We start from the raw sequence: 115,343 nt of genomic DNA, 5'->3' as shown, positions 1-115,343 counted from the left end.
ATATTGGCCAATTCTATAAAAATGGGCTCGGGATCTGATGCACGGAGTACATAAAGTGGACGTGTGGATACAGATCCATTGTAATCACGTTCCTGATATTTCTTGTATTTATCAGCAAAGGTGCCCTGCATTCTCTTTGCTTGTTTTTGACTTACCTTACTATTGTTCTGGTAGTAGAAAAAAACATCTTGTCTGTCATCTTCCGGGCGAGAATCAATATGTATAGAGATCATCCACTGTTTCTCGAAACCCTTCTTTTTATATTTACGGTACATCGAATTGACTTCTGACATGCCCTGTCTCAGCCTTTTCTTTTGACTTATCGGGATTTGACATCCTGTGGCACAAATTTCATCTTCGTCACAATCCAGGTATTTTTCATCACGGATTCCATCATTTTTATCTTGCACTATGATATGCACGGTTGCACCTTCTTCCATTAATTTTTTTGCCAGTCGGAGACTGACATCATACGCATATTCATCCTCACATAAAGTGTACTTGCCGAGGTAGTTTTTCACGATGGCGCCGGGATCAGGGCCTCCATGGCCCGGAACAATATAGAATATCTGGTCTTTCAATGCTTCTGATTTAACTTCAAAGTTGGAGTATCTTGAACCAAATAGAGAAACATTCATCACCGTATTACTTACCTTCGTTGCCTTGGCTTCTGGATCATTAGAATCCAATTTTTTATCTGCTATGGAAGTTTTTGTGATGGAAGTAATCGCCGTGTTTTCAGGTGCGAGTTTCTCATCTGCGACCAACTGTGTACTGTCGGGCTCCTTTGATGCCGGCATTGATTTAGGATTACTTGTATTCTTGGTCAGTGCGACTGACGCCTTACAATGAAAGATCGGAATTGGAACCCATAATTCTTTATCTTTCTGATACATCGCTTTCTTAAGACTTTGATCCACAAGATTTTGATTGAATATATCAATTTCCTTCGCCAATTGATAGTCCTTGATATCCAAGCTTGTCCGAATCGAGTTTCCATCAAATTTCTTGATTTCAATAGGTAGATTGTATTTCTTTCCCAGACTTAGATGGTCTCCTGATTTTAACTTGTTGATCTTGTGGAACTGCTCCAACGAACAAGACCAATCCAAAAGCTTATACCTTCTCAATAAAGTATAAGTGCCTTCGCCTTTTTGGATTTCTGTGGTGAGGTACCTGATTTGAGGAGGCGGAGTATTCTTTGCAAATGCAAAAACACCCCACAATATCAAACAAAAGGTAACCCAAAACTTCATTTACGATAATTTTACGGCAAATATATAAAATAATCGTAACTTATAAATAATTTTAAATCAAATAATTACAAATATTATATTTTCATAATATAATGATAAATTCATTGTAAATACCTAATATATAAATAATCTTTATGTATATGTATCATAAATACAGTATATTATAACTCAGTTATTTATCCTAGACCTAATTTTCTCATTAAGTCAAGTAGTTTCCAACGAATGAGATGAAACTTATGGTAACATGCGTTTGTTTTTGGGTAAGACGTAGTTCGACAATTCTTTGATTATAAAAATATGGCAAGTACAGGCATTTTCAAATGGTTAAAATGGATTCTGGTGTTGGTAGGATTTCTGCTGCTGGCTGCAGTTCTTTTACCAATATTGTTCAAAAAACAGGTTGTAGCAAAAATTGCTGAAACAGCCAGTAAACAAATAAACGGGAAATTGGAATTTGGAGATGTTGATCTGACTTTATTCAAACATTTTCCGAGTTTCACTGCAGCGATTATTACGCCTAAAGTCACCAGCTATGTTGCTCCTGATAGTAGTGTTTTATTTTCTGCAAAATCTTTGGACATCACCATTAGTTTCTGGCAGTTGTTCAAACTGAAATCAGGTTTTCAGATCAATGGTTTACACCTTTATGATGGCTTTATTAACATCCAACAATATGCAGATAGCACCGCAAATTATCAGATCTATGCAGCTAGTCCTGACACAGGTACAGTGGCTTCAGAACCTCTGATGCTCAAGTTAGAGAATTACGAATTGGTGAATTGCACAATACTCTACAATGATCACTCTGTAGGTGGAATGAATATATCCATCAAAGGCTTAACTCATGCCGGCAACGGAGATTTCGGTAATAATCTGGTCCATTTAAATACAACAACAACTATAGATAGTATCTCAGCAAGCACAGGTCTGATGACTTATTTGACACAAGCTCAGCTGAATCTGAAGTTGGATTTGGACATTGATCAGCAGCAAAACTTATTCACTATAAGAAATCATGCTCTAAAGTTAAATGAGTTTAACCTTGATGCTACTGGTAAGCTAAAGTTGATGGAAGATGATGGCATAGATATGGATTTAAAGTTTAGCAGTCCTCAAAATCAATTCAAGAATCTCTTCTCATTGATTCCACATGCATATACAAAGGATTATGCTTCTGTAAAAGCAGACGGCAGTTACCTGTTTGAAGGTTCTGTGAAGGGTTTATATCATTCACTAAAGGAGATATACCCATCATGGAATATTTTGCTTGACGTGAAAGATGGTTTTGTACAGTATCCGGGAATGCCGGCAAATTTGCAAAAGATACAATTCCATTTACTGAGTTCAAATACCGGACCTGTCTTGGATCAAATGAACCTTCAAATCGACCCTCTTCAACTTTTACTCAATCAGAAACCTATCAGGGCAGCTTTTCATCTGGACAGGTTGACCAAAGATCCACACGTTGTGGGATTCGTCAGTGGAGCCATTGATTTCGAGGATTTTAAATCAGTGATGCCGCTCGATCCTCAGGTGCAGCTCAAAGGTCAAATCAATGCAGATATTAAGTTTGATGCTACTCAAGCGCAAGTGGAAGCGGAAGATTATGAAAACATCAAGATGGAAGGAGCATGCCTTTTGCGTGATGTTTATTACTCTTCTCCCGGAACACCGGCCATTTCCATCACTAACATGAGCACGCAATTCTCTCCACAGAAAGCCGTAATCAGCGATAGTAAAATGCAGCTGGGGAATTCGGATCTGGCCCTGTCCGGACAAATCAACAATCCCTTGAAGATCATCGTGGGAAAGGGTAAAACTTCTGTAAATCTCCAAATGCAATCCTCCTTTTTTGATGCGAATGAGTGGATGTCCGACGAAGCATCGAGTTCCGGTTCAGCTACCACTGCCAATGGAGGCTCAAGTGATGATCTTGGTATTTTTGATCAACTGGATCTAACTGCTAAAGCGGATGTTGGAAAATTGGCTTATGACAATTATACCATATCCCAAATGAGTTCAAACGTCAAATACAATGATGACAAACTGGATATTGAGCAATTGAAAATGGTAGTAAATGAAAACAGTGTCAATGTAAAAGGCCAGTTGACCAACCTGATGGGCTATGCTCTCATCAACCGAAAACTCAATGGAAATATGACAATCAATGGAAATTCGTTCAACCTTGACAAGTTGATGGCAGAAGAAAGCAGCACGCAATCTGCAGCAACTCCTACGGAGGAAACAGCTTTTGTTTTGCCCGGAAATATGGATATGAATTTTCTATTTAGTTTTAGTGATTTTAAATATGACAAACTCAATTTGAAGAATTTCAGCGGATCAGCCAGATTGGTTGATCAGCAATTGGAAATGCATGATTTGAAGAGTTCGGCTATGGGAGGCACAATGAATTTAAATGGAGTATATAACACCCAGAATCCGGATAAACCAACTTTTGATCTAAAATACGACCTGAGTAAAATTCAGTTTTCGCAGATGTACAAATCCATCATTTCTTTCCAACTTCTTGCCCCTATCGCGCAGTATATTGAAGGAATTTTCAATACCAGCTTTGTTGCCTCAGGATCTCTGAAAAAAGATATGATGCCTGATTTTTCTACCATCAATGTCAATGGTCTGATAGAAACAATAAATGGGATAGTGCGAGGGTTTAAGCCGGTAGAGAGTATTGCGGATAAGCTAAATTTGAAAGAATTTAAATCAATTTCTCTGGAGAATACCAAAAACTGGTTTCAGGTAGAAAATGGAGCTGTTTCCGTGAAAGAATTCCAAAAGAAAATTGCTGACGTTGATATGAAGGTATCAGGGACACACCAAATTTCAGGGCCGATGGATTATAAATTTGTATTTAAAATACCACGTGAGAAATTGAATAAAATTCCGGATGGTGGCGTTGTGGACAAAGGCATTGGTTTTTTAAACACTCTTTCAACGCAAACAGGAATTCCGATTTCAGTTGGTGAGTATATTAACATTGCAGTTGGATTAAAAGGCAGTATTGCTAATCCGGATATCAAATTTAATTTATTGGGTTCTGATGGAAATTCAGCTCAGAATGTGGTGCAACAGACTTTGGACGATGTCAAGAAAAAAGCAGAAGATTCGCTGAGAACTTTAGCGGAACAAGAGTTGAGGAAAGCAAAGGATAAAGCGATGGTAGAAGCAAAACGTGTCGAAGATAGCCTTCGTCGAGTTGCTAATGAAAAAATAAAAGAAGCAGAGCAAAAAGCTGTAGACCAGGTAAAAAAAGAAGCAGGAAAATATGTAGATACTACCTTAATAAATAAAGGAAAAGATGTATTGAATGACAAAGCCGGAAAAGTGCTCAATGAATCCACCAAAGAAGAAATTGAGAAAGCAAAGGAAAAGCTCAAAAATTGGGATCCATTTAAGAAGAAAAAGTAGAATTGTCCGCAGTTTCCTGGTTATGAATCATCCATTCATAGATGATGTCATTTTCGTCCAATTGATTTTGGATTTTTGTGGTGCCTTGTATAAAACAATCAAAGGACTTGTTTGGAACCAACCTCTCTTCATCTAATGACCATTCAATCAGGACTTCATCGATGAGGAATAGAAAATTGATAAAAAGATCGGTGTCATGTTCTTCACACTCCATAATTTGATCCGGATTGCAAATAAGCAGTTCAATATGCTTTTGTTCTATCCAAGAAAGGTCTGTCATGCAGTCAAATAGCCCATCTAAGTTTTTTCCAAAATAATCCGGAAAATGAAATAACTTTTGGATGACAGAATAAAACGAGTTTGCATCAGGGCATTCCTTTCCATCTAAAGTAATATTCAAGACATGATCAGATGATTGAAATTTCTGATCCGGTTTTTCAATAAAAAGTTTTATCGGATGCATTATTTGAGTTTTAAAAAAGTAGAGTAATGGTCCTTTGTATAATAGGCTGACTTATCGTCCCCGGTAATGAGCCTTTCTGCCCCTCGGTTTTTGATTGGATCTTTCGGATGAACATCCCATTCGCGATAAATGATCTTTTTCTGGCCTTCCATTTTTTGAGGCAACCTTTTTTCTCTATTTTGAAATATTCTTCCTCCTACAAAATTCTCAGGAGCAACTCCATTTTCTTCCACAAATTCCAACATATCATAAACATAGGCTGGAACAGAAACCAAACGATCTTTGAGTAAAACTTTTGTAGGTGCCGGTTTAGAGCTCTGTGGTAAATGGATCTCAGGATAAGACTTGGTCTGTAGCTCTTTGACATCCTGAGAAGATTCGGATTGATTGTAAAATAATACACCTGCCAGCAAGATGATGCCGGTCATGATGAGGACAATGTACTTGAGCTTCACGAATTATGTAAGATAAGGATAGTCGCTTTCTACATAGTTGTCTTCATATAGACCTTCAGCTGTTGGAAATGGAGAATCCTCAGCAAATTGAACAGCATCATCCACTTCTGCTTTGATTTTGTTTTGAATGATTTCCATCTCTTCACTTGTCGCAATTTTATTGCTTTCAATGAACTGTTCAGTAAAAAGTAGGGGATCGAGCATTTTGTAATGCTCGAGCTCTTCTTTTGTTCTGTAATTGCCAGGGTCAGATACACTATGACCTCTGTATCTGTATGTTTTTATTTCTAGAAAATAGGGTCCCTTTCCACTTCTGACATATTTTGCAGCTTTCTCCAAAGCTTCATGTACAAGATCCGGTCTCATGCCGTCGACTTGCCCGGATTCCATTTCAAACGCTTGGCCTATTTTATACAGATCAACAACATTACTAGTGCGTTGAATAGAAGTGCCCATAGCATATCCATTGTTTTCAACGATATAAAGTACTGGAAGCTTCCAGGTCATTGCCATGTTGAAGGATTCGTACAATGCACCTTGCCTTGCGGCACCATCTCCAAACATTGTCACACAAATATTTTCTGTTCCTTTATATTTTTCTGCAAAAGCAATTCCAGTCCCGATGGGGATCTGTGCACCTACGATGCCATTTCCTCCAAAGTATCTATGTTCTCTACTGAAAAAATGCATAGAGCCACCTTTCCCTTTGACACAGCCGGTAGCTTTGCCATAGAGCTCTGCCATACATGATCTTGCACTCAAGCCCCGTGATAGCGCAGTACCGTGTTGTCGGTAAGCGGTCACTACTGCATCTTCTGGTCTTATGGCAGTAGTCATAGCAGCGGCAATGGCTTCTTGTCCTATATAAACATGACAAAATCCTCTGATTTTTTGCTGAGAGTACATCATAAGGGTCCTTTCTTCAAATCTCCTGACTCTCAAAATAGTCTCGTACCACTGCATCCAGGTAGATTTAGGATAGTTTAGCCCTTTATTTTGGGGTTTTACAGTACTTTTCTTTTTACTTATGACTTCAGCCATGATTAGCTCGCTTTATTGTAAGACGCAAATTTACAATTCCCCAGTATCTTATTGCAACATTTCAAGTTTAGGGCACTAGAACATTTAAGCCATAACAGCCTGAAAATAATGTTTTAACTTTGGCTTTTTGTGTCCATGCAGTCATAGCAGAGCTTTAGAATGCGCCACAAGATGTCATACCGGAATTCATGTATTTTACAGATATTACTTTTGTCAACTTCAAAAACCTGCAAATTGAAAATTTTTCAGTTGGTCGGGGAATGTACTTTATAGTTGGCGAAAACGGGGCAGGTAAAACCAATTTTTTGGATGCAGTGTATTATTGTGGTATGACCAAAAGCTGGTTTCACCACACAGACAAAGAAATATTTAATTACGCCCAATCTTATTTTCGATTGAAAGCTGTGATCCAGTCTGATCAATCGCATGAACTTAAAGTTAAAGTTCTTTCAGGTCTTCAAAAAGAAATTTCATTTGATGATAAAGTTTATCAGAAAAACGCTGACCATATAGGTAGAATTCCAGTGATCATGATTGCTCCTGATGATATTTTTGCATTCAGCCAGGACAGTGAGAATCGCCGTCGTTTTCTAAATCATTCTTTAGTTCAGTTTGACCACCGGTATTTGTTTCATTTATTGGAGTACAACAAGTATTTAAAACAGAGAAATGCTTCATTGCGAGCTCAGAAAAGAATCAGAAAATAGATCATGCACTTTTGGATATTTATGATGAGAAGTTGATTTTTCATGGGGTCCCTATTTATGAGCAGAGAAAGGAATTAGTAAAGAGCATTCTGCCTCTTTACATCGAATTTTCAAGGAAAATTAGTGACGGAAAGCAAGACTCATTGTTGGAATATGTGTCTGATTTGGACAGAGATTTTCCACAGCAATTGAGTCAATCCAGGGAGAAAGATTATTTTTCATTGAGGACAAATGTAGGCGTTCACAAAGATCAGTTTGAGCCGGTTTTTCAGAACTATAAACTTAGGGTGCAGGGATCCCAGGGCCAGATGAAGACAGCACTATTGGCTCTGAAATTGGCTCAATACCGATTACTGGCCACTCGACTACACACTACACCGGTTTTTTTATTGGATGATATCTTTTCGAAATTAGATAGGAACCGTGTGATGCAATTGGTGCAGTTGATCGCAGACGAAAAAATAGATCAGTGTTTTATTACGGATACAGATATTGAGAGGAGTAGGGAAGTGTCACAATCTCTTTCCGGGAAAGTGTTTTATACTCAAATGGTTGATGGAAAGCTCAATTCGCTATAAAAGATGAAAAAAAATAACGAGCAAAAACTGAATGAAATACTTGCGGAATTTAAAAACCAAAAGCAACTGAAATCAAATCTTATCAAGAAGGATATCATGCAAGCCTGGGAGAATATATTTGGCGATTTTATCAAATCATACACACTGGAGCTAAGATATATTGATAATACTGTGATCGTAAAATTGAACTCCTCTTCATTGAAAAAAGAATTGATGATGAATCGTCAAAAAATTCTTGATCAATTACGACAAAGACTCCCTGAACTTAAAATCCTTGATATTGAAATCCGTTGACATAAATAATCGATCATGAAGCAGGGAGTTGGAATCGATGTCACTAATATTGCAAAATCTAAAGCTCCTCCATCCTACAGAATTAAAGCTTCTGAAGTTAGTAGATTGAAAATCAATTTCTCTAATACTTTTTTTTATATAGCTATTATATATTTCAATTTCAACAACTGAAATCGGGCTTTTCAGAATGATTGAATTATTCTTTCTGAAAATTTTTAATAGAATAATGTTCTTTACTTTTTGCATTGAAGAAAGCAAAATACGTTATTTCACTCAGCAATTTTCCGCATATTCAAAACGAATAAATTCAATAAGATCTAATGAAAATCAAACCGGATCAGACCCGTTTTACAACCAGTGCTGAAGCTCCACCTCCACCATTGCATATAGCTGCAAGACCGATTTGAGCTGAATTTTGTTGAAGCACATGGATAAGACTTACGACGATTCTGGAACCTGAACTTCCCAAGGGATGTCCAAGGGAAACGGCGCCACCGTTGATATTGATTTTTTCTAAAGGCACAGCCAATACTTGAGCAAATGCGAGTGGCACAACAGCAAAAGCTTCCTTTACCTCAAAAAAATCTACCTGCTCGAGACTCAATCCAGCTCTTTTTGCAGCGAGAGGGGCTGCTATAGTTGGAGCTGTTGTAAACCATTCAGGTTCTTGTTCTGCGTCTGCATAAGATACAATCTGGGCTATAGCCTGAAGTCCAAGTTCTTTCAGCTTTTTTGCCGACATCAAAACCAGAGCAGAGGCTCCGTCATTTATGGTAGAAGCATTTGCTGCAGTCACAGTACCATCCGAGCTAAAAGCAGGTCTGAGTCCTGCAATTTTTGAAAAATCAACTTTCCTGAATTCCTCATCTTCTGAAATCAAGACAGGATCTCCCTTTTTCTGTGGTATGCTTACCGGAGCGATTTCTGCTACAAATCTACCACCAGCTGTTGCTTCGGCTGATTTCTTATATGAATCTATGGCAAACTGATCTTGTGCTTCTCTGGTAATTTGAAATTTTGTCGCCGTGGCATCAGCACAAACACCCATTGCCATTTTGCCATAAGCATCGACTAATCCATCTTTTGCTAGCCCATCCACAATCTCCGAATTGCCATACTTTGTGCCCCACCGCATACCTGGGAGATAATGTGGTACATTACTCATGCTTTCCATTCCACCACACACCACTACCTCTGCTAAGCCTAATTGTATAGATTGTGCAGCTAACATTATTGATTTCATGCCAGAAGCGCATACTTTGTTCACTGTGGTGCATCGTGTCGAAGGATTTAACCCTGCGCCTAAAGCAGCTTGTCGAGCCGGTGCTTGGCCTAAATTGGCGGCAATCACATTTCCAAAATAAACTTCTTCCACCAGATTTGGGTCAATTTTTGCAGCTTCAACGGCAGACTTTATGGCGATTGATCCGAGTTGGGGAGCTGTCAATTGACTTAAACTTCCACCAAAACTACCCATTGGTGTTCGCTTTGCGGAAACTATATAGACTTCTTGCATTGGATTTTTTTTAAATTGTTTTTCCTCATCGAAAACCTTAATTCTGGATTTTAAAAAACAAAATCAAATAATGATTGAAACCATCGAATTGTTTTGTGAAATAAGCTTTTTATTGGTGCATTTCAGAGTTGCCACTTTGCAAATAAACTCAAGCAAATTAATTTAAAAGGTATTATCAGATCAGTAGTGTACACTATACCTTTTTTTTCGAATACATTGGGATTTTGGAAGAAATACGATAAGGCAAAATTTACTGCTAAGCAAAAGTACAAACCTTTAATGGTGATATTGCCATATTGGTAAATTGCCAATTCAACGACTGCAATGAAAAAGTAAATTCCAAAACTGATAAATCTCAGTTGATGATTTGTGGCTCGTTGAGCCAATGTAGAATGATCTGTTGATAAGTCGATATGCCGATCTTTAATATCAAAAAATATGGAGTGGCACACAGTATGCAAAAATATCCACACCATCCACACCCATAGATTCGAATTAAGGTTTGATTGAATTCCTGTAATCGTCACGGCTACCCAGGCAAGCCCAATGATAACGTTTTTAACCAATGGTACTTTCCGCAAAGCGGGTTTGTGCCATGGATTTTCATATGAGAGCATGATTAAGAACAAACTGATCGAAATAATAAGCTGAGTATTAATTTTCAATGGATAAAGTAAAAACATGATGAAGCTTAAACCGGCACAGCTTGCAAAAATGATCAGTTTCTTAAGGGGAATCCGTTTTTTTTCACTGCATAAATCCCTGAAATAATAATACATGCTTACGGTTGCCATACCATGTGCAAGGCCATCAATTGTAAGTCTACGACCGGAATTTGATATCAAATAATTAATGCAAGTGATGATGCATACTATTATCAAGCCGTAAAATACGGGAATAACAATTGAACCGTAACTTATTGATTTTCTTATGATATTAAAAATAACGCAAACTTTCCTTAGGGTCGATCGCTCGCATCAACTCATAAAGTAATTGTATAATATTCTCTACGTCATCTTTGTGAGCTGACTCCACTGTTGTGTGCATATATCTCAAAGGCAAAGATATTAATGCAGAGGGTACTCCTCCATTTGAATATGCAAAAGCATCAGTATCTGTACCTGTTGTGCGAGAAGCTGCAGTCCTTTGTATGGGGATTTTATTTTTTTCAGCAGTTTGTATAATTAAAGTCTGTAATTTATTATGCACTGAGGGTGCATAACATATCACCGGCCCATCACCACACTTGATACTTCCTTGTTCTTTTGTCTTGATCATTGGCGTATGAGTGTCGTGCGTGACATCAGTCACTATGGCGATATTCGGTTGAATCGTGCGGGCAATCATTTCAGCACCACGTAATCCGACCTCTTCCTGAACAGAATTGACAATATAAAGTGAAAATGGAAGTTTGATTTTGTTCTTGTGTAAAAGTCTTGCAACTTCAGCGATGCAAAAACCACCTATCCTATTGTCCAATGCTCGGCCAACGTAATATCTATCGTTTAATGTAAATAAACTATCCTCGTACATGACGATACATCCAACATGGATACCCATCTTGAGGACTTCATCTTTATCTTTTGCGCCTACATCAATAAAAATGTTCTCCAGGGTGGCAGTCAGATTTGTATCATTCCCTTTTCTGGTATGAATTGCAGGCCAACCAAATATACCGGGAATCTTACCTTTCGGTGTCAAAATTTGCACTCGCTTGGATGGAGCAATGGATTGGTCTGCACCACCGTTGCGGATGACATAGATAAATCCATCATCAGAAATGTAGTTTACCATCCACGATATTTCATCTGCATGACCCTCTAAAACGACCCGAAATTTCTGGTTAGGATTGATTATGCTGAATAGCGTACCATAGGCATCCAGCTTCCAATCATCTATGTATGGTTTGATATAGTCCAACCAAAGTTTCTGTCCTTCGGATTCGTGTCCTGTAGGAGAGGCTTGGTTGAGATATTTGTGTAAGAATTCTTCGGACTTCTTTGTAATGAGTGACATAAGGTATGGTAACGATTAAAGAGATGACTGAAATTGATCAGACCATGCCTTGGGATTAAGATTCCAGGATTTGAGTTTTGTGAAGTCATCTCCTGATATGTACTGCGAATGCAAAGATCGTTCCAAAAGAATTGAAAAATTAGTCAACGACTTGCATTCCACCTTATTTTCTGCGAATTTTTGCAATGTTTGGGCAAAACCATAGTGAAAGATACAGACCACCCCTGCTATCGTCATTCCTTCTGCTTTTAATGCCTCAATGGCTTCAAAAGAGCTACCTCCGGTCGATACCAAATCTTCTACTACCACAACATTGCTACCGGTGGGTATCTTGCCTTCTATAAGATTCTTGAGTCCATGATCCTTTGGTTTAGATCTGACATAACAATAAGGGAGGTCGAGCCGATCAGCCACATAAGCACCCCAGGGAATCCCCGCAGTAGCCACACCAGCTATGGCATCTACATCAGCAAACTCCGAACTTACCCTGGCCAAAGCAAATATAACATGCTTCCTTGCTTCAGGAAAACTGAGAATCTGCCTATTGTCACAATAGATTGGACTGCGTAGGCCTGAAGCCCAAGTATATGGATTTTGAGGGTTGAGTTGAATTGCTTTAATTTGCAGCAATTGATCGGCAATATTTTGGGAAAGTAGAGTCACAAACAAATGAAAATTAGTAAGCAAAGTTATAAAATATACATTAATGACAAGGTATTACATCTTGTGGATAAGGAGCATTTTGCAAATTTACAACTGTCAGCAAAGTGCCTGAAAGTGCCATATTCAGGTTCGAAGAAATCACTTTTCCAATATCTGGACACCTTAGAAAAGTCATCCCGTTTCGATGAGATTGCCTTACAAACGGACGATTTGGATACCCTTTACAAGGATTTTAAGAGTTTGTTTAAGTGGGTTCCAGCCGCCGGAGGAATCATCCGCAGGGAGGATGGCAGGATCCTTATGATTTTCAGACGCAATGTCTGGGATTTGCCTAAAGGAAAGTTGGACGACAATGAAAAACCAAGAGCAGCGGCTGTCCGGGAATGTGAAGAGGAGACAGGGCTACAAAATCTAGATTTGATCAGCAAATTAAAGAACACATTTCATATTTACCGAGACAACGAAAACAAACGGGTGTTAAAAAAAACTTCCTGGTACATCCTGAATGCGCCTATGCCAGATCAGATCAAAGTTCAAATTGAAGAGCAAATCGAACGGGCGGATTGGATGAACAAAAATGAATCTTTAGACGCTGTGCCGGTCTTGCTTTCTATTCATGAATTAGTTGGATACTATTGGGCTTTGCCGGAATTGGCATAGTTGATCAAACAATATATTTTTTTTGGCTTTACCTTTGTTTAGCCAAATCGAATTTTGTATCTTGCAAGGTCAAAAAACCAAAGATATGTCAACGGCAACTTGCCTCAAAGGAACTTTGGATAAGTATGTTCCTAATCCCGAAATGCCTTGGAATGAAAGAAGGGTGAGACACCTTTTAAATAAATTAAAAGGAGGTGCAACTCTTGCCGAAATCCAAAATGCTCTGAAAGAATCTGATCCAGAGGCTTACATTAAAAAACTATTTGCCTCAGCGGTTTCGCATCCTTTGCCAGGAGAAAAGAATGCACTCGCAGATTATTCTTATATCTGGAAAGATTTCAAATCTGTGAACGTTCATACCCAGCCACCACCTAATCAACCTCCATTGGAGGCAAACAGAGATTACAGAGGTCAATATACTGTAATTAACCAATCGCGGTATAATCATCTGGTCAATCTTTGGATTCACGGTATGGTGAAGGAAGGATTGCGACATAAGTTAGCTTTGTTTTGGGCAAATCATTTTGTTTCGACTCCTGATGGGCAATGGTTGTCATTTAACTATCAGTATTACTACATGAACCATTATTTTGCACTGGGAAATTTTAAGGATTTTGTATATCATATCGGTAGAACTCCACTGATGTTGATTTACCTGAGTGGATACGTAAGTGGTCCTGTGCCGAATAATAATTATGCCAGAGAACTGTTAGAACTTTTTACGATGGGTCCGGGCAATTATACTGAAAAAGATATAGTTGAAATTGCTCGAGCTTTGACCGGTTGGGGTATCAAAACAGCTTATTATAATAACGGAGTAGTTGGAGAGTATTTTCCTGTAGCTGTTGCCGACTTTACGAATCCAGACAAATTGGATAATTATTATTTCAGGGGAAAAAACTATCACGATTTTGGTCGCAAAACATTTTTGGGTGGTACAATAGCAGGAAGAAATCCATCTACTGAAACTGCAGCTAAAATTGCTGCAAATTCGGACTATAGAGATGTAATCGATATCATTTTCAGGCAACGTACAAGTGAGATTGCTCATTTTATCTGCACGAAATTGTATAAATTTTATTTGTATGATGATCCTCCGGCAGATATCGTAAATGCTATGGCTGATGAGTTTAAAAAGGCATGGAGCATTCAAGATGTATTGATAAAATTATTTTCTAGCGATCATTTTTTTCAAGAAGAATCCATGGGCTTAAACATCAAAAGCCCATTTGATATGATGATACAGTTCTACCGTGCAATGGGACTTGAACTAGACGAAGATTATTTTATTCCGAAGTACAATAGCAGCAAACAAATCTTTGAAAATACAGCCGAAAGTGGAGGTATTAAAACTTTGGAATCCATGTATTATCAAAATAGCAATTTGGGGCAGCAATTGTTTTTTCCTCCTAACGTTGCAGGTTGGAAAGGTTACAGATCTTGGTTAAATGAACATACCCTGGTGACAAGATGGCGATATATGTCAGAGCAATTCGATTATTATCTCAACAAAACCTCTACCAGAGAAAAGTACCGTCAGTTATTGAAAGACCTAACCAACAATAGTAAAGATCCGGACTTTATTGTACAGAAGTTTGCTGAGCATCTTTTTGCAATTCCATTGGATGAGGAATACATCAAGCAAGCCATTGGCGTTTTTAAAGCACCCGTACCATCAAACTATTTTATCAATGGTACTTGGTCGTTGGATTATTCAGCAGTGCCAACACAGATACTCAATACATTGAAATATTTTGTAACTATTCCTGAGTTTCAACTCATTTAAGATTTGTCAACATTAGTCCTATGAAATCAAAAGAAATCAAAAATAATCCTCGGTTTGATCAAGGTCTGGGAGATCTGCACAATCAGGAACATATTCACTGGAATAGAAGACAATTCCTTGGAGCAGGAGGAATGTTGAGTTTGGGATCGGTAATGCTGGGAGGCCTTCCCGCCAGCCCACTATTGAGTCCTGAATTGCTGGCTAGTTTTGCTGGTTCCAATCAAAATAGAATCCTTGTTTTGATAAAAATGTTTGGTGGAAATGATGGCCTGAATATGGTGATCCCTCACAGCGAAGCCGTCGGAAATGAATTTTATAGAAATACTCTCAGACCTAATATTTCATTAAAACATGGTACCCATTATGATGATTCTATGTTGCTCAGCGGATATGGTACTCCTGACTGGGCACTACCTTCACAACTTTCAGGCTTCATGCCTTTATGGAAGGAAGGAAAAATGAACATCATCCAGAATGTGGGATATCCCAATCAGGATTATTCTCATTTTACATCGGACAGGTATTGGTCAACAGCTAGTGACTCGATAGATGATAAAACAAATAACAGCGGATGGATGGGTAGATTTTTAGAGCAAGATTACCCTGCTATGGAAGATACGCCAACTGCAGTTCCTCCGGCGATGAGAATCGGTTATTATAATGATTATTTATTTTTATCACCACAGGCAAGGCAGACAGAGCTTGTTTTTTATGATGCAAACCAATTCTATCAGTTTGCGCAAAGAGGGGCTCTGCATAGTACTGATGGCTTAGGGAATTGTGAGATTGGTGATGAAAAAAATTTTCTTCGCCAATTGACAAATAATTCATTGCGATACTCTGAAAAAATTTATCAAGCTTATAATAAATCAAAACAATATAGTACTCCTCCAGCCAATCAAGGTTATAATAATATTGCCAACGATCTGGGAATAGTGTCCAGATTAATTCGGGGTGGTCTTGGTACTCGTGTGTATTTAGTCGCAATGGGTGGCTTTGATACTCACGAAAGTCAAATGAATATTCATCCAAGGTTGATGTTGGAGCTGAATAATGCTGTCACTTGGTTTTTAGATGATCTCAAAAAAGACAATGCTCAAACTGATGTAGCGGTGATGACTTATTCAGAGTTTGGTCGTACTATTCGAGAGAATGGATCACAAGGTACCGACCATGGTAATTTATCTACAATGTTCATGTTTGGAGAAAAACTTAGTGGAGGCTTTCACGGAAATCCAATGGTATTGGACGATGCTGGATTGAGTACAGGTGGTACCTTATTGTTTTTTGAAGATGCCAAACAAAAAGCAACAGATTTCCGATCTGTCTTTGGATCTACATTGCAACAATGGATGTGTGTCGATGATGAATTGGTTGATTTTTCAATGGGTTCAAATTATAAGAGATTGGCTCTGTTTGATGTTGAAGCCTGCTCAGGCATTGAAAATAAAGGCTCGAACAACAATGCAGTATTATTGGGCCACAACCCTGATCTATACAATCCATCTCAAATTGTAATCAAATTTTCGCAGTTGGTAGGTTCTGAAACTGCGCTTTACATAAAATCAATAAATGGAAAGACAATTGCTAAATTGCATGACAAATACACACCTGCAGGATCGTACAATTTAATTTTTGATCCGTTACAATGGAAAGTGCCGAGAGGAGAATATATTTATCAACTGAACAGTGGAGGTAAAATTTACGCTCGCAAATTCAATATTTTCTAAGCCCTCAAAAATCTGAATCAATGAAAAAATTCATTATAATTATTGCATGGGCAACAATCTGTATAGTTAGTTCTGCAGGTCAGTCCGTACTAGAGAATTTCAATACTTGTGCAATTCCATCCAGTTGGGAAAGTAAAAAACTAATTGGAAATTATCAGTTTAAAATAAGTCAACATGACGAAGCAATTATTCAGAAGGGGAAAGATTGTGGTATAAACTACATTCAAGAGGATCGTGATGATAATTCCAGAAGAAAATTTGCAATCTACACTTCAGATTATATTTTTGCCAAGGGTATGGGATTGAGTATGTTGATGAAATTCAAAAAAGCAACTAGCTCAGTATTTACGATCAATATGGTGTCCGCACAAGGTAATGTGTTATTAAAAGTATTTACAACTGATGTGAAGGAGATGAGCGTGTTCTCTATTACATTGCCTATACTGCGTGATGGTACACCTTTCAAAATAGTTTTTGATTATGAAAGCACATCGAATGATTATGGTGCTATTTTAATTATGGATGATATTATGATCGAGAGAACAAATCTCAGTTGTGATAATGCGATAGAATTAAAAGTAGATCAACCATGTCAATTGGGATCTGATTATTTCTCCTCATCTACTGCCTTAAATAGTACTTGTGGTCTTTCAGTCAATAGGCCAGTTTATTATAAGTTTACTCCTGATTTTACAGGAACGGTGCACGTGATTGATAACGCCAGTTACAATAGCACTATTGAAATATGGGAAGGCAGCTCTTGCCAGAACCTGCAGAAAAAAAATTGTCAAAATCTTGATGAGTTTGGATTTACAGGTGAAAAATTAGAAATTGAAGTTGAGGCTGGAAAAACGTATTTTATAGTACTCAGTGTAGCATTAAACACATTTGGTTTTGCATCAGGAACTCATTGTCTGAAAATAAGCAAAGGTGCGTTACCACAGAGCAAACCGGCAAACGATAAATGTGAATCACGGATTTGGATTGATATTAATGATCCCTGCAGTAAAACAAATAATGTGAATGCTGACTGGAATGGGCCGGCTCCGTCATACAATTTGAGGTCAAGGTCTGACGTGTGGTTTAGTATTAAACCCTCTTCTACAAAACCTTTACAGATTACTTCGCGCTCTGACTATGCAGCTGTGATTAGTGTATTCACAGGAAACTGTAATACTATGACAGAAATTGGTGTAGAAGATTTAGAAGGGCAATATCTACTTAAAAACCCAAAATCGGGCAAGAATACATTATTCAGATTTCTGGTTACTTCTCAACTATAGAAGGTGCACAATGTGTGCAGGTCAATGAACTCGATCCTTCACAAACATCAAATGATGATTGTGTCAGTTCCTTGCCTTTATCTTTAAATGCTCCATGTGCAAGTTATACTTTGGTGAATGCTTCAAATTCGACAGTGAAATCTTCTTGTACTGTTTATCAAGGTCCTGATGTATGGTTTAAGTTTGTTGCTGGCAGTGATCGGGCGATTTTATTAGACCTTGAAGCAGATATCATGGTTCAATATGCAGTTTTCGGCGGAGCATGCAATGCTATGGTTGAACTACAATGTGGCTCAAATATCGATCCATGCGAGGACCAATATTAATCGACCAATTGACTTCTGGGCTGACTTATTTTTTACAAATCATGCCCGACAATTCCCTTGTAAAAAATAGTGGGGGAAATTTTTGTATCTCAATAAAAGAACCTTCTGCCACTACTCCATATTCAGCGCTAAGTTTAGAACTAATTCCTGATTGTATTTATGGTGTGTTGGCGAAAGTAAAGCATATTTCCAAGGGTGGATCTGGTATGCATCATTATTATGGACCTACTGAGGATGAAATCTTTTTTCCAGGACAAAAGATTGAAGCTTTTGTTGAAGATGCAAAGTCTTGTCGAGCTTTTTCGCAATTAACTGTAGATTGTGGGAGCTTATCTGCAAAATGCAAAAATTCAAATTTAGACATTCAACTCACCACAGAATGTATAAAAGATAGCATTGGAAGGCAAACAGGAAATGTGATCCTTCATATTTCGGGATTCGGAGGCTCCGGCGCTTATTACTTATATGGCACTCCAGATGGTACTCAACTTAAACATGGCGAGAATTATAAAATCATCATTATTGATAGTGACTCCTGCTATGTCGTAGAAGAAGGAAAAGTGAATTGTCCTCCTTTTGATTGTTCTCAATCAAACCTTAAAGTCGAGGTAAGCGTAGAATGTATCGACACATTGTTTCAAGCGCGTTTGACGCCTCAGGTGTCCGGAGATCTTGGAGGTTTTACAGTTCAACAAACACCGATGAATATATATCTTGATCAAGGAACAGCCTATGTAATTGATGTGAAAGATGCTGCAGGATGTGTCAGCCAAATCAAAGGCGTGATCGACTGTGATTTTGATTCTTGTGCCTATGCAAAACCGCAACTAATTGTGGATTATGATTGCTTGAAAGATCTGGCGGGCAATAATAGCGGATTGGCTCGATTAAACGTGCATGCAGAGTCAAAAGTTGGTGGCATTTATTACATTGGTAACCAACCTGGAGATACGTTGAAAAATCATGATCAATATTCAATACAGATGGTTGATTCCTTTGGCTGTGGTGAGTTGCGTTCAGGAACCATTCAATGCGATGTTCTTGCTGAGGAGGATCCATCAATTAAATCTAATCAATTTATCTGTAAACCTAATCCAGTTCATGCCACACTTGTCATTGAATGTTCAAATCCGGATTTTTCAAAAATTCAATTTAAAATGATCACTTCTGACGGTCGGAAATTTGAAGTAAATGCGAGACAGTTGAACAGCGATTTGTTTTGGATAGATGTTTCTCATTTGGTACCTGGTCTCTACTACCTTGAATGTAGTAACAAGGAATACATTGAATTTAAAGCCGTAATCAAAGAATAAAGAATAATTTGTTGAGCTTGTAAAATAAGTTCCAATATTCCATAGATATCCTTATTCCCAGAAGAAGTTGACTATTGTTTACCAGGAAGTTTTGACAATTCAACCAAGCTTCGAAAGTAAAAGATTTGGAATTTCTTAAATTGCAGCCTTAATAAAAGTAAAGCTTGAGGAGAATTTTTGCTTATGTGATTCTTGCAATATTACATTTCGGCTGCTTCAGGCCAGATGCAGACTCCGAAGAGGTTTTTCACTATAATCAACAAACACCTATAACATCATTGGATCCTGCATTTGCGAAGTCATTGAACCATATGTGGGCTATTGAGCATGTGTACAATCAATTATTGGATTTGGATGACTCAATGAAGCTTGTTCCGGAGATTGCAAGCTCTTGGGAGATATTAGATCAGGGTCTGACCTATCAGTTTCATTTGAGAAATGATATTTACTTTCAAGATGACACCATATTTAAGCCGCAATCTACTAGACTTTTGACTGCAAGAGATGTAAAGTATTCATTTTCTAGATTAATGGACAAAAATCTGGCAACCCCCGGAAGTTGGGTATTTGCTGGCAAGCTAAGAGACAGTATGCCATTTGAAGCAGCCTCAGATACTATTTTTATCCTTCATTTAAAGCAGCCTTTTTCTCCAATAATGCAGATGCTTACCATGCATTACTGTAGTATTGTACCGGAAGAATTTCAAAAATACACATCACGCTTTGTTTCGGAACATCCTGTAGGGACAGGACCATTCCAATTGCAAAAATGGTTGGGCAAGCAAGGAATGTTTTTTAAAAAAAATGAAAACTTTTACCTCAAAGGTCTTCCAAAGTTGAAGGGAATCAGAATCAGTTTTATTGAGGATAGGACCTCGGCGTACCTGGAATTTTCAAAGGGGAAAATAGATTTTTTTTCCGGAATCCATTCAGGGTTTGCAAGTGATATCCTTGATGAAAACGGAGATTTGAAAAGATCTAAACGGAGATCTATCTCCTTCTATAAAAATAATTTTCTGAATACAGAGTATATAGGAATCAACAGGACGGTACTCCCGCCGGACCATTGCCTTCAGAACAGGCTTGTACGACAAGCATTGAATTTTGCTATCGATCGAGCCCAACTCATAAAAGTATTAAGACATGGTATTGGTACTCCAGCCGTGCAAGGCTTTGTCCCTCAAGGTATGGCTTCTAATGACATGCATTTAATTTCAGGCTACGAATACAATCCGAAAAAGGCGAAGGCACTTTTGGATTCTGCTGGGTATTTTGGACTGCAGCATGGCGCGGAAATTAAAATTTATACCAATAAAGACTATCTGGATATCATTCAATTCGTTGCAGGAGAATGGCAAAAAATCGGAGTAAAGTGTGCTATTGAATTGATGGAGACATCAGCTCTCAGAGAACAAATGAGGGTAGGGGGAGTCCCTGTTTTCCGTGCTTCATGGGTTGCAGATTATCCGGATGAGGAAAATTTTTTCGCACCATTCTACAGTAAAAATCCAGCACCCCCAAACTATACGAGATTTTCTTCTATAAATTTCGATGCATTGTATGATAATGCGGTTACTGAAACAGATTATCAAAGAAGAATGGATATGTATAGAAAGATGGATAGTATTTTAATTAGTGAATCACCGGTAATTTTTCTTTTCTACGACCAAACCGCGTGGTTTGCTTCATCTACAATTCATGGATTGAAACCAAACAGCTTAAATATTTTAAAGCTGTGTGAAGTTTATCAAACTGTCCGACAACAATAATCGATATAAAAATCTTTACTCAATTTTCAAACCCTTGACTACTATTGCCAAATAACTTTCGGGTTCCATAGATTTGTTTTCTGCAATTTTTACTGCCACATTTGCATTCAAAGGACGCAGCCGTTTCATCTATTAGTGAAGCATAATCCAATGTTAGTTCTTCTCCTGATGCAATATTTCTAATCGCTATTACATTCAGACCGTTATAAGCAGTGTTTGGTTCGCAACTATGATTTTGTGGAGCCCAATCTGTTGGGTTTCTGTCCCAGACGATATACACGTCTTGGCTCACTGGATATGCATAATGTTTAAATGCAGTTTTCCTTTTTTCGTCCCAATGCTTCTCGACATAATTCTTGGATACCAATCTGTAACTGCGCTCCTCACCGGGAAAAACTATTGTATCTTTTTTGATATCATTCCTTGCAAAAATTCCATAACCCATGATTTGAATTGGTTTGATTTCATAGAGTTTAAATTTTCCTTTATGTCTGTAAATTCCTTCTGCAATGATTTGATTCAGAAATATTTGATGGCCATCAGGTGTATGCTTTAGGATATGGTCAGCTGACCCTTCCAGTCCAAGAGGATAGAAAACACTGCAAGTAAAATTGATTTCCAAAAAATAAATCCTGCCACTCTTGTTTATTCTGAAATCAAGTCGTGCATATCCATACCCTTCAAATCCGTCAAAAATATTGATAGCTGCATGTTTTATTTGAGAGCAGGCAGGCTCTTCTATGAAGGGTATATTCGCATCAGCATGAAGTTCATTTGTTTTCAGTGAGTATGTTTTGAAACGATGCTTTTTTGGAAATACATATTCTATTGGTTGAAAAGCAATACTCGCTTGGGACTCTCCAATTCCGGCTGCAACCAATACAGTTACTTCCCTGCCATCAATGTACTCTTCAACTAAAATTTCAGAAAACTCATCTAATAAACTGCAACATTTGGATTGCAATTCATTAATATTTGTACACAAAGATTTTTCATCAATTCCTAAGCTGTCTCCTGCTTTGGCAGGTTTTACAAAAAGTGGAAATTGAAGATGTGAAATATTATCTTCTAATTGATCAACATTTTTGATTAATGCATATTGTGGAGAAAGTACATTGTTACAATATGCGACGTACTTCATTAGCTGTTTTGGTGGGTCATATAGATCCACTGTGGGGCCTGTATATGGTAATTGGAGGAGTTCTAAAAAGTAAATTACATCCAAGGATGGAACTTCCCACTCTAGATACCCTTCGCACAGGTTGATGAAAATGTCAAACTCTTTTGACTTTAACTCTGCAAGTTGTTTGTATGTGGTAAGTTTATGTAGAAAGATATATTCTACCTGATGTCCGTCCAACCATTGATTTAAATCTCTAGGAGGGTCATAGTATTTATAATCATGATTACAACTGGAGTAATCGGCTTGTAAGACACAAATTTTCATTTTAGAATTACAAATGTCCTTTTATAGCGTCAAAGATGATCATTAAAATTAATTCAGCAAAAGTTTTTTTTGAGACCCTTAATATTGCTCCAATTGAAGTGTAGTTTTCATCTTCACTAAGACCACACTGAGCATTTGCTTCTAGTACGTAAAGCTGCTTGGTTTCCTGGTCTTGCCGAATATCAATTCTTGTGTAAGACTTGCCTTTCAAAGCTTTATAAGCTTTAATACTGATCTCTTTGAGTTGTTCGTTGAGCTCTGGATCTACGGGTTTGTACTCGAAAAAGAATTCTGAATTTGGCATTGAGGGTTCATTTTCATAAATTTCCCAAAGCCTATCAAAAGAGAGAAACTTTTGATCGTCTTTTAAAGATGAATGAAATTTTCTGTGTACGGCATCAAAGTAAACTATCTTCTCCGGATCATCCCATGAACCCACCAGCATAGTTGTATATTCCTCACCCTTCACATATTTTTCAACTATTGCGCCGTCTATATTCAAATCCCATCCTCTGTATCCGGATTCTATTTTATGGACAATGTTTGCATACTGATGAGTAGTGTAAACGACATTATCTATTCCGACTCCCATGCTGCCGCCTGAGACAGCAGGTTTAATAATCAATGGTGATCCCAAATTAATGAACTGAGAATTTGCTTTTTGAAGATCCGCTATTCCCCAAGCCGGCGTAGGAATATAGCAATTGTCAAATGTTAGTTTCATAGGAATCTTCGAAGTAGTAATCTCGTAAAAGGAACTATCAGCACCTGTATATACAACTCGTTTTTGTTCTAAATAATGGATTACAGACAAGCCCGGAGCTCCATTGATTTCATCACCATCACATAGGTTAAAGAATACTGGAGTTTTATTTAAACTATTAGCAATGTGCCTATCTATTGTCTCCGCGTAACTGCTCATGGTGACTTCTGACCATTCCCAGTCAATTCCTAAATCTGAAAATGCTTTGCTGTACTCTTCAAAACTTTGGCTAAAGTCATAATAGTACGCGATGTTTGGATCGTCTGATTGGATACCGGGGACAAGTACGAATACTTTATAGTCAGTAAGTAAATTCTGAGTCGGAATATCAAATACCTTCTGCAAGACAATTTTGGATGTAAGGACTTAAATTATATTGTTTTAGAATGGATAAGGGTAAATATTTTGCACCCATTATTGTCCCAATACAATTGTCTTCACCACAATGGCATTGAAATGACTGTTCCATGTCCCATTCAGTTGAAGGGTAAAAGAAAAATAATTCTGTACCCGGTTCAATATCTTCAACAGCTTCGAGAGTCATTGTTTCAATGTTAAAAAAGCAGTTGGGTTTACAGCTATGGTTTACACATTCTAACTTATTTGGATGGAGAATAATATGCTTTTGAGCAGATATCTGAACAGTGAGATAATTTGGCTTTGTCAATTCTTGCTGAGCAGAGAAGGCCGAAATCACCTCTCCCTTTCCAAATGATTGATGACAAATAAGCCCTCTAAATCCGTTTTCAGGATTATGATAGACCTCAAGATGTAAAGGTTCAACTTGATCATGAGCTATCCCAAGGGTAGAACTTTTCATTTTCATGGCGCTAATGTATATATATTTTTAAATAATACATGCTAATAATTATTGAAACACATTCTTGCTTTACTATCAAACTGGAAGCATGTTTTTTTTTACTTTTAGCGTCGATCAAATGCATTTCTCGCATGGCTTTTATAAGCTTGTCAAAGAAGCTATTGATAGCAATTGGACCAATTTTGATTTGAGATTCTTCGTGAAGGACGAATACTCAAGAATACCAGAGTGAATAGCAAAATAGACCTGTATGATGACGAAAATTTGGACAAAACTATCCAAATAGCATATGATTGGGTTCGTCGCATCATGGAGTTGAAAGAATTTAGTGCGGGATTATTGCATCAAATTTGATCTGGGTATATTTCACATTTGTAAAATGTTGAAGCTTTTAATTTGACTTAATGGGGGAACAGGCAATTGATCCAATGATTTTAGTCAAAATCGAAGGAACCAAGAACAGCTTTACTTGGCTTGTTTTGAAAAATCTCTTCTTGAGAAACAGATAAAATGGGCAGCTTTGATTTGGTGTATGATAATGCTTGAATTATTTGTTGGAAAATTTGGGTAAGTCAATTTTACTCAGCCTCATTTAGTCGTAGAAAAAAAAGAGAGGCAACTGATCTGTTGCCTCTCTTGATGAAATTGGTTTAACAAGGATATAACTTATCGCATAATGGATATCTTTTGCACAGTTCTGGTATTTCCGTTTTGCAATATAGCAAGATAGATACCAGATTCAAGTTTTGTAGTGGAAATGTCAGACCTTAACGCGTCAATTTTTTGTTGATGGATCACTTTACCTTTGAAATCAACTATACTAAGCTGAGCAATTTCATCAGGAAGTGATGGAACGATCAAAGTAAAATTGTCCCTTACTGGATTAGGATAAATTTCCATCTCCTGATAAGCTGCAAATAGTTCAGATGTGCCTTGTCCATTTTGGTCAATTTCAGTTCCGCCGTTAGGATCTTGTGGATCTCGCTTATACTTGCAATAAACGTCATCAATTATTCTGATATATTTCAATTTCGTATTACTGTTAGCACCATTATTATTCTTTACAGTGAGTTTTACCGTGAATGTGCCAAATTTATCAAACACAACTATTGGATTCTGCTCTGTTGATGTGGCAGGATTGCCATTCTCAAATTGCCAGTTCCATTCAATCACATCAGAGGAAGATTTATCAATAAAATGAATAGTAAGTGGTTTACATCCTGCTGTTGTGTCCGATGCAAAATTGACTTTTGGTACCAGATATACCGCAATGGTCTTTTCAATAGTCTTAGTTCCGCATTCATTTTCGACCGTCAGTATTACGCGAAACTCACCTTCAACTCCATAATCGTGGACAGGATCTTCTTCTGTGCTTGTTTTGCCATCTCCAAAATCCCAGTGATAGGTATTTCCAAATTTACTTGTATTGTCAAATGTAGCAGCAAAGCCTTTGACTGTAGATTTGAATACAGGAACGGGGTAATCTTTAACATCAATGTAGTCTTGTACAGTTAAGCTATCTCTGTAAGCTGCATTGTAAGCGAGTAAAGAAACAGAATACTTGCCTGAAACTGGGTAGACCACTTGTGGATTTCGCAATGTGCTTGTAGAAGGATTACCTCCAGGGAAAGTCCATTCAAAATTTGTTGCAGCTGATGAAGAGAGATTTTCAAAATCAACAGTATATGGTGCACAACCAAATTGATTTTGAACTTTGAAACCAGCGACGGGTCTATCTCCAATTACTATAGTTTGCTTACTTGTATGAGTTCCACAAAGATTATCAACTGTGTAGATTACTTCGTAAATACCGTTAGCAAATGAATGAGAAGGGTTTTCTTCATTGCTAGTATTGCCATCACCAAAATTCCAAAAATGGTTTTTTGGGTATGTAGCTTTACTGTTGAATTGAAGAGTGGCACCCATGACATCATAATCAAACTTGGAAACCGGAGCACTGTCTATTGTGATATAAAGTTTTTTCTCTGAAGAAGCAGTATATCTTTTTCCTGATGAAAATAGTTTCACATCATAAACGCCTTTGTTTTTATAAGTAATCACTGGATTTTTTAAGATTGAAAAATTAGGAGTTCCGCCAGGAAATCTCCAGTCCCATCTGATTACATTATCTGAAGACTGGTCAAAAAATTTGATTTGTTTTGGTGCACAACCCCAAATTGTATCGGCATCAAAATCTGAAGTAGGGAAGTAATACACTTCAATTATTTTAGTAAGCGTTCTTACTCCGCAATCGCCAGTTACACGTAACGTGACAGTATAATCTCCTTCAGCTTTATAATCGTGTACCGGTTCAAATTCTGTGCTGGATTGTCCGTCACCGAATGTCCAGAAAAAATCGAATCCGTATTGAGTGGTATTTCTGAAGCCAACGGATAGACTTTGGATGTCAGCTTCAAAATCAACAATAGGTGCAGGATCCATCTGAATATATTTAGCCTTTACTACTTTGGTCGAGCATCGTGGATTTTTAACTTCCAACTCCACATCATAAACTCCGGCATTTGGATATTGTACTAACGGATTAGGGCTGGTGGATGTAGCAGGAACACCTCCGGGGAATTTCCAATTCCAGGAAGTAGTATAAAGTGACATATCTGTAAACTGCACAGGTCCGGGTACACATGCTAGTGTCGGCACCGCATTGAATATCGGCACTGGAACAGGTTCTAAATGTCCACAAGGTGTGAGGCAAGTTGCTGTATTTACAAAGTCATAAACTTGAACTCTGGACATGACGGACCAGTTATTAGAACAATTTACTGTTGGGGCCATGATCGTACCACTTCCACCCGTACCGCCTCCACCATCATGAGTGCAACCAAAATTGTGTCCTAACTCATGAGATTGTAGTTGCCTCAAACAACCAAAATCCATGCTGTATTCACTGCATATGTTGTATTGTTCTGATGGCAAACACACTGTTCCAATTCCAGCCGCAAGTCCAACAATTCCTGAAGTGTAATCTGTGGTCCAGCCGGTTGCAACGTCGTGTGGAGGTAATATGCTTGAAGCATTCCCTATTAATAGATTTAAATGTTCCATAATTGACATTGCCCTGTCAAAGATATCTGATGCTTGATCTGCAGGAATATAGAAGCCTGAAATCGCAAATGAAATCTGAACTTGAAAATCATCATCCCAATTGGTCTGGCAGTAGTTCATGATGGCTGTCATGAAATTCTGAGCGCCACCCATTCCTCGGTGACGTTCTACATATCCCCAGTCACATGCCAATCCAATTTCCACATCAACGCACGGAATATTTCTTGCACGAATTGGGTTCTTTTCTAATTCTTCTTGTTGTTTTTTGAATTCATTTGATCCGCACACGACAGGATCACCGGATTGGATCACATCGCCACTTTTGTAAAGTATATATAAATCCTCTTGATTTGGGTTAACCTCGTTTGGAAGTGGTTCAAGAATGTAAAGATCATTTCCACGTTGCATTGTAACCATTAAGAAATTGTTTGCAACAGTTAAGCTAGCCATACCATTCAAGTCTTCTTTGACAGCACCCCTGAATGTTCTTAGACTCTTGTCTTTTGGGGATTTGATAACACCATTCTCAGAATGCCATGGCCCATCAAACTCTGGTGTAAACAAGTCATATTCGAATAAAGTAAGTCTCTGTCTTTCAGTCGGAGATTGCAATACTACATTGTAAATATTATCCGTTTTCTTAGATAGGTCTGTCTGGAACTGTTTAATATCAATTGTAAATATTTGATAATCAATGAAGTGTTTGTTTACTAAATCGTTTCTGGAAAAACTGTGAGGCTTAAGTTGAATAGTTTGACTATAAGCCCAAGTCGATAAAAATACAATAACAATGGTTAACCAATTTTTCATGTGGAATTGTTTGATATGTGAATTAAATTCAAAATTTATGCACAAGTTAGAATAAAAAATTCATTACAGAGTTAATAAAATCACACTTCATTTTATAAAAATTTGAGCCTTTTTGTATTTCACAAAAATTAAATGTGTAAGTTATTGTCGATCAATTTTATACATATGCTATAGAAGTGTCATTTAAAACAAAATATAAAAATTACTTTAGAGATGAATGACTTCTCCATATGCAGCAGCTGTTGCTTCCATGATGGCTTCTGACATGGTCGGATGTGGATGGACTGCCTTCAGTATTTCATGCCCTGTGGTCTCTAACTTCTTCGCAACAACCAATTCCGCAATCATCTCAGTGACGTGATCACCTATGAGATGTGCTCCTAGAAGTTCTCCATACTTTTTATCATACATGACCTTAACAAAGCCTTCCTTGTTCCCTGATGCACTGGCCTTGCCGCTGGCACTGAACGGAAATTTCCCGACCAGAATGTCAAAACCTTTCGCTTTCGCTTCTGCTTCAGTCAAGCCAACGCTGGCAATTTCTGGGGTGCAATATGTACACCCGGGTATGTTTCCATAATCCAAAGGCTGAGGATTGTGACCACAAATTTTTTCTACGCATATTATCCCTTCTGCACTAGCAACGTGTGCCAAAGCCGGACCCGGTACTATGTCTCCTATGGCATAAATCCCCGAGACATTTGTTCTGTAGAATTCGTCCACTAAAACGTATCCTTTATCCTGCTTAATGCCGAGCTTTTCCAAACCTAGATTTTCAGTATTCGGACTTACACCTGCAGCAGACAAGACTACATCACAGTTAATCTGGGATTCTTTGCCTTCTTTTCTATCTTTAGCATATACAACAAGCCCTTGCTTTGCTTTTTCAACTTTTTCGACAGAAGTATTGCCAAGTACCTGAATTCCTGCTTTCTTAAACGAACGGGTAAGTTCTTTCGAGATGTCAGCATCCTCGCGTGGTACTAAGCCTTGCTCCATAAACTCAATAATGGTAACTTTTGTACCTAAACTATTGTAAAAATGAGCGAACTCTACACCTATCGCACCAGCTCCGACCACAACCATTTCTTTTGGAGCTGAAGTCAAAGTCATCGCTTTTCTATAATCAATGATCTTTTCACCATCGATTTTGAGGTTTGGGAGTTCTTTGGCTCTGGCTCCAGTAGCCAAGATTATATGTTCGGCTTCAAGCTCATTGAGACCGCCATCAGAGTTTGTAACTTGAATTTTGCCACTTCCAAGCAATCGAGCAGATCCCATGATGACGTTGATCTTGTTTTTTTTCATCAGAAATTGAACACCTTTACTCATTCCTTCAGCTACTGCTCTGCTTCTGCTTATGATTATACCGAAATCTGCTTTGGAATCAGATACAACAATGCCATAATCAGCTGCATGTCGGATATAGTTGAATACTTGAGCACTTTTGAGCAAGGCCTTAGTAGGAATACATCCCCAATTCAAACATATGCCTCCCAACGATTCTCGTTCTATAATACATACATTCTTGCCTAATTGAGCAGCTCTGATAGCTGCAACATATCCCCCTGGTCCTGCTCCAATAACAGCGATATCGTATTTGGTCATCTTTTATCTTATTTAAAATTTCACAAATATACATCCCTTGCATGGATACTCAAATTCAGCTTTATTCGTTTGCAATCCCATGAATATTAAACTCGCCATTTTGTCAATGGCTTATTTGTTAACATGGGTCGGAAATTGGATCTCTTTCGAACCATTGGATAAGTCCTTTCACGTACTTCTACCGGAAACACCGAGTTATTCTATAAAGTCCATGGATACCGAAATTGGCAATGTAGAAGTTGAATATTATTTTGCAACTCTAGACAAAGGCAAAGATGAAATCATCTTTTCGATCAATAAAACTAGCTATCCTTCAGATTTTTCTTTGGCTAAAATGGATTCCTCCTATTATTATATCTTAGAGACAACCCGTGAAGGTCTTCTGGAGCAACTAAAGGGTAGATGCCTTTATCAAGGTCCTGCAAATCAAGCTGACGTGGTTGGGGATCGATTTTCGATTGTATATCAATCCGCAGGGGATACGATGGTAGTCAACACCTGGATGTTGCCAAAAGAAAGTGTTCTTTTTACTTTGCAAACTTTTGCACCTATCTCAAAGAAACTTGCTCCTGAAATCAATAAATTTTTTGATTCTTTCCAGATTAAAATTTAATGCAAAATGGTCATTGGGAAGATTTTTACAATCTAATTTTTTGATTATTTGATCAAAGGTAATTGATGAATACATGATACTTTTAGGCATTGCAACCAAGTTTTTTCGAGATCAACCGCTTCCAATCTAAAACAAAGCCATTTGGCTTTCCATGATTTGACAAATCTCCCAGAAAGAAAAGCAAAGAGTTCTTAAATATAAAATTTTTCGAGTAACCAGGTTTTACGCACTAAAACAAAATAGAATAGGGTTTATTGTTCTTACTTGTTGGCTTATCCAATAAAATTATAACTTTGCGCTTCAACGGGGATGTAGCTCAGTTGGCTAGAGCGCTTGCATGGCATGCAAGAGGCCAGGGGTTCGAGTCCCCTTATCTCCACTACCTATCGGCTTTCGCTAAAGAACCAGAAGTCTTTACCGGGTTTAATCTATCACTTTACCCCGCTTTTATTAGTTTTTAGTGTAATTAAAACCGTATTCTTGGATTTCTAATATAGACTCTATCTGGAACTCTTCAATAAGATTTTCTTACCCTTGTTTTGGTTTTTTGAGCTAATTCATGCTTTACTCCTTTTAAAAGCACTTCCTGCCAATTGTGTTAGTTGCTTCAAGAACAGAATTGAAGCTAAAAAAGCTAAAGCAGAATTTGGGTTAAGTAGTTTATTGGTGCTGCCTTTTGAATCCTCCAAGTTTTGATATATTCTTACTGAAATGAAGCCAAGCCATTTAGTTTGCAGAATTTTATAACCGAAGCTTAAATCCAGATTTCACCTTGAAGATCAATTACACACCAAATTGACTTCAAAATCAAGGTTAATTCAACAGTTGGAGAATTACATTATTTAATTCTTGGCCAATCAATGTTAAGATTTCTAATTTTTAATGACTTTATGTAAACGTGTGCGCATTCTCCAATAGTTCACATCCATTATCGCACTCGATTGAAATAAAACAAGTGCTTTGCTATAATGACATTCTAAATTTGAACGCTCCAGCCTGAAAGGGTTGTTACCTTCAAGAATTGGATATATGTTGATAGTAACGGAACACTCAAAACCTTCCTTCCAGTTCATATAAATCAGGGATGAATTTTGTGCTTTTCGGCCAGTTCAGAAAAAGTTTGACGCTATTTAATGGACTCAAGACACACTTTGGTCTTGAATTCATTACTAAAATTGCTTCTTTTTCTTTTTCCAATGTTCTTTTGATTCTATTGGTTTAATTTAGTTTTTATGTCCGTTAATCAATTGGCCCATTTTTTGGGGAGTGTTCCAATCAATGGAATTGTAGATTTAGCTTGTGAATAGACCTGCAGTTTGTGCGTGGATCATATCTATTACTTTTCCAAGATCTTCTGCACTTTTTTTGAAATCAAGCCCATCAGCTTGGATGACAACTACTGGACAATCTTTGAATCCTTCTATAAAGTTTTCATATCGTTGGTTTAGTTTTTTGAGGTAGTCCAGGCTCATATTCCCTTCATATTCTCTGCCCCTTTGTTGGATATGATCCACAAGTGTTGGAATTGAGGCTCTCAAATAAATCAAGAGGTCTGGTGGTTTAACAGTACTCATCATGATCTTGAACAGTGTGAAGTAATTGTCGAAGTCCCTCTTTGACATGAGACCCATTTCATGCAAATTGGGGGCGAAAATATGCGCATCTTCATAAATCGTCCTGTCTTGGATAACAGTTTTACTTCCATTCTGGATTTCGATCAATTGTTGGAATCGGGAATTCAAAAAATAAACCTGCAGATTGAAGGACCACCTGTGCATATCAAAGTAAAAATCACTCAAATATGGGTTGTTTGAAGTGTCTTCGTAATGGACTTCCCATCCATAATGCCTTGAAAGTGCTTCACAAAGTGTAGTTTTTCCGGCACCAATATTACCGGCAATTCCGATATGCTTCATTCCTTTGGTTCTAAGTATGTGCAAATTAAAGCATTTCGTCCAGTATTAGAGGCATATCATCTAAATATTCCGGACAAATGATCCGAGGAGCACTATTTTTACATTAAAATAAATCCAGTAGATGTCTGACTTGATCATAGAGGTGAAAGACCTTCGCAAGACTTATGTGATGGGTTCTGAAACTATTGATGCGCTTCGATCCGTTTCTCTGCAAATCAAAAGAAATGAGTTTGTTGCGTTGATGGGGCCGTCAGGTAGTGGAAAATCTACTTTGATGAATCTCATCGGCTGCTTGGATTCACCAACTTCAGGAGAGTATTATCTCAATGGGATTAATGTCAGTGGGATGGGGATGCCGAACTTGCAGAAGTTAGAAACAAGCAGATCGGTTTTGTGTTTCAAACCTTCAACCTGTTGCCCAGAATGTCTTCTTTGGAAAACGTTGCTTTACCCCTGATATATGCAGGTTACAATAAATCTGATAGATTGGAAAAAGCCAGACAGGTCATGTCAGATGTGGGACTTGAATCCAGAATGTACCATAAGCCAAATGAGTTATCAGGAGGGCAACGCCAACGTGTGGCAATAGCAAGAGCGCTGATCAATGATCCTGCATTAATCCTGGCAGATGAACCTACCGGAAATCTTGATACAAGGACTAGTGAGGAGATCATCAATATCTTCAAAGACCTGCACAGAAAAGGAAATACAATACTGTTGGTAACTCATGAGCCGGACATTGCAGCACACGCAAGACGAATAGTAAGACTTAGAGATGGATTGGTTGAATCAGATAGCTCAGAATCTGCCTTCCCAAACCAAAATTTAGCCACATATTGAATCTAATATACCAATATTGCCTTTCGGCAGAATCTTGGTATGGCGATAGAATTAGGTGAACTCAAATGAGCGGAAAAGATGAAAATATATACCAAGCAAGGAGATGCCGGACAGACTGCCTTATATGGAGGACGGAAAGTGTCAAAATCAGATCTTCAAATCGAAGCATATGGCACGATTGATGAACTCAACTCAAATATTGGATTTTTAGCAGCACATGTGGATGATAAATCCATTCTGGATCTGTTGCTTAAGTGTCAGCAAGATCTCTTTGTGATAGGATCCCACCTAGCCATTGATTTTGATAACCCTAAAAAATTGAAACTTCCGGCTTTACCAGTAGCGAGGATTCCGGAATTTGAATCTGAAATAGACCGCATGGATTCAGCTTTGAAGCCTTTAACACAGTTCATATTACCATCAGGCTCAAAAGCTGTGGCTGTAGCTCACATCAGTAGAACAGTATGTAGAAGATCGGAAAGGAGAGTCGTTGCTATGAGTGAACATTTCGATTTTGACCCAGTTATTATGATATATCTGAACAGATTTTCAGACTATTTATTTGTATTGGCTAGATACGTAGCTCATTCTCAAGGCATCGAAGATGTCTGCTGGCTACCACCTTTATAAGGACAATTCATGCAGCCACATTTACAACATGTACCCCTTTTCAAAAGAAAAGACCTTGTAAATATAAGCCTACCATCTTCTGTCATTTCATAATCTACCCCTTCTTCCATTATAAATTAATTTAATGGCAATGGCGCCAGATTCGCTTGCCTATTCCAAATAAAATATGTGACTAAAAAGATCGCACTATAAAATAAATTTCCTGCCAATTCATACGATAAAAAAGGAATTGCTGCGATAAAACAGGATTCTAAACCGAGCAAGGTTTTGGGATATAAATTCCCGGTAGCCCAAACTGCAAAATTGCTTAAAACAAAGAAAATTAAAGAGGCACCTGTGGCAGTGCTCAGATAAGACATAATGGATTGGCTATTTCTCTTTAAAAAATATTTACCCGCAAAATATACCACAGTATAACAAGCCAATAACCAAATAACTCCTGAGCTAAGCCACTTGAATGATCCATGATTTGCATAGATGAAATTATTGATTACCAGATCACTCATCAATAGAGCAAGAAAAACTACAAACAAAGTACTTAGCCTCCTGTTAATTCTTGCTGCAAATACTACTGCTGCTATCATCGCAGTGAAATTTGGCTGATGAGGAATCAATCTGCTGATGAACACAGTAAAAGCTATGAAAATTAATGGTAGTATGAGTTTTATATTCATCATGTCGCATGATTTTGCCCAAAGATAGTAATCTCAAATCTTATAGTAAAATATTTGATATGTTTGATTTCATTTACATTTGCTGCTTGTGAGCGATCGGCAATTTCTCAGGCAGGCATATTCAGGCAAAAACGGTATATTTTATTATCTCATCACCTTGGCATTAAGCCTTGGCGCATTCTTTTTAAGTTCTTTTTTTGTTGTATTCCCTTACCAATCTTTTCTTGAAGGAAAGAAGGTTAATCTGGCGCTATTTACCATACTTCTTCCATTTGCAATGATGATGGTGAGCCTCCTGAAACTCACAGAAGTAATTCAGGAAAGAAGTTATACGACATTGATCAATACACAAGGTGCGATCCGATGGCGGAGAATAATGATATCTTTCTTGATCTGGTTCGCGCTAAATATAGTATCGGATTTATTGTATGGTCTAGTGGGAGGCGGTCAGTATGTATTCCAATTCCATTTGTGGCCTTTTGTCGGATTATTGATTGTAAGTTGCACAATGTTGTTCATCCAATCAAGTGCTGAAGAACTATTGTTTAGATCTTATTTGATGCAATTGTTGTATCGTCTTTTCAATCGTGGGTGGATTGCTTTATTGTTGAGTTCTTTATGTTTTGCATTGTTGCATGGAAGCAACCCAGAAGTAGCTGCCTTTGGGACCGAATTGATGTTGGCTTATTATTTTGGATTTGCAATATTTCTTGGCTCCTTGGTGTTGATGGATGAGGGTATTGAATTGGCCATTGGATTGCATGCTGCTACAAATCTTTATGGGTCCATGGCTGTAACAATGGATGCATCAGCCATTCAGACCGGTGCAGTTTATAAATTGTCTAATCCGGATGGCAAAGTATTAGTAATCATGGCATTGCAATGATGATAGTCTATATTGTATTGATCAAGTTTGTTTTTCGTTTAAAAATTAAATTATTTTGATGCTAGAAAGAATTACTATTATAATATTAGCTGGGTTGGTACATATAAGTACAAACAAAGTATTCGCTCAATGTAATGAATGGCAGCAAAGAGCCGATTACGATATTTCCGTAGAATTTGATGTCAAAAAACACAGATTTGAGGCAGCCGAATCCATCAATTATTACAACAATAGTCCGGATACGCTTACCAGGTTGTTTTTTCATCTGTTCTATAATGCATTTCAGCCGGGTAGTGACATGGATTTAAGGTCTCAATGGATAGTTGATCCGGATAAGCGAATAAAGGACAGAATTTCACAATTGAATCCCGATGAGATAGGATATCAGAACATAAAAGCAATCAAGGTGCGATCGACCAAAGCTGAATATAAAGTGACTGGAACTATTCTCGAACTACCGTTGTCGCAGTCATTATTGCCTTTAGATTCAATTGAGATTGATATCATTTATGATGCGCAAGTTCCCTTGCAGATAAGACGAACAGGCAGGTTCAATTCAGAAGGGGTTGATTATTCCATGACGCAGTGGTACCCTAAGTTGTGTATGTATGATGCTGAAGGCTGGCATCCCGATCCTTATATAGGCAGAGAGTTTTACAGTAATTGGGGAGATTACCATGTTGACATTACAATAGATAGTGAATATTGTATAGCATGTGGAGCTTATCAAACCAATTCAACTGAGGTCAGTTGTAATGACAAAAGCAAGTCTGGAAAAGCTAAAAAGAAAACCTGGAAGTTTTTTGCGCCTTCTGTGCATGATTTTGCCTGGGCGGCAGATACTGATTATAGAGAGACCGTTTACCATGCAAGGCATGGGATCGACCTCCACTGTTTTTACCTGAAGGACAATACCTATCAAAGGGACTGGGAACGATTGGCTGGTATCATCGATACCGCACTCGGATTCATTGAATCACATTATGGGCTTTATCCTTACAAGAAATATGCATTTATCCAGGGTGGTGACGGAGGAATGGAATATCCTCTTTCTACATTGATTACCGGAAATAGACCATTGATCAGTCTTGTGGGGGTTTCAATTCATGAACTGATGCATAGTTGGTTTCAAATGATGATGGCTACCAATGAGCTTAAATATCCCTGGATGGATGAGGGATTTACTTCATTTGCTGAGACAGAAACGATGAATTACCTTAAAGGGTTAGGGATTTTTCCCGGGTTGCATTTAGTTGTCAATCCATTTCAAGAAACGATCAGCGAATGGGTAAAATTTGTACTCACAGGTCAAGAAGAAGCTCTGACTACACATGGAGACCATTTTCTCAGCAATAGAGCTTATGGACGAGCAGCATACACAAAAGGTGCGTTGACACTCGTGATGCTGCGGTATATTATAGGGACAAATGCTTTTGATCAAGGAATGTTGAACTATTATAAACTGTGGAGTTTCAAACATCCGAGTTCGGATGACTTTTTTAGAGTGATGGAAAAGTCATCAAACATGGAGTTGGATTGGTTTAGAGATTATTGGGTCAATACTGTATTTCCCATCGATTATGCAATATCGGAGGTGACTTCTGAAGGGAAACAAACTATGGTTAAATTGTCCAGAATGCATATTTTTCCACTACCTGTAGAACTTGAAGTGACACTCACTGACGGCAAAAGGATATTATATTACATACCCTTAGACTTGCAGCGTGGATACAAAACATTTGAGCCAGTCTCTAATGCACGTACCCTGGAACCTTGGCACTGGGTAAGCACTGAATATAAATTCAACTTGCCTTTTAATAAAGAGCAAATCGCTAATCTAACTCTGGATGCAAAAGGAGAGGTCCCTGATATAGTATCAGATAATAACCATTATCCATTTCCTGCAAAACCTCAAGAAAAGTAATAAAGACGCTGTTAGTAGACATCCGAAAAGCTGTTGGAGATAATTTGAATGATTTTTTTAATGGTTTTCACTGAAAAAAGTTGGAAAAAATTTGGATTGATACCCAGTTGCTCCCGATATTGTGGGTTCAAATCAAGTTCACGAAACCAACCAGTACATGTTATTAGCAAGCATTGTATGTGCTATTATTTTAACCAGTATAGCATTTCAGATCTGGCAACAAAATGGATCGACTCTAAGATGAGTTAATGTTGCCTAAAAACCAAAACTCAACTCCAACATTACCCCGGAACCGTTGTTTTTGGTAAATATAGTAGATAAATAAAGCAAGGATTTGAAATCTAGCCGTCAAGTCATTTTTGCAAATCTACCCAGTGAATTTGGTAGATTTCAAATATACAGTTTCCCCTCTCAGGAACACATTGAACCAAATCTGGTACTCCTCTCAGAAAGCTTTGATCCTCACAGTATTAAAACACCATATGTTCGACTACACTCTGAATGTATGACTGGGGATGTGTTTGGCTCGTTAAGATGTGATTGTAGATTTCAATTGATTTCATCATTGGAGATGATTGATAATCATGGAGGATTGTTGATTTACCTCAGGCAAGAGGGTCGTGGTATAGGTATCAATGAGAAAATCAAAGCATACAAGCTGCAGGAACAAGGACAAGATAGTGTAGAAGCTAACCTGAGCTTAGGGCATCAAGCTGACCTGAGATCTTATGGTGAAGCTATCGAAATATTAAAATATTTTGAAGTTTCAAAACTCAATCTGATTTCCAACAACCCACAAAAATTCAAATCAATTCAGGATGCCGGGATTCAAGTTGTGGAACACATCCATATAGAAAAACCACTTGATGAGTATAACTCAGATTATCTCCATACAAAGAAGTTCAAAATGGGTCATTATCTTAAAAACGTTGGCAAATGAGCCATGATTTGGCGAAAGAAAAGTTTAGGGAGCTGCTTTCTGTGATGGATGATTTGAGGGAAAAATGTCCCTGGGATCAGAAACAAACTTGGCAAAGTCTTCACAATCTTACTATAGAAGAGGTTCATGAACTTCTAGATGCTATCTCTGAAGGAGATTCGAGGCAAATCAAAGAAGAGATTGGTGACGTAATGCTTCATCTCTTGTTCTATACAAGATTGGCTTCAGAAACCAATCTATTTTCGATGACGAATGTAATCGAAAGTTTGATTGACAAACTGAAGCAGAGGCATCCGCATATATATGGAGAAGTCAAGGTCGCTGACGAAAAGGAAGTGAGAAAAAATTGGGAGGAAATCAAGATGAAGCAAAGTGGAAAATCTTTGTTGAGCGGTGTCCCCAATTCATTGCCTGCTATTATTAAATCCTGGCGTCTGCAGGAGAAAGCAGCACAGGTAGGATTCGAATGGGATCAAATCGATCAAGTTTGGATAAAAGTAGAGGAGGAATTGGAAGAACTCCAATCTGCTAAAAATAGCCAGGCGTCGCAAGTAAAACTGGAAGATGAATGGGGCGATGTAGTTTTTGCGCTCATCAATTATGCACGATTTTTAGGGATAGATCCGGAGCAAAGTCTTCAAAAAACGAATGCTAAATTCATTCGAAGATTTAATTTTATGGAATCTAATGCATCAAAGCCATTACAAGATATGACTTTGGTAGAAATGGATGCTTTGTGGAATGAGGCAAAATTAAACGGGCTCTAAGAAGTAGAGATTGATTGAAGATATAAAAGAGTTCTTCTCTTTAAAAACAACCGACCATGTGAACTATTATTTTCTATAGTACGTTATATAGGCATTTTTCACAATAAAAATTTGAATAATGAGCTTACAAGACAAGTATCGTTCCGTCCTTAATCTTGGCCAGGAACTTGATGTACAAAATGGAAATGTACAAGAAGCGGATGGGGTTTTGCGCATTTGGGGAACAGCAAAAACACAATATGACAAAGACAGACTTTGGGATGAAATTAAATCTGTAGGAGGAAGCAATCCTTCTGATTTGGTCGCTGACATCAGTGTTGCGATTACAGATTATTATACCCGTCATACTGTTGCAAAAGGCGAGAGCCTCAGCTTGATTGCAAAGCATTATTACAAAGATCCGATGAAATACAAACACATCTTTGAAGCCAACAGAGATGTATTAAAAGATCCGGATGTGATTCATCCAGGACAGGAATTGACAATTCCTAATGTGTAATTTTCATTTAGGATAAAAATCTAAAAAAGAGGGTCGTAATTATGGCTCTCTTTTTTTTATGCCTAAAAAATAGGAAAGCTAATTTGATTTAGTGAATATAAAAACGGCCCATACAACTCAACAATAATTTACTGAATCAAGCTCAATAAATTGAAATTATTGAGACAATAAGCGAGCTTATCACCCATTGTAGAAATTTATTTTTTTCTGTATTGAACGTAGACAAAAAATCTACTGTCTATCACTTTGAGTTCTTTTGCGACTTCATTTGTCACAATTACTTTGGCATCAGATGGATAGGACATAGGTATTCTACCGATGACTTTTGCATAGACTTTTCGACCTGCTATGGGATTGCTGACTTCAATGATACTATTGATTTTTGCTTTGGAATGAAGGACGTAAAATCTTCCATTGTCATGATAGTTCTTCTCCCAATAAGCAACTCCTCTGTCCAACCTGTCGAATGAATATTGCGGTGCTTCATAGCCTACTTGAGTTTGAACGGAGTCCGATACTGTTTCGATGCTGTTGTTTAGCTCAGCTTCAGGTATTGCAAGATATCCCAGGAACAATGACGTGCCGGGCTTCAAGCCTGATTTTATACTTGGGTTCAATCGTTGAATATGCTCTTTCGAAATGCCGAATTTTCTAGTGCTTAAATCGAATAGATTATCCCCTTTTTGAATTTCGTAAAAAATGGCTTGTCCAACTCCTTGTTCCTCTTCGGTCAATGATGACATTTGTAAAGGAATCATGACTTGGCTTCCTTCCTGAATAAATTTTGCTTCAATTTGCGGATTGGCGTCTATCACATCCTTTAAATCAATACCATAGTAATTACTGATTGAGTAAATGGTCTGATTTTTTATTAAAGTATGAGAGTACATCGGACGGCCAGAAGGCGTTATTTTTACCCAAAGACTGTCAGCAGCATAGGTGCGAGTAACAGCTGCGGCGATTAGGCCAAGGCAAGTGGAAATGAAAAGTAACTTTCCCATTATTCTATTCGTCTGATAATTAGACGCAAATATATGAATTATTATTTTAATGTGTTATGAAAAATCCGGAAGTATTAGCTGTGATTCCAGCGAGGTTGGGGAGCAGTAGATTGCCAGGCAAAGTATTGCTCGATATTGGGGGTAAGAGTATGGTAGAGCGTGTATGGCGACAAGTCAAACAGGCACACACCATCTCGAAGGTAATCATTGCCACTGATTCTCAAGAAGTAATCGACCATGTCACTGCATTTGGCGCGGAAGCGATGATGACTTCAGCCAATCATCAAAGTGGAACAGATAGATGTGCTGAGGTCAATGTGGCGCATACTGCTGATTATGTTATCAACATACAGGGAGATGAACCATTTATAGAGCCTTCGCAAATAGATTCGTTAATAGAAGGAATGATTGAAAAAAATGCAGACCTGGCAACTTTATTTAAGAAAATAGAACGCGCAGAAGATCTCTTTTCACCAGCTGTTGTCAAATTGTGTAAAGCTGAAAACGGTAGAATTTTGTATTTCAGCCGACACCCAATTCCTTATATCCGGTCATCAGGACAAGAACATTGGATGGAAACACATGTTTTTTATAAACATATAGGTATATATGCTTATACATCTGAAGTTTTGCAATCTATAAGCAAATTATCGGTGAGTTCATTGGAGAAGGCAGAATCTCTGGAGCAGTTGCGATGGCTGGAAAATGGTCGAAGTATTTTTGGTATTGAGACTTCTTTCCAAAATTTTGGAATAGATACAGCTGAAGATCTGGAAAATGCAAGAAATCATGTAAGTCGTTCTCAGTGATGTCTTGCCCTATTGTTTCATTGATTGAGTAGGAATTCCGGTTCGAAAGCAAAAGGTAGGAGGTCTGAGACAGATTCAAAAACAAGCGTTTTTCCGTATTCTGTGCCCAAAATCAGTTGAATTTGGGCCTTATTTTTCATTTCGAATTCTCCGAGCACCTGCCTGCACAATCCACAAGGAGTTGGAGCATGATGTGCTGTAAAATTCTGGTTAATCACTGTAATTGCGATTCTTTTTATAGGACTTTTATCTGTCTTATTTCCATAGGCATAAAGTGCTGCTCTTTCAGCACATATTCCGCAAGGATAGGAAGCATTTTCCTGATTGCAGCCATGGATGATCGTTCCATCAACCAATTCCAATGCAGCGCCTACATGAAACTGACTATACGGAGCATATGCCTTTCCTGCAGCTTGTGAAGCTTCTCGCAGTAATTTGATCAACTCATCAGGCAACTGTTCTCCTCTTTCGAAGGAAGAAAATGTAAATGAATGGAGTTGATTGTTCATAATCCTCTATCTACGATAAACTTGAGCTGGATATTAGGAGTTTCGTTGATGATGTTGACATAATACACTCCTTCACTAAAATTTTCTAAGGGAAATGCAATGTAATTCTTGCCTATACTAACATTATATTCTATATATCTGAGCTTAGTTCCCATGTAATCTGTGATTTCTATCAATGCTTTCTTAGCTGCTGTACTGGAATATTCCAAAACTGCCTCTGTTCCCCTGTTTGGATTTGGATACAGGATTGCAGTCGAATTGGAGTTGTAAGAACTGCTCAGAGAAATAATCTTTGAATATTCAAATCTTCCATTTGCTTGAACGGCTTTGATACGATAGTACACTTCAAATGCAGAAAGTCTAAAATCTGAACAGTAGTAGGTTTTTGTGGAATATACAGGGCTCGAGCTTGCAAAAACGAAAGAAATTGAATCAAAATTGAATCCATCGATGGATCGTTCTATGACAAACCTTTTTGTTGTATTGTCGTGAGTACTTTTGATGGTTAGTCTATTTGAAGTGCTGGTTTTTGTTGCTTCAAGACTATTAAATTGTTGAAATGCTGGAAGTGGTTTTCCCCAAAATCCAATGCCTATTCCACCAGATTTACTCATAGAAAATTCACCGGTGATCTGATTGTCACTGACCATATTGTATTTCCACATTTTTGAGGTTGCGGATGATTTCGAATATTGGTATTCGGTAAAAAGAACAGGAGTTGAGTTTGCATGATTGCTGGCCGGATCTACCAAAGCAGGTGATTGCAAGGTAAAAAGCTTTAACTCATCTTCTTTTAAATCAGGTTTAATACCTTGTAAGTCTGCAAAATCCTGTTTGTTAAATGCTATTTTAACAGAGATGGGTTTGTTTAAAATATATTTGGAATTCACTTGCCAATACTTGTTGATCACGTTCATTGCCATGTTTATTGGACAATATGAAGCCTGTATAGAAGTGCCGTACTTTGAACCGTATTGCAAGGTAGTAGCTGACATAACGATTAAACTTCCATCTGTGACAGATCCTATGTTCTGGCTATTTTTTGCAATGGAAGCTATGAGTATATCGTCTGACACTTCTATTGTATTATTATCAAAGTAGTAATGAGTATATGAGCCATCAGTGCATTCGAGGTTGGCATATACTTCTGTGTTTGCAGTCACCAAAGTATTTGCAGTTGGGATATAATTACCCAAACAGGATGATGATCTCACTTTGTTTCTGATCACGTCACCAGGTTCTTGTCCAAGTCCTAGGGTAAAATCTATCCCGGGTCTTCCGGTAAGATGACAATAACTCATCAAAGTGCCTTTTGTTGAAGAGTTCTCTACCGGGGCGCAAGAGCCTTCAGGAGAGTAACAATTATCCAATGCTTTGTTTTTTTGAGGGCCCCACACACAGGCATGCGTATGTCTCGAACCGAGAACGTGGCCAATCTCATGTGCCGTCACATATGTGTCCCATGAATAGGTTGGGTAATTCAAAAAGCTTCCAATTACGTTTGCAAATGCAAAGGAATAGGATTTATAACAGAGTGAGTTGACATAAGCTACGCCACCTAATGCGGGTGCATTCGATTTAGAAAATCCACTGATCAGAAGAGTCAGATTTCCATTATAGTTAGGCCATTTTGCTCTTGCATAATCCAAATCTTCATTTGATGAAATATGTTTGAAGCCATCTGGTGCAGTGTTGACGATGATTTCTGTAATGCTTAACTGAATATCTTCTTTTCTGTATATACTATGCACACTGTTGAAAAGACTGAAAATGTAGCTTGTGATCTTAAAAGTACTTCGCATCGAACGATACAGATCATAATCTGTCCGAATAGTGATACCTACTTTTTTACAATTGTCTCTCAATCGTGTATTTAAAATATTTTCACTTTCTATGTAATGTCTATAATCGTCAGTGCCACATATAGATCCCAGCTCCGGTAGTTTGTCAAGTTTGTCTTCTGAGATGACAAGTGTAGCTTCTTCACTCGAAGGAAGACTTTGTGTAAAAATTGAAAAGTTTTTTCCGGAAGAGGATAGTATTGTGCCAAATATAGCATCTTCGGTCACGCATAAGTTGACCATAGAGTAGGGATCATTCTCCAAAAAACCTTTGTAGGTCTTGAAAGTACCAATTTCTATTTTTTGCATCGACTGACCATCGTCTTCGAATACGCTCATTTCAGGATCAATGATGGTGTATTCTTTGAGGATGAGTTCGCTTTTTGATTTTTGGGTTGGCAATTTTAGTTCTGTTTTCCACGCATGAGATGAGCTTTGCAATAGTTGTCTTAATGCTGAAAAGTTTAATTTTGCGGTGCTGGTGCTGGTCTTTGATTCAGGATTGATCATTCTTTCTGAACCTTGCTTTACAAGTTTTCTCAATGGGATTTTGTCAAAAGACTCTTTTGCCATGATGTCAAATGGATCTACACGATGTTGAGCAATCAATTTGTTGCCCACCTGAAGATTCAAAATGAAACAAATACAAAAAGTAATGCGGAAACCTGACTGAAAAATGGAATGATTCATAACAACTTATACATTAAATAAAATTATAATATGTGAATAAACAAGAACTGTGCCAATTATGCCTAAATGAACTTTCGTACATAGAAGATGAGAGGGAGAAGCTAAGTGTGGCAAATATTATTTGTGATTATTTAGAAAAACAGAATATTGGGGATCGATCAAAGGTAGATTTTCAGGCTATAAATGAAACTTTGAATCATATCGTGGACCAGATCAAGCAAGATGTGCCGATTCAATATATTTTGGGAGAAGCCCCATTTATGCAATGGATGTTTTATGTAAACAAAAACGTCCTCATACCAAGACCTGAGACGGAGGAACTCTTTAACTATGCTATAAGATCATTGAGTTCTACTATAGAATCTTTAAAAGTTTTGGATATAGGCACCGGTAGTGGTTGTCTTGCAGTATCCTGGAAAAAAAGCAGGATGAAAGATATAGTAACCGGAATGGATATTTCTTCAGAAGCGCTTCAAGTAGCAGCTCAGAATTCCAGAACTTTAAATGTTGAGGTGGAATGGGTCCAAGCAGATTTTTTGCAAGAGACTAATGGGTTAGGAGGATATGATGTGTGGATCTCTAATCCTCCTTATATCGGCGTGCATGAGTTTGAAAAAATGGGGACAAATGTTTTGCAGCACGAACCTACTCTTGCACTATTTTCGCCCATTCCCGAAGATGCAATCTCATTTTATAGAACCATAGCTGAAAAAGCAAGCCTGTTTCTTCCGGAAGGAGCACAACTATTTCTAGAACTCAACGAGTTTTTTGCTTCAGAAATCCAAAGTTTGTTTGACAGAAGAGTTTATAATTCAGGCAGTATCATCAAAGATTTGCAAGGAAAAGACAGAATATTGCATTTGAGAAAAAGCCTCTGATCAACCACCCGATCTTTTCGTGTCTTTATATCCGATTTTGATGAAATGATCTATCATTTTCTGTACATGATTGCCTTGAAGCAATATTTCACCTTCCCGGACATTTCCCCCAACTCCGCATTTTTGTTTGAGTTCCTTACATAGTTTTTCAATGTATTCTGCAGAACCTTGTAGGCCGGTGACCAATGTGGCTACTTTTCCTCCTTTCAATTTTGTGTCAAGTCTGATGCGTATTTTTTGTAAATGTTTGGGTATTGTTGATTCTTCTTGGTCATTGGACTCTTCATCAATTGGTAAAGAGTTTGAGCCTGTTGAAAATACCATGCTGAGTTCGGATAGATCGTTGAGTGATTTTTTTTTCATGAATCAACATTGAATAATATAAATGATTAATTTATTTCTTTGCCTGACAGAGATTTTCCTATCTGGAGGTCCATCATTTTATGTGCAATCCCGGCTGTTTGTGAATTAAATTGATCTATTGCAGTTTGAATAGCCGCTGGGTCTCCGTTTTGGATAGCCGAATTCAACCCAAAAACCAAATCACCTATCGTTTTAGATTCTTCTTTACTTAGTTCATTTTGGTTTGTTTTAAGGAATTTATTGCCATTGAGTATCAGATGTGAGGCTTCATTGACCAGGTCGATCAGTTTTTTCTTCTCCATATCTTCCCGAGCGTGATAAATGGAGTCAAGCAGCATATTGGCAACTTCTGACTGAGATACTGCAAATTGCGATTTTATCACAATGCTTTGTTCTGTGTTGCTTCTGAGTTCCTTTGCTTTGACGGTTAATATTCCATCAGCATTGATTAGAAAGCTCACTTCAATTTTTGGAATGCCCGCAGCCATAGGAGGTATATTTTGCATCGTAAATTCTGCCAGGTTTCGATTGTCTTCTACAAGATTGCGTTCGCCCTGAAATACTGAGATTTTCATTTTGGTTTGTCCATCTTTGGATGTAGAATAATTGCGTGCCTGGGAAATTGGGATTTTTGAATTGCGTGGAATGATGACATCCATCAGACCACCCAATGTTTCGATACCTAGTGAAAGGGGCGTGACATCCAGCAGCAGAAGGTCTTTCCTTTTACCCGAAAGGATATCGGCTTGAACTGCGGCTCCTAATGCAACTGCTTCATCAGGGTGCAAACTGGTATTCGGTTCTTTGCCAAAAAAGGATTTTACTGCTTGTCTGACCGGAATCAGCCTGGTGGATCCACCGACTAAAAGTACCTCGTCAATATCTTTGATTGTCAATCCACTGTCTTTGATGGCTTGCTTACAACATTTAATTGTTTTTTCAACCCAAGGTTTTGTCACAAGTTCCAACTCATCTACACTTATTTCTATAGGTTCATCTGCGAAATTCCCACTTTGCGGGATAAGCTGCTCTGAAATTCCTTTTTTGATTTTTTCAGCTTCCAATTTTCTTGCATTGCGCTCTTGTAAGTTCTTGCTTGGCTCTATGCCAAATTTGTTTTCAATGTAATGTACCAGATCGTGGTCGATATCATCGCCACCGAGCATAGTATCGCCTGATGTGGACAATACATCAAAGACTCCGCCCTCAATGCGTAGTATTGAAATATCGAATGTTCCTCCGCCAAGATCATACACTGCAACGGTTTTGATCTCGTGCGGGTCGAGTCCGATACCATAAGCTAAACTTGCTGCAGTGGGTTCATTGACAATCCTGAGAACGTCCAGTCCAGCTAATTTGCCGGCATCTCTGGTTGCTTGCCTTTGCGCATCATTAAAATAGGCGGGTACTGTGATCACCGCCTGTGTGATCTGACAGTGAAGGCGGGATTCTGCTCGGGATTTGAGATATGAGAGTATCATTGAAGATAGCTCAACCGGTGTGTAAGTTCGATCTCTCAATTTCAATCTTATCTCCTGCTCATCGCCTGTCCGACGATTATAGACGGAGTTCAGTTTTTCTGATTCTGAGATGTCCTGATATGATTTCCCAATAAGTCTTTTTACCGAGTAAATCGTGGCATCCGGGTTAGTGACCAATTGTTGTTTTGCTTCTTCACCGATGACGATATTCTGATTTTTATCTATGTAAATAATGGAAGGCACCAAGACCTGTTGATTCTTTTCGTCCTTGAGAACAGTTGTTTTACCGTCAACCGTGCAGGCAACAAGACTGTTCGTTGTTCCCAGGTCAATCCCTATGACAACGGATTCGTTTTGTTTAATCGATCCGGACTTAAAGTCGATGGCTATTTTTCCCATGTGTGATTAAACATATCATCTATCGCCATGTTTAGCAGGGAGTGGATTTAAGCGGAAAAAATAAGGCACTTTATCTTTTTGTTATCCTTTCAGGGATATTCGTAGCGAATGCGATTCTGGCAGAATTCATTGGTGTGAAAATCTTTTCTTTAGAGCGGTCTTTGGGCATGGAGCCGGTGCACTGGAGTATATTTGGAGTGGGAGACCTGTCTTTTAATCTTACGGCAGGAGTTCTTCTGTGGCCCCTTATTTTTGTTCTTACAGATATCATCAACGAGTACTACGGACCTAAAGGTGTTCGTTTTTTGTCTTATCTGACAGCAGCACTCATCGTTTTAGCATTTGGAGCGAGTTGGGTTGCCATTCGGCTGGTACCGGCCGATTTTTGGCCAACCAGTCATCTGGGGCATAACACTACCTCTGCGACGGATGTGTTGAATCTTAACTCAGCTTATAGACTCATTTTTGGCCAAGGTGCTTGGATCATAGTTGGATCATTGACTGCTTTCCTCATTGGCCAATGGCTTGATGTGACAGTCTTTCACAAGATTAAAAAAATTACGGGTGAGAAGTCCATCTGGTTTCGGAGCACCGGTTCAACTTTAGTCTCACAGTTATTGGATTCCTTCATTGTGCTGTTTATAGCATTTTATATAGGAGCCTCCTGGCCACTGGAAACCGTCCTTGCTATAGGTTGTATAAACTATTTGTACAAGTTTCTGGTAGCTCTCCTGATGACTCCTCTAATATACCTGGTCCATGACCTTATAGAGAGATTTCTTGGCCATGATATAGCAGAGAGTATGAAAATTGATGCAATGAAGAATGAATAGTACAAGCATCATATCGCTGTATTAGCTTTTGGTATGGATACAAAATTGATCAGGTCAAAAGATTGTTTTTTAATTCAGGATTGTTTAATATTTAGACAGATTCAATGACAAAAAATAACCATAGAAATCTTCACCTCAGCAGTAGACAGATATCGAGTCGCATTATGATGATCCGACCGGGACATTTTGCCTACAATGCAGAAACAGCTGTCAATAATGCATTCCAACAAGTGATCAATGATCAACAGTTCAACGTAAGAGAAAAAGCCCTTGCAGAATTTGATGAGGCTGTGCGCTTGCTGAGAGAAAATGAAATAGAAGTGATCGTCTTTGAAGATGACCAGAATAAGATTAGTCCGGACGCCGTTTTTCCAAATAATTGGATCACCACACATGAAGATGGAACCATCATCACGTATCCTATGTACTCAGCCCTGCGTCGCAATGAAAGAAGGGAAGACATCATCGAGACGTTGACCAGTCAATTCAGGGTTGACAGGCGCTATAGCCTTGAGACCCTTGAAGAAGAGAATATTTATTTGGAAGGAACGGGAAGCATGGTTCTGGATCGGGACAAAAAAATAGTGTATGCTTGTCTGAGTCCACGGACCGATGTGACAGTGCTCAACAAGTTTTCGTTGTTGATGAATTACCATACAGAGTTCTTTCACGCTACTGATGAAGATGGAGTGCCGATTTACCATACTAATGTAATGATGGCGATAGGGGTTGATTTTGCAGTGGTCTGTCTTGAGAGCATCGATTCAAGCACAAGAGATCATGTGAATCGATTGCTTGAAAAGAGTGGAAAGGCTGTTGTAGAAATAAGTTTACAGCAAATGAGACGTTTTGCAGGAAATATGTTGCAACTTAGGACTGCAAAAGGAGATCCGGTTTTGGTGATGTCTCAGACAGCGAAGGAAAGTCTGAGTCCAGAGCAGTACTTGTTCCTACACGAAAAAACCAGAATCCTTGAGATCAACATTCCTGTGATCGAACAGGTGGGAGGGGGTAGTGTAAGGTGCATGATGGCTGAGATTTTTCTGCCGACAAAATAATCAGGAGTCCAGTACAAAAATTTTGTGAGTTGGATGAAAATTGTATTGAATTCTGGGTGATATGGGGACATGTGCTTAATTTTCGGCTCCTAAAACAGATGGCCACGTAGTTCAATGGATAGAATAGAAGTTTCCTAAACTTTTGATACAGGTTCGATTCCTGTCGCGGCTACAAAATGCAGTTGTAATTCCAACACTTTTAAATAAACCACTTATTGAAGGCATTGCTTCTAAACCATCGATTTCAATATTTGCAGTTAGTGAATTGCTTGCAAACTGGTAAGGAGTCAACATTGGATAACTCTTAGTTAGCGGATCGACACTCAAAAACCTGGCAATACCCGGATTGTAGATGCGGAAGCCGTATTCGTAGGTGGTAAGATTTTGGATCTCGCCGTCGGTATCGGCCTCTTTGTCATTGAATCCGTATCGGTACTTGGTAGGGAAGTTGGATTTGCCGAGCAGTGTTGGAAAATTTCTACCTCGCATGACCTGACCGAAAGGGTAGTAATCCTGAGCTGCAACAATGTCGGGCTCGTAAGCGGAGACGCGCTGAGGCTGTGCAGCGGGATTTCCTTTGAGGCGGTCAGTGACGACGGACATGACATTGCCCAGATGATTGGAGACCTCGTACCTGCGGTAGTTGCGGTATCTGGTAGCTATACGTCCCGGTGAGTCTGATATCATGCTGCGGTCAGGAGGGTAGTAAACGCCTACTCTCGATGAACCAAAGATATTGCATTCTGCCTGAATGTATGTAGAAGATAATCCGATATTGACATAGGTCTTTTTGTAAATAGCGATCGCATTGCCTTGCGCATCCCTGAGATAATAATGTGCCGTAGAATCAAGATTGTACGATTTCGTCATTTTCTTAGACGTTCTCTGACCTTGAGGATCATAATCAAACCTTTCTGTCTGGTCGTAGGTATAGCTACCTCCGGTTCCCAGTACTGTGATGTTTCTAATGACTTTTCTAATTTTTTGATAAGGATCCCAACTGATACTTGCCTTGCTTTGCAGGTCAGATACCAGATTGCCGATGCTGTCGTAGCTGTAGTTGCCCGGCAGCTGATTGTCGATATCATCATCATAGCTTGTAGGCGACACATTGTCTGTGACAGAGCTCAGCAGGTTGGGCCTGAGGCTTGAGCTGTAATAGTAGTTGAGGCTATCCATGGCTGATGAAGTGCTTGTGGTAAATCTGGAGAGCCTGGTGAGATTTCCATTGGCATCGTAAGCATAGGTGCTGCTGTGCTTAGGAGAATTTGCCCAGAATCCGGAGGTATTGGAAAAAAGGTAGGTACTATCCGTATTTATCCTATGAAGTTGGTCATATCGAAAAGTCTGGGCATAGATAGAGTTAGTGAATCCTACTGCTCCGGGATACTGCTTGAGCAGGTAACTGATGTTGCCATTGTACAATCCTTTGTCGTTGTTGTTGGAGCTGAGTATGCTTGTGAATTTGGGCCAGGTGAGATCGGGTTTGGCGAGACCAAAGAGGAGAGATGACTTGATGGGTTTATAGTCAGAGGAGTTATATCCGATGTTGTAAAAAGCTGCATCTCTGGCGACGAGTTTATTGATATTGGTATTGGAGGGGTCGCTGTCCTTTCCGGGCTCGAAGGATTTGTTTTGGAAGCCTATGCCATTGACACCTTTGATCCATCCTTGGAGTGTGTATTGATAGTCAAGGCCCTGACTCTTGTCCGGTCCGAGTTCCAGCCTGGCTAATGGGCCATGTCTGTAGTAGAAGTACCTGGCTTCTTCTTCCCAGATGATACTGTCCCAGGAGCTGTAGGTCCTCCTGAGTCTATTGTCTGCATCATATTCAAAAGCCTGATAGAGCTGATCTTTTTTGCCGGGTTGAAGGGCTACTTGGAGTACATTGCCGCTGATGAGGTCGTACTTGTAGAGTATGGATTTAGGATTAATAGAGTCTCTGATTCCGATTCGGTTTCAATCCTTAATGGTTTAATACCTGAGTTAAACTGAGCTGAGTCTTGATGTCTTGGATCTCCATTTGGAAGCAACATTTTATTACATTTATTTTGCACTAAATTTTTACATATTGTCTATTTCGGCTTATATTGTTACTTTATAGTATCAAAATTTCTTTAAAATGGATATTTCAGTGCAAATAAAGAAGATTAGGAAGGAAAAGGATTTTCTCAACCAGAAGTAGCTGATAAACTTTCTATGAACCGAGTGCAATACAACCGCATTGAAACAGGCAAAAGCGACCCCAGAATGAATATTTTACAGCGTATCGCTACTGTTTTAGATATTAATGTTGTTGATTTTTTTGAAGTTAAAAACAACGGTACAGAAGTACATACCGTAAATGAACCGCTTTTGCAAACGGTGCGTTTATTGGAAGAACTGGACGAATTGCAAAAAAAATTCTATTTGCAATATGATTGACATTGCTATTACCAACAAACGTCTAAAAGAAGCGTTGAGCAATGCAAAGAGTATAACCATTTAAAATATTAGACAATGAAAGTATTAGTCGATATACCTGATAATGAAGCCACTTTCGCAATGAAAGTTTTAAAAAGCCTTTCTTTTGTAAAAAAAGCAACGCCAATGAGTGTGGCTACTGTGGATTTATGGGAAGACCTTAAAGAAGCTACAGAACAAGTACGTCTACACAAACAAGGTAAACTAAAACTGAAGACGGCTCAAGATTTACTCAATGAGTTATAGCATTATCCCTACCCTTCGTTTTGAGAAGGAACTAAAACGACTGGCTAAAAAATTTCCATCACTCAAAAACGAGTTTGCTCAACTCATTACAGACATTACCGAAAACCCAGAAGCTGGTACTTTCATCGGTAACAACTGCTATAAAATACGATTGGCTATTGGTAGCAAAGGAAAAGGGAAAAGCGGTGGAGCAAGGGTTATCACTTATCTATACATTGAAGCAGAAACGGTTTATCTGCTTACCATTTACGACAAAGGCGAAAAAGCCGACCTAAAACCCAATGAACTGGCTGAAATGATTGAGAGTTTGGAACTGAATTAAAAATATTTTTTGCCTTTTTGGCAACTCATAAACTCCTTTTTAATTGCTGTTTTGGACAGTGAAAAAGCCACCTAATCGGTGGCTTTATTGCTTCTTAACTTAAATAATCTCCAAACGATAAAAACCAATGAGAGTAAAGTTCCAATAAAAGATAAAAACCTTTTGAAAGTAACTTTTTGGGCTTCCTCGTGACTAAATACAATCCAATTATATTTATCTTTTACCTTTTCAAAATCACTATTGCTTAAATCCTTAAAACTTATTTCTGGATTTCCCTTTTTGCTTTTGTACTTTGTTTCGTATGAAGTTAAATATCTGATAGTATTCAAACTATCTGTAAACTTTACAACTACTGATGTATCATTGTAGCCATAGGCTAAAAAATCCTTGATTTTAAAATTACTGGCATAGTATTTAAACCCAATCCCCACCAATTCAAAATCATCTTCATCAAACAAAACAAAATTCTGTGGATAGTCATCATAAAATTTATGAACTAAATTATATGGCAGTTTTTTATTACAAAAATCACATTTCCAGCCGTAATCAAATCTTTTGCTATCATACTTAATAAAACAAAATACAGAAATACAAAAGAATAAACCGTAAAAAATAAAGGGAATCCACTTTTTCATAACCTGTCACATTATTTTTTTTCTTCAACTGGTTTGAAAAAGTATGTTCTTTCTCTTGTTTTATAATCGTATGGTGTACCACCTCTTTCTAAATTAGGCCCCTTTTGGTCAGGTATCAAAGATGTTCCAAATGGACTAAACCCTATTTTATCTCTTACAAATTTATCAACCTTTTCATCTACAAAATCAGGATCCCAAAAACCATCTCTTGAAAACAGAGTATAGGTTACGGAACTTGATTTACCATTTCCACTAACACTATATTCTACATTTGTTCTTCCTATATGAAAAGTTGAACTTGTTAAATCAACAGAGAAATTTCCTTCAGCTTGTACTTTTTGAGTTGTTATTTTAGTGTGCTTTTCATTAAATTTTGCAGAACTCAATAATTCTCTTGTGGACTGATCTCCAACATCAGCAGCTGCACCATTTCCATTAAAATAGTGACTTGTTGCCTCTTTAGTATTATTTACAACTGGTCCACTTGCAGATTTTGTACCTACCCACAAACTACTTTGAGCAAAGGATTGCCCTTCTTTTAAATTCAAAACGCCTTTACTATTTGCAGTAACTCCACCTCTGTTTAGCATCTGCATTGCATTACTTTGGCTTGTTCCTAAAAACTTAGCCATTGAATATGAATTGTCTCCTTTCTGTGCTACAAGATTTCCTGTTGCATCCCATTCCCATTGACCGTCTGGGTCGGTGTATCGTATTGGGTTACAGCAGAAAGCTCTGTAAGGCGACCAACCTGGTGCATCGGCTGCTTTGTGGTCAACACTCAAAAACCTCGCAATACCCGGATTGTAAATGCGGAAGCCGTAGTCGTATGTGGTAAGATTTTGGATCTCGCCGTCGGTATCGGCCTCTTTGTCATTGAATCCGTATCGGTACTTGGTAGGGAAGTTGGATTTGCCGAGCAGTGTTGGAAAATTTCTACCTCGCATGACCTGACCGAAAGGGTAGTAATCCTGAGCTGCAACAATGTCGGGTTCGTAAGCGGAGACGCGCTGAGGCAGTGCAGCGGGATTTCCTTTGAGGCGGTCAGTGACGACGGACATGACATTGCCCAGATGATTGGAGACCTCGTACCTGCGGTAGTTGCGGTATCTGGTAGCTATACGTCCCGGTGAGTCTGATATCATGCTGCGGTCAGGAGGGTAGTAAACGCCAACTCTCGATGAACCAAAGATATTGCATTCTGCCTGAATGTATGTAGAAGATAATCCGATATTGACGTAGGTCTTTTTGTAAATAGCGATCGCATTGCCTTGCGCATCCCTGAGATAATAATGTGCCGTGGAGTCAAGATTGTACGATTTCGTCATTTTCTTAGACGTTCTCTGACCTTGAGGATCATAATCAAACCTTTCTGTCTGGTCGTAGGTATAGCTGCCTCCGGTTCCCAGTACTGTGATGTTTCTAATGACTTTTCTAATTTTTTGATAAGGATCCCAACTGATACTTGCCTTGCTTTGCAGGTCAGATACCAGATTGCCGATGCTGTCGTAGCTGTAGTTGCCCGGCAGCTGATTGTCGATATCATCATCATAGCTTGTAGGCGACACATTGTCTGTGACAGAGCTCAGCAGGTTGGGCCTGAGGCTTGAGCTGTAATAGTAGTTGAGGCTATCCATGGCTGATGTAGTGCTTGTGGCAAATCTGGAGAGCCTGGTGAGATTTCCATTGGCATCGTAAGCATAGTTGCTGCTGTGCTTAGGAGAATTTGCCCAGAATCCGGAGGTATTGGAAAAAAGGTAGGTACTATCCGTATTTATCCTATGAAGTTGGTCATATCGAAAAGTCTGGGCATAGATAGAGTCAGTGAATCCTACTGCTCCGGGATACTGCTTGAGCAGGTAACTGATGTTGCCATTGTACAATCCTTTGTCGTTGTTGTTGGAGCTGAGTATGCTTGTGAATTTGGGCCAGGTGAGATCGGGTTTGGCGAGACCAAAGAGGAGAGATGACTTGATGGGTTTATAGTCAGAGGAGTTATATCCGATGTTGTAAAAAGCTGCATCTCTGGCGACGAGTTTATTGATATTGGTATTGGAGGGGTCGCTGTCCTTTCCGGGCTCGAAGGATTTGTTTTGGAAGCCTATGCCATTGACACCTTTGATCCATCCTTGGAGTGTGTATTGATAGTCAAGGCCCTGACTCTTGTCCGGTCCGAGTTCCATCCTGGCTAATGGGCCATGTCTGTAGTAGAAGTACCTGGCTTCTTCTTCCCAGATGATACTGTCCCAGGAGCTGTAGGTCCTCCTGAGTCTATTGTCTGCATCATATTCAAAAGCCTGATAGAGCTGATCTTTTTTGCCGGGTTGAAGGGCTACTTGGAGTACATTGCCGCTGATGAGGTCGTACTTGTAGAGTATGGATTTAGGATTAATAGTGTCTCTGATTCCGATACGGTTTCAATCCTTAATGGTTTAATACCTGAGTAAAATTGAGTTGAGTCTTGATGTCTTGGATCTCCATTGGATAAAAAATTTAAAAAATTTGCACTTGCCAAGTGCACAAGCAAAATTAGCACACTTGTCTAATATATCATAGCATCTTTATCTAATATTTTGCTTACATGTCTAAACAGACTTGCCAGTCCTTGATTTTTAAGCTAATTTTGCAATATAATTTATCCAATAATGCTTAATAAAACAGATTTTGCAGACAGATTGAAAGGCCTTCGTAAGAGAAAAGGCATCTCGCAGGGCGAACTTGCCGATCTGATAGAAGTTCATTTTACTCAAGTAAGCCGATATGAAAGAGGCGAGACAAAACCCAATGCCGAAGCAATGGCTAAACTTGCCAAAGCCCTAGATACCACCGTCGATTTTTTGATGAATGGAACGGCTGATGATGTCGTCAAAGAAGCGGGATTAGAAAAAGAGTTAATTAGCCGCTTTAAAGAAGTTCAAGAGTTAGAAACTGAAGATAAAAAAACGGTGCTCTCTTTGATGGATGCTTATATTGCTAAAACAAAAATTCAAACTTTACTTCAGACTAAATAATAGCTTACATGGAAAATACAATGCTCATACAGGTAACCAACCAAAAAGCTGTAGGACTGATACATGAGTTAGAAGAACTACATTTGATTAAAGTCCTAAAAGAAAATATTACCCCTGTCAAAACAAAGCTCTCTGATAAATATAAGGGCATTATAACCAAAGAGCAAGGGCAAAACCTTAATGAACACATTAAACAAATGCGTAGCGAATGGAACAATATCTAATTGATACCAATGTAGTTTCTGATTACTTTTCTGCTTCCTTTCCTGCTGCTGGTATGGATTTGATGGATAGTGCCATTGATGCCATTCCTAATATTTCTATTCTTACTCAAATAGAACTACTTTGTTGGAATACCGATGAAGCCACCACAGAAAGTGTAAAGGACTTTATTGCTGATAGTGTGGTGCTGGATATTTCACCTGATGTGATTACCCACTGTGTGGCACTACGCAAAGGCAAAAAGATAAAAACCCCCGATGCCATTATTGCTGCTACTGCCTTGTCTTACGGCTATACCATTATCACTGCCAACGAAAAAGATTTTGCCAATATTAAAGGTCTGAAGCTTATTAACCCTCGTAAGATCTAATAGTCTCTTACAAGAAACCATTTTCTATATTTTATTCGTAGATGTTGCTTTGCGTCTATATAGATTACCCTTATGATATCATTGAAAACCATGACTTATTTCTGCATTGCAGATTAATATGTTATTTCAAATGATACTGACATTTCTATCAGTTTCTGATAAGAAACCATTTTCTATATTTTATTCGTGGAAGTTGCTGTGCAATAAATATCATCATTCCATATCTTGAAGTTGCTATGAAGAATATAATCTCGACTTACTTCCATTATTAAATGATGTTTTCTATTTATAATAATTGTATTAAACTTAGTACTTTGAAAAAAGTCTTCCCATTCAGAAATTAGCAAATTAGTGTTAATTTCAATTGCAATATTTTCATGATTATAAAACACAAGAACTTCATTAGTGGTTTTTAGTTCAGATTTTTTAAACATTAATTCTAGCTTGTCATCCAGAATTGAATTATCAAAATTAAAGTTAAAATATTGATCCATTGATCTCCAGCTTATCTCGGTTTCTCTTCGGTCTAGATAATTAAATTGATTATTTTCCAAGATATTCAATTTCTTGAATAGCGCCTTTTTAAATTGATATGCATCATATTCAATGTGAATAATATTATCCTGAATTTCTAATAATTTCCAGTTTTTAAATTGCATCAATATTCTTTAATTAATAATTTGATTTTCTACAATTCTTTTAGCCTGTTCTAAATCAACATCAATTAGGATAGCTCCTTTCGTCTTTCCATTGACCCAATTAATATGTGCACCTTTTTCAGGATCCCAATCAATTCGCCAGTATCGCTTGCCATCTGCAGATTGCTTTCCTACAACTTTCCCATTAAATGGCCCTTTTTCAAAATTTGATATATAATCTGTTGCATCATCTCCAAGATCACCTAAAACATCATCCACTACTTTTCTTGCATTTCCAAAAGTTCTCTTACCTTCTTTTAAAAGGGTAATTGTCTCTTTAGAAGTTTCAGTTATCTTACCTGTTTCTTGAACAAGCTCGGCAACTTCATCAGAATATTTGAAAGCCTTACTTATTAGTTTTAAGCCTTTGAAAAATTTTGCGAATGGGACTACTCCTAAAATTTCAAGTTTATCACCTGCCATTAATTTTTGAGGGTCGGCAAGAGCAATTTTGAGGAATTCTGCACTATTCTTTGCAATCGCATTATTCAATTTTTCTTGAGAAGGTACCTCAAATACTGCGGTTACAGGTCTTACATATTGCTTTACAATTTGCGGCTGATAACCAGGATGAGAAGTAACTCTTAAATTATCAACTGCAGGTTGTACTATAATAGGTCCGTAATTCTGAGTATAAACTTTTTGAACGGCACTACTTCCTTCAAGTCCATCTATATCGACATTGGCAATTGGATTATTTTCTGCAAATGCGAACGGTGAAAGATGAGGATATGAGCGTGTCAGCGGATCGACACTTAAGAACCTCTGTACCACTTTTTGGCTTAGAATAGGAATCCTATACACCACTTTGAGTGTATGTTTTTGATAGTTCGGATCAAGCCTTAGACATCCCATTTCCTACCCTAAAGATAGCTGGCTTTTTTTTTCATATGAAAGGATATTTTCATTTGAAAAAAAAGATATGAATGCACAATGCTCGTATTTTATTCAATGCTGCCACGTGTTTTTCTAAAAATGATATGATCAACTTCGGCATTGAATAAAATAAAGAGCTTCCAGGGGTTTGGGGATGAACGAACGATCCCGATAGGGTGAAGGTCTGGGAGACCTTCAAGTGAGTGAACCGGAACGGAAATTTAATAAGATCCCCAAGTTTTCTTCTACCGGCGGCGGCCGGTCTGGCGGTGGAGGAGGGCGAACAGGAAGCTTGAGCCATTAAGATCTGAACTGGAGCGTAGAGTAAGAGAAGATCTTAATGGCGGCTTCCGTGCGATCCCGATACAGCAATGGAATAAAAAGAGTTTTGCGAATAAAAAAGAATTGCAGTATTGGGATCGAGACCGACTCCCGCATGCCGCCTGAAACGATACAGGCTGCGGTGGGTGTGTATGTGTGTAAGTTTATCTTACAATCATACACAGACAGGAAAGCAGCGGTGTGGCGACGCTCAGTCTGATTGCATATATCGTGACAAAGGTCTGCCTTGTCAGTCCTGGTACTCGACCTCAGGCGAGTATGGCGCGATATATGCCAGACTGTCCCGTCGCCACGCCGCTTTCCCTGCTTAGATGTGAGTAGAGCGAACATCTATCTCAAACAAGTCAGGAGCCGGAGCGATACAGCTTTATTTACGTAAGCATCTTTTTAGTACTGATCATTTTATTGGAGAGGGTGTAATTTCTCAATACTTGCTTTTAATTCTTCTAATCCGGATTGTTTGTACTGCTCAGTGCTTCCACTTCGCTTATGCCCTGCAAATACTTGTACGATTCTTATATCATTGTTCTGTTTGAGTAAATGCATGATTACACTTTGACGGATTTTTAGAGGAAGTAATTTTTCTGATTTACTCTTTCCTTCATTTACTATTCGATTAATGATACCTGGCCATAGGGTGTTCTTATTCTGATCTTCAAAAAGATAGCTGTTCTCTTTATTCAACTTTAAATAATCATGGATCAATAATATTTGCTTCGCTTTTAGGGTCAGTGTTCTGCTGTTCATCTTTGCGCTACCGCCTATATAAATAGTGGCTTCTTCTAGTTTAATGTCTTTTACTTTTATGCTTACGATTTCTTGTACTGCAAGAGCTTGGTAGATCAATAATCCTATGATGATTTCGTCTCTAAGTTGATTTTTTGATTTGTGATTTTGTAGTAATTCTTCTAATTGCTGCGGAGTATAAAGATTCTCTATAGCTATACTTTTATTGATTTGATCTTTTAGGTAAAGTCTTTCGCAAGGGTGATTTTCTCTGATTCCTAAGTCTATTAAGTATCTGTAATAAATCTTGATTGCAAACAAATGATTCATCAAACTCTTGGGATGTAGTCCCGTACTTCTAAGATGGGCCATATATTGCATTACGTCAGCGTAGAGAGCTGTTATCGCTTTTTCTTGCATGAATGTCTCATACTTTCTGATCATGTTGTGATATCCTCTGGTTGCTTTGGGAGAATAGTGTTCATTGAGATAATCCATCCTGTTCTTCATTGCCGGTTTCATTGTCTTTGGTGATTAGTTTTCTTAATTGTTCTTGATTGATGTGGGTGTAGATCTCAGTGGTCTCGAGTTGATCATGTCCTAGGAACTGTCTGACCTGTTGTAATGGCATTCCTTGTTCGAGTAGATGTGTGGCGATAGAATGTCGTAAGGTATGCATGGTGATTTCATCTGGATTAATGGTCTTGTCTTTGGTTCTTCTGATGATCTGTTTTAAGATTTTATTCATCGTATATTTTTGCAATCTTCGACCCTTGGAGTTAATCAATAAGGCTTGTACATCTTTTGAGCCTAGATACATTCTCACCTCATTCAAATAACATTCCAAATCTTTAATAACTTGTTGTGTGATAGGGATCACTCTACGCTTGTTGTTATTGCCTCGAGGGATAATGATGATACCTTGCTTTAATTGAAGATCTTCAATATTACATTGCACTATTTCAGTGACTCGCATGCCACAACCATAGCCTAGACCAAGGATTACTTTTTCAATTTCTGATTTTGTGTGATCGTATAATGATTTGATTTGTGATTTGCTTAGGATCGTTCTTTCGGTGTTTTCTTCAGGGAAGTGGATCTGGATTTCTGACAGTGGATTGATCTGGATTTCTCCTCGATCTAGTAGCATCATAAAGAATAATTCAATACTTCTAAAATGATTATTGATCGTCTTGATGTTTAACTTCTGCTTAGTTCTTTTATTGGGTCTTGATTGGATGTAATCTTGATATTCTTTGATATGTTCTGCGGTAATGTTTTCTATTTTCCTAATTCCTCTTAAATGCATTTGCTCAAAAAATTCCTTCAGATAGTTTTCTTTAATTCCTACACTGAGTGGATTATGGCCAAGGGTCAACAGATGATCACGGTATTTTTCGAGTTGATGTTCATAGTTTTTGTCCAGATTTATATTCATTTTGTAAAACTTTGAATCGATTTTTCCAAAAGGGGGGTCTTGCACTTTTTTGGAACGCGGAACGCCAGACACTTTTTTACACTTAACCCATTGACCGCTAATTATTTATTTCAAATTCTGGCGTTCCCTGGTGTTCCAAGGGTGTATATATTTTGTATATTTTGCTTGTTTTCGGTTATAAACTCTTAAGCTGTTCGCTTAGATTGTCCTTGATCTTTGTTCTGATCAATTGCATATTATCCCAATAAGCTATTCTATAATTGAAGCCTCGATTTGCATATCCAAGCTGTCGTAAGTATTCCAGATTGATAAGCTGTTGTATGTATCGATGTTGTTGCGTCTTACTGATTCCGGTGGCTGTTCTGATTTCGAATCGATTAAAATCGATTTCGCTTTGTTTTACTTTTTCTTTCTCTGCTTTTGTCTTTGCATATTCTTTAAGTCGTTCGAAGAACTGGCGCAGACTTCCATCGAGTTCATCCACTTTTAATATGATGCTTTCAAATAAGATATCACAGGCTCGACGTAGATCTTCTTTTTGTGTGATCAATCTTCCCTGATTGTCTTGTTTTCTTTGGAACTGATTGAGGATCGTAATTTGTTTTACAATGCTTTGATACATTTCATTAAGCCTTCTGATCTTGTGTGCATCCAGTGGTAATTGTATTTTGTTAGCATAAGGATTGATGATGTTAAAAGGCTTTATAAGTCTCATGCAATTCTGTATAAAAATGCAGTTTTTTTCTTCTTCTCGCTCGTTGATGTTGCCAGCATACTTTTGGTTCTGATAGTTGATAATTCTTTGTGTCTGCTCTGTACTTTCATCCACAGCTACAACAAAGCTTCTGCTGATATTGTCTTCATAATAATCTCCCTTTGTCGTACAGGCTATACTGGCAATAGGTCCTCTTACTGTTCTCTCTGTGCTGCGGATATTACCATCATCGAACTTTTGGCTCGTGCTGCTGATCAGTATATCATTGCTCATCAATTCTCTAAGAGCTAATAGTGCTTCTTCTTTTAATCCATCTATATCTTCGAAGCAAAGGAATCTATTGACTAAATCATATTCTCCATAATTGTAAAAGCTATTGTCGGTTACTCGAGTGAATCGCTTTACATCTTCTTGCGGAATGAGATTAGAGATGATTTTTAATAGTCTTGTCTTTCCACTTCCGGAACTTCCTTGGATCAATGCGTGAAGGGTTTCTTTCATCTTGTAAGAGCTTGCGATGACAAAGAGAAGTATTCTGCTATTTTCTTCTCCTACGACTCCGCATCTGCCTATGAGTGTATTGATCTTATCGATAAGCTTATCTTGTTTTAAGAATTCTATGCAATCTTTCATGGTGCTTTCGTTGAGTTGGATTTTGATTCGTTGCGGTGCTTGTTTTGTTGTGTTGTTGTTGCGATATTGATCTAGTAATTTACTGAGATCCATTAGATCTTTCTGGATCTGTTGTGTATTTATCTTGAGTGCTTCGCTTACACTTTGAGCTACCAGTTCTATTTGCTTGTATTCGTAGAGATCGAGCTTTGTTTTGTAGTCTGTGCCTTCTTGTGTATTGACGATTTGCAATGTGATCTTTAAACTGTCGAGCTGTGGTTTTATTCCTCCTTTGCTGTGATACTCGATGTTATCGGATTTATAGATGATGTTGTTGGGATTGTCGGTATTTAGAACACTCTTCGCTTTAGCTTCCGGTGATGCCGCTTTCGCGGTTCCCTCACTTCGAGCACTGTCGTGCTCGATCCCTTGCGGGAGTCGTTCGGTAATAATTGAAGAACTATCCGCAGGATTTTCAATTGAAAGATTCTCCGATGAAAAAAAAAGTTCATTGGGTTTTCGTTCTTCTATTGGTTTTCTTTCTGAGATAAGATGCTGCAGTATTTCTCCCTGGTGTGATTGCACCAGACTATTTACATCTTCTCCCTTTGGTGTATTTACATTCGTGATCTTTATTCTCGTAAACATTCCTTTGATCACTTCTGCATATTTTCTCACTGAAGCAATACCTGCTTCGTCTCCATCAAAGAAGAAGATCACTTCATCGAGTTGCTTTAATTCTATGATTGCTTCCTGGTGTTCTTCCGTAAGTCCATTCGTTCCGAAGAGTGCTAGTACATTATATTGCCCGGTGATCATTGCATCTTGTATTAATGTCGCTGCATCGATGATGGCTTCTGTTAGTATAAGCTTCTTTGTATTGGGATGTGGATACTGCGGATATAAGCCTTGGCGATCTTTGAGATAGTAATGCTTACTCTCCTTATCATTTGTTGTGCTGCGGAAGTAAAAGCTTACGACTTGATTTAATTTATTCTTTAGTACAAACGCTATACTGTACTTAGCAAAGATCTGATACGTTCCTTCGGGCTTTCCATCTGCTAATAATCCTACTTTAACCAGACTTCGAATGAGTTCTTTATTGTCCCGGTTGGAGTAATGGAATTGTCCTGCGTTGTAACCGATCTCTATGAGAGCCGGGTCGAGCATCCTTTCTTTCAGATAATTCATAGCACTTGACTTGTAGTTGATGCTGTTCTTAAAGTAGGTATGCATCTTGGTCAATACTGCTGTTCGCGATAATTCTTGTACTGGTTTATTTGGAAGCACTCCGATCATTTGTTTTGCTTTCTCGATGGCTTCATGCTTTGTAATGCTTTCCTTATTCATGATGAAGTCGATTACATCCAGACTCTTGCCGTGTGTCGTACAGTTGCTACTAAAGCAGTAAGCTGTATTGGTCTTGGGATAGACTTGCATACTCGGAGTCTTGTCCTCATGGAAGGGACAGTTCAATCTCTGATTCCGATCCGGCTCCAGTCCGTAATGGTCTAATACCTGAGTCATACTTAGCTGAGTCTTGATGTCTTGGATCTCCATTTTGAAGAATTTTTAAAATAATTTTACTGATATATAAGTCACAAAACTAAAAGATATATCAGAATTATCCAAGAACTATATTACTTTGTTTTGATATTTATATCACTTATTTTTGTGCTATAATTACAATATCTATCATTTTAAAGACTTATAAGTATGAGTTTAGGACAGAGAATAGCAGATTTACGCAAAAAAGGGAAAGTTTCTCAAAGCGACCTTGGCAAGAAGATCGGAACGTCAGGTGATATCATAGGTCGCTATGAAAGAGACGAAGTTACCCCATCTATTGAGGTAGCTTCAAAGATTGCAGATGAGCTTGGAACTACACTCGATTATCTTATGGGTAAGATGGAATTCGAACTGGATAAGTCCATCGTAAAACGTGTCATTGATATTCAGTCCTTACCAGAAGAAGATAAAAAGCATATTCTCTATACTCTCGATGGACTGCTACAAAATGTGAGAACTAAATTGGCTTTCGCTAAATAATAAAAACCTAATTAGTTTATGGAAAACATTCAAACCGGGAAGTAAAATGAGACAGGTAACAGTATATACCACAGATAAGGAATACAGCCATTTCATTGAACTGGCTAAGAACCTGCATTACGTTAAAAAAATTGAAACGGATGAAGAGCCTAGAGAAAATGTTTTGGATAATATCAAAGCAGGGCTAAAAGAAGTAAGCCTTTTCAAAAAAGGAAAGCTAAAAACAACATCCGCTAAAGACTTCTTAAATGAGCTATAGTGTAGAGCTCTCTGATAACTTTAAAAAGGAAGCTAAGCGGTTGGTCAAAAAATATCGCTCCCTTAAAACAGAATTAGCAAAACTCTTTACCGAACTTGAAGAAAACCCAACACTTGGCACTCCGCTTGGCAACGATATTTATAAAATCCGTTTGGCTATCGCTTCCAAAAACAAAGGCAAATCAGGCGGTGCAAGGGTTTTATCTTTTGTAAAGGTTACACAAACTACCGTTCTGCTTTTTTCCATCTACTCCAAAGGTGAAGTGGATAACCTTACCGACAAACAAATACAAGAACTTATTAAGGATTATTTGTAAGGCACAGAAGTTCACTCTATCACATTAATATTTAATCTTGTAGTATCAGTCTTGAAGACATTCCCTAAAGAATCATACATTACACCTAGAAAAGTTAATTGATTCTTTCCTGATTGCTTAAAGCTAGTTCTATAAGTAGCCTTATGCCTATCAAGCTCTAATTGCGTTAACTCATTCATATTCAACCCAGCTTTCATGATCGTCTTGTATTTATCAAAAACTGAAACCGCTGCATAAAATTCTATGAGCTTGTCTTTTGGAAGCGAATCCAATTTAGAATTACATTTAATAGATGGGCTAAAAACGACTCCTTCATCATAATACTTTTTACCTAAAGTATCCCATTTGGTTACATGATATAATTTACCATCAAAATCAGATAAACAATACATACTCAATGTCTGATTTGGAAAATAATGGATTAGCTCACCTTGGAAGCTATCACTTTCAATTATGTGTATTTTTTCAAGTTGACCTGAATTTGAAAAAGCTTCATATTTATTAATCCAATGTCTATTTTTAATAAATGCACTAATTTTAATTTGTCCATTTATATAATACTCTACGTAATGGCCATCTTTTATGCCATCTTTTATGCCAACTTTTGATTTTAATTCTTTATTAGGATAATAATACTCAATCTCCTCAGTAAGTTTATGATTTACCAGTTTTCTAACATTAATTACTGAGTCTTTTGTATTGACCTCTGTTCCATATGCAATCTTATCATGCTTACATTCTATTATTAGAAAACATTGTATTAATAAGATATACTTTAAATAAAATATATCACTTTTTTTCATTTCTAATATCATGTTCACTTGTATCTACAGTAAGCACATTCTTTTTACAAAACGCACAATAAGTTGAATCATTTTTCTTAAGTTCAATTACACTGTTGCTTGGTGTACCTGAATCATCCTTTGTCAAATCGCCAATATCCCCAATCAAATCAGCAGCATCCGCCATTACCTCTGGATCTGCGATATCTCTAATTGTAGAAAAATTAGTAGTAATATCACGTTTTGAGTAATTTAGGTAAATTAACAATGAGCCAATATCAACAATATCGACATCGTCAGATAAAGCGTGATCTTTGGTTTCCATTGACCCACCACTTTCGCCATCAGTAAAAGATATTCCACCTCTTTGTGTGCCACCATCTCCAGGAGTAATCGTAAAAGCATTCTTAATGTTATCCCATGTGGAAAGCTTCAAATACTCATACTTATTTAATTTACCACCACCAGGTAATTCAACTGGATCTACAAATTGATTAACTACAAGTGTTCCGTTGGCACCATATTTATTTTGATTTGCAAAATCATTGAAATTTCCGAATCGACTATGGTAATTATTCTCTGGAGTCAATTCAGTGCTTTCAATGATTTTTATTTCTTTATCTATATTTCCAATTTTATTTACAATGACTTTAGCTTCCAATCCATCTAAATCTATTGCAGCGATAGGAGTGTTGGATGCAAATTGGTACGGCGTTAATTCGGGATATGATTTCGTCAGCGGATCGACACTCAAAAACCTCTGTACCACTTTTTGGCTTAGAATAGGAATCTTATACACCACTTTGAGTGTATGTTTTTGATAGTTCGGATCAAGCCTTAGACATCCCATTTCCTACCCTAAAGATAGCTGGCTTTTTTTTTCATATGAAAGGATATTTTCATTTGAAAAAAAAGATATGAATGCACAATGCTCGTATTTTATTCAATGCTGCCACGTGTTTTTCTAAAAATGATATGATCAACTTCGGCATTGAATAAAATAAAGAGCTTCCAGGGGTTTGGGGATGAACGAACGATCCCGATAGGGTGAAGGTCTGGGAGACCTTCAAGTGAGTGAACCGGAACGGAAATTTAATAAGATCCCCAAGTTTTCTTCTACCGGCGGCGGCCGGTCTGGCGGTGGAGGAGGGCGAACAGGAAGCTTGAGCCATTAAGATCTGAACTGGAGCGTAGAGTAAGAGAAGATCTTAATTGCGGCTTCCGTGCGATCCCGATACAGCAATGGAATAAAAAGAGTTTTGCGAATAAAAAAGAATTGCAGTATTGGGATCGAGACCGACTCCGCATGCCGCCTGAAACGATACAGGCTGCGGTGGGTGTGTATGTGTGTAAGTTTATCTTACAATCATACACAGACAGGAAAGCAGCGGTGTGGCGACGCTCAGTCTGATTGCATATATCGTGACAAAGGTCTGCCTTGTCAGTCCTGGTACTCGACCTCAGGCGAGTATGGCGCGATATATGCCAGACTGTCCCGTCGCCACGCCGCTTTCCCCTGCTTAGATGTGAGTAGAGCGAACATCTATCTCAAACAAGTCAGGAGCCGGAGCGATACAGCTTTATTTACGTAAGCATCTTTTTAGTACTGATCATTTTATTGGAGAGGGTGTAATCTTTCAATACTTGCTTTTAATTCTTCTAATCCGGATTGTTTGTACTGCTCAGTGCTTCCACTTCGCTTATGCCCTGCAAATACTTGTACGATTCTTATATCATTGTTCTGCTTGAGCAAATGCATGATTACACTTTGACGGATTTTTAGAGGAAGTAATTTTTCTGATTTACTCTTTCCTTCATTTACTATTCGATTAATGATTCCAGGCCATAGGGTGTTCTTATTCTGATCTTCAAAAAGATAGCTGTTATCTTTATTCAACTTTAAATAATCATGGATCACTAGTATTTGCTTCGCTTTTAGGGCCAGTGTTCTGCTGTTGACCTTTGCGCTACCGCCTATATAAATAGTGGCTTCTTCTAGTTTAATGTCTTTTACTTTTATGCTTACGATTTCTTGTACTGCAAGAGCTTGGTAGATCAATAATCCAATGATGATTTCGTCTCTAAGTTGATTTTTTGATTTGTGATTTTGTAGTAATTCTTCTAATTGCTGCGGAGTATAAAGATTCTCTATAGCTATACTTTTATTGATTTGATCTTTTAGGTAAAGTCTTTCGCAAGGGTGATTTTCTCTGATTCCTAAGTCTATTAAGTATCTGTAATAAATCTTGATTGCAAACAAATGATTCATCAAACTCTTGGGATGTAGTCCCGTACTTCTAAGATGGGCCATATATTGCATTACGTCAGCGTAGAGAGCTGTTATCGCTTTTTCTTGCATGAATGTCTCATACTTTCTGATCATGTTGTGATATCCTCTGGTTGCTTTGGGAGAATAGTGTTCATTGAGATAATCCATCCTGTTCTTCATTGCCGGTTTCATTGTCTTTGGTGATTAGTTTTCTTAATTGTTCTTGATTGATGTGGGTGTAGATCTCAGTGGTCTCGAGTTGATCATGTCCTAGGAACTGTCTGACCTGTTGTAATGGCATTCCTTGTTCGAGTAGATGTGTGGCGATAGAATGTCGTAAGGTATGCATGGTGATTTCATCTGGATTAATGGTCTTGTCTTTGGTTCTTCTGATGATCTGTTTTAAGATTTTATTCATCGTATATTTTTGCAATCTTCGACCCTTGGAGTTAATCAATAAGGCTTGTACATCTTTTGAGCCTAGATACATTCTCACCTCATTCAAATAACATTCCAAATCTTTAATAACTTGTTGTGTGATAGGGATCACTCTACGCTTGTTGTTATTGCCTCGAGGGATAATGATGATACCTTGCTTTAATTGAAGATCTTCAATATTACATTGCACTATTTCAGTGACTCGCATGCCACAACCATAGCCTAGACCAAGGATTACTTTTTCAATTTCTGATTTTGTGTGATCGTATAATGATTTGATTTGTGATTTGCTTAGGATCGTTCTTTCGGTGTTTTCTTCAGGGAAGTGGATCTGGATTTCTGACAGTGGATTGATCTGGATTTCTCCTCGATCTAGTAGCATCATAAAGAATAATTCAATACTTCTAAAATGATTATTGATCGTCTTGATGTTTAACTTCTGCTTAGTTCTTTTATTGGGTCTTGATTGGATGTAATCTTGATATTCTTTGATATGTTCTGCGGTAATGTTTTCTATTTTCCTAATTCCTCTTAAATGCATTTGCTCAAAAAATTCCTTCAGATAGTTTTCTTTAATTCCTACACTGAGTGGATTATGGCCAAGGGTCAACAGATGATCACGGTATTTTTCGAGTTGATGTTCATAGTTTTTGTCCAGATTTATATTCATTTTGTAAAACTTTGAATCGATTTTTCCAAAAGGGGGGTCTTGCACTTTTTTGGAACGCGGAACGCCAGACACTTTTTTACACTTAACCCATTGACCGCTAATTATTTATTTCAAATTCTGGCGTTCCACTGGCGTTCCCTGGTGTTCCAAGGGTGTATATATTTTGTATATTTTGCTTGTTTTCGGTTATAAACTCTTAAGCTGTTCGCTTAGATTGTCCTTGATCTTTGTTCTGATCAATTGCATATTATCCCAATAAGCTATTCTATAATTGAAGCCTCGATTTGCATATCCAAGCTGTCGTAAGTATTCCAGATTGATAAGCTGTTGTATGTATCGATGTTGTTGCGTCTTACTGATTCCGGTGGCTGTTCTGATTTCGAATCGATTAAAATCGATTTCGCTTTGTTTTACTTTTTCTTTCTCTGCTTTTGTCTTTGCATATTCTTTTAAGTCGTTCGAAGAACTGGCGCAGACTTCCATCTAGTTCATCCACTTTTAATATGATGCTTTCAAATAAGATATCACAGGCTCGACGTAGATCTTCTTTTTGTGTGATCAATCTTCCCTGATTGTCTTGTTTTCTTTGGAACTGATTGAGGATCGTAATTTGTTTTACAATGCTTTGATACATTTCATTAAGCCTTCTGATCTTGTGTGCATCCAGTGGTAATTGTATTTTGTTAGCATAAGGATTGATGATGTTAAAAGGCTTTATAAGTCTCATGCAATTCTGTATAAAAATGCAGTTTTTTCTTCTTCTTCTCGCTCGTTGATGTTGCCAGCATACTTTTGGTTCTGATAGTTGATAATTCTTTGTGTCTGCTCTGTACTTTCATCCACAGCTACAACAAAGCTTCTGCTGATATTGTCTTCATAATAATCTCCCTTTGTCGTACAGGCTATACTGGCAATAGGTCCTCTTACTGTTCTCTCTGTGCTGCGGATATTACCATCATCGAACTTTTGGCTCGTGCTGCTGATCAGTATATCATTGCTCATCAATTCTCTAAGAGCTAATAGTGCTTCTTCTTTTAATCCATCTATATCTTCGAAGCAAAGGAATCTATTGACTAAATCATATTCTCCATAATTGTAAAAGCTATTGTCGGTTACTCGAGTGAATCGCTTTACATCTTCTTGCGGAATGAGATTAGAGATGATTTTTAATAGTCTTGTCTTTCCACTTCCGGAACTTCCTTGGATCAGTCCATGAAGTGTTTCTTTCATCTTGTAAGAGCTTGCGATTACAAAGAGAAGTATTCTGCTATTTTCTTCTCCTACGACTCCGCATCTGCCTATGAGTGTATTGATCTTATCGATAAGCTTATCTTGTTTTAAGAATTCTATGCAATCTTTCATGGTGCTTTCGTTGAGTTGGATTTTGATTCGTTGCGGTGCTTGTTTTGTTGTGTTGTTGTTGCGATATTGATCTAGTAATTTACTGAGATCCATTAGATCTTTCTGGATCTGTTGTGTATTTATCTTGAGTGCTTCGCTTACACTTTGAGCTACCAGTTCTATTTGCTTGTATTCGTAGAGATCGAGCTTTGTTTTGTAGTCTGTGCCTTCTTGTGTATTGACGATTTGCAATGTGATCTTTAAACTGTCGAGCTGTGGTTTTATTCCTCCTTTGCTGTGATACTCGATGTTATCGGATTTATAGATGATGTTGTTGGGATTGTCGGTATTTAGAACACTCTTCGCTTTAGCTTCCGGTGATGCCGCTTTGGGTTCCCTCACTTCGAGCACTGTCGTGCCTGATCCCTTGCGGGAGTCGTTCGGTAATAATTGAAGAACTATCCGCAGGATTTTCAATTGAAAGATTCTCCGATGAAAAAAAAAGTTCATTGGGTTTTCGTTCTTCTATTGGTTTTCTTTCTGAGATAAGATGCTGCAGTATTTCTCCCTGGTGTGATTGCACCAGACTATTTACATCTTCTCCCTTTGGTGTATTTACATTCGTGATCTTTATTCTCGTAAACATTCCTTTGATCACTTCTGCATATTTTCTTTCCGCTGCATGTCCAGCTTCGTCACCATCAAAAAAGAAGATTACTTCTTCCAGTTCTTTTAGATCTTTGATTGCTTCCTGATGTTCTTCTGTCAGTCCATTCGTTCCGAAGAGTGCTAGTACATTATATTGCACGGTGATCGTTGCATCTTGTATTAATGTCGCAGCATCGATGATGGCTTCTGTGAGTATTAATTTCTTGGTGTTCGGATGTGGATACTGCGGATATAGTCCCTGGCGATCTTTTAAGTAAAAAAATGTTTTTGATCTTTTTCGCTCACTGTACTTCTAAAGTAAAAACTCACCACCTGATTCAATTTATTCTTGAGCGCAAACGCTATACTATACTTCGCAAATATCTGATACGTCCCCTCTGGTTTTCCATCTGCTAGTAATCCTACTGTAACAAGACTGCGCATGAGTTCTTTGTTATCTCGGTTGGAGTAGTGGAACTGTCCTGCGTTGTATCCGATTTCTATCAGTGTCGGATCGAGCATTCTTTCTTTGAGATAATGCATTGCACCAGACTTATAGTTGATGCTGTTCTTGAAGTAGCTGTGCATTTTTGTTAAGACAGCAATTCTGGAAAGCTCCTGGACTGGTTTATTTGGAAGCACTCCGATCATTTGTTTTGCTTTCTCGATGGCTTCGTGCTTTGTGATATTCTCTTTGTTCATAATGAAGTCTATCGCATCCAGACTCTTGCCATGTGTTGTACAGTTACTGCTAAAGCAGTAAGCTGTATTGGTCTTGGGATAGATCTGCATACTTGGAGTCTTGTCCTCATGGAAGGGACAGTTCAATCTCTGATTCCGATCCGGCTCCAGTCCGTAATGGTCTAATACCTGAGTTAAACTGAGCTGAGTCTTGATGTCTTGGATCTCCATTTTGAAGAATTTTTAAAATAATTTTACTGATATATAAGTCACAAAACTAAAAGATATATCAGAATTATCCAAGAACTATATTACTTTGTTTTGATATTTATATCACTTATTTTTGTGCTATAATTACAATATCTATCATTTTAAAGACTTATAAGTATGAGTTTAGGACAGAGAATAGCAGATTTACGCAAAAAAGGGAAAGTTTCTCAAAGCGACCTTGGCAAGAAGATCGGAACGTCAGGTGATATCATAGGTCGCTATGAAAGAGACGAAGTTACCCCATCTATTGAGGTAGCTTCAAAGATTGCAGATGAACTTGGAACTACACTCGATTATCTTATGGGTAAGATGGAATTCGAACTGGATAAGTCCATCGTAAAACGTGTCATTGATATTCAGTCCTTACCAGAAGAAGATAAAAAGCATATTCTCTATACTCTCGATGGACTGCTACAAAATGTGAGAACTAAATTGGCTTTCGCTAAATAATAAAAACCTAATTAGTTTATGGAAAACATTCAAACCGGGAAGTAAAATGAGACAGGTAACAGTATATACCACAGATAAGGAATACAACCATTTCATTGAACTGGCTAAGAACCTGCATTACGTTAAAAAATTGAAACGGATGAAGAGCCTAGAGAAAATGTTTTGGATAATATCAAAGCAGGGCTAAAAGAAGTAAGCCTTTTCAAAAAAGGAAAACTAAAAACTACATCCGCCAAAGACTTCTTAAATGAGCTATAGTGTAGAGCTCTCTGATAACTTTAAAAAGGAAGCTAAGCGGTTGGTCAAAAAATATCGCTCCCTTAAAACAGAATTAGCAAAACTCTTTACCGAACTTGAAGAAAACCCAACACTTGGCACTCCGCTTGGCAACGATATTTATAAAATCCGTTTGGCTATCGCTTCCAAAAACAAAGGCAAATCAGGCGGTGCAAGGGTTTTATCTTTTGTAAAGGTTACACAAACTACCGTTCTGCTTTTTTCCATCTACTCCAAAGGTGAAGTGGATAACCTTACCGAGAAACAAATACAGGAACTCATTAAGGACTATTTGTAAAGCAAAAACGCCAAGCTAATGCCTGGCGTTTTTGCTTTATTTTTCGTTCCAATTCAGAAAGTCATCTTCATTTTTTAACGCTTGGGGCAGAAAATCTTTTGCAGTATTTAATATCTTTTCAAGGTCTCCCATTGTTAATTCCAATTCAACATCAAAAGGATAAAACTTAAAATTCAATTCTTTTTCAGATGTTATTCCAATATCCATAAATGGCTTATTAGAATTCTTGTAAAAGACTTCTAAATAGGGGTAGTCAAAATTAATATCCCCTACTTCTTCTATTCTAATATTTTGCTTTTCCATCATCTTATTCCCCTAAATCCAATAAATGAACCATCTAACCCCCAACTTGCTGCATTACCATTTGGCAAGGTGTAAGTAACCCAACCATTTGGATAAAGTCCGCCTGCACCTGTTGTCATTGTGCCATATCTCAAAACATCTTTAAGCCTTGAAGATGCAAGATTATTAATTGCTTCTGGACTTCTATAAACTTTTTGAAGAGCTTCCATTGACTCAAAACCAAAATATTGTGGATGTTTCGTTACAGCACGTCCTGCATTTGTCAAGTTTCCGCCTTTAAATGGTGAAATAGCATTTTTAAAAGCACCTACTGCATCAAATCCCCCCTTAGCGGCAACTATATTTTATCCCATTCTTTTATAACCATTTTAGCTTGTTCAACAATATTTTTCCATTCGGGGTCATTTATTATTTCTTCATCCGATTCCTTTTCATTATAGCTATTTAACAACTCTCTTAATTTATTCAACTCAAAAATCAAAGAATTAGATAACCCAACTTTTGTAGCTCTATTATCTATAAAATCATCAAAACCAAAATCGTCAAATAAAGAACTCATCAACTCATAAAAAGAAGAAATTAATCCAGTATCATTATTTTCATTCAACCATAATTTCCGCTGAAGGCTTAAACTTGCCAATTCAACTATTATTCTATATACATTCTCACGTATCACATCCATTTTTTTAAAATTTAGGCATATTGTTAATGTTAAATTGATCTAATGGGATATGAGCCTCTGGAACATTGCCATTCGGAAGAACTTTTCCATTTACATCATAGAACTTACCCTCCTTCATAAATTTGATATAAGGATTTTGTTGTAACACATTAGGACTATTTGGATTTCCTGGCATTTGTCTGATTATGTTGTGTGGGTTACTTGGGTCTTTAAAAACAGTACCACCACCTTTTTTACTTGCTTCTGTTATCCAACCTTTTGGTGCTGTTACCCCCTTAGCGGCAATATAAGAAGCACGGAACCCTGTTAAAGTACCAGGTGAAATTCCGAAATCGAACAGAGATATAGCTCCGACTGTAAAATTAGCCAAAGCATTGATGAAAGCATCAACAGTAATGAGATTGTTTTTGTATTGTTGTTGTTCACTACGGATTAAATCCCATTTTTCACCACTCCATAAATAAGTAGTACGATTTGCAATCGAAGTATTATCATTAAAATAATGAGATATACCGCTGGTACTTGAAAAATAAATACCATTTGGAGTTGATTGGATTGTGGAAGGATCAACTTTAGCAGGAGCAGGTCTTTCATCTGTGATTGTAACTAGAGGTGCACTTGGCAAGAATCCTTTATCTATTAAATCTTGTTGATGGTTTTGGTGATTTTTAGCTTTGGTATCATAAAAATCATCATTAGCATCACCATGATATGCACCATTTGGGTAAGGATCGTATTCGCCAGTAGTAGAGTTTACATATTCCAATCCATCTAAATCAATACCATCGATAGGACGATTCATGGCAAAAGGATAAGGTGACCAAGATGGATACGAAGATGTCAGCGGATCGACACTCAAAAACCTGGCAATACCCGGATTGTAAATGCGGAAGCCGTAGTCGTATGTGGTAAGATTTTGGATCTCGCCGTCGGCGTCGGCCTCTTTGTCATTGAATCCATAGCGGTACTTGGTAGGGAAGTTGGATTTGCCGAGCAGTGTTGGAAAATTTCTACCTCGCATGACCTGACCGAAAGGGTAGTAATCCTGAGCTGCAACAATGTCGGGCTCGTAAGCGGAGACGCGCTGAGGCAGTGCAGCGGGATTTCCTTTGAGGCGGTCAGTGACGACGGACATGACATTGCCCAGATGATTGGAGACCTCTTACCTGCGGTAGTTGCGGTATCTGGTGGCTATACGTCCCGGTGAGTCTGATATCATGCTGCGGTCAGGAGGGTAGTAAACGCCTACTCTCGATGAACCAAAGATATTGCATTCTGCCTGAATGTAGAAGATAATCCGATATTGACATAGGTTTGCTTATAGAGAACGAGCACACTGTAATTTGATTTAGTCCGTTCAGAAAACTAAATGGATAGAATTCTGAATAATGATAATGAACCATACAGACTTCATATCGCGCAGATAAATTTACTCAAAAAAAAAGAGAAGCATTGCTACTTCTCTTTTTGCTATTCATTTGAAAAAGTCAATATTTCAATATTTTTTCCAGTCCAATTGTACCTGTAGAAGAAACCACACGCAGAAAATATGTTCCCGAAGGGAAAGACTCTAAATCTATTGATTCCGCTTCTGAATTTATATCATTCTTCATTATAGATTGACCTGTTGAGTTGTACACTTCAATACTTGGCCGGAGGCTCAAAACCGATTTGTCCAATTGAATTTGCAGTATACCTTCAGTGGGATTTGGGTTGCAAGAAAGTAAAGCAAGTCGGTTGATAGGTCTGTCCGTTACTCCGACTGCATTAGAATTGCTCCTATAAATACCATCGTATGATCTTGCAAGAAAAATTCTACCATGATTATCTAAATAGATGAAATTGGTTGGATAATCGCGTTTTTTTAATTCGTAGTCCAAATTAGAAGTAATATTTGTCCAGGTATTTCCATAATCATAAGTAATTTGAACTCCAGATTTATCAGTAGCGGTAACAATTACTCCAGGTTTTATAGTTGTAATTTTTAAAATACTAGAAGGAATGCTGGAAGATATATACTCAAAATTGTTGAGATCAGCACTCTTATAAATTCCTGAGACATTGTTTAAAGTACCAGTAAAAATAAAATTTCCGGCATCATCTATATTCAAGTCTTTCACGGACATTATAGAATTAAATCTACTTTCTAACCCCCATGTTTTGCCAAGGTCTTTGGATACTTTTGGATCTCTGTAATTGCTTTGAATCAAATATATAGCTCCATCAGCGGCCTTCTGCATATCGACGATATCAACATTCGGCCAAATCTTGCTACTCTGCAAAATCCAGTTTTCACCGAAGTCTGAACTGTAATAGAAAGTATAGTAGGGATTATTAGAATAATCTGGGCGTTTGGTCACTAGCATAAGTGAACCATCATGAAATGCTTTTATAAATGCTATATTGTCTGCAAATATGTCATTTGTTTCCCAATTTTGATTGGCTTCATTCCATCTGTACAACACGTTTGCATCAACGCCATCTTTATTGTATGTATACAATTGTCCCTTGTTATCTTGTGCAAGGCCTTGGACTTGAACATTGTCTCTCATTACAGGATGCCATTCATCTGCTTCCTGATCTGAATAAAACCATACACAATCGCTCACTTGAATGTACATCCTGTTATTCTTGGCTTTGAACATTTCAGTTACATTTGCTTTGTCTGCAGGTGCATTAAACTCTTGCCAGCCTACTTGTTGGGATGTTAATAAAAAGGTTTTGTTTCCACCACAATAGGATGTAATTAGCACAGCATTGGCAGTGTCAATAATCTGCATTTTCAAGTATTCAAAATTGGATGCATCGGGCAAATTCTGATTGAACGAGTGAAGTTTCCTCCAGGTAGTTCCCAAATCAAAACTTCCATATAGACCCGAAGCAGCTTTGATGATAACAGCATCTCCCGATTGGGTTTGATAGATTTGTTCTATTTCATTCGTCTCGAGAGCAGGTTCAACTAGTATAGTTTCTATAGTGTTTCCTTCATTAAATACATTCAATAACTTTGAACCATCAGCTATAAAAAAATGCCCTTCTTTTGTACAGATCACTTTTTGCCAATCCAAATTTGATTTTGTTTCAAATAAAATTTTTGATTCAGGCTTGGTAGAACTGAATTTTACAATTCTAAACCCTTTTCCCAACAACTGGCCACCCGTAATCGCGTAATTATTTTCATCATCAAAAGGAAAATAATTATAAAGAATGCTTTCCGGGTCGTAAACCAAATTATTTTGATCAATTCTCCATTTGTCAGTGAACTTCATTATTCTTTCGCCTAAATAAGTTCCAAATAGCTCGCCTTTTAAATTATACTTCATGTTAAACAATGAAGTATATCCCATTGGATTAGAATTTACACGACCTATGGTATCATACGCAAAGAAATTTCCAAAATAACGGAAAGGAACAAAGTTTCTCAAAGCAATAAGTGAATGAATCATTGAAGTCTAACAATAATGAAACTTCAGTATCAAGTGTTTTAAAGTACTGATCCGAAACTTTAGGCAGTTTAGTGTACTCATTGTTCGTATCGAAGATATTTCTGTGATAAATTAAATCATTCCCTTTGATTGACAAATACAAATTTCCGGATTTGTCAAGTGCGATATCACCCACTTCCGTGGCTAATGTTTTTGTGGTCAATTCCCATTGTACTTGAGCCTGTAAACAGGTAAAAGATAGTGTCAGAGCTAAAATTAAGTATTTCATAATTTATAATTTATTAATTAGACAATAATTTGATTCTTTAAATTTTAAAATTTAATCCATAAGGTAAGGTAAAGAATATTGATTCAATGGAATTATAATGTCCGCATTTAAATCAGAAATTTATTGTCGAAGTGTAGTATTTATGCTATAAGCCTTTCTGCTTTCAAGACAAAAATAATCCTATCAATATTGTATCCACAATCAATTACAGCATGTCACTGTGAATACTTCTTCGCTGTCATTCAATTAGTACTTGACAATTTTGTGTACTTCGTGGAAGCCATTAGAACCTACAATTGAAATCAAATAACATCCTGCAGGTAAGCTAGTAATATCTTGTTTTATAGTCTTGGTGTGTGGAGGCATCTCGGCAGCTGATACTAATCCAGCACGTAAGTCTGATATTCCGACACTTTTGATGAAAGATTCTGCATCTTTAGACTCTATGTGAACCTGGTGGTCGCTGTTGGATACCAAAAACCTTTTATATTGAACATCACCTGTATATTCATTTTGCAGAATAATATTGTCTGTAAAATACTCTTGAATCGCATCCGGGCTTTCTTTGAAAATTACCTCATTTCTGATTGCAGACTCGTTTCCCATACTAAAATGAAGAAACGAGCTACTTTCAAATTCAAATAACATTAAAGATCTTGGCAATAAAACCGTTTTTACTAAAGGTGAAGCCCACACTCCTGCGATAAAGTTTTCTCCTGTGGGTTTTTTAAAATTTAGATTCACGAAGAAAGTTTGAGAGTTGATGTCACCATAACCAACCACATTCAAATTTGACGCAAACGGTGGTTTATCACACTTCAAATAAAACTGCAATGATAAGATATTCAGATTTTCTTGTTCTAAGTAAACCTGATATTTGTAGGTTCCATGATTGGTCAAAGAAGTAACCAGCCTCATGTTGAATTCCTGTCCTGATGAACGCGAGATTACACCTGGTCTGAATGATCGGGCGTCAGTGACGTCACCGAATTTCCCAACTCCAATTTCCAGGTTTGGAGCAGTATTTATAAAGCTAGTCAATTTTACTTTATCTGATGCTATGCCACCTGTTGCAAAGGGATTGAAAAGGGCTATGTGTGAGGCTGTCAACTTAGGAAAATTGTTTGTCAAGCCAAGAATCAATTTTCGTATAACACTAATATCTGAAGCTGAAACGCTATTTGAATTGTTTACATCTGCCACGATTTTTTGCAGATTATTCAATTTTGAAATTCCTAAGATGTCTTTCTGAATTAATACAATATCAGCTGTGGAAACTCCAGCCCTAAGGTCAGAAAAATCACTAGGTGGAAACGCTTGAACATAGTATCCGTTTACATTTTGTGAAAGAGGAAACTCACAGTTATAGGATCCATTAGGAAGATCCCATGAAGGATTTCCATTCTGTAGGTCTACGAGTTGAATCGAGGACGGATTGTAACTTGTTAACACGCTACTCGTGAATGCATAAACACATTCTCCGGGGTTGCCACCGTTGTTTCCTCCAGTTCTCAAGGCTTGAGCTATGGCTGTGTCAAGAGGGGCCTGATTTGATGAAGCAAATTTTACATCAAAGTTGACCTCACCATCTGGAGATATGACTACAAAGGTTGGTGTGCCATAATACTGCCCAAATGTGCCACTTTTATACGGAGCAACTGCTGTTATTGAGCCTCCATCGTTGCCTGCACCCGGGAAAGTAATGCCATGCTTTTGAGCATATGACTTGACATAAGAGTTATTGTCCCAAGTTTGAGTGCTAAGTTCAATGAACTGTACTTTGCCTTGACCTGCTCCCCATCTTACATAAGCTTCCTGAACATAAGTCGCAATAGAATTGCAAGGAGGGCAATCCACAAAGAAAAGCTTGAGCACCACCACTTTATCCTGATTTAAATAATCTGAATACAAGTGATGAACTTTGTTGTTGTAATCAGTAATTGTAAAGTCAGGTGCTTTTGCAGCGAAAATCAAAACCGGAAAGCAAAAACAAATAACATACAATAGTGATTTCATAAATTATGATTTTTAAGAAAATCAAAAATATTGCATTTATTTGGAATTATAATAAGAAAAGTGAATAAAATTTTACTCAAAGACCTTGGATTGTGCGATTATGCAGTTGCCTGGGAGGCTCAAACTAAGGTTCATCAAAACCTGATACATCAAAAAAGGTATCCGGAAGAAAATTCTGCTGCCACCCCTCACCAATTGATCATGTGCGAGCATCCACACGTATACACCTTAGGAAAATCTGGGTCAAAGGACAACTTACTCTATCCCGTACAGGAGCTGGACCGTATCGGTGCAACATTCTATGAGATCAACAGAGGAGGGGACATCACTTATCATGGACCGGGACAATTGGTGGTTTATCCAATACTTGATTTGGAACAAATCGAGGCTGACGTTCACAAATATGTTAGAGGTTTAGAGGAAGTGATCATAAAGCTCTGTGGTACTTTTCAGGTACAAACTGAAAGAATTAGTGGTTATACCGGCGTTTGGGTGACTCAAAATGACTCAAAACCAAGGAAAATATGTGCTATTGGAGTTCATCTCAGCAGATGGGTGAGCTTGCATGGTTTAGCTTTTAATGTCTATCCCGATTTGAATTACTTCAACCATATCGTCCCTTGTGGCATCTCTCCTGAACAGATGCAAGTGACTTCACTGGAGAAAGAAATCGGAAATAAGCCTAACTTGGAAGAAGTAAAAAAAAGATTTGTTCAGCTGTTTTTGGAACAATTTCAATTAGATTTGATTCCTTAGTGTATGATGGAACTAGAACCGAAAAAAGTTTCTGAATCAATAACAGAAATGAATGAAATGGTCATGCCTAATGACACAAACCCTTTGGGAAATCTCATGGGCGGAAACCTGATGCGGTGGATGGATATAGCTTCTTCCATCTGTGCGAGCCGCCATTGCGAATCATTTGTGGTAACAGTATCTGTAGATCATCTGACCTTTCAGGAGCCGATAAAACTTGGAGATATCGTGACGATCAGAGCACAAGTGACAAGAAGTTTTCATACCTCAATAGAGATTTTTATGGAAGTCTTCACAAAAGGTATACTCCAGCACAGTCCAAGAAAATCGAATCAAGCCTACTTCACTTTTGTGGCTTTGGATGAAAGAACTATGAAGCCTAAGAATGTTCCTGGCGTAATAGCTGAGACAAATGAAGAAAAAGAGCAATTTGAAGGGGCTGCTATCCGACGCGAGTTTCGTCTTGTAGTAAGTGGTAAGATCAAGCCTTCAGAAGCAAAACAAAGTCAGGATTTTCTGAATAGTTAACACTCATGGCTCGACACATTTATACTCCGGATTTATGCTGGACAGGCAACTCCGGTAGTGGTACATCGTCGTATAAGGCTTACGAAAGATCACATTTAATTTCCGGAAAAGAAAAATCGACGGAAATATTTTGCTCATCGGACCCTGCTTTTAGAGGTGATAAATCCTGTTTTAATCCTGAAGAACTTTTTGTTGCATCTGTCGCTTCCTGCCATATGCTGTGGTATCTTCACTTGTGCGCTGATGCTGGTGTAGTCATCGAGAGCTATGTGGATCGTCCAACAGGAGTACTTGAGGAAAATGAAGAGGGTGGGAAGATGACTCAGATTGACCTGAATCCTTTAATTGTTATCAGACATGGTTCTGACCCGGTAATTGCTCAGGCACTCCACAAAATTGCGCACCAAAAATGCTTTATTGCTGCGTCAATAAAAACTCCTGTAATCATCAAGGCGGAGGTCAGGATTGAAGGCCACTAGTTATCACTATTGCTCAGAATAATCCAATTCCTTTCCAAATGTCTCTTGAATATTGTAGATTGAATAAAGGGCTAAGCCATAACAAATTGCCCCTACAATAGCTGCGGATTGCACAAGGGGAAGCTTAACTTGATCCAAAAGGTAGAAAAATCCCACACCTATAGGAATCACAGCTCCACGTACAAAATTAGGAACTGTCGTAGTCACTGTCGCACGTATATTGGTACCGAATTGTTCTGATGCAATAGTTACAAACAATGCCCAATAGCCAGTACAGCATCCCAATATAAAGGAAAGCAAATAAAACTGGCTGACGCTGATGCCCTTGACAAAAAAATAGACCAAAATCACAGCAATATTTGCCAATAAATAACCAATCACTACTTTTCTTCTACTTCTGAAAGCCTGGGATAGCCAGCCGCACAACAAGTCTCCTGCACTCAAGCCCATATAGCAATACATGATGCACAATGCAGGTTCAATAGATCCATCCGGTAGTCCCATATTGTTTGCAAAGCGGGGTGAAAGCTTGACAAGAGTTCCAATTACATACCATACCGGTAATCCAATCAGTATACAATATATATAAGTCCGGAATCTGGATTTGCTCTGGAACAAAATATAAAAGTGACCCTGTTTGACAGATTTGCTCTCTAAAACTTTTTCAAACATTTGGGATTCAAAAGTGCTGTATCTCAATAGGAGCAACATCAAACCTAAAATGCCTCCTACTAAATAACTGACCTGCCAGTTTTCAAGCCCCCAAAAAGGTAACATCCCTCCATACTTTTTCAAAACCGCTGCAAAGACAGCTCCCAAGGCTCCTAATGTTACTACAATCATGGTTCCATAGCCTCTTTTTTCTTTGGTCATGGTCTCTGCCACAAGTGTGATAGCTGCGCCTAGTTCTCCGGCAAGCCCGACTCCAGCAATAAAGCGTATGACTTGATATGCGGGGATTGAAGTGACAAATGCATTGGCAATGTTAGCCAGTGAATATAATAGAATGGAACCAAACAGAATTGACTTTCGTCCTTTGGTATCACCTAAAATTCCCCACAAAAGCCCCCCGAGTAACATGCCGGCCATCTGCCAATAAAATAAATTATTATCAAATAGATTCTGGGCAAGCTGAGGATCGCTGATGGCAAGACCTCTGGGACTCATGATGCTTTCCTTACCTATAATATTGAAAAGTTGCAAGTCGTAGATGTCAACAAAATAACCTAGACCTGCAATTATCACTGTTGAGTTAAAAATGCTGTGATGAACTTTGGATTTCATTCAGCAAAATAAGCAAATTTCTGGCTTGATGCTATTTTGTAGCTATGAAAAAGAGGTCAAGAGCGTCGTCCTGGTATGCTTTTCTGAAGAAATCAGTGACATGGATTGAGGATGACAAATCCTGATGCTCGCTGGCTATTTTTTTGCGATTCCAGCTGTTGAGTAAATCATAAGGTACTTTGAGCCAAGAAGCCGGAAGTATATACTGCAATTTAAAAATATCCCAACGCATGATTTGATTTACTTTTTTGCGATTTTCTTCGACATAGTTATTGACAGTATGATTTCCAAAAACTCCATCTTTTTGTACAGAAGTAAAGTACTTTTTCAATAATTGATAAAGTTGATCATCTGTGTACTCCCTAACGTGCCAGGGATTGCGTGCGAGGGAAGTTTTGATATTGGGTGTAGTGAAGACAGCTTGGCCTCCGGGCTTCAGAATGCGCTGAATTTCTGACACGAATTCAACATCAGGCTCTATGTGCTCAATCACTTGGTAACATATGACAAAATCAAAATGATTGGAAGGAATATCATTAAATGGAGGAACTTCCATCTTGATGAATTTCACATTCTTCATCATGGTGAAATCCACGCCACTTTCAAATTTGTCTACAGTGACAAATTCATCGCATTGTGGGGCAATGTATTCTGCACCGTATCCACTACCGGTTCCAATTTCAAAAACTTTCCCATGCAAAAATTTTTGACTTTCATGGTAAGCAAATAAACATCTTTGGAATACGTAGTTGTATACTTGAGTTTCGTGAGGTACGCGTTCTGCTGTTTTCATTGCTCGATTAAAATTAAATCTTGTTTTTAGAAAAAATATAAAGCAAGGAGCTGGATCGATGTCTTCTGAAGAGACTTTTGATTAAAGAAATGGAGCCAATTGTAATACCTCTCACGAAAGCAAACGAGTTTCCTTGGTATCCTTCACTCAAAACTGAAACATAAAATGAATCAAAAGGCATTTTTCGCATTTCTACAAATGAAAATCCTTCTCCAGTGACCATTTGTTGGAGTGTATTAGGATTGAAGTGCCAGATATGTCGTGGGACATCATAACCGTCCCAAAATTCTTGATAATAGTCACCATCAAAGCAGGAGTAATTGGGTACTGCAATAAAAAGAAAACCTTTGTCGTCCAAGCGTTCAAAAATTGCTTTCAAATATCGTTTTGGATCATATAAATGTTCAAGAACATGCCATAGTGTGATCACATCAAATTTATTCTTGATCTGTCCATTCAGTAATTCGATGGGATCCTCAATATGCAAATTGAATTCATTCTGCCCAAATAATCTCGCTTGATTCCCTTTTTCAATCCCCATCACATCATAATCATTTTGTGCCATGTAATGCAAAAAATGCCCTGTTCCACAGCCGACATCCAGTAATTTATTGCCCTTTGTATGGGATCGGATGATCCTCTTCTTGTACACCAGCATGAGGTTTCTCACTCTCTGGTAGAGGCGATTGATCAATCCATGTTTTGCATTAGAATGGGAGATATAAATTGGACTTGAATAATAGGGAGCTATATCTTCTTCGCCGGGCAGGTCCTGGGTAAATCTGAATCCGCATTCCTTGCATTCCATGATCGGAAAAACTTCCTTAGAGATTTTGTAATCAGGCAATCTGACACACTCATCAAATTGGTCTGAATTGCATAGAGGGCATTGAATAAAATGTATTTGCGACATATGATGGGATAATCCCTTAACTGATGGGCTGCAAATATATATATAATAATTATATATATATATATATAATCTAAAAGATATTTGTGGGCTGGGAGAAAATTAACCTTGTTTAAAGGTAATAATCTTGATTTCAACTCTCTGGTTCTTTTGACGACCTGCCAATGTTTCATTCGAAGCTATGGGAAGTCGCTTGCCATATCCCTTGTATGTGATTTGATCTTTGGGGATCCCTTTGCCATAGAGATAATCGGCCACGTTTTTGGCTCGATCGCCGCTCAATTTGTCGCAGAATTCATCTGAAGGAACACTATTGGTATGACCCCCAATTTCGATCTGAACATCATTATTTGCAATCAGGAATTCATAGATTTCATTCAGCACTGTGGAGGATTCATCTGTAATTTCTGAAGAGTTTGCTGCGAAATAAAGTTCATTGATTTGTAATGTCTGACCAATTGTGATCTTTTTTCTATCCAATTCAGGAATTACTTTAGGCTGACTAATCATAATATCCATACTGACATAGCAATTGTTGTGATCGGCCACTCTCACACTACGTTTGCCGGCACTTAAATTGCCAACGTTCTCCAAGGTTCTTCCATTATCCCACAAAATCCTATATGGGGCTACTCCTCCTTTAATCTTAATTGACGCCTTTCCGTCTTTTTTATTAATTTCGGTGACAGGTGTAACAGAGCTGAGTTCAATCTCAACAGCAGAGGGTGCGTTTACTTGCACAGAAGTCACAAATTCTTCACCTTCGGCATCAGTGACTGTAACGGAATAATCACCGGCGGAAATGGAATCAATTTTTGATCCTGAAAATCTATCATTATTCCATTTGTATGAATAGGGTGTTTTACCCCCTTTAGCAATAACAAGAATTTGGGCATTATGATCAGAGGCACATTTGTTTTCACCTTTGGCATATGCGATGGCACTCAATTTTTCATAATTGCCATCAATAAAATCGATCCGAAACAATCCTTTGTCAGCTGTTCCAACCCAGAGATCATCATTTTTATCACAAGCCAATGATAAATTTTGCGACGAAACAAATCCGTAATCTTCATCTATCTGCAATGATTTGTCAGAATAAGGATCAAATTGAACCAGAATCTCTGATGCGATATAGACCCGACCTTTACTATCTGCAGCCAAAGCTCTTACTGGACCTTTGCTCAAGCCTCTTTTGACCGCAGCATCTTGCCAACGATCTCTACCATCTTCCTTGTAGATCAGCCACATCTTGGTTTCTGCCAGTAGCCATACGCCTTCAGAAGTATTTATTGCTCCCGTGATTTTGTGATCCTTCTCATAAGCGTCCCAGTCTTTCCTGTCAATGATAACTACTCCGGCGTCTGTTCCTACCCAAAGTTTATTTTCCGAGTCCACATATAGCATATTTATCTGTGAGGATTTGAGCTTTGAATTTTCAGGAGTATACTGATTCAGTACCTTATTTTGGTCGTCTGAAACTCTAAATAGGCCTTTGTCGCTGCCCACCCAAATATCTCCATTGTAATAGACCATGCAGCTAATATTAATCTGATTTTTACCTAAAAAAATGGATTGTGGATTAGTGACATTGCTCAGTAAATCAACATGATTACCGTACCATAGGTTTTCTTTTTTATCTTCTGCCAACCCACGAACGCTGTCTTTCGCTACAAGCTCAGGTGCCAATTCCATGGAAGCCATTTTATAGAGCCCGCGGTCAGTACCCAGCCATTTAAAATTTTTCTTGTCAATCAATATACATCTTACTGCTTCGTTGCGGTTGAACTTTTGATAGTTTTCAACAATAACTTGGTCATTGGTCTGTGCGACAAGCACAATACTGAAACCAATGAGGAGAATTGACAGAAAGACGCGATTTATCATATTTAAAAAGTATCCAATATCGTAACGTAAAACTAATTTGACAAGTGTTTAACTTCAACGTTATTTCACTACTTTGTCATTAACATTCATCCTTTTTTACAGGTTTCAGAAATCGAAATAATAACTTTATTTTAATCCAGTGTGAGCATAAATTTATTTTTCTTGCCATTTTCAACAAGGAAAAATTGTCCATGGATGGCATCTGACGGATTGATTAAATGATTGACGTCAGTGATTTTTATTTTATTGATAGAGACAGCATTGGATTGTATGGCCCTTCTTGCCTCCGATTTGGACGAAAATAACCCAGATTTTTCTGACAGAAAATCAATAATGTTTGCAGATTGAACCAAGTTCGTACGATTTATCGTAATCGAGGGAAGTTCAGCCGTAACATCATGGAAGACATTTTCTGACATTGCATGGAGATTCTGAGCTGACAAATCCTTGTTAAACATCAGTTCTGAAATTTGACTTACCCTTTGTGTAGCATCCGCTCCATGTACTCTTTCTGTGATCTCCGTTGAAAAAATGCGTTTCAACTGACCCGGACTGTCTCGATGCTTTTCTTCCAAAGACTCAATGTCATCTTTGGTTCGGAATGAAAAATATCTGAACAGCTTAGAAATGTCGGCATCATCTATATTTAACCAATATTGATAAAACTTATAAGGGCTTGTCATTTTAGGATCTAGCCAAATGTTGCCTTCTTCTGATTTTCCGAATTTTTTACCGTCTGATTTGGTAAGCAGTGGGGTGGTGATTGCATATGCTTGAGCACCGGGTATGTTTTTTGATATATAGTCAGCACCTGCAATGATATTGCCCCATTGATCTGAACCTCCCATTTGAATTTTGCAATCATGGTCTTTGTACAGCCTATAAAAATCGTAGGCTTGTAAAAGTTGATAAGAAAACTCTGTATACGAAATTCCGGTCTCTAATCTTCTTTTCACGGACTCTTTAGAGAGCATATAATTAATAGTAGCATTTTTACCAACATCCCTCAAAAAATGCAACACATTCATGTCTTTGTAAAAATCAAAGTTATTGATGATTACAGCACCAGTATTGGAATCTTCAAAATCGAGAAGATTTTTAATCTGGTATAATTGAGCATCAATATTTGCTTGTAGTTCGTCCTCTGTCTTGAGCTCTCTTTCTTTATCTTTCCCTGAAGGATCACCTATTCTACCTGTAGCACCTCCTATGATCACGACCGGGCGATGTCCGCATCTTTGATAAAGAGATAGGATCATGATTTGAACAAAATTCCCTATTCCCAGAGAAGGGGCAGTAGGGTCAAATCCGATATAGGCTTTTCGGATTCCACCTTCGAGATAATCTTCAACACCAGGAGTTAAATCCTGTAGCATATTACGCCACCGCAATTCATCCACAAAACCCATGTCTTCGACTAAATTTTATTTATTATGTTTGCCAAAGATATGCCTTTATCGCGATTCAAGTTCAAAACCTCCAGCTCTGCTATCACCGATTTGCCCAAAAGCCTATGAATGTTGAGCAATTCATCTCTGCTAGGTCTTTCAGCAGTTTCTCCAAAACGTTTACCAAATCGATAATTTATATTGCGATCGTAGCCGTTGCGTTAAGTCTTGCAGTGATTTTGCTGAGTCAATCGATTTTTACCGGTTTCCAAAGATCAATTCAAGATAAAATTTTTGGATTTTGGGGGCATATCCACATCACCGACATAGGAGTCAATCGCAGTATTGAGCCAATTCCAATGCAAAAAAACGATTCTTTAATTCAGGCAATCACTCAATACTCATACAGCGGGATAAAGTCTGTCAAAGCTATAGAAAAATGGGATCCATTTGTGATTTTACCAGGGATCGCGCAGAAGGAGTCACTCGCATCAGGTCTTTTTTTTAAAGGTGTGGATGATTCTTTTCATTGGGATTTTCTGAAAGATTTTATCAAGAAAGGATCCGTGATCCATATGAGAGACAGTGGTTATTCAAGAGACATTCTCTTGTCAGAGCAAATCTCCACACAGATCAAAGCCGATACAGGCATGTTCATCACCGTATCCTTTGTGCGGGAAGGGCAAATTGTAAAGAGAAAGCTGAAAGTATGTGGAATTTACAAAACAGGCTTGGAAGAATACGATTCCAAGTTTGCGCTTGTAGATATGCGATTACTCCAGACTCTTTTGGGGTGGGACAAAAATCAGATAACAGGTATAGAACTTTATGTTTCGAATATTGCAGAAGCTGAAAGAATCAGCGATCAGATTTATTCTGAAATTTTGCCAAGTCAATTATATTCAGAAACAATTAGGTCGAAATACCCAAATATTTTTGAATGGCTGGCCCTACAGGACATCAATAAGATTTTTATACTTGGGCTAGTGCTATTAGTTTGTATCATTAATATGAGTACAATGCTGCTTGTATTGATTTTGGAACGAACATATATGATCGGGGTTTTGACTGCGATAGGTATGCCATTCCAGAGGCAGAGAAAGATTTTTTTGTATTACGCAGGCTATATTATCATTCGTGGAATGTTTATAGGTAATTTGATTGGTTTAGGAATTGCTGTTATCCAGTTTAAAACCAAAATATTCAAACTGTCAGAAGCTGATTATTACTTGAGTTATGTGCCTGTTGCAATGGATCCCATACCAATCATTTTGATTAATGTTGCTTTTTTTATCATAATTCTTTTGGTAATGTTGATTCCTTCATGGATTGTGAACAGGATTAAACCAGTGGATGCGATAAAATTCAGTTAAGTAATTATCAAATTGGCTTAATTATTGTAACTTTCGAACGAAAATTGAATTGATCACATGTTGACAGATAGTTCGTCGGATGATCCGTTACTTTGCAGGCAGCGGAAAAAACTTCAAAGAAGTAGAATCTCTCGAAGATGCTTCTTGGGTCCATGTGAATGGGCAGGATGAGTTGGCTCATTTGGAAAGACTGACTACTGCTCTTGGAATAACAACCGACTACATCACTGACCCGCTTGACATAGAAGAAAGAGCCCGGTATGAAAAATATGATGAGGCTAGGAGCATTATCTTGCATACTCCTGTAGTCAATGATGGAGAGAAAGAAAATGATCCTATCTATATTACAGTGCCACTAGGTATCATACTTTGCCAGCAGAAAATTATCACCGTATGTGCAGTGGAAAACACTGTGATGGAAAAATTTCTCGACAATAAAATAAAACGGTTTAATCCAAAAAATGAGAGATTGTTTATCCTTCAAATCTTCGAACAGAATGTATTGTTGTTTTTGGAATTTTTGAAAAAACTGAACATGAAGCGAGGATTAATCGAACAAGAATTATATCACTCATCTCGCAGCGAAGAATTGAAGTCATTATTGCGAATTGAAAAGAGTTTGGTTTATTTCGTAAATTCTTTAAGTGCAAATGAATTGCTCAAACTTAAGATGAACAGAGTAGATTTTCTAGGTCTCAAGGATAACGAAGATTATAAAGAGTGGTTTGAAGATATATTGGTAGATAGTAATCAAGCTCGTGAGGTAGCTCAGCTTTATACTAATATATTGAATGGAACAATGGAAGCATATGCTTCTATCATTTCAAATAATTTAAATATTTTTATCAATCGCCTCACTGTAATCACCATTCTCCTCATGGTGCCTACTGTAATAGCGAGTTTTTTGGGAATGAATGTGAGGCTACCTTTTGGCTTAGGCGAATCATCCTGGAGTTTTTATTTGATCGTAATTTTTACTGTGGTACTAAGTTTGGTATTAGCGTGGCTTCTGAAGAGAAAGCAAATACTTTAGATAACAAGAGCCATTACTTTATTCTTAATTAAAGCCAGCCATTATAAAAGATTGGGCGGAAAGTGAATGTACAAAACATTTAAAAGGTGATCATCTGCTTATTAGAAATCTTTTATCTTCATAAGAAATTCGTGGTATTTACGAGTTGCGATAGGGGCGTTGGAACCATTCGACATTTTTACACCTGTATTTGGGTCAAAAGAAACTACTTTCTTTAGATTTATTAAGTGAGATTTATGACAAAGATAAAAATCTAATTCTTCCAGCATGCTGGCATATTTGCCAATACTGTAAGAACTGATCAAAGATTTCGCATTCTGAATATGGATAATTGTATATTTATTTGCACCTTCAAAACGGATGATGTCTTTCGTATTTATAATTTCATTTGTACCATTTGTTTGGATAACTATTTTTTTATTCAGTTTATCATTAACATTATTAAGATTTTCCAGCAATGCCTTATAATGGGAATTATTGTATCGTAGATTTTTCATGCCCTCGGTTTTTTCAATCACTTTCCTGAGATCAGCTGGATCAATAGGTTTAAGGAGATAAGCCATTGCCATATATTTTAGAGCTTCTAGTGCATAGTTATGGTATGAAGTCATGAATACGATTTCAAAATTAATGACTTCAAGTTGCTCTAACAAGTCAAAACCTGAACCAACAGGCATTGCAATGTCAAGGAAAACTAAATCAGGTTGGATTTCTTCAATTAACCTCTTTCCTGTGATGATATCATTTGCGGTGCCACAAATCTCAACCTGAGGAAAGTCTTTATCAAAAATATGGGACAAAGATTGAATTAAATGTTGTTCGTCATCTATCAAGATGCATCTTAATTTGTTACTCATTTTCTAGAATGTTTTTAAATGTGAGGGTTACATGTGTACCTGGATAATCTTTATTGGTAGGATCTAGATCTTGTGTCGAAATTAGTATGTGAAAGTTTTTTAGATTTTTAAATAATTCGATTTTCTCTTGAATGATGTTCAGGGCATGAGATTCGTGACCTAATCTGCTTGTCTTGTATTTTTCCTTAGCCAGTTTAACTCCGATTCCATTATCCACAATTTCTACTACTAAGTCTGACTTACTCTTTTGTATATTTATATTGAGTAATCCTCCTTCTATCCTATGAAATAAGCCATGGTTTAATGCATTCTCTACGAATGGCTGAATCAACATATTTGGTATATATATAGATTCTTTCTCTAGTTTGGGGTCAGTATAAAGATTGTATTTAAAGCGATCGTTGAATCTGAATTTTTCAATTTCAAGATAGGCACTTAGTAGTTCCAACTCTTTATCCAAGCTAACTTCATTCTTCCGTAAACTATCCAGTAACATTCGAAGCAACTTCGAGAATTTGATGATATAATGCTCTGCCTTATTATAATTTTGTGTTTGGACTAAAGATTGGATTCCGCCCAAAGAATTGTATATTAGGTGAGGGTTCATCTGAGCTTCCAAAGCTTTTAATTTGAGACTTCTATTTTCTAAAATCGCTTCATTAAAGACTGTAAGTGCTTTATATCTTTTATTTAAAAAAAATCTTGTAAGATAAACAACAATCGCTATTAGTGTAATTAGGAGTAAAAATTTAAAATAGTTGGATTTATACCATGGAGTACTAACTATGCATTCGAAAGTTTTTGTGGCAATAGTCTCAGAAGTTAGTTTATTGTAAGCCTCAATAATTATTTGATGCTCGCCTTCAGTCAATTCGCCTAAATAGATGCGGTTTACTTCTGGATATTGCCATTGATTAAAATCGGAGAGTTTGTATCTGTACGCAGTGTGATTAGCTTGGACTGGATCTAAAATAGAACACGATAGCTGTACAGTTTTAGTGGAATCTTCAGTAGATATGAAAATTTGATTATAATGGTCAGTATATTTAAATTTATAATTAGGATTATGGAGCACTATTTGAAATTTAGTATTCAAAATAGCTCCTACAAAATGAGACTCAAGGGAGTTTCTTTTTAGTATATACAAGCTATCCGATTTGTAAAAAACATCAACTACTTTATTGTCTATTATTTTTGCAGTATTTTGATTGCAAATTATTTTTACATTTTCACTAGTTTTGGTGTTATATAAATTACAGCATGTGTTATTATAGGAAATTAAATAATGCGTTGAATTTTTTATTCCAAACTAGATTCCATAAATAAGTGCGACAGTTAATAAAACATTCTTTTGGAGAAAGACCTATTATAAAAATAGGTACTTTCCCCTCAAGATTTTTAACTGTACACAAATGTATAAACAAATCACCTACCCTCAAAGGGTATTAATTGAACAATTTAAAAGGCAAGGAATGAGCATTATTCAGATTGCTGTGGAATTAGGATATCATAGAAGCACTATATATCGGGAACTCGATAGAAACTCTTCACCTGGTTCATACAAGTTATATGGAAGCGCAAGAGCTCAGGATCGGAGTGAACAGAGAGCACAAGGAAAGGGAAGGAAGAATAAAATTACAAGCGATCTTAAAAGCAAAGTGGATCAATTACTTAAAATCAAGTGGAGCCCAGAGCAAATCGAAGGTCGAGCGAATATTGATAAGTATGAAAGGGTTAGTAAAGAGTGCATATATCAATATGTATATGAAGATAAAAGGAAAGGAGGTGATCTATGGAGTAATTTAAGACATTCCCACAGAAGTAGGCGAAGACGCAAAAATACCTATAAACAAAGGGGAATTATCAAAAACAGAGTATGTATTGAAGATAGACCAAAGATTGTTGAATCTCAAAAAAGGTATGGAGATTGGGAAGGAGATACTATAGTAGGAAAGAATCATAAGTCCCAAATTGCCAGTATGGTGGAAAGAAAATCCTTGTTTGTCAAGATCATTAAGCTGGAGTCCAAAGAAGCTAAATTCACAGCCAAAACAATCAGTTGCAAATTGAAAAAATATAAAAACTTATGCCATACAATTACATTAGACAATGGAAAAGAAAATGCAGATCATCAAACATTGGCAAAAGCATTGAATACTAAGATATACTTTGCTCATCCATATTCCGCTTATGAAAGAGGTTGCAATGAAAATATCAATGGTTTAATACGACAATACTTGCCAAAAAAATCAGACTTTTCCATGCTCAAGCAAACTGACTTGGATCGAATTGAATCCCAAATAAATAATCGACCAAGAAAAAAATTAGGCTACAAAACACCAAATGAAGTATTTTTGAACCTTGTCGCACTTAAATGTTGAATTCAGCCAATTACATTTTTGAATTCGTGAAGTTTTTTAGTAAATTGCTTGGCGACCTGGTAAATTATATCATTCGCAGCAATATAAATGGTTGTGTTCTTAAAATCAATATCATGAATTGTTTGGTTTGTGATATCGTTTTCGAGGCGAATAGGGATAGTATCTACCACCCTGAATGTGGAATTCATAATGAAAATATTATTGTTCACACAAATATATACTTCCTTACTGATTGTATCAATTTCCATCCATTTTGGGCGGGAGTTCCATGTGTAAAGTTTCTTTGTTTGCCAAGGTTTGTGCTTTGTGTTGATTAAGTATATACTATTTGCATGTGATTCAAGAGTGAGCAATAAATTTCCATAGAAATGTTGAGTTGCATATGATTCTATCGTGGTTTCCTTTGATAAATAAGTTTCTAATGAGGGCCGATTTTTTGTCAGTGGAAATTCATAAATGAATGGCATTGTATACCTTGATACTAAAAGGTAGTTATTTACTTTAGTCAAAAATTTGCAATTAGGTGCGCTAATTAGCTTCGAGAATGACCTGTTACTTTGATTAAATAAGTAAATTTCATCCTTACTGTTTGAATAACAGAATACCTGATCGAATTTTAACTTTTCGATAAAGTCAAGCTTATGTAACTCATTGAAAGAGTGATTAGTTATGTTTGAATTGTAATACAGAAATAAACCATTTTGTTTCGTGGAAAGCCAGATATTTTTATTTTTGTCCATCATTCCTCTGCTTGATTGTATATTTTTAGGAAATTCAATTGTGGAGCATTTCCCATTTCTATCGAAAATATCAATTCCTTCTTGTCTTGTTAGTTGTATAGTATTGTTTACATACACTGGTGTCCTATATTCTCCGCTTGTTCCAATAGTCCATTGTTTTTGATGATTATTGTCTATCACTTGTACAGAATCGGCTATTCCTAATATGCGAACTTTAAAGTAATCAAGAATAGAATAGGGGAAAATCTGATTTATAATTTTAAGTGTTGGAATATCTTTATTTCCATAAAATGAATCTTGAATTATAAAATTAATTTCCCGACTTTGTTCAAAGGAAGCTAAATTTGACTTTGAAATTGGTACCAATAGAGCAAGGCGATAATTTGGAATAACTACTCCTTCATATATTTTATCATCTAAGATATAATCAAGTCTTTTTTCATCGGTATGGATCCATTTTCGGTTCATGCTATCGACACTGATCATCCATACATTATTGGAGTTTAGACCATCAGCGGTTGTAAAGTTTTTGAATGTATGTCCATCAAACTTACTTATTCCATTTTCCGAGTATATCCAAATAAAACCATCTAAATCCTGTGTTAAGCCATAACATGAGTTTGAAATGAGTCCGTCTTCTTCGGTATATATTCTATCAGGCGCTCCTAATTTTGTAATCGTTCTATTTTGTGAAAACATTTGGACTGAGAAGACTAAAACTTCCAAGGCTATAAATATAAAGTAGCACATAAACCCAAGATCTCTTAGAAATTGGTGAGTAAATAGCGAATAATATTTGTAAATTTCTTTAAACAATTAGATCGAATTTGGTCATGCAAGATAAGTTTTTTTTTATGCTATTAATGCTTTAGTCCCATCTTTGTTACTGTGATTTTACAATAGTTTGCGTTACTCGTAAACTTGTCAGCGTTGCTCAAAATCGTATTGTTGGTTTGTGTAGATGCTGTATAATTGCTCTATAATTCATCTGGTAATGTCCAGAGTAATGAAGTAAAAAGATTTGCAGCTTAAAGGTTAGGTTTGAAGGAATCTTCAGACAAGACTTTTTCCTGCATTATGATTGGAAGAAGTAAATATACAGCTAAAGGTTAACTATGCCAAGACCCATTATGAATACATCTGCCGGATGGCAATAAGTGCTCATTGGCAGGCCTGGAAGAGTTTCTGATTTAATCAATTAGAAACTAAACAGTCCTGCCAATAAGTCCGGATATACCTTTAAGGCTACTTCTGATTTTTAGTGAGATTCTGATAGCGTCATCTTTACCACCTATTTTTTCAATCTATCTGGATATTTCAGAAGAATGCCAATTAACATATTCTCAGTCAAACTACTGCTTGACAAGTGGCAAGATTAACATCATGATCTGTGTTTTGACCAAAGCTCGCTTGTTTTGACTATTACAGCTGCTGCCTTTTGCATATCTTGAACAGAAACCCATTCTTTTTTAGAATGTATGCCATGTTCACCTGCAAATAAATTTGGGCAGGGAAAGCCCATAAATGATAGCCTGGATCCATCAGTTCCACCTCTTATTAAAGATTTCTTTGGCTCAATGCCTAGATTCTGCATCGCTTCAATTGCATAGCTGCAGACATATGGATGATTCTGTATAATTTCATTCATATTCCTGTATTGCTCCTTGAATTCAATTTCAAAACTCGAACCCGGAAATGCTTTTACACTGGATTCGCATATCCCTTGCAGCAGCTCGTGGTAATATTTCAGATTTTGAGTATTGAAGTCTCTGATGATCAAGTCTATGGTGCCGGTTTCCAGACTTGATTCTATTTTGGTAGGATGGATAAAACCACTTCGACCTTCAGTAGATTCTGGAGAATCTTTAGTGGTAGGTAGGGATGAAATGATGAGTGACACAATTTTGATCGCATTTTGCATTTTCTCTTTAGCATAACCGGGATGAGTTGCTACTCCCGTGATTCGAATTGAGCATCCGTCGGCAGAAAATGTTTCATCTTCAATACTTCCTAGTTCACCCCCATCAAGCGTGTACCCATATTTACTTTTCATCAGATTGGGGTTGAAATGATTCACACCTCTACCTATTTCTTCATCTGTAGTGAAAAGTATATCCACAGCGGGCCTCCCTATTTCCGGATGTGAATTCATGAATAATGCTGCCTCCATGATCGCCGTAACACCCGCTTTGTCATCTGCACCCAAAAGTGTCAATCCTGAGGCGGTAATGATATCTTCTCCCAACTTACCTGTCAGTTCAGGGAACTCAACAGGACTAATTATTATACTTTTGTCATCAGGAAGCATGAATTCGTTTCCTGAATAATTGGTATGCAGGATAGGTTTTACATTTGTTCCACTACAATCCGGAGCAGTGTCCACGTGAGCGCAAAAGAAGATGCCAGGGCCGGGATTTTCTACAGTCGCCTCTAAATGTGCATATACATACCCCTGAGCTGTAATTTCAGCGCCAATCCCTGCTGCTAAAAGTTCGTTCAATAATAATCGACTCAAATCCAGCTGTTTTTCAGTTGAAGGAGAGCTGGAAGAATAGGGATCTGCTTGAGTGTCAATTTTAACATATCTCATAAATCTGTCAGCACATGTTGAAAATACTTGGTAATCCATTGATGGTTTATTTTAATGATTGTTTTGAAAATCAATTATTTGCCTAAATAAGCGATCATAAAACAAAAATTCTACTTATTTGTTATTATATATAGGCATGAAAAGTGTAATTTTTCTGGATACTACCTGTTTATTCTGTAACTATTTGGCAATATTTGTAATGAATAGGGATCGGAACAGAAAATTTTTATTCGCAGACTATAAAAGTGATCATTTGATCGAACTATTAAAATCAACCACAGTTACTTTTGAAATAGAATCAGTTTTCATTTATCATCAAAAGGAATTATTTTCTAAATCAGAAGCAGTAAGACAAATATTATTGAATCTCGATGGATCTCCTTGGATTTTATTAGGCTTTATTATGAAAATTATACCATTAGTGTTGAGAGATAAAATTTACTGTTTCATTGCAAAATATAGACACAAATTTCGATGGATGCTTCCAGATCATTGTACATCGAGTCTGGAATTTTCAGGAAGAGTAATTAAATAAAATGCAAAGAATTAACTTACCTGAAATTGGTAAACCGAGAATAGTAATTGTAGGGGGCGGGTTTGGAGGTATTAATCTTGCAAAGCATTTAGCTAAGAGAGATGTGCAGATCGTATTACTGGATAAAAACAATTATCATCAGTTTCAGCCGCTTTTCTATCAAGTGGCAATGAGTGGCTTAGAGCCTAGCTCAATTTGTTTTCCATTACGAAAGATATTTTCAAATTATACCAATGTATATGTCAGAGTTTGCGATGTAAAGGAGGTAGATACCTTAAATCAAAAGTTGTTGACTAATGCAGGACATGTAAATTATGATTATCTGGTAATCGCAACAGGTGCAGGAAATTTCTACTATGGAAACAAAAATTTTTCAAAATTCAGTTTGCCTTTAAAATCAGTTTCTGAAGCGATTTCCATGAGAAATAGAATTATTGAAGATTTTGAACTTGCTGTTTTGGAAGATAATGCAGATAAAAGACAATATCTTCTTGATATAGTGATCGTGGGTGCAGGCCCAACGGGCGTGGAGCTTGCAGGAGCGCTTGCTGAGCTTAGAGATCATGTGCTGCCAAATGACTATAAAGAGCTCAATTTTCGGAGTATGGATATCCATCTTGTACAATCTACAGATCGGGTTTTGAATGCAATGAGCAACAAAGCCAGTGCTAAAGCTTTGAAAAATTTAATCGACATGGATGTTAAAGTTCATTTGAATAGTAGGGTGATGGAGTTGGATGAAAGTGGCGTAGTTTTGCAAAATGGAGTAAAAATTTTGGCTAAGAAAGTTATTTGGGCAGCAGGAATTATTGCGACTCCTATTAAAGGCTTGGAGAATTTTATAGATCAAAAGTCGCGAAGAATCTTTGTGGATGAATTTTTGAAAGTAAAGAGCCAAACTAATGTTTTTGCAATTGGAGATGTTGCTCAGTTAGAAGCCGGAGGTTCACTTCCCCAGGTCGCGCCGGTGGCAATACAACAGGGCGAATACTTGGCAAAAAGCCTTTGGATGCAAATCAAAGGTGAAAGTAATACGCCATTTAGATACTTGGATAAGGGCTCTTTAGCCACTATTGGCCGCAATAAAGCTGTCGCTGAGAAAGGTAATTTATTTATGAGTGGATTTGCTGCTTGGAGCATGTGGCTTGGAGTTCATATTTATTTTCTCATTGGTGCAAAGAAGAAATTGCAAGTATTGTTCAACTGGTTTTGGTCTTATCTTTTTTTTGATCAAGGGCTCAGACTATGGATAAAACCATTTCAAACCATGGAAAATGAACAGACTAAATAGTATTAAGATATCAATAAGATATGAATTGAACTTAATTGAAACTTAATTTGGTTTATTGTGATTATTGATTCAGAAATCAAATCTTAATATCTTTTAATCGAAAAAAAATTACATGAGCATTATATATCTAATACTGACGATTCTACTTATTTTATATGCAGAAAACTACATTTACGGTGGTCTAAGACAAGTTTTAGAAAATTCATTTGATTGGGCAGATAAACTATGGTTACCTCTTACCTATTGGGGGATTACAATTTTGCTGCCAATTTTGACAGTGGCCGGAGTTTATTTTTATTTCAAAACTCATCAACCCAATTTTTTTGGCAAGTGGGCTTTGAGTTTATTTTTAGCAGTCATAGTATCTAAAGTTGTTTTTCTGCTTTTTCTGTTGGTGGGCGATACGGTAAGGTTGATAGAAGCTGGATGGACATCGATTGCTTTAGGTGCCTCTGGCCTGAAAGGAGATATTCCGGGAAGAAGGATGTTTTTACTTCAGTCTGCTGCAGTGGTCGCTCTGGTACCTTTCGTTTCATTTATTTACGGAGCTACCAAAGGGAAGTATAGGTATCAGGTTTTTAAGTATGTACTGAAATTTAAAGATTTACCTAAATCATTTGATGGGTATAAAATAGTGCAGATATCTGACATTCATTCTGGTAGTTTTGATGACAAAAACGGAGTTGAGAAAGGAATAGATCTTATTAATGAACGTGAAGCTGACCTGGTACTTTTTACAGGCGATCTTGTGAATACTTATGCTTCTGAGTTTGAGCCATGGAAAGATATTTTTAAACAGATTAAAGCTAAAGATGCAAAATATTCAATCTTAGGTAACCACGATTATGGTGATTATGCAAGATGGTCGACACAAGAAGCCAAAGAAGAAAATTTCAATGATTTGATCAAATGTCATCGTGAAATTGATTTTACATTGTTAAGAAACCAATCTGTAAAAATTGAAAGGGGAGGAGAGAGCATCCGTCTCATTGGCGTTGAAAATTGGGGTACGCGATTTGTCAAATATGGCGATTTAGATCTTGCTTTAACTGATGTCGCTTCAAATGAGTTTAAAATTTTGATGTCTCACGATCCGACTCATTTCGATCAAAAAGTAATACCGCACTCAGAACATATTCATATCACATTGTCAGGTCATACTCACGGAATGCAGATGGGTGTTGAATTTCCTTGGTTAAAATGGAGCCCGGTTAAGTATGTTTATCCAAAATGGGCCGGTCTTTACAATGAGAAAGGTAAATACCTGAATGTCAATCGTGGATATGGATTTCTCGGTTTTTCAGGTCGAGTTGGAATTTGGCCGGAAATTACAGAAATCGAATTGAAGCTTGACGACAGCGAAGGATAATTAAATCTTACACTCAAACACTCTTCAATATTCGTTCTGATTTTCTTTTAAACCAATATTTAGTTTTATAAGCCAAAACGTACAAGGTTGGCAACACCAGGAGCGTCAAAAATGTGGCGACGATCAGACCGAATATCATTGTCCAGGCTAAAGGTCCCCAAAAAGCAACATTGTCACCTCCTAAGAAGAATTTAGGATCAAAATGTGAGAACAAGCTCTCGAAATCCATATTCAACCCAATTGCCAATGGTATCAAACCCAAAATAGCAGAAAGGGCTGTTAAAATCACAGGAGTTAATCGGGTAGCTCCACCTTCAATTGCAGCATGTACCACATCATAACCGCGTGTCCTTAATTCATCGATGAACTCAACTAATAGTATACCATTCCTCACCACGATTCCGGCAAGTGCAAATATTCCTACACCGCTCATCACCACACTCATTGTCATCTTGAAAAGGCCAAATCCCAGAGCAATACCAATTAGACTGAATAATACTGTCGAGAAGATTAAAACTGGTTTTACTGCTGAATTGAATTGGGTAACCAATATCAAAAACATAAATGCAAGTGCAGCGGGAAAGGCTACACCAAAAAAGTCGATGGTTTCATTCATTGCTTCCTGATCTCCAGTAAAGGAGAATTCGTATCCTTCTGGTTTTTCGAGTGACGCTGCAATTTTCTGGATGTCTCCCATGATTGCAGCAGCATTTGCTCCCGCAGAAACATCTGAGGATAATGTAATGAGTCTTTTCTGGTTCTTTCGGTTTATGGAGTTTATTGAGGTACCATATTTTGTTGACGCTATAGAAGAAATAGGGATTTGTTTAAATTGTCCGGTTGACATATCCATAAAAGATATTTCCAAATTGAGAAGCTCTTCTACTTTATGCCTGTCCATTTCTTTTAAACGCAACTGGATAGGTGCATCATCATTCTTATCCCTAAATTTAGAAACTTCTTTACCAAATAAAGCAGTTCTAATTTCCATTGCTACCTGAGCCACCGTCACTCCTTCTCTTTGTGCTTTCTCTTCATCTATGTCTAAAATAATTTCGGGTTTGCTGATTTGCAAATCCGAAATTAAGCCCTCAATTCCCTGGATTCCTGCTTCACTAATTTTATTTGTTAAAATATTACCCAAACGACTTAAAACATCAAAATCATCTCCACTTATCTCAATGCTGATAGGTTTTCCGGTAGGTGGGCCGTTTCTTTCTTTTTCTACAGAAATTTCTGCACCAGCTATTCCATTGGAAAACTCACTGCGAATAGCATTTAAAACTTCCTGAGTTGACTTGCCATGTCTTTCTGCAAATTTTACAAAAGCAACCGTTACTTTACTCTTGTGTGGAGTAGCTACCCGATCCGGATTGTCAGGATCACCTGCTCCAAGACCAACGTTTGAAATCACTGACGTCACAATTGGATTTTCTTTGCCAATAACTTTATAAACTCTGTCTTCTATTATCCTCGTAATTGAATCTGTTACTCTGGCGTCTGTACCCATAGGCATTTTGCAATACACTAAAGCAAAATTGGGTTCACCGTTAGGAAATGTTTCAACTTTTGGATTTGTGGATAAATAAAACATCCAGCTTAATATTAAAAATAATATAGCTGATACAACCACGAAAATAGGCCTATATCCCTTCATAAAAAAAGACAATATTTTTCTATAATAAGTGGTTACTTTAGGCCAGATATTGTCTTGATAGAGGTGGATCCATTTTTCAATAAATAAATGATAAAGCACTATGAGCAACATGCAGAAAACAGCAAAATTGCCTAAGCCAACTCCAAGCTTTAAATAACCTAGTAATGCAACAACACTTAAGAGAATAAAAGCTCTACGATAATCTTTCCATTTTCCTCTCTGTAAATGGTCTTCTCTATTCATAAAACTCACAGCAAAAACTGGATTCATCACATAAGCGACAAAAAGTGAGGCTCCCAATGTAATGATCAATGTCACAGGGAGGTTGCTCATGAATTTTCCTATAATACCTGGCCAGAATAGCAATGGAACAAAGGGCATCAAAGTTGTCAGCGTACCCGTTAGAACCGGTACGAACACTTCCCCCGCAGCATACGAAGCTGCTTGCTGGATAGAATACTCTTTGTGTTGGTGAAAGATCCGGTGCGTGTTCTCAATGACTACTATTGCATCATCAACAACTATACCCAGAGCCAGTAAAAATGAAAACAAAACAATCACATTTAGACTCATGCCCAGTCCAGGCATTACTAAAAATGCAAGCATACAAGAAAGAGGTACAGCCAGTCCCACAAAAAAGGCATTCGTAAATCCCATAAAGAACATGAGAATCACTACTACGAATATAAAACCAAGAATTACTGTATTCAATAGATCGTGGAGTTGGACTCTGGTATTTTCAGAGGTATCACCTGTTACTTTAATGTGAAGACCTTCAGGAAATTTATTTTTTTTAAATTCATTTATAATTGTATAGATCTTATCTGTAGCTTCGATGAGATTTGTTCCACTTCTTTTAATGACATTCATCGTGACTACCGGCTTGCCATCCAGTCTGGCAAAATCTTGTTTTTCTTTAAATCCATCTTTTACTTCAGCTATATCCTTAATATAAACGATATTTCCTAGAAAAGACCTCACAACGATATTGGAAATATCATCAGGGTGATCAAACTCTCCGGTAATTCGAATATTTCTGCGAAGGTCACCAACTTTAAGCTCTCCTCCAGAAATATTGAGGTTCTGTCTCATGACTGCGGATTCAATATCTCCAAAAGTGATTCCGGCAGCATTCATGCGGTACAGATCCACATTGATTTGAATTTCACGGTCAACTCCTCCAACTATATCAACACGGGTAATTTCTTTGTTGGATTCAATTCTGTCTTTCAACTGATCGGCAAAAAATTTAATTCGATCCAATGGAAAATCTCCTGCTATATTGATATTCATAATTGGAATTTCACTGAAATCAAATTCCTGAATATTGGGATCTTCCTTTAAGTCGTCAGGCAAATCTTTCTTGGCTTTGTCAACAGCATCGCTAACCCTTTGTTTGCATAATTTAGGATCCAAATCGGTAGAGAATTCTGCGATTACCAAAGAAAAGTCAGAAACAGAGGAGCTACTGATTTTTTTAACTCCATTAATAGATTTGAGTTGCTTTTCAATGGGCTTACTGATCAAATTCTCTACATCTTGCGGAGTTGCGCCTGGATAGATAGTCGCAATTGAAATAGTGGGTACAACAATATCAGGAAAAAGCTCTTTGGGAATTCTTTCATATGCAATATATCCCGCCAAGCATATAATGATGGTGAAAATATAGACCGAAGTAGAGTTGTTAATACACCATTTGGTAAATCCTAATTCTTTGATTTGTCCGATATTCATATGTCAGTGGCTAATGAATAGAATTAATTTTTAAAGTTGGATCAATTGTCCATCTACGATTTCACTATATCCTGTTTTAATAAATGCTTCACTAGCATTAAGTCCAGAGGAAATCACCGATTCTCCATTATAACTAGCGGAAACAACCACTATTTTCTTCTTAGCGTACCAATTGCCACCATTTTTTTCAGCTACCAGAACATAATCTTCTCCATCTATACTTTTCTGAATAATATTACTAGGAACCACGATGGCATTTTTCAATTCTTTGTCATTTATTTTCATTTTGACAACTTGATTAGCAAGAAATTTTTGCTTAACCTTTGGCAATTGTGCTTCGATTTGAATTGTACGAGAATTGGCACTAACCGTTTGGCCAGCATAAATTAATTTGGAGTCAAATTCTTTATCCCAATCTGGGAAATATAATTTTACAGGGTCTCCTTTTTTTATTTTACTAGCATATAAATCGCTCAATTTTGCCTTAACAGATAAATCTGAAGCATTGACAACACGAATACCTGTAAATCCAGGAGATGCAGGTTCTCCAATTTTTAATTTTACCTCGTCTACAGTACCTGAAATAGGTGATTTGATGTACGTCATAGAAAGTTGAGATTGCATAGATTGGAGTCTTTGTTCCAATTGCTCTTTCTGCCCTTTTGCTTGGAGGTATTGTGCTTCACTACCTATGTTCTGATCCCAAAGTTTCTTTTGTTTTTCAAACATTGTTTGTGCCAACTGAAGCGCCGTTTTGACTTCCTCTATTCCTTTGAGGATTGTAGAACCATCCAGGGTGGCTAGGATTTTGCCAGCTTGCACATAATCACCTTCTCTGACATAAATTCGTGTAACTATTCCAGGCATTTGAGGAGCAACCAAGATGTTTTGTCTGGCATCTACGAATCCCTGTAATTCTATAAAATGCTTGAAGTTTTGTTTGCGTAATGTATCGACAGATACTAATTTTGCTCTAGCGTTTTGGCTGCCTGTGGTGTCCCTATCAGCTAGATTTTTCTCTAAAGTAGCGATCTCATCGTTCAATTCTTTCACCTGCTTCCGCAATTCAGTTAGCCTTAAGGCAGGATCAGTTTTTGGTTTACCCTGGCGACATGAAATAATGCTTATTGCAGCCAAAAGTATGACAAAGTGAAAATGCTTCATAAAAACAGAATTAGTAGATAATGAAACGGAAAACACTTGTTTTTGTTTTCGGACCTTTTGTTAGAGCTGGATAATGAGTTGTTAATAATTTTTATGATTAAAAATCTACTGTAATGAATTGAATATGAGTAAATTATGTTATGTTTAAATGCGCATTACGTAAATTAATACCTTTAAATAGGATCTAAATTTTGAAAATGAGGTATGTCTTCTACTCTCAGCCAGCTTTCGTCCTCAATATTTCGTTTGAATACAATGCTCATTATTCCATTGGTGATCAAAAGGTAAGGTACTTTCAAAATATAATTATACCTGCTGATTTGCAAGATCGCTTCAGCGTTTATTTTTTTTGCTGCAGATTTACATTCTACCAAAATAAATGGCTGAATGGATTTGTCATAGATCACAATGTCGAATCTTTTCTTTAGAGTAAAAAATTGAATCTGCTTTTCGATACTCATTCTGGAATAAGGATAGCCATAGTATTGATGAAGTGCATTAATGGTTTGCTGCCTAATGAATTCCTCAGGTGTCTTTTTTACCCATTTTTTTCTAACTGGATCAAATAATTCCTCTGACAATCTTTCAAACATTCTTATTGTAATACTCGGTGAACATAAAAATACTAGCAATGGCTAAAAGTGTATAAGAATAATCATGTTTACCTTGCCTATGTTCACTCAAAATCTGTAAAACATTATTAGACTTAAATATAGGGTTGTGAGTGAATTCAGGGGAATTAAACAATTGATCCAATTCAATCCCAAGTTCAGCTTTTAACCATATTCTCAGTGGAGAGCCGAAACCAGATTTTGGACGATATATTACCTCTTTGGGCAGATAGCGCTCAGCTACCTTTCGTAAAATATATTTTGTTTCATTTCCTCTCATTTTGAGATTGGGTGGCAATTCTGTTGTAAACTCTACCAACTCTTTGTCTAAATAAGGAACCCTAACTTCAACTCCATGTGCCATACTCATTTTGTCTGTGTAATTTAAGTTATGGTCGCCAAGAAAATGTTTGATCTCCAAATACAGCATTTGATTGAGTACTTCATGTTCATTAGGAATTTCCAGAAGCGTGTTTCTTAAATGGAAATGAGAGTCTGATTTAAAATATTTACTATAATCAGAGTGAAATAACTGTTTAACAATTTGGTGCGGGCTCCATGAATAGGAATTGAATAACTGTTCTTTTGGATTCTTTTGGACATTGGCATCAAGAAATTTTGATAATCTTCTGAAATGAGGCATACCCTTGTCTGTATTTGACACCAAAATTTTCATCAACCATCTCAGTTTGTAAGGGAAAATATTAAATATTTGATGATAATATAGAGATTGGTGCCTTCTGTATCCACTGAATATATCATCAGCACCAGTCCCACCCAACAGTACAAAAATTCCATTATCTCTAGCAGCTTTACAAATGTTCTTCACATGTAATGCAGCAGGATCTGCAGTAGGTTCATCAAGCTGAAGGATCATCTTTCTCAGATCCGAAAGTGTAGGAGTTTCAGTCTTTACTTCATGTAACTCGCAATCAAGTAATTTCGCAACTTTTCTTGCATACATTGTGTCATCTGCAAAGCCATCTGCGCTTGTATTTGATTCGGAATCTATAGTATAGCAAGGAAGTTTTTTCTTTTTCAATATTTTTTGAGCGATTGCGACAATTAAGCTTGAATCTAAACCACCCGAAAGGAAAAAACCTACCGGAACATCTGATAATAATTGTCTTTGTATTGAATCTTGTAGGATTCTGTCAAGTTTATTGGTCAAATCTATCTCACTACTTTTGGAATAATTTCCGTTGAAGTCAATTTGGTAATATTTTTGTTGAATTAAGTTGGTAAAATTTCCTAATTTAAAATGTATATAATGACCTGCGGCAACTTTCTTAACTTGCCGGAATGCAGTATCTGTGCTAGGACTATACAGATATTCCGTGTAATCTAGCAATGATTGTGCATCCCATTCAGAATTAAAGTGATCGAAATGAGAAATTGCTTTTATTTCTGATGAAAATAAAAGTGAACTTTCTGTATAGTAATAATAAAGGGGCTTGATGCCAAATGGATCTCTTACACAGTAAACTTCATTCTTTTTGTAATCTATATAGCAAAAGGCATATATTCCATTTAAACCTGAACAAAAATCAATACCAAATTGCTTTAAGCCTACTAATAACGTTTCAGTATCTGATTGTGTTTTAAAATCAAAACTTGATAAAGTATCTCGCCTCAACTTCCAATGATTGTATATTTCCCCATTAAATATAATTACAGCATCTTTTTCATCAGTCCACATGGGTTGTATGGCTGCTTCGCTCAAATCTTGGATTGCTAATCTTTGGTGACCTAAATAAAATTTTTCATCCGAAAAACTAGCACAAGCATCAGGTCCACGATGTTTTAATTTGTCCAGGCATTCGTGCGCGTTGGCTTCATTATACCTACCAAAGATTGCTAAAATGCCACACATTATTCAATATTTGCTTTGATGCTCCAAAGATAATCCATAGTTTCCTGAGCGCAACGCTTCCAGTTGTAATCTTGTGCTTTCAATTGTGCCTCTTTGGCATTTTTCATTCTTTGCTGAGGTTCTAGGAGCAATTTTTCCAATGCAGTAGAAATGTTTTCAACTTGCTCAGGATCAAAATAATATCCATGTTCGCCTAAGAATTCGGGCATTGGATTTGATATTGAGCATGCTATCGGCAAGCCAGAGCTCATTGCTTCCAAAAGGGTATTCGGCATATTTTCACAGGAAGAAGCAAAAATAAAAGCATCTGCATTTTTATAATATTGGATCAAATCTTTGTAAGGTACTTCCCCTAGATAATTGGCAAAAGTTTGAGCTCCCAGATCCTTGTAAACGGAGATAAATCGTTGATAGCAAGGTATGTATTTACCACCAATAAAAGTTATTTCTACGGGATAGGATTTTTCTCTTAGAGCAGCAATGCTTTTAAGTACATTATCTTGATGTTTATAAACATCTATAATTGAGACATATAAAAATTTGAATGGTTGGTTGAAATTATATTGTTCTATAGGTAATTGTTTTTTAATGGGCAACGAAAACCGCTTTGATACACCATGATGAATTATTGTAGAATTTTTTAATTTTAAACTTTGATTCACGATGTTTTTAGCATAGTTTGAAATAAATATAAGTCCGGCTGCTTTTCTAAATGTTTGTGATTGAAATATATTTAATAAAGTCAGTCTTGCATTCATTAATGAAAATCCATATCTATTCCTTTCATTTTTGTCAAATACTAGCATATTTCTACACATGCTAACAAATGGACTGAAACTACCGGAATAGTATCCGCCTGGAACAAAAAGCAGGTCCACATTTCGTAATTTCAATTCTTCCGGAAATTTATATTTTAACCATAAATATCGAAATAAGTAATTTTTAGATAGCCAAGGGTGGGAAATAAACTTAATATTTGGACTTAGTTGTAATTTTGATTCTAATTGGAGTGGCCCAAAAATAAAAATCTCACCGAAATGATGATTGATTGCTGACAAATGACTACACAATTCCATTAAATGGGTTACTGCGCCTCCGGCTGATATGTTTGTGGCGTCTATGGCTAATGTAGGTTTTGTCAATTTCTTGAAAATTTATGGCTACTTTCTGTAGATTACGAAAATGCTTTTACAAGGATAATTGATAGTGATTTTTCCATAAGGTAAATAGTATTAAACCATATAACCGATTTCCATTGTCAGCACCCTTCTCATGATTTTTAATAATTTGATGCAAGTATTTTTTGTCAAAAATATCTTGCTCTTTGGAAAATAATATATCCTTCATAAATGTGTTCCATTCTGCTTGTCTGAGCCATTCACTGATCGGTATACTGAAACCTTGTTTTCTTGTCAAATCAAATCCAGAAGGTAGTATTTTGGCTGCAATTTTTTTTAGTAGTATTTTTTTAAGAGTTGAACTAGCTTTCAAATGCGAAGCTACTTGAGAAAACGCAAATTCAATCATTTTTACATCGAGCAGTGGGGCACGTATTTCCAGTGAATTTAACATACTGGCTCTGTCAATTTTAACTAAAATATCTTCAGGTAAATAATTCATAAAATCCATTCGTGTAGCCCTTTGTAATAAATCTTGGCGAAGAGGAATATTTGTTGAAAATGGATTTTTCTCATCCAAGAATGCTTCTATTGGTTTAATCAGGAGTCTTTTAAGATTATGTTCATCGAATATAGAAGCAATCAGAGGAATCTCCTTGTCGAAATTGGTATTGAGATTTGTTAACCAAGTTCTACCTTTAAATCCAAGAGGTAAATATTGAGTCGTTTTTGAAACCAATTTTTTTAAGCCACTCGGTATGTATTTCGTGGTTTGAGCCACTTTGATCATCCTGTCATAATGAGAATATCCTCCAAAAAGTTCATCACCGCCATCGCCACCAACAGCTACTGTACAATGTTGGCGAATTAATTGACTAACAAGAAAAGTTGGTATCATTGATGTATCACAGAGAGGGTCATCATACTGAATTGCAAGTTGAGGGATGATATCGCATGTGATTCGATCAACAGCAAGGACATGGTGTTCAGTATTGAAGTAATCAGCGATCAACTTTGCATGTCGAGATTCATCAAATTTAGCATATTGAGGAAAAGTAACGGTAAATGTTTTCACTCTGGGCAGATGTCGAGAGGCAAAAGCTGTTATCAGACTTGAATCTACACCACCACTTAGAAGCACACCCAAAGGAACATCAGAAACTAATTGATCTTGGACAGCATGATCTAGAATATCGGTACATTCTTCAACTAATTGTTCACTCGATTTTGGATTTTGCTCATTATCAAATTCCGGTAGCGTCCAGTAATTTCTAATACTAAATTGATCCTCTTTTAGAGAATAGAGTCCATAATGGCCTGGGGGTAACTTGAAAATATTTCCAACCATCGATTGGTGGCCTTGAACATAACCTCTGGTGAGGAAATTGAACAAAGCGTCTTGGTTTATTTTTAATTTTTGTGTAGAATGTTGAATGAGCGCTTTGGATTCTGATGCAAATCTGAAGGTGTTTTCTTGATGGCAATAGTAAAGTGGTTTTTCTCCAACTCTGTCTCTTGCTATGATTAAGGTTTGTAGGTTTTCATCGTAAATACAAAATGCAAACATTCCATGTATGTAATTAAGCATTTGTATTCCCCAATGCTGATAGGCTACTATTAGGACTTCTGTATCTGATTCCGTCTTAAATTTATAATGTAATGATTGTAACGAATTCTTTATCGACTTGAAATTATAAATTTCGCCATTAAAAGTGATATGGATTTTCTGGTCGCTAGAATGCATTGGCTGGTTTGCCTGGGGTGACAAATCGATGATAGCCAATCGACTATGCCCAAGGCCAACAGTTTTGTCACTTGAAATCCAGACATCATCAAAGTCCGGACCTCTGTGTTTTAAGACTTGAAGTTGGCTCTTTAAAACTGGTAAGTTAACCTTAGTGTATCTACTTGCAAAACCAATTATTCCACACATCTGAAACTTGTTTAAGAAACAATTTTATTATACAATTGGAGAAATTGGGGTACTACATTTTCTTCTGAATAATTTTGTGCAATATTTCTAGCTCTGACCGACATCAATTTAAGCTCTTCAGGATTTTGAAAACCGTAAATGATAGCTGCAGCTGCTTCAGGGGCTTGATCAGCTTTACAATAAATTGCTGAGTTTTCGGGAAAAATAGATCTGTGTTGAGGAATGTCAGACAATATCATGGGTGTACCATGAAAAGCGGATTCAAGAACCGAATTGGGCATACCTTCGACAATGGACAGGCTGACAAACAACTGGGCGTTTGAAAGAGTTTCGCTAACATTTTGAGTATATCCTAAAAACTCTATATGTTCAGTCAAATTACTGTTAATTACTTTCTGTTTTAATTCTTTTTCTAATGGTCCCGCACCGACTATTTTTAAAATAGCTTGTGGTATGGATTGAACCACCAGAGCAAAAGCTTCGATCAAGATTTTAACATTTTTGCTTTCATTAAGTCTCCCCAAATAAACTGCTGAGTAGGGTTTGGGAAGAAGTCTTGGGTTTTCGTTTGTTGATATCTTTTGATTGACTATATTAGGTATAAACATAACTTTCTGCTTATTGAAAACAAATTTTTTCCAAATCCGTTTTGCTGCTTCTGAATTTGTGAGTATAACTTTGCTTTTGTGGGCAATAAAAAGCTTTGGCAAGGCATGTTTGGTAAACATATCTACTCCTGGATATGAGCGCTCGTAAAAAATAAAAGGAATGTTCTTTTTTATTGCAGAGATTCCACCAAAAAAATACATCGGACTCAGCCACACTTCAACTATATCCGGTTTAATTTTATCTATGATGTCATTGATCTGTCTACAAATATCCAAACTATAATTTGATTTAACTTTTAATAGATGGATAGTAGCCCCACTTGATTCTAAAGCTTGATAATTGACTCCTTTCTCCAGTAAACAAACGTGTGATTCGACCTGGTAATGTTTCAATGCAGTGACCAATTTGCATAATTGTTTTTCAGCACCACCGCCATTCATTGAGGGAATACAATGTAATACAATAATGGATTTTGATGGCTGGTTCATTTATAGGGTATAAGTTTGGTATTTGTTTGACTCATTTAAAGATATCGAGAATATCAAACTCATGAACCAAATTATAGCAAAAGAGGGCAGTACAAATTGTAAAATCGGGCCCAATTGCTGAAAGGTCGAGTTTCTATATGACATATAAGCATTGATAATCAGATGCAAGTATAATGGTAAATACCACCATTTGGTTTTTCCATGTCTTAGTATTTTAGTGAGGAGAAAACAAACTATTGCGATCAAAATGCCGCGGATTACTGCCTCTGGTAATCCATTACCTATGATTGCTTGAGGGATAGCCCCAAACACCCATCCACCTCCTTCTGCCTTGTATTCCGGATAGTATTCATCCAGGTACCAATTGACCAAATCTCTTTTTTCAAAAGGCAGTAATTGACTTGGGATGAATGACCAAAATTCATTAAACCTGACAGTAAAAGGAACCGTATAAGGTTCTTTGCTTTGTAATTGATATAAATCGATGCCATTTGCATAAATTGCATCAAACTCACCAATTTCAAGTGTAGTGAATCCTTGTGAACCTACTGCCTCCCAGGATTTTAAATTTCGTCTTATTCCCCATAAAAGAAAAAATGAAATCCCAACAATTCCCATAACTAACCAAGCTCGAGTCGAAATTGCCTTTACAAAAATGTGAAAACAAATTATAAAAAGAATTAATGATAGTACTACTGAGGCTCTACTGCCATCCATATCGATCGAAAAAATAGTTAGAAAAGCAAAGAAAATTATCCAAAGCTTATGCGTTTTCCATCGTTGCATTAATGCAGCAATAATGACGATATTCAGAATAGTTTGGAATGAATGCAACATCAATATCGCTTGAGCAAGCCATTTTGGGGCTTGTTGAATTATCTTATAAGAATCTGAATATGAAGTTGCTGTTCCAAGTAAGCCACTAAAACTGATCATAACAGAAACTATCTTGATGATTATCAACAGAATCAAAGAAGTATACAATTTTGAATTGTCTATCCATTTGATTCCTTCAACATAATTCATTTTAACTGTTCTGCGAAGCAATGTGTAACAAACTACAAAACCAATTGAGTAGGAAATAGCAATTTGATTAACATAAATCAGTTCCTCTGCTGAGGGTTGCATATAGAACAATCTGCCACTAATAGGAGTAAGGTATTTGTATCCCTGAAGCATCCATCCTATGGGTGGGAGTGTAGAATAAATAGTAAGCACACTTAGCCAGATTATACCTAAATCATGAAAAGGAGCTTTTTTTTCAATCCGATATACTACAAAGTACATCCAAGCGGCAAGTGCGAAGAGAGTAACTACCTGGATGAATACTATTTGATGTGTATCTAGCATGAGTAGGTGGCCTTTTATCTGAATGATTTATTTTGATGTAAAAGTTTAAAAATTGGGATTGATTGTAAAGATTTTAAAATACCGATTATAAATTTTTTAAAGAGCATAAAGGCAGAAATCACAATGAACACAAAATAAATTAAAATTTGTGCTGCTTGGTTTGTAATAAACTCTGAAGAATAATAGAGAATGACATAACCAAAGATATAGATCACTGCAATTGAAAAAACTACTTTTAACAATTCCCTTCCAGGATTTCTAAAATAATAAATAAACCCCGCAACCAAACCAATCATTAAAGTAGCAGATGTAATCGTCCACGATCTGGCTACTTCAATTATACTTTGGCTTCTCCATAGGCTGAAAAGATACACAGCAAGAGCAACTGCCATAGTAGCATTAAGCCACAAATATTTATTGTTTAGCATAAAGAGGTTTGATAGTATTTGTGTTAAGGAATAAAACAGTATTCCTAATATTGCATTCTGATATATCCAATCATTAATTAGCTGGCTTTGAGATCCAAGCCATAATCCCAAAATCGCTGATTTGCCACCAACTAAAAAGGAACAATAGAGGAGTGATATAATTCCTACCATTTTGACACTCTGTAATAATGCATGTTGAGCTTGTTGATTTTTATCAAAGTAAATCGTCCTTGTAAATACTGCCAATCCAATGGGGGTAATCAGTGCCAATAATGCATGGGGTAGGGTGAGTGACAAATTGTAGTTTCCCAGTGCTTCTGCACTGAAATATTTTGAAATATATAATTTGTCAAGTTGAAAAAAGATTAAGGTAAATATAGAAAGTAAGCTAAAATGGAATGATTGATGTAAGTAAATTTTAATATCTTGAAAAGAAGCAATTTCAATTGGTTTCGGGGAATCAGCGTAGGCAAAATTACGTAATGTGATAGACTCTATAACCTTACTGATAATCATAGCATAAAAATAATATTCTATCTCGGACTTCCAAAGAAAAATAAATCCTAAAATAAGTGCAGTCCTGAATATATGAGAAATAATATTGACAATGTTCTTGATAGTCAGTTTGTTTTGCCCTATTAATATATTCTCGTACAATGATCTTGGCCATGAAACAAAGAAAAGTATTCCCATGAGTTGAATAATCAAATTTTCGTTCAACTTACCGCTTGAAATATTTAACCAATGAGTTGAAAATAATGGCGCTATAGTAATTAAAAAAGTTCCTACAACTAAAGCGATAGTGAGATAAATAAGCTCAATTCTTCTAACGGCAGAAAAACGATTTTCCCTAGTGTTGGTATCGCTGTGGGCTAGTATTTTGGCAGTTGTAGCCCCCATTCCAAAATCCATTAAAGCCATAAGTACTTCTACTGTGTAATAAAACGAAATTACGCCATATGCTTCCATTCCCAGCACTCTCACCAGTACAGGTATAAGCAAAAATCTAATAATCAAATAAATGAATTGATTAATATAATTAAAAATCACATCTTTTCTCAATTCAACTAATAGATTTATTATTAGGTAATATTGTTTTAAGTATTTCCAGCATCTGTATTGCCAATTTCGTTCTATTGAAGTCTTCTGCTAATCTGGTACAACCTTCACGGTAGACAACAAAATCATGCCTCGACTCAAATAAAAGATTGAGTTTGTTTAAAAAATCATTTTCATCTTCAGGCCTAAAACAAAATCCACAATGATAGGTATCGACCAGTTGTTTTGCCTCACCTTCGACGCCCAACAGCAATGGTTTAAGCATTGCAGCATTTTCAAATATTTTTGAAGGAATGACTGTTTCAAAAGTTTTAGATTTTTTTAAATTTACTAAGGCAACATCAAGAATGGAAATATAATCAACCACAAGCTCTTTAGCCACGCTTGGTAGCATGAGTACGTTAGTGAGTTTCAATTCTTGAACTTGCTTGATCAAATGTTTCTTCTCAGCACCGTCTCCAATAAATAAAAAAAATATCTCAGGCGAACTTACTTTGGCACAACAATCAAGAATAAAGTCCAGTTTATGTGCCATACCATGTGTGCCAAAGTATCCTATCAAAAATTTGTTTTCAAGGCCTAATGATTTTCTGAGGTTCGTTGTGCTTTTTGTTGGAACAAATCTTGTTAAATCAACACCGTTTTTTATAACTTGGATTTTATCCTGTGGTACATTTCTTCTTATGAGGTTCCGTTTGAATGCTTCTGTGACAACGATGACTTTAGTACAACTTTTATAAAGATGTAATTCAATTTTTTCTAAAAACCCAAGAACGAATTTATTTTTTAAAGCTCCGACAGCTGCAATGGATTCAGGCCATATATCTCGAACTTCCATTACCCATGGTTTATTTTTAACCAAAGATAAAAAGTGACCAGAAATTGCTGTAAAAAACTGAGGTGAGGTCGCAATAATAATATCTGCACTTTGGAATATTCCTGCAAAAAAAGATACTATGGCAAAGGAAGCATAATCCAAAGTGCGTTTTATTAATCCCTCGTTTTGCGTGATATAACTCCACACTCTGATGACTTTTATACCCTCGATTTGTTCTGCATTATATAATCTATTTTTATAATTTGGAAATAATTTTCCTGTGGGAAAATTAGGATTGCATGTTATGATGGTTACATCAACGCCTTGTTTGACCCATTCGACGCAATGTTCATAAGTCCTTGAAGCAGGAGCGTTTACTTCAGGTGGAAAATTGTCAGTCAGAAAAAGTATTTTCATTTATTAATCCTTCTTCGATGATGGGTGAACAATAATTGTCGTCTCGAGGTAATTCATAAAATCCACGACTACCTTGCTAATTTTTCTTGTTCGGTTAAAATCAACTCCTTTGAGCGAATATTCATGGTTTACTAAAATCGCATTTTCGAACTGAAAACTGAATTCTCTTGTAAAAATTCCATGACCTTGTATTTCAGACATTTCAAGAATTCGGTCAAAATGAAAATTCGCTTGAGCTAATTTATTCTTTCTACCAATGAGTTGATCTCGAATAGAGATTCCATCTGATAGACACTGGATTTCTCTGGCATGGAACACTCCATATCTGGATCTGTAACCGTGATGCCTTGCACAGATGTGTTCATCACTTTCTTCTAATATTTCTGTATGGGCGCGATTTCCGACACGA

General features: G+C 37.2%; 107 protein-coding genes, 2 tRNA genes and 5 pseudogenes (2 of these 114 running past the window's edge). 50 read left to right on the top strand and 64 right to left on the bottom strand.

Going from position 1 to position 115,343, the window contains the following annotated elements:
* On the bottom strand, positions 1 to 1,256 hold the 5' portion of the coding sequence (locus IPI99_12060; protein ID MBK7341249.1) for an N-acetylmuramoyl-L-alanine amidase. Its footprint begins 94 nt before the window's first position; only the first 1,256 of its 1,350 coding nucleotides appear in the window; the start codon lies at positions 1,254 to 1,256; its stop codon lies beyond the left edge, outside the window.
* A gap of 297 nt (positions 1,257 to 1,553) precedes the next feature.
* Here IPI99_12060 and IPI99_12055 point away from each other — a divergent pair, with 297 nt between their 5' ends.
* On the top strand, positions 1,554 to 4,682 hold the full coding sequence (locus IPI99_12055) for a hypothetical protein (protein ID MBK7341248.1): 3,129 nt from the start codon (positions 1,554 to 1,556) through the stop codon (positions 4,680 to 4,682).
* Here IPI99_12055 and IPI99_12050 read toward each other — a convergent pair.
* From IPI99_12050 to pdhA, 3 genes are read right to left on the bottom strand one after another with little or no spacing between them, the layout of a single operon-like run.
* Complete coding sequence (locus IPI99_12050) at positions 4,666 to 5,145, bottom strand: barstar family protein (protein ID MBK7341247.1); 480 nt, start codon at positions 5,143 to 5,145, stop codon at positions 4,666 to 4,668. The genes IPI99_12055 and IPI99_12050 overlap by 17 nt on opposite strands.
* Complete coding sequence (locus tag IPI99_12045) at positions 5,145 to 5,573, bottom strand: hypothetical protein (GenBank protein ID MBK7341246.1); 429 nt, start codon at positions 5,571 to 5,573, stop codon at positions 5,145 to 5,147. The genes IPI99_12050 and IPI99_12045 overlap by 1 nt, the downstream gene beginning before the upstream one ends.
* 30 nt (positions 5,574 to 5,603) lie before the next feature.
* The gene (gene pdhA / locus IPI99_12040; protein MBK7341245.1) at positions 5,604 to 6,641 is read right to left on the bottom strand and encodes a pyruvate dehydrogenase (acetyl-transferring) E1 component subunit alpha; all 1,038 of its coding nucleotides are present in this window, start codon (positions 6,639 to 6,641) and stop codon (positions 5,604 to 5,606) included.
* 188 nt (positions 6,642 to 6,829) lie between these two features.
* Here pdhA and IPI99_12035 point away from each other — a divergent pair, with 188 nt between their 5' ends.
* From IPI99_12035 to IPI99_12025, 3 genes are read left to right on the top strand one after another with little or no spacing between them, the layout of a single operon-like run.
* Positions 6,830 to 7,348, top strand: coding sequence for an AAA family ATPase (locus tag IPI99_12035; protein ID MBK7341244.1), 519 nt, complete (start codon positions 6,830 to 6,832; stop codon positions 7,346 to 7,348).
* Positions 7,349 to 7,359: 11 nt separating this feature from the next.
* The gene (locus tag IPI99_12030; protein ID MBK7341243.1) at positions 7,360 to 7,926 is read left to right on the top strand and encodes a hypothetical protein; all 567 of its coding nucleotides are present in this window, start codon (positions 7,360 to 7,362) and stop codon (positions 7,924 to 7,926) included.
* A gap of 3 nt (positions 7,927 to 7,929) precedes the next feature.
* A complete protein-coding gene (locus IPI99_12025; GenBank protein ID MBK7341242.1) occupies positions 7,930 to 8,220 on the top strand; it encodes a DUF721 domain-containing protein in 291 nt (96 codons plus the stop codon).
* Between the two features lie 337 nt (positions 8,221 to 8,557).
* Here IPI99_12025 and IPI99_12020 read toward each other — a convergent pair whose 3' ends face one another.
* The 4 genes from IPI99_12020 to IPI99_12005 form a co-directional block, all read right to left on the bottom strand.
* Entirely contained in the window at positions 8,558 to 9,736 is a 1,179-nt protein-coding gene (locus IPI99_12020) for an acetyl-CoA C-acyltransferase (GenBank protein ID MBK7341241.1), read from the bottom strand.
* A gap of 122 nt (positions 9,737 to 9,858) precedes the next feature.
* On the bottom strand, positions 9,859 to 10,581 hold the full coding sequence (locus IPI99_12015; protein MBK7341240.1) for a UbiA prenyltransferase family protein: 723 nt from the start codon (positions 10,579 to 10,581) through the stop codon (positions 9,859 to 9,861).
* 91 nt (positions 10,582 to 10,672) lie between these two features.
* A complete protein-coding gene (locus IPI99_12010) occupies positions 10,673 to 11,752 on the bottom strand; it encodes a M42 family metallopeptidase (GenBank protein MBK7341239.1) in 1,080 nt (359 codons plus the stop codon).
* 15 nt (positions 11,753 to 11,767) lie between these two features.
* A complete protein-coding gene (locus IPI99_12005) occupies positions 11,768 to 12,415 on the bottom strand; it encodes an orotate phosphoribosyltransferase (protein MBK7341238.1) in 648 nt (215 codons plus the stop codon).
* Positions 12,416 to 12,421: 6 nt separating this feature from the next.
* Between IPI99_12005 and IPI99_12000 the strand changes: the two genes are divergently transcribed.
* From IPI99_12000 to IPI99_11970, 7 genes are all read left to right on the top strand, one after another.
* Positions 12,422 to 13,075, top strand: coding sequence for an NUDIX domain-containing protein (locus tag IPI99_12000; GenBank protein ID MBK7341237.1), 654 nt, complete (start codon positions 12,422 to 12,424; stop codon positions 13,073 to 13,075).
* An 85-nt stretch (positions 13,076 to 13,160) separates the two neighbouring features.
* Complete coding sequence (locus IPI99_11995) at positions 13,161 to 14,861, top strand: DUF1800 domain-containing protein (protein ID MBK7341236.1); 1,701 nt, start codon at positions 13,161 to 13,163, stop codon at positions 14,859 to 14,861.
* 20 nt (positions 14,862 to 14,881) lie between these two features.
* The gene (locus tag IPI99_11990) at positions 14,882 to 16,591 is read left to right on the top strand and encodes a DUF1501 domain-containing protein (protein ID MBK7341235.1); all 1,710 of its coding nucleotides are present in this window, start codon (positions 14,882 to 14,884) and stop codon (positions 16,589 to 16,591) included.
* A 20-nt stretch (positions 16,592 to 16,611) separates the two neighbouring features.
* Positions 16,612 to 17,874, top strand: coding sequence for a hypothetical protein (locus IPI99_11985; protein ID MBK7341234.1), 1,263 nt, complete (start codon positions 16,612 to 16,614; stop codon positions 17,872 to 17,874).
* Positions 17,875 to 17,888: 14 nt separating this feature from the next.
* The gene (locus tag IPI99_11980; protein MBK7341233.1) at positions 17,889 to 18,200 is read left to right on the top strand and encodes a hypothetical protein; all 312 of its coding nucleotides are present in this window, start codon (positions 17,889 to 17,891) and stop codon (positions 18,198 to 18,200) included.
* Positions 18,182 to 19,513: a T9SS type A sorting domain-containing protein gene (locus IPI99_11975; GenBank protein ID MBK7341232.1), complete on the top strand. Its 1,332-nt coding sequence runs from the start codon at positions 18,182 to 18,184 to the stop codon at positions 19,511 to 19,513. The genes IPI99_11980 and IPI99_11975 overlap by 19 nt, the downstream gene beginning before the upstream one ends.
* Positions 19,514 to 19,677: 164 nt before the next feature.
* Positions 19,678 to 21,282 (top strand): ABC transporter substrate-binding protein, encoded by a 1,605-nt coding sequence (locus IPI99_11970; GenBank protein MBK7341231.1) that lies wholly within the window; start codon positions 19,678 to 19,680, stop codon positions 21,280 to 21,282.
* A gap of 19 nt (positions 21,283 to 21,301) precedes the next feature.
* On the opposite strand, the gene IPI99_11965 is transcribed toward IPI99_11970, so the two are convergent.
* The 5 genes from IPI99_11965 to lpdA form a co-directional block, all read right to left on the bottom strand.
* Positions 21,302 to 22,729 carry an SET domain-containing protein-lysine N-methyltransferase gene (locus IPI99_11965; protein MBK7341230.1) on the bottom strand — a complete coding sequence of 476 codons (1,428 nt, stop codon included), beginning with the start codon at positions 22,727 to 22,729 and terminating at the stop codon, positions 21,302 to 21,304.
* Between the two features lie 7 nt (positions 22,730 to 22,736).
* Positions 22,737 to 23,837: a hypothetical protein gene (locus tag IPI99_11960; GenBank protein ID MBK7341229.1), complete on the bottom strand. Its 1,101-nt coding sequence runs from the start codon at positions 23,835 to 23,837 to the stop codon at positions 22,737 to 22,739.
* Positions 23,821 to 24,312, bottom strand: a complete 492-nt coding sequence (locus IPI99_11955; GenBank protein MBK7341228.1) for an SET domain-containing protein-lysine N-methyltransferase — start codon at positions 24,310 to 24,312, stop codon at positions 23,821 to 23,823. Before IPI99_11955 ends, IPI99_11960 begins: the two co-directional genes overlap by 17 nt.
* A 666-nt stretch (positions 24,313 to 24,978) precedes the next feature.
* Positions 24,979 to 28,185, bottom strand: a complete 3,207-nt coding sequence (locus IPI99_11950; GenBank protein ID MBK7341227.1) for a PKD domain-containing protein — start codon at positions 28,183 to 28,185, stop codon at positions 24,979 to 24,981.
* 207 nt (positions 28,186 to 28,392) lie between these two features.
* Positions 28,393 to 29,793, bottom strand: a complete 1,401-nt coding sequence (gene lpdA, locus IPI99_11945) for a dihydrolipoyl dehydrogenase (GenBank protein ID MBK7341226.1) — start codon at positions 29,791 to 29,793, stop codon at positions 28,393 to 28,395.
* A 79-nt stretch (positions 29,794 to 29,872) separates the two neighbouring features.
* On the opposite strand from lpdA, the gene IPI99_11940 reads away from it, so the two are divergent.
* Together IPI99_11940 and IPI99_11935 are read left to right on the top strand one after the other, a co-directional pair.
* Positions 29,873 to 30,406: a hypothetical protein gene (locus IPI99_11940; protein MBK7341225.1), complete on the top strand. Its 534-nt coding sequence runs from the start codon at positions 29,873 to 29,875 to the stop codon at positions 30,404 to 30,406.
* Positions 30,407 to 30,711: 305 nt separating this feature from the next.
* A tRNA-Ala gene (locus tag IPI99_11935) sits at positions 30,712 to 30,785 on the top strand.
* A 913-nt stretch (positions 30,786 to 31,698) separates the two neighbouring features.
* On the opposite strand, the gene IPI99_11930 is transcribed toward IPI99_11935, so the two are convergent.
* Positions 31,699 to 32,322 carry a deoxynucleoside kinase gene (locus tag IPI99_11930; protein MBK7341224.1) on the bottom strand — a complete coding sequence of 208 codons (624 nt, stop codon included), beginning with the start codon at positions 32,320 to 32,322 and terminating at the stop codon, positions 31,699 to 31,701.
* A gap of 133 nt (positions 32,323 to 32,455) precedes the next feature.
* Here IPI99_11930 and IPI99_11925 point away from each other — a divergent pair.
* Both IPI99_11925 and IPI99_11920 read left to right on the top strand, forming a co-directional pair.
* Positions 32,456 to 33,162, top strand: a pseudogene (locus IPI99_11925) (ABC transporter ATP-binding protein).
* Positions 33,163 to 33,240: 78 nt separating this feature from the next.
* Positions 33,241 to 33,792 carry a cob(I)yrinic acid a,c-diamide adenosyltransferase gene (locus IPI99_11920; protein ID MBK7341223.1) on the top strand — a complete coding sequence of 184 codons (552 nt, stop codon included), beginning with the start codon at positions 33,241 to 33,243 and terminating at the stop codon, positions 33,790 to 33,792.
* Here the strand turns inward: IPI99_11920 and IPI99_11915 are convergent.
* Positions 33,753 to 33,902 carry a hypothetical protein gene (locus IPI99_11915; protein ID MBK7341222.1) on the bottom strand — a complete coding sequence of 50 codons (150 nt, stop codon included), beginning with the start codon at positions 33,900 to 33,902 and terminating at the stop codon, positions 33,753 to 33,755. The genes IPI99_11920 and IPI99_11915 overlap by 40 nt on opposite strands.
* Positions 33,903 to 33,908: 6 nt before the next feature.
* On the bottom strand, positions 33,909 to 34,469 hold the full coding sequence (locus IPI99_11910) for a hypothetical protein (GenBank protein ID MBK7341221.1): 561 nt from the start codon (positions 34,467 to 34,469) through the stop codon (positions 33,909 to 33,911).
* Positions 34,470 to 34,554: 85 nt separating this feature from the next.
* Here IPI99_11910 and IPI99_11905 point away from each other — a divergent pair, with 85 nt between their 5' ends.
* The 5 genes from IPI99_11905 to IPI99_11885 all read left to right on the top strand — a co-directional run bounded on the left by IPI99_11905 (position 34,555) and on the right by IPI99_11885 (position 39,482).
* On the top strand, positions 34,555 to 35,352 hold the full coding sequence (locus IPI99_11905; GenBank protein MBK7341220.1) for a CPBP family intramembrane metalloprotease: 798 nt from the start codon (positions 34,555 to 34,557) through the stop codon (positions 35,350 to 35,352).
* 58 nt (positions 35,353 to 35,410) lie between these two features.
* Entirely contained in the window at positions 35,411 to 37,276 is a 1,866-nt protein-coding gene (locus tag IPI99_11900) for a M1 family metallopeptidase (GenBank protein MBK7341219.1), read from the top strand.
* Positions 37,277 to 37,610: 334 nt separating this feature from the next.
* The gene (gene ribA / locus IPI99_11895; protein ID MBK7341218.1) at positions 37,611 to 38,216 is read left to right on the top strand and encodes a GTP cyclohydrolase II RibA; all 606 of its coding nucleotides are present in this window, start codon (positions 37,611 to 37,613) and stop codon (positions 38,214 to 38,216) included.
* Complete coding sequence (gene mazG, locus IPI99_11890) at positions 38,213 to 38,983, top strand: nucleoside triphosphate pyrophosphohydrolase (protein ID MBK7341217.1); 771 nt, start codon at positions 38,213 to 38,215, stop codon at positions 38,981 to 38,983. Before ribA ends, mazG begins: the two co-directional genes overlap by 4 nt.
* 118 nt (positions 38,984 to 39,101) lie before the next feature.
* Positions 39,102 to 39,482 carry a LysM peptidoglycan-binding domain-containing protein gene (locus tag IPI99_11885; GenBank protein MBK7341216.1) on the top strand — a complete coding sequence of 127 codons (381 nt, stop codon included), beginning with the start codon at positions 39,102 to 39,104 and terminating at the stop codon, positions 39,480 to 39,482.
* A gap of 197 nt (positions 39,483 to 39,679) precedes the next feature.
* Here IPI99_11885 and IPI99_11880 read toward each other — a convergent pair whose 3' ends face one another.
* On the bottom strand, positions 39,680 to 40,483 hold the full coding sequence (locus IPI99_11880) for a LysM peptidoglycan-binding domain-containing protein (protein ID MBK7341215.1): 804 nt from the start codon (positions 40,481 to 40,483) through the stop codon (positions 39,680 to 39,682).
* Positions 40,484 to 40,539: 56 nt separating this feature from the next.
* Here IPI99_11880 and kdsB point away from each other — a divergent pair, with 56 nt between their 5' ends.
* Complete coding sequence (kdsB, locus tag IPI99_11875; protein ID MBK7341214.1) at positions 40,540 to 41,292, top strand: 3-deoxy-manno-octulosonate cytidylyltransferase; 753 nt, start codon at positions 40,540 to 40,542, stop codon at positions 41,290 to 41,292.
* A 17-nt stretch (positions 41,293 to 41,309) separates the two neighbouring features.
* Here kdsB and cdd read toward each other — a convergent pair whose 3' ends face one another.
* Together cdd and IPI99_11865 are read right to left on the bottom strand one after the other, a co-directional pair.
* The gene (gene cdd, locus IPI99_11870; GenBank protein ID MBK7341213.1) at positions 41,310 to 41,801 is read right to left on the bottom strand and encodes a cytidine deaminase; all 492 of its coding nucleotides are present in this window, start codon (positions 41,799 to 41,801) and stop codon (positions 41,310 to 41,312) included.
* Positions 41,798 to 44,332, bottom strand: coding sequence for a T9SS type A sorting domain-containing protein (locus IPI99_11865; protein ID MBK7341212.1), 2,535 nt, complete (start codon positions 44,330 to 44,332; stop codon positions 41,798 to 41,800). The genes cdd and IPI99_11865 overlap by 4 nt, the downstream gene beginning before the upstream one ends.
* 32 nt (positions 44,333 to 44,364) lie before the next feature.
* Between IPI99_11865 and prmC the strand changes: the two genes are divergently transcribed.
* Positions 44,365 to 45,210, top strand: coding sequence for a peptide chain release factor N(5)-glutamine methyltransferase (gene prmC, locus IPI99_11860; GenBank protein MBK7341211.1), 846 nt, complete (start codon positions 44,365 to 44,367; stop codon positions 45,208 to 45,210).
* Here prmC and IPI99_11855 read toward each other — a convergent pair whose 3' ends face one another.
* A complete protein-coding gene (locus tag IPI99_11855; protein MBK7341210.1) occupies positions 45,211 to 45,573 on the bottom strand; it encodes a translation initiation factor in 363 nt (120 codons plus the stop codon).
* Positions 45,574 to 45,599: 26 nt separating this feature from the next.
* On the bottom strand, positions 45,600 to 47,453 hold the full coding sequence (hscA, locus tag IPI99_11850) for a Fe-S protein assembly chaperone HscA (GenBank protein ID MBK7341209.1): 1,854 nt from the start codon (positions 47,451 to 47,453) through the stop codon (positions 45,600 to 45,602).
* A gap of 41 nt (positions 47,454 to 47,494) precedes the next feature.
* Here hscA and IPI99_11845 point away from each other — a divergent pair, with 41 nt between their 5' ends.
* The 3 genes from IPI99_11845 (at position 47,495) to IPI99_11835 (ending at position 49,516) form a co-directional block, all read left to right on the top strand.
* The gene (locus IPI99_11845) at positions 47,495 to 48,286 is read left to right on the top strand and encodes a queuosine precursor transporter (protein ID MBK7341208.1); all 792 of its coding nucleotides are present in this window, start codon (positions 47,495 to 47,497) and stop codon (positions 48,284 to 48,286) included.
* Positions 48,287 to 48,453: 167 nt separating this feature from the next.
* A complete protein-coding gene (locus IPI99_11840) occupies positions 48,454 to 49,344 on the top strand; it encodes an amidinotransferase (GenBank protein MBK7341207.1) in 891 nt (296 codons plus the stop codon).
* 100 nt (positions 49,345 to 49,444) lie between these two features.
* A tRNA-Arg gene (locus IPI99_11835) sits at positions 49,445 to 49,516 on the top strand.
* A 62-nt stretch (positions 49,517 to 49,578) separates the two neighbouring features.
* Here IPI99_11835 and IPI99_11830 read toward each other — a convergent pair.
* Positions 49,579 to 50,523 (bottom strand): annotated as a pseudogene (locus tag IPI99_11830) (hypothetical protein).
* A 75-nt stretch (positions 50,524 to 50,598) separates the two neighbouring features.
* Between IPI99_11830 and IPI99_11825 the strand changes: the two are divergent.
* The 5 genes from IPI99_11825 (at position 50,599) to IPI99_11805 (ending at position 52,375) form a co-directional block, all read left to right on the top strand.
* Positions 50,599 to 50,856, top strand: coding sequence for a hypothetical protein (locus IPI99_11825; protein ID MBK7341206.1), 258 nt, complete (start codon positions 50,599 to 50,601; stop codon positions 50,854 to 50,856).
* Between the two features lie 228 nt (positions 50,857 to 51,084).
* Positions 51,085 to 51,339: a hypothetical protein gene (locus tag IPI99_11820; protein MBK7341205.1), complete on the top strand. Its 255-nt coding sequence runs from the start codon at positions 51,085 to 51,087 to the stop codon at positions 51,337 to 51,339.
* Positions 51,340 to 51,543: 204 nt separating this feature from the next.
* Complete coding sequence (locus IPI99_11815) at positions 51,544 to 51,768, top strand: helix-turn-helix transcriptional regulator (GenBank protein MBK7341204.1); 225 nt, start codon at positions 51,544 to 51,546, stop codon at positions 51,766 to 51,768.
* Between the two features lie 75 nt (positions 51,769 to 51,843).
* Positions 51,844 to 52,053: a hypothetical protein gene (locus IPI99_11810; GenBank protein ID MBK7341203.1), complete on the top strand. Its 210-nt coding sequence runs from the start codon at positions 51,844 to 51,846 to the stop codon at positions 52,051 to 52,053.
* The gene (locus IPI99_11805) at positions 52,043 to 52,375 is read left to right on the top strand and encodes a type II toxin-antitoxin system RelE/ParE family toxin (GenBank protein MBK7341202.1); all 333 of its coding nucleotides are present in this window, start codon (positions 52,043 to 52,045) and stop codon (positions 52,373 to 52,375) included. Before IPI99_11810 ends, IPI99_11805 begins: the two co-directional genes overlap by 11 nt.
* Before the next feature lie 71 nt (positions 52,376 to 52,446).
* Here IPI99_11805 and IPI99_11800 read toward each other — a convergent pair whose 3' ends face one another.
* Positions 52,447 to 53,010 carry a hypothetical protein gene (locus IPI99_11800; GenBank protein MBK7341201.1) on the bottom strand — a complete coding sequence of 188 codons (564 nt, stop codon included), beginning with the start codon at positions 53,008 to 53,010 and terminating at the stop codon, positions 52,447 to 52,449.
* Positions 53,011 to 53,021: 11 nt separating this feature from the next.
* The gene (locus tag IPI99_11795; GenBank protein ID MBK7341200.1) at positions 53,022 to 55,193 is read right to left on the bottom strand and encodes a hypothetical protein; all 2,172 of its coding nucleotides are present in this window, start codon (positions 55,191 to 55,193) and stop codon (positions 53,022 to 53,024) included.
* A 15-nt stretch (positions 55,194 to 55,208) separates the two neighbouring features.
* Between IPI99_11795 and IPI99_11790 the strand changes: the two genes are divergently transcribed.
* The 4 genes from IPI99_11790 to IPI99_11775 all read left to right on the top strand — a co-directional run bounded on the left by IPI99_11790 (position 55,209) and on the right by IPI99_11775 (position 56,613).
* Positions 55,209 to 55,457, top strand: a complete 249-nt coding sequence (locus IPI99_11790) for a hypothetical protein (protein ID MBK7341199.1) — start codon at positions 55,209 to 55,211, stop codon at positions 55,455 to 55,457.
* A 198-nt stretch (positions 55,458 to 55,655) separates the two neighbouring features.
* Positions 55,656 to 56,021 (top strand): helix-turn-helix transcriptional regulator, encoded by a 366-nt coding sequence (locus tag IPI99_11785; GenBank protein ID MBK7341198.1) that lies wholly within the window; start codon positions 55,656 to 55,658, stop codon positions 56,019 to 56,021.
* 8 nt (positions 56,022 to 56,029) lie between these two features.
* Positions 56,030 to 56,245, top strand: coding sequence for a hypothetical protein (locus IPI99_11780; protein MBK7341197.1), 216 nt, complete (start codon positions 56,030 to 56,032; stop codon positions 56,243 to 56,245).
* Positions 56,230 to 56,613, top strand: coding sequence for a type II toxin-antitoxin system VapC family toxin (locus IPI99_11775; GenBank protein ID MBK7341196.1), 384 nt, complete (start codon positions 56,230 to 56,232; stop codon positions 56,611 to 56,613). The genes IPI99_11780 and IPI99_11775 overlap by 16 nt, the downstream gene beginning before the upstream one ends.
* 173 nt (positions 56,614 to 56,786) lie before the next feature.
* On the opposite strand, the gene IPI99_11770 is transcribed toward IPI99_11775, so the two are convergent.
* The gene (locus tag IPI99_11770; GenBank protein ID MBK7341195.1) at positions 56,787 to 57,272 is read right to left on the bottom strand and encodes a hypothetical protein; all 486 of its coding nucleotides are present in this window, start codon (positions 57,270 to 57,272) and stop codon (positions 56,787 to 56,789) included.
* A gap of 9 nt (positions 57,273 to 57,281) precedes the next feature.
* Entirely contained in the window at positions 57,282 to 58,085 is an 804-nt protein-coding gene (locus IPI99_11765; protein MBK7341194.1) for a hypothetical protein, read from the bottom strand.
* A 575-nt stretch (positions 58,086 to 58,660) separates the two neighbouring features.
* Here IPI99_11765 and IPI99_11760 point away from each other — a divergent pair.
* The gene (locus IPI99_11760; GenBank protein ID MBK7341193.1) at positions 58,661 to 58,840 is read left to right on the top strand and encodes a hypothetical protein; all 180 of its coding nucleotides are present in this window, start codon (positions 58,661 to 58,663) and stop codon (positions 58,838 to 58,840) included.
* Between the two features lie 91 nt (positions 58,841 to 58,931).
* Here IPI99_11760 and IPI99_11755 read toward each other — a convergent pair whose 3' ends face one another.
* The 3 genes from IPI99_11755 to IPI99_11745 form a co-directional block, all read right to left on the bottom strand.
* Positions 58,932 to 59,765 carry a tyrosine-type recombinase/integrase gene (locus tag IPI99_11755; GenBank protein MBK7341192.1) on the bottom strand — a complete coding sequence of 278 codons (834 nt, stop codon included), beginning with the start codon at positions 59,763 to 59,765 and terminating at the stop codon, positions 58,932 to 58,934.
* On the bottom strand, positions 59,737 to 60,693 hold the full coding sequence (locus tag IPI99_11750) for a tyrosine-type recombinase/integrase (GenBank protein MBK7341191.1): 957 nt from the start codon (positions 60,691 to 60,693) through the stop codon (positions 59,737 to 59,739). The genes IPI99_11755 and IPI99_11750 overlap by 29 nt, the downstream gene beginning before the upstream one ends.
* A gap of 175 nt (positions 60,694 to 60,868) precedes the next feature.
* A complete protein-coding gene (locus IPI99_11745; protein ID MBK7341190.1) occupies positions 60,869 to 63,580 on the bottom strand; it encodes a toprim domain-containing protein in 2,712 nt (903 codons plus the stop codon).
* A gap of 156 nt (positions 63,581 to 63,736) precedes the next feature.
* Here IPI99_11745 and IPI99_11740 point away from each other — a divergent pair, with 156 nt between their 5' ends.
* From IPI99_11740 to IPI99_11730, 3 genes are read left to right on the top strand one after another with little or no spacing between them, the layout of a single operon-like run.
* Entirely contained in the window at positions 63,737 to 64,069 is a 333-nt protein-coding gene (locus IPI99_11740; protein ID MBK7341189.1) for a helix-turn-helix transcriptional regulator, read from the top strand.
* 46 nt (positions 64,070 to 64,115) lie between these two features.
* Entirely contained in the window at positions 64,116 to 64,328 is a 213-nt protein-coding gene (locus IPI99_11735; protein ID MBK7341188.1) for a hypothetical protein, read from the top strand.
* Positions 64,318 to 64,644 (top strand): type II toxin-antitoxin system RelE/ParE family toxin, encoded by a 327-nt coding sequence (locus IPI99_11730; GenBank protein MBK7341187.1) that lies wholly within the window; start codon positions 64,318 to 64,320, stop codon positions 64,642 to 64,644. Before IPI99_11735 ends, IPI99_11730 begins: the two co-directional genes overlap by 11 nt.
* An 11-nt stretch (positions 64,645 to 64,655) precedes the next feature.
* Here the strand turns inward: IPI99_11730 and IPI99_11725 are convergent, their stop codons facing one another.
* Both IPI99_11725 and IPI99_11720 read right to left on the bottom strand, forming a co-directional pair.
* Positions 64,656 to 65,447 carry a hypothetical protein gene (locus tag IPI99_11725; GenBank protein MBK7341186.1) on the bottom strand — a complete coding sequence of 264 codons (792 nt, stop codon included), beginning with the start codon at positions 65,445 to 65,447 and terminating at the stop codon, positions 64,656 to 64,658.
* Entirely contained in the window at positions 65,434 to 66,228 is a 795-nt protein-coding gene (locus tag IPI99_11720; protein MBK7341185.1) for a hypothetical protein, read from the bottom strand. The genes IPI99_11725 and IPI99_11720 overlap by 14 nt, the downstream gene beginning before the upstream one ends.
* Before the next feature lie 421 nt (positions 66,229 to 66,649).
* On the opposite strand from IPI99_11720, the gene IPI99_11715 reads away from it, so the two are divergent.
* Positions 66,650 to 67,018, top strand: a complete 369-nt coding sequence (locus IPI99_11715) for a hypothetical protein (GenBank protein MBK7341184.1) — start codon at positions 66,650 to 66,652, stop codon at positions 67,016 to 67,018.
* Positions 67,019 to 67,041: 23 nt separating this feature from the next.
* On the opposite strand, the gene IPI99_11710 is transcribed toward IPI99_11715, so the two are convergent.
* From IPI99_11710 to IPI99_11685, 6 genes and pseudogenes are all read right to left on the bottom strand, one after another.
* Complete coding sequence (locus IPI99_11710; protein ID MBK7341183.1) at positions 67,042 to 67,875, bottom strand: tyrosine-type recombinase/integrase; 834 nt, start codon at positions 67,873 to 67,875, stop codon at positions 67,042 to 67,044.
* A complete protein-coding gene (locus tag IPI99_11705; GenBank protein ID MBK7341182.1) occupies positions 67,847 to 68,803 on the bottom strand; it encodes a tyrosine-type recombinase/integrase in 957 nt (318 codons plus the stop codon). The genes IPI99_11710 and IPI99_11705 overlap by 29 nt, the downstream gene beginning before the upstream one ends.
* A 186-nt stretch (positions 68,804 to 68,989) precedes the next feature.
* A pseudogene (locus tag IPI99_11700) lies at positions 68,990 to 69,437 on the bottom strand (hypothetical protein).
* Between the two features lie 89 nt (positions 69,438 to 69,526).
* On the bottom strand, positions 69,527 to 70,546 hold the full coding sequence (locus IPI99_11695) for a hypothetical protein (protein ID MBK7341181.1): 1,020 nt from the start codon (positions 70,544 to 70,546) through the stop codon (positions 69,527 to 69,529).
* Positions 70,512 to 71,380: pseudogene (locus tag IPI99_11690) on the bottom strand (toprim domain-containing protein). Before IPI99_11690 ends, IPI99_11695 begins: the two are co-directional and overlap by 35 nt.
* Positions 71,381 to 71,431: 51 nt before the next feature.
* Positions 71,432 to 71,704 (bottom strand): annotated as a pseudogene (locus tag IPI99_11685) (DNA primase).
* 156 nt (positions 71,705 to 71,860) lie between these two features.
* Here IPI99_11685 and IPI99_11680 point away from each other — a divergent pair.
* Together IPI99_11680 and IPI99_11675 are read left to right on the top strand one after the other, a co-directional pair.
* Positions 71,861 to 72,193 (top strand): helix-turn-helix transcriptional regulator, encoded by a 333-nt coding sequence (locus tag IPI99_11680; GenBank protein MBK7341180.1) that lies wholly within the window; start codon positions 71,861 to 71,863, stop codon positions 72,191 to 72,193.
* A 247-nt stretch (positions 72,194 to 72,440) separates the two neighbouring features.
* Positions 72,441 to 72,767 (top strand): type II toxin-antitoxin system RelE/ParE family toxin, encoded by a 327-nt coding sequence (locus IPI99_11675; protein ID MBK7341179.1) that lies wholly within the window; start codon positions 72,441 to 72,443, stop codon positions 72,765 to 72,767.
* A 36-nt stretch (positions 72,768 to 72,803) separates the two neighbouring features.
* Here IPI99_11675 and IPI99_11670 read toward each other — a convergent pair whose 3' ends face one another.
* The 7 genes from IPI99_11670 to IPI99_11640 all read right to left on the bottom strand — a co-directional run bounded on the left by IPI99_11670 (position 72,804) and on the right by IPI99_11640 (position 79,482).
* Positions 72,804 to 73,073, bottom strand: a complete 270-nt coding sequence (locus tag IPI99_11670) for a hypothetical protein (protein ID MBK7341178.1) — start codon at positions 73,071 to 73,073, stop codon at positions 72,804 to 72,806.
* Positions 73,070 to 73,336, bottom strand: a complete 267-nt coding sequence (locus tag IPI99_11665; GenBank protein MBK7341177.1) for a hypothetical protein — start codon at positions 73,334 to 73,336, stop codon at positions 73,070 to 73,072. Before IPI99_11665 ends, IPI99_11670 begins: the two co-directional genes overlap by 4 nt.
* A gap of 71 nt (positions 73,337 to 73,407) precedes the next feature.
* Positions 73,408 to 73,629, bottom strand: coding sequence for a hypothetical protein (locus IPI99_11660; protein ID MBK7341176.1), 222 nt, complete (start codon positions 73,627 to 73,629; stop codon positions 73,408 to 73,410).
* Between the two features lie 127 nt (positions 73,630 to 73,756).
* Positions 73,757 to 74,887: a hypothetical protein gene (locus IPI99_11655; GenBank protein MBK7341175.1), complete on the bottom strand. Its 1,131-nt coding sequence runs from the start codon at positions 74,885 to 74,887 to the stop codon at positions 73,757 to 73,759.
* A 352-nt stretch (positions 74,888 to 75,239) separates the two neighbouring features.
* Positions 75,240 to 77,099 carry a T9SS type A sorting domain-containing protein gene (locus tag IPI99_11650; protein ID MBK7341174.1) on the bottom strand — a complete coding sequence of 620 codons (1,860 nt, stop codon included), beginning with the start codon at positions 77,097 to 77,099 and terminating at the stop codon, positions 75,240 to 75,242.
* A gap of 28 nt (positions 77,100 to 77,127) precedes the next feature.
* Positions 77,128 to 77,466: a hypothetical protein gene (locus tag IPI99_11645; protein MBK7341173.1), complete on the bottom strand. Its 339-nt coding sequence runs from the start codon at positions 77,464 to 77,466 to the stop codon at positions 77,128 to 77,130.
* A 246-nt stretch (positions 77,467 to 77,712) separates the two neighbouring features.
* Entirely contained in the window at positions 77,713 to 79,482 is a 1,770-nt protein-coding gene (locus IPI99_11640; protein ID MBK7341172.1) for a redoxin domain-containing protein, read from the bottom strand.
* A gap of 60 nt (positions 79,483 to 79,542) precedes the next feature.
* Here IPI99_11640 and lipB point away from each other — a divergent pair, with 60 nt between their 5' ends.
* Genes lipB through IPI99_11625 form a run of 3 tightly spaced genes read left to right on the top strand, consistent with a single transcriptional unit; the run spans position 79,543 to position 81,245 of the window.
* On the top strand, positions 79,543 to 80,238 hold the full coding sequence (gene lipB / locus IPI99_11635; GenBank protein ID MBK7341171.1) for a lipoyl(octanoyl) transferase LipB: 696 nt from the start codon (positions 79,543 to 79,545) through the stop codon (positions 80,236 to 80,238).
* Positions 80,239 to 80,244: 6 nt separating this feature from the next.
* Positions 80,245 to 80,766 (top strand): acyl-CoA thioesterase, encoded by a 522-nt coding sequence (locus IPI99_11630; protein ID MBK7341170.1) that lies wholly within the window; start codon positions 80,245 to 80,247, stop codon positions 80,764 to 80,766.
* A 5-nt stretch (positions 80,767 to 80,771) separates the two neighbouring features.
* A complete protein-coding gene (locus IPI99_11625) occupies positions 80,772 to 81,245 on the top strand; it encodes an OsmC family protein (protein MBK7341169.1) in 474 nt (157 codons plus the stop codon).
* A gap of 6 nt (positions 81,246 to 81,251) precedes the next feature.
* Here the strand turns inward: IPI99_11625 and IPI99_11620 are convergent, their stop codons facing one another.
* From IPI99_11620 to IPI99_11600, 5 genes are all read right to left on the bottom strand, one after another.
* A complete protein-coding gene (locus IPI99_11620; protein MBK7341168.1) occupies positions 81,252 to 82,529 on the bottom strand; it encodes an MFS transporter in 1,278 nt (425 codons plus the stop codon).
* Between the two features lie 31 nt (positions 82,530 to 82,560).
* Positions 82,561 to 83,322 (bottom strand): class I SAM-dependent methyltransferase, encoded by a 762-nt coding sequence (locus IPI99_11615; GenBank protein MBK7341167.1) that lies wholly within the window; start codon positions 83,320 to 83,322, stop codon positions 82,561 to 82,563.
* Positions 83,323 to 83,335: 13 nt separating this feature from the next.
* Positions 83,336 to 84,235 carry a class I SAM-dependent methyltransferase gene (locus tag IPI99_11610; protein MBK7341166.1) on the bottom strand — a complete coding sequence of 300 codons (900 nt, stop codon included), beginning with the start codon at positions 84,233 to 84,235 and terminating at the stop codon, positions 83,336 to 83,338.
* A gap of 99 nt (positions 84,236 to 84,334) precedes the next feature.
* On the bottom strand, positions 84,335 to 86,119 hold the full coding sequence (locus IPI99_11605) for an OmpA family protein (GenBank protein ID MBK7341165.1): 1,785 nt from the start codon (positions 86,117 to 86,119) through the stop codon (positions 84,335 to 84,337).
* Positions 86,120 to 86,250: 131 nt separating this feature from the next.
* Positions 86,251 to 87,528 (bottom strand): tyrosine--tRNA ligase, encoded by a 1,278-nt coding sequence (locus IPI99_11600; GenBank protein ID MBK7341164.1) that lies wholly within the window; start codon positions 87,526 to 87,528, stop codon positions 86,251 to 86,253.
* 104 nt (positions 87,529 to 87,632) lie between these two features.
* Here IPI99_11600 and IPI99_11595 point away from each other — a divergent pair, with 104 nt between their 5' ends.
* Both IPI99_11595 and IPI99_11590 read left to right on the top strand, forming a co-directional pair.
* On the top strand, positions 87,633 to 88,880 hold the full coding sequence (locus IPI99_11595) for an ABC transporter permease (protein MBK7341163.1): 1,248 nt from the start codon (positions 87,633 to 87,635) through the stop codon (positions 88,878 to 88,880).
* Between the two features lie 79 nt (positions 88,881 to 88,959).
* Positions 88,960 to 89,913, top strand: a complete 954-nt coding sequence (locus tag IPI99_11590) for a magnesium transporter CorA family protein (GenBank protein MBK7341162.1) — start codon at positions 88,960 to 88,962, stop codon at positions 89,911 to 89,913.
* Between the two features lie 101 nt (positions 89,914 to 90,014).
* Here the strand turns inward: IPI99_11590 and IPI99_11585 are convergent, their stop codons facing one another.
* Together IPI99_11585 and IPI99_11580 are read right to left on the bottom strand one after the other, a co-directional pair.
* Positions 90,015 to 90,770, bottom strand: a complete 756-nt coding sequence (locus IPI99_11585; protein ID MBK7341161.1) for a response regulator transcription factor — start codon at positions 90,768 to 90,770, stop codon at positions 90,015 to 90,017.
* A complete protein-coding gene (locus tag IPI99_11580; protein MBK7341160.1) occupies positions 90,763 to 91,917 on the bottom strand; it encodes a histidine kinase in 1,155 nt (384 codons plus the stop codon). The genes IPI99_11585 and IPI99_11580 overlap by 8 nt, the downstream gene beginning before the upstream one ends.
* 265 nt (positions 91,918 to 92,182) lie before the next feature.
* Between IPI99_11580 and IPI99_11575 the strand changes: the two genes are divergently transcribed.
* A complete protein-coding gene (locus tag IPI99_11575; protein MBK7341159.1) occupies positions 92,183 to 93,151 on the top strand; it encodes an IS30 family transposase in 969 nt (322 codons plus the stop codon).
* 2 nt (positions 93,152 to 93,153) lie between these two features.
* Here IPI99_11575 and IPI99_11570 read toward each other — a convergent pair whose 3' ends face one another.
* Together IPI99_11570 and pepT are read right to left on the bottom strand one after the other, a co-directional pair.
* Positions 93,154 to 94,590, bottom strand: a complete 1,437-nt coding sequence (locus IPI99_11570) for a hypothetical protein (protein MBK7341158.1) — start codon at positions 94,588 to 94,590, stop codon at positions 93,154 to 93,156.
* A 682-nt stretch (positions 94,591 to 95,272) separates the two neighbouring features.
* Complete coding sequence (pepT, locus tag IPI99_11565; GenBank protein MBK7341157.1) at positions 95,273 to 96,520, bottom strand: peptidase T; 1,248 nt, start codon at positions 96,518 to 96,520, stop codon at positions 95,273 to 95,275.
* Between the two features lie 392 nt (positions 96,521 to 96,912).
* Between pepT and IPI99_11560 the strand changes: the two genes are divergently transcribed.
* The 3 genes from IPI99_11560 to IPI99_11550 all read left to right on the top strand — a co-directional run bounded on the left by IPI99_11560 (position 96,913) and on the right by IPI99_11550 (position 99,676).
* Positions 96,913 to 97,008 carry a hypothetical protein gene (locus IPI99_11560; protein ID MBK7341156.1) on the top strand — a complete coding sequence of 32 codons (96 nt, stop codon included), beginning with the start codon at positions 96,913 to 96,915 and terminating at the stop codon, positions 97,006 to 97,008.
* 9 nt (positions 97,009 to 97,017) lie between these two features.
* A complete protein-coding gene (locus IPI99_11555; GenBank protein ID MBK7341155.1) occupies positions 97,018 to 98,307 on the top strand; it encodes an NAD(P)/FAD-dependent oxidoreductase in 1,290 nt (429 codons plus the stop codon).
* A 112-nt stretch (positions 98,308 to 98,419) separates the two neighbouring features.
* Positions 98,420 to 99,676 carry a metallophosphoesterase gene (locus tag IPI99_11550; protein ID MBK7341154.1) on the top strand — a complete coding sequence of 419 codons (1,257 nt, stop codon included), beginning with the start codon at positions 98,420 to 98,422 and terminating at the stop codon, positions 99,674 to 99,676.
* Positions 99,677 to 99,689: 13 nt separating this feature from the next.
* Here the strand turns inward: IPI99_11550 and IPI99_11545 are convergent, their stop codons facing one another.
* The 11 genes from IPI99_11545 to IPI99_11495 all read right to left on the bottom strand — a co-directional run.
* Entirely contained in the window at positions 99,690 to 103,067 is a 3,378-nt protein-coding gene (locus tag IPI99_11545) for an efflux RND transporter permease subunit (GenBank protein ID MBK7341153.1), read from the bottom strand.
* A gap of 30 nt (positions 103,068 to 103,097) precedes the next feature.
* On the bottom strand, positions 103,098 to 104,231 hold the full coding sequence (locus IPI99_11540; protein MBK7341152.1) for an efflux RND transporter periplasmic adaptor subunit: 1,134 nt from the start codon (positions 104,229 to 104,231) through the stop codon (positions 103,098 to 103,100).
* Between the two features lie 173 nt (positions 104,232 to 104,404).
* Positions 104,405 to 104,824, bottom strand: a complete 420-nt coding sequence (locus IPI99_11535) for a type I restriction enzyme HsdR N-terminal domain-containing protein (protein MBK7341151.1) — start codon at positions 104,822 to 104,824, stop codon at positions 104,405 to 104,407.
* Positions 104,817 to 106,715 (bottom strand): asparagine synthase (glutamine-hydrolyzing), encoded by a 1,899-nt coding sequence (asnB, locus tag IPI99_11530; GenBank protein MBK7341150.1) that lies wholly within the window; start codon positions 106,713 to 106,715, stop codon positions 104,817 to 104,819. Before asnB (IPI99_11530) ends, IPI99_11535 begins: the two co-directional genes overlap by 8 nt.
* Positions 106,715 to 107,857: a glycosyltransferase family 4 protein gene (locus IPI99_11525; GenBank protein ID MBK7341149.1), complete on the bottom strand. Its 1,143-nt coding sequence runs from the start codon at positions 107,855 to 107,857 to the stop codon at positions 106,715 to 106,717. The genes asnB (IPI99_11530) and IPI99_11525 overlap by 1 nt, the downstream gene beginning before the upstream one ends.
* A gap of 46 nt (positions 107,858 to 107,903) precedes the next feature.
* Complete coding sequence (gene asnB / locus IPI99_11520; GenBank protein MBK7341148.1) at positions 107,904 to 109,766, bottom strand: asparagine synthase (glutamine-hydrolyzing); 1,863 nt, start codon at positions 109,764 to 109,766, stop codon at positions 107,904 to 107,906.
* Positions 109,767 to 109,777: 11 nt separating this feature from the next.
* Positions 109,778 to 110,863 carry a glycosyltransferase gene (locus tag IPI99_11515; GenBank protein ID MBK7341147.1) on the bottom strand — a complete coding sequence of 362 codons (1,086 nt, stop codon included), beginning with the start codon at positions 110,861 to 110,863 and terminating at the stop codon, positions 109,778 to 109,780.
* A complete protein-coding gene (locus IPI99_11510; GenBank protein MBK7341146.1) occupies positions 110,864 to 112,213 on the bottom strand; it encodes a hypothetical protein in 1,350 nt (449 codons plus the stop codon).
* Positions 112,214 to 112,227: 14 nt separating this feature from the next.
* Entirely contained in the window at positions 112,228 to 113,703 is a 1,476-nt protein-coding gene (locus tag IPI99_11505; protein ID MBK7341145.1) for an oligosaccharide flippase family protein, read from the bottom strand.
* 1 nt (position 113,704) lies between these two features.
* A complete protein-coding gene (locus tag IPI99_11500) occupies positions 113,705 to 114,934 on the bottom strand; it encodes a glycosyltransferase family 4 protein (GenBank protein MBK7341144.1) in 1,230 nt (409 codons plus the stop codon).
* Positions 114,935 to 114,937: 3 nt separating this feature from the next.
* Positions 114,938 to 115,343, bottom strand: partial view of an alginate lyase family protein gene (locus IPI99_11495; GenBank protein ID MBK7341143.1) — the end only. 1,226 nt of this gene lie beyond the right edge of the window; the window shows 406 of its 1,632 coding nt (coding positions 1,227-1,632); the start codon falls outside the window, past its right edge; its stop codon occupies positions 114,938 to 114,940.

The organism is Saprospiraceae bacterium (genome assembly GCA_016710235.1).
Lineage (GTDB): Bacteria > Bacteroidota > Bacteroidia > Chitinophagales > Saprospiraceae > Vicinibacter.
The sequence above is the reverse complement of the archived record's forward strand: the minus strand, read 5'-3'. Positions and strand labels throughout refer to the sequence as shown.

Excerpts from the sequence above, each read along its gene's own strand:
- IPI99_11950 (MBK7341227.1), bottom strand. The coding sequence starts at position 28,185 with ATGAAAAATTGGTTAACCATTGTTATTGTATTTTTATCGACTTGGGCT.
- IPI99_11750 (MBK7341191.1), bottom strand. The coding sequence starts at position 60,693 with ATGAATATAAATCTGGACAAAAACTATGAACATCAACTCGAAAAATAC.
- IPI99_11815 (MBK7341204.1), top strand. The coding sequence starts at position 51,544 with ATGAACCGAGTGCAATACAACCGCATTGAAACAGGCAAAAGCGACCCC.
- IPI99_11790 (MBK7341199.1), top strand. The coding sequence starts at position 55,209 with ATGTCTGTAGTAGAAGTACCTGGCTTCTTCTTCCCAGATGATACTGTC.
- IPI99_11710 (MBK7341183.1), bottom strand. The coding sequence starts at position 67,875 with ATGAAGAACAGGATGGATTATCTCAATGAACACTATTCTCCCAAAGCA.
- pepT (MBK7341157.1), bottom strand. The coding sequence starts at position 96,520 with ATGGATTACCAAGTATTTTCAACATGTGCTGACAGATTTATGAGATAT.
- IPI99_11920 (MBK7341223.1), top strand. The coding sequence starts at position 33,241 with ATGAAAATATATACCAAGCAAGGAGATGCCGGACAGACTGCCTTATAT.
- IPI99_11840 (MBK7341207.1), top strand. The coding sequence starts at position 48,454 with ATGATCCGACCGGGACATTTTGCCTACAATGCAGAAACAGCTGTCAAT.
- IPI99_11780 (MBK7341197.1), top strand. The coding sequence starts at position 56,030 with ATGGAAAATACAATGCTCATACAGGTAACCAACCAAAAAGCTGTAGGA.
- cdd (MBK7341213.1), bottom strand. The coding sequence starts at position 41,801 with ATGAACAATCAACTCCATTCATTTACATTTTCTTCCTTCGAAAGAGGA.
- IPI99_11655 (MBK7341175.1), bottom strand. The coding sequence starts at position 74,887 with ATGTCCGTCGTCACTGACCGCCTCAAAGGAAATCCCGCTGCACTGCCT.
- IPI99_11855 (MBK7341210.1), bottom strand. The coding sequence starts at position 45,573 with ATGAAAAAAAAATCACTCAACGATCTATCCGAACTCAGCATGGTATTT.
- IPI99_11595 (MBK7341163.1), top strand. The coding sequence starts at position 87,633 with ATGAATGTTGAGCAATTCATCTCTGCTAGGTCTTTCAGCAGTTTCTCC.
- IPI99_11675 (MBK7341179.1), top strand. The coding sequence starts at position 72,441 with ATGAGCTATAGTGTAGAGCTCTCTGATAACTTTAAAAAGGAAGCTAAG.
- IPI99_12020 (MBK7341241.1), bottom strand. The coding sequence starts at position 9,736 with ATGCAAGAAGTCTATATAGTTTCCGCAAAGCGAACACCAATGGGTAGT.
- IPI99_12035 (MBK7341244.1), top strand. The coding sequence starts at position 6,830 with ATGTATTTTACAGATATTACTTTTGTCAACTTCAAAAACCTGCAAATT.
- IPI99_11785 (MBK7341198.1), top strand. The coding sequence starts at position 55,656 with ATGCTTAATAAAACAGATTTTGCAGACAGATTGAAAGGCCTTCGTAAG.
- IPI99_11645 (MBK7341173.1), bottom strand. The coding sequence starts at position 77,466 with ATGAAATACTTAATTTTAGCTCTGACACTATCTTTTACCTGTTTACAG.
- IPI99_11725 (MBK7341186.1), bottom strand. The coding sequence starts at position 65,447 with ATGAAAAAAAGTGATATATTTTATTTAAAGTATATCTTATTAATACAA.
- IPI99_11540 (MBK7341152.1), bottom strand. The coding sequence starts at position 104,231 with ATGAAGCATTTTCACTTTGTCATACTTTTGGCTGCAATAAGCATTATT.
- lpdA (MBK7341226.1), bottom strand. The coding sequence starts at position 29,793 with ATGACCAAATACGATATCGCTGTTATTGGAGCAGGACCAGGGGGATAT.
- IPI99_11680 (MBK7341180.1), top strand. The coding sequence starts at position 71,861 with ATGAGTTTAGGACAGAGAATAGCAGATTTACGCAAAAAAGGGAAAGTT.
- IPI99_11545 (MBK7341153.1), bottom strand. The coding sequence starts at position 103,067 with ATGAATATCGGACAAATCAAAGAATTAGGATTTACCAAATGGTGTATT.
- IPI99_11775 (MBK7341196.1), top strand. The coding sequence starts at position 56,230 with ATGGAACAATATCTAATTGATACCAATGTAGTTTCTGATTACTTTTCT.
- IPI99_11865 (MBK7341212.1), bottom strand. The coding sequence starts at position 44,332 with ATGAATCATTCCATTTTTCAGTCAGGTTTCCGCATTACTTTTTGTATT.
- IPI99_12045 (MBK7341246.1), bottom strand. The coding sequence starts at position 5,573 with ATGACCGGCATCATCTTGCTGGCAGGTGTATTATTTTACAATCAATCC.
- IPI99_11985 (MBK7341234.1), top strand. The coding sequence starts at position 16,612 with ATGAAAAAATTCATTATAATTATTGCATGGGCAACAATCTGTATAGTT.
- IPI99_11625 (MBK7341169.1), top strand. The coding sequence starts at position 80,772 with ATGGCTCGACACATTTATACTCCGGATTTATGCTGGACAGGCAACTCC.
- IPI99_11930 (MBK7341224.1), bottom strand. The coding sequence starts at position 32,322 with ATGAAGCATATCGGAATTGCCGGTAATATTGGTGCCGGAAAAACTACA.
- IPI99_11650 (MBK7341174.1), bottom strand. The coding sequence starts at position 77,099 with ATGGGATATACTTCATTGTTTAACATGAAGTATAATTTAAAAGGCGAG.
- IPI99_11940 (MBK7341225.1), top strand. The coding sequence starts at position 29,873 with ATGAATATTAAACTCGCCATTTTGTCAATGGCTTATTTGTTAACATGG.
- IPI99_11515 (MBK7341147.1), bottom strand. The coding sequence starts at position 110,863 with ATGAACCAGCCATCAAAATCCATTATTGTATTACATTGTATTCCCTCA.
- IPI99_11610 (MBK7341166.1), bottom strand. The coding sequence starts at position 84,235 with ATGTCGCAAATACATTTTATTCAATGCCCTCTATGCAATTCAGACCAA.
- IPI99_12025 (MBK7341242.1), top strand. The coding sequence starts at position 7,930 with ATGAAAAAAAATAACGAGCAAAAACTGAATGAAATACTTGCGGAATTT.
- IPI99_11965 (MBK7341230.1), bottom strand. The coding sequence starts at position 22,729 with ATGAAAATTTGTGTCTTACAAGCCGATTACTCCAGTTGTAATCATGAT.
- IPI99_11915 (MBK7341222.1), bottom strand. The coding sequence starts at position 33,902 with ATGGAAGAAGGGGTAGATTATGAAATGACAGAAGATGGTAGGCTTATA.
- IPI99_11770 (MBK7341195.1), bottom strand. The coding sequence starts at position 57,272 with ATGCAATTTAAAAACTGGAAATTATTAGAAATTCAGGATAATATTATT.
- IPI99_11805 (MBK7341202.1), top strand. The coding sequence starts at position 52,043 with ATGAGTTATAGCATTATCCCTACCCTTCGTTTTGAGAAGGAACTAAAA.
- IPI99_11955 (MBK7341228.1), bottom strand. The coding sequence starts at position 24,312 with ATGAAAAGTTCTACCCTTGGGATAGCTCATGATCAAGTTGAACCTTTA.
- IPI99_11885 (MBK7341216.1), top strand. The coding sequence starts at position 39,102 with ATGAGCTTACAAGACAAGTATCGTTCCGTCCTTAATCTTGGCCAGGAA.
- kdsB (MBK7341214.1), top strand. The coding sequence starts at position 40,540 with ATGAAAAATCCGGAAGTATTAGCTGTGATTCCAGCGAGGTTGGGGAGC.
- IPI99_11590 (MBK7341162.1), top strand. The coding sequence starts at position 88,960 with ATGATCCGTTACTTTGCAGGCAGCGGAAAAAACTTCAAAGAAGTAGAA.
- IPI99_11535 (MBK7341151.1), bottom strand. The coding sequence starts at position 104,824 with ATGTTTGAAAGATTGTCAGAGGAATTATTTGATCCAGTTAGAAAAAAA.
- IPI99_11810 (MBK7341203.1), top strand. The coding sequence starts at position 51,844 with ATGAAAGTATTAGTCGATATACCTGATAATGAAGCCACTTTCGCAATG.
- IPI99_11575 (MBK7341159.1), top strand. The coding sequence starts at position 92,183 with ATGTATAAACAAATCACCTACCCTCAAAGGGTATTAATTGAACAATTT.
- IPI99_11795 (MBK7341200.1), bottom strand. The coding sequence starts at position 55,193 with ATGGAACTCGGACCGGACAAGAGTCAGGGCCTTGACTATCAATACACA.
- IPI99_11605 (MBK7341165.1), bottom strand. The coding sequence starts at position 86,119 with ATGATAAATCGCGTCTTTCTGTCAATTCTCCTCATTGGTTTCAGTATT.
- IPI99_11735 (MBK7341188.1), top strand. The coding sequence starts at position 64,116 with ATGAGACAGGTAACAGTATATACCACAGATAAGGAATACAGCCATTTC.
- IPI99_11820 (MBK7341205.1), top strand. The coding sequence starts at position 51,085 with ATGTCTGTAGTAGAAGTACCTGGCTTCTTCTTCCCAGATGATACTGTC.
- IPI99_11570 (MBK7341158.1), bottom strand. The coding sequence starts at position 94,590 with ATGTTTTCACAAAATAGAACGATTACAAAATTAGGAGCGCCTGATAGA.
- IPI99_11620 (MBK7341168.1), bottom strand. The coding sequence starts at position 82,529 with ATGAAATCCAAAGTTCATCACAGCATTTTTAACTCAACAGTGATAATT.
- mazG (MBK7341217.1), top strand. The coding sequence starts at position 38,213 with ATGAGCCATGATTTGGCGAAAGAAAAGTTTAGGGAGCTGCTTTCTGTG.
- asnB (MBK7341150.1), bottom strand. The coding sequence starts at position 106,715 with ATGTGTGGCATTTTAGCAATCTTTGGTAGGTATAATGAAGCCAACGCG.
- IPI99_11995 (MBK7341236.1), top strand. The coding sequence starts at position 13,161 with ATGTCAACGGCAACTTGCCTCAAAGGAACTTTGGATAAGTATGTTCCT.
- IPI99_11555 (MBK7341155.1), top strand. The coding sequence starts at position 97,018 with ATGCAAAGAATTAACTTACCTGAAATTGGTAAACCGAGAATAGTAATT.
- IPI99_11615 (MBK7341167.1), bottom strand. The coding sequence starts at position 83,322 with ATGAAAACAGCAGAACGCGTACCTCACGAAACTCAAGTATACAACTAC.
- IPI99_12000 (MBK7341237.1), top strand. The coding sequence starts at position 12,422 with ATGAAAATTAGTAAGCAAAGTTATAAAATATACATTAATGACAAGGTA.
- IPI99_11900 (MBK7341219.1), top strand. The coding sequence starts at position 35,411 with ATGCTAGAAAGAATTACTATTATAATATTAGCTGGGTTGGTACATATA.
- IPI99_12050 (MBK7341247.1), bottom strand. The coding sequence starts at position 5,145 with ATGCATCCGATAAAACTTTTTATTGAAAAACCGGATCAGAAATTTCAA.
- IPI99_11510 (MBK7341146.1), bottom strand. The coding sequence starts at position 112,213 with ATGCTAGATACACATCAAATAGTATTCATCCAGGTAGTTACTCTCTTC.
- IPI99_11760 (MBK7341193.1), top strand. The coding sequence starts at position 58,661 with ATGTGTGTAAGTTTATCTTACAATCATACACAGACAGGAAAGCAGCGG.
- IPI99_11670 (MBK7341178.1), bottom strand. The coding sequence starts at position 73,073 with ATGATGGAAAAGCAAAATATTAGAATAGAAGAAGTAGGGGATATTAAT.
- IPI99_11990 (MBK7341235.1), top strand. The coding sequence starts at position 14,882 with ATGAAATCAAAAGAAATCAAAAATAATCCTCGGTTTGATCAAGGTCTG.
- IPI99_11600 (MBK7341164.1), bottom strand. The coding sequence starts at position 87,528 with ATGGGTTTTGTGGATGAATTGCGGTGGCGTAATATGCTACAGGATTTA.
- IPI99_12010 (MBK7341239.1), bottom strand. The coding sequence starts at position 11,752 with ATGTCACTCATTACAAAGAAGTCCGAAGAATTCTTACACAAATATCTC.
- IPI99_11745 (MBK7341190.1), bottom strand. The coding sequence starts at position 63,580 with ATGGAGATCCAAGACATCAAGACTCAGCTAAGTATGACTCAGGTATTA.
- IPI99_11640 (MBK7341172.1), bottom strand. The coding sequence starts at position 79,482 with ATGAAATCACTATTGTATGTTATTTGTTTTTGCTTTCCGGTTTTGATT.
- IPI99_11705 (MBK7341182.1), bottom strand. The coding sequence starts at position 68,803 with ATGAATATAAATCTGGACAAAAACTATGAACATCAACTCGAAAAATAC.
- IPI99_11585 (MBK7341161.1), bottom strand. The coding sequence starts at position 90,770 with ATGAGTAACAAATTAAGATGCATCTTGATAGATGACGAACAACATTTA.
- IPI99_11975 (MBK7341232.1), top strand. The coding sequence starts at position 18,182 with ATGCGAGGACCAATATTAATCGACCAATTGACTTCTGGGCTGACTTAT.
- pdhA (MBK7341245.1), bottom strand. The coding sequence starts at position 6,641 with ATGGCTGAAGTCATAAGTAAAAAGAAAAGTACTGTAAAACCCCAAAAT.
- IPI99_11800 (MBK7341201.1), bottom strand. The coding sequence starts at position 53,010 with ATGAAAAAGTGGATTCCCTTTATTTTTTACGGTTTATTCTTTTGTATT.
- IPI99_11730 (MBK7341187.1), top strand. The coding sequence starts at position 64,318 with ATGAGCTATAGTGTAGAGCTCTCTGATAACTTTAAAAAGGAAGCTAAG.
- IPI99_12055 (MBK7341248.1), top strand. The coding sequence starts at position 1,554 with ATGGCAAGTACAGGCATTTTCAAATGGTTAAAATGGATTCTGGTGTTG.
- IPI99_11500 (MBK7341144.1), bottom strand. The coding sequence starts at position 114,934 with ATGAAAATACTTTTTCTGACTGACAATTTTCCACCTGAAGTAAACGCT.
- asnB (MBK7341148.1), bottom strand. The coding sequence starts at position 109,766 with ATGTGTGGAATAATTGGTTTTGCAAGTAGATACACTAAGGTTAACTTA.
- IPI99_11660 (MBK7341176.1), bottom strand. The coding sequence starts at position 73,629 with ATGAGTTCTTTATTTGACGATTTTGGTTTTGATGATTTTATAGATAAT.
- IPI99_11755 (MBK7341192.1), bottom strand. The coding sequence starts at position 59,765 with ATGAAGAACAGGATGGATTATCTCAATGAACACTATTCTCCCAAAGCA.
- IPI99_11550 (MBK7341154.1), top strand. The coding sequence starts at position 98,420 with ATGAGCATTATATATCTAATACTGACGATTCTACTTATTTTATATGCA.
- IPI99_11630 (MBK7341170.1), top strand. The coding sequence starts at position 80,245 with ATGGAACTAGAACCGAAAAAAGTTTCTGAATCAATAACAGAAATGAAT.
- hscA (MBK7341209.1), bottom strand. The coding sequence starts at position 47,453 with ATGGGAAAAATAGCCATCGACTTTAAGTCCGGATCGATTAAACAAAAC.
- IPI99_11910 (MBK7341221.1), bottom strand. The coding sequence starts at position 34,469 with ATGATGAATATAAAACTCATACTACCATTAATTTTCATAGCTTTTACT.
- IPI99_11880 (MBK7341215.1), bottom strand. The coding sequence starts at position 40,483 with ATGGGAAAGTTACTTTTCATTTCCACTTGCCTTGGCCTAATCGCCGCA.
- IPI99_11740 (MBK7341189.1), top strand. The coding sequence starts at position 63,737 with ATGAGTTTAGGACAGAGAATAGCAGATTTACGCAAAAAAGGGAAAGTT.